Raw genomic sequence first — 113024 nt, forward strand, 5'->3', positions numbered from 1 at the left:
GTCAAACGCGCCATCAGCAAATACAACGCCCGCGGCCCGAACATCGACCGCGCCACCTACCAAGCCACGATAGAGATCAACATCCTGGCCTTGACACCAACCACCCAGCCCTAACTGAACGGCGTTGGGTCTAGATGTCCGCGGGTACGGGCTGGACTGCGGTGAAGGGGGCGCTCAGCAGGCCAGCCGGGGTCTGGACCTGGTAGCGGCTGCGGCCGCGTTTGAGGACCGTGCCGACCAGGCCGTGGTACTTGCCGGCGCCGGTCAGGCGGACGCGGTCGCCGACCCGTACGGGGGTGGGGGCCGGGGCGGCCGGGGCCTCCAGCAGGTGGGCCAGCTCGCGCTGGTAGCGGGGGTGCATCGCCGCCGGGTGGCCGCCGTGGGTCCAGGTGTAGCGGGCGGCCACGTCGAAGCCGGACGAGCAGCTCGGGCAGGAGCGGACCCGGACGGGGCGGCGGTGGGCCGTCACCCGGTGGCCGGCGGGGCAGGTGCCCACCCAGGCGCCCTCGGCCCGGGGCGCGTCGGCCGGGACGCAGCGGGTGGCCGAGCAGCCGATGCGCCGCGCGGTGGCCCGCCACACGCGGTCGTGGCCGTGGCCGGGGCCGGTCAGGGCGTGGGCGATCTCGTGCAGGATCGTGTCGGTGACCTGCTCGGGCGAGTGCAGGGCGGTCAGGACGCGGGAGAGGCCGATCACCCTGCGGTCGAAGTGGCACACCCCGGCCCGGGTGCGGGCGTTGTCGAACACCAGGCGCCAGCCGGTGAGGCCGTGCTGGTCCATCAGGCCGGCGGCGAGCTCCCTCGCGTCGGTCACTTCCACGTCCGGTACTCCAGATCTCGTTCAGTCCGGTGCGAAGTTCGCATCGAGTGGGACGTTCACACCGGGTGCGAAGTTCGCATCCAGCCCGACGTTCACACCCGGTGCGTGGTTCGCACCCCGTGCGGGTTCAGTGCAGCCCGGCCGCGTACAGCAGCTCGCCCAGGTCGGCCACGCACTCGCCGGCCCAGACGACCGAGCCGGCGGCCACGGCGACCGGGACGGCGACCAGCGCCAGCAGGCGCGCGGCGGAGCGCGGGGCCAGCAGCGAAGCTACCCGCCGGGGGACCACACCGGCACCCCGCAACTCCGTGCGGCCGGGGGCCATCGACAGGCCGAGCCGGGCGGGGGAGGCGCGCAGCGCGGCCGCGCCGATGGCCCGGGCGACCACGCGGCGGTCGCCGAGCTGTTCGGCGGCGCGCTCGTCGGCGGCCCGTTCGACCAGGAAGTCGATGCGGCGGGTCAGCCACCAGAAGACCGGGTGCCCGGCCGCGGCCAGCCGGGCCAGCAGCACGAGGGTGTGGTGCCGCGCGTCGAGATGGGCGCGTTCGTGGGCCAGCAGCGCGCCGTACTGCTGGTCGTCCAGGACCGAGCGCATGCCGGTGGTGACCACGACGCGGCCGGGTGGTCCGGGCACCGCGAACGCCTCGGCCCGCGTGTCGTCGATCACCGTGACCCGGTCGCCGTCGACGGGCAGGCCGCGGAACTCGCGGGCCACCGAACGCTCCCGGCGGTGCAGCTGCCACACGCGGGCCAGGCCGGCCAGGGCGATCAGCAGCAGCGCGGCCGACAGCGCGGACACCCACGGCTCACGCCCGGTGTCGGCCCGCACGACCGCGTCGGAGTAGCCGAGCCGCACACCGACCAGGTGGATCTCGGCGACGGCCTTGAGCGTGAACGCGGTCAGGCTGACGAGGCCGGCGGCCGACGCGGTCACGATCGACAGGACCAGCACGGTGACGGCGGCCTCCGGGCGCAGGCGGTCGGCCAGCCAGCGCACGGCCAGGGCGACCAGCACCGGGCACACCACGACGGAGACCACGAAGTGGTCGAACATCTCGTCTCCTTCCGCCGGCCCACAGTCTCACACCGGTGGCGGTGGACCTGAAGCGTGGTTCAGGTCATAGGTTGGGGCCATGGGGGTCATCCGGGGTCACGTGCGTGTCTTCTATCAGCTGCTGATCAACACGCTTCTCGTGTCGGTCACGAACTACACCGTCTGGTTCGCGATCACGTTCTACACGTACCTGGAAACCCGGTCGGTCTTCGCCACCGGTGTCATCTCGGGTGTCTTCCTGGTCATGACCGCGCTGACCGGCATCTGGTTCGGCAGCCTCGTCGATCACCGCCCCAAGAAGCTGATGATGCAGATCTCGGCCGGGGTGTCGCTCACGCTGTACGCGGTGGCCCTGGCCCTCTATCTGGTGATCCCCCATGAGGAGTTCCGCGATCCGGCCAGTGTGCCGCTGTGGATCCTGATCGTGCTGCTCATGGTCGGGGTGATCGCCGGCAACATCCGGACGATCGCCCTGCCCACGATGGTCACCGCGCTGATCGAGGACGGGACGCGCGACCGGGCGAACGGCCTCGTGGGCACCGCGACCGGGGTGTCGTTCCTGGTCACGTCGGTGATCAGCGGTCTGCTGGTGGCGCTCGGCGGCATGTTGTGGGTGCTCGTCGCGGCGCTGGTCGTGCTCGGGCTCTCGATCGTGCATCTGGGTCTCGTACGGATGCCGCCCGGCGCTTCCGAGGCCGCGGCGCCGACCGACGGGGTGGACGTTCCGACCAGCCGGATCGACCTGCGCGGCACGATGCGGGTGATCGCCGCGGTGCCCGGGCTGAGCGCGCTCATCGTCTTCTCGGCCTTCAACAACCTGCTCGGCGGCATCTTCATGGCGCTGCTCGACGCGTACGGGCTCTCGATGATGTCGGTGCAGGGGTGGGGCCTGCTGTGGGGGGTGCTCAGCACCGGTTTCATCGTGGGTGGGCTGCTGATCAGCCGGACCGGTCTGGGTAGCAACCCGGTCCGGCTGCTGCTCATGGTCAACGTCGTGTGCTGGGGGGTGACGTTGCTGTTCCCCTTGCGCGACTCGGTGATCTGGCTCACGGCCGGCCTGTACCTCTACATGCTCGTGGTGCCCTACGCGGAGGCGGCGGAACAGACGATCCTGCAGAAGGTCGTCCCGTACGAGCGTCAGGGGCGGGTGTTCGGCTTCGCGCAGAGCGTCGAGCAGGCCGCCTCGCCGCTCACCGCGTTCCTCATCTCGCCGATCGCCCAGTTCGTCTTCATCCCGTACATGACCGACGGCGCCGGCGCCCGCCTGATCGGCGACTGGTTCGGCACCGGGGCGGCCCGCGGTCTCGCCCTGGTCTTCGTGCTGACCGGGGTCGTCGGCCTGATCGCCACCGCCATCGCCCTGCGCAGCCGCCCGTACCGCCGGCTGAGCGAGCGGTACGTCACCGCGGAGCCGGCCGTCACTGGGTGAGCGCGCGGTACGTCACCGCGGAGCCGGCCGTCACCTGGTGAGCGCGCGGTGCGTCACCGCGAAGCCGGCAGTCACCGGCTCAGCGCGCGGTGCGTGGGCGCGGGGCCGGCCGTCACCGGCTGATGCCGCGCAGGAGATTGCGCAGCAGGGCGTCGGCGAAGTCGGCGGTCAGCGGCTCGGCCGGCAGGAGCAGGCGGTGATAGCAGGCGCCCCACAGCTGGTCGACGACGACCTGCGGGTCCACGTCGGCGGCGACCTGGCCGGCGTCCTGCGCGGCCCGGATCCGTTCTACGGCCAGCGTGCGACGGGGGTGGGTGTACTGCTCCTCCAGGACGACGGCCAGACCGGGGTCGGACTGCGCCGCGCCGGCCAGGGCGGCGATGACCGGGCCGCCGTGTTCGGCGGTCAGCAGGCGTACGAAGGCGTGCAGTTGACTGCGGAGGTCGTGCTCGAGGTCGCCGGTGTCGTCGAAGGCCAGCCGCGTCTCGACGGCGGCGAAGTAGGCCTCGAAGGCCAGCGCCCCGGGGGAGGCCCACCACTTGTAGAGCGTCATCTTGCTGACGCCGGCCCGCTGCGCCACCTTGTCGAAGGTCAGCCCGGCCAGGCCGCCCGCGAAGAGCATCTCGCCGGCCGCGGTCAGGGCGGCGGCGCGGACGGCCTCGGCGGGACGGCGACCGCGGCCCCGTCTCAGGCCGTTCTCCGTGTCACTCACCCTGACACTATATGGACGACTAGTATACTTCGGCCAGGGTTCCCGGCGGGCGCCGCCGGGATCAGACGAACAGCTTGAGGTCGACCGCGGCGGCCAGCGCCTCCATGCCCGCGTCGTTCGGGTGCAGGTGGTCGCCGGTGTCGAAGCGGCTGTCGTACCGCGTCGGGTCGGCCGGGTCGTGGGTGGCCGTGTCGAAGTCGATGACCGCGTCGCAGCCGCTGCCGTCGGCCTTGATGAAGTCGTTCACCGCGTCCCGCCCGGCCTCGCCCTGATCGCTCCAGTAACCGGCGCCCCGGTACGGCGTCAGGGTCGCGCAGAAGAACTTGATCCCGGCGTCGTGGCTGCGCCGGATCAGCTGCTGCAGGGCGGCGATGAGCTCGTCACCGCTCGGAGGGCTGTCCCCGCCCAGGTCGTTGATCGCGGCGTCCGAGAAGATCACCCACTTGACGCCGGTCTGCCCGAGCACGTCCCGGTCGAAGCGGTTGAGCGCGCTCTGCCCCGCGCCGTCCTGGGTGAGCATGTTGCCGCTGATGCCGGCGTTGAGCACCCCGACCGTACGGTTGGCGGTGACCAGCCGCCGGGCGAGCTGGTCGGGCCAGCGCCGGTTCTCGTTGAACGTCGAGTCGAAACCGTCGGTGATCGAGGCGCCGAGCGTGACGACCGCGCCCTCGGCCTCGGCGTTGCGCACGTCGATGCCGGCCAGGAAGGCGTAGTTGTCGAAGGTGCCGGCGCCGGAGAGCGACGCCTGGGTGCTCTGGTTGCCGGCGGCGACGTAGTTGTTGCGGTTGCCGAACGCGTGCTGGGTCACCGAGCCGATGCGCTCGGGAACGTACGCGCTGACCGTGAGGTCGCCCCCGGCGGGCAGCTCGAAGGCGACCGGGTCGCTGACCGCCGTGCGCCCGGCCTCGATGGTGACCGCATCGCCGCCGCCGAACATGACGTGGGCGTTGGTGGCCGGGTCGACCGTGCTGGTGCTCGCGTGGGCGGCGAGATAGACCGAGCTGACCGTGAGCGGGTCGCTGCCGAACTCGTTGGACAGCTTGATCCGTACCGTGTCGCCGCCGATGCTCGTGCGCATCACCTGCCGGACGGTTTGCCGCTCGAAGGCGCGCCCGCCGTTCTGCGGGGCCGCCGCCCAGGTGCCCGTCCAACCGGCCTCGCCGGGAGCCGGCGAGGCGCCGGGCCGGGAGGTGGAGGCCTCGTTCCCGCTCGGGGACGAGTCGCGGCGCACGAACACGACCGCCGCCACGACGAGGACCACGAGGGCTGCCGAAACCGCGAGCGCGGTCTTCCTGGTCCGTTTCACCGCGCCCACGGTACTGGAGTCGATCACCCGTACAGGTTGTGCCTGAGCTGGGAGATTGCTGACAGTACGCCCCCGGCGTGACGGGCGTCTCCACCGCCGGCGGGTGGTGCATGCTGACGGGGTGACCGATCTGCGTGTGCTGAGCGGCGGCGGTTCGTCGCCCACCTATCTGCTGTTGCACGGCCTCGGAGCCACCGCCGACGTGTGGCAGGGCCTGGCCTCCCTGCTCGGGGACGCGGCCTGGGTCGCGCCCGACCTGCCCGGGCACGGCGGGTCGTCGCCGCTGCCGTCCTACTCCTTCGCCGGGGTGGCCGCCGCGGTCGCCGGCCTCGTCGACCCGGCCGGGACGGTGGTCGTCGGGCACTCGTTCGGCGGCGTGATCGCTCTGCACCTGGCCGGGCGCCCGGGAGTGCGGGCCGTGGTGGCCGTGGGGATCAAGTCGGCCTGGTCGGAGCCGGAGCTGGCCAAGGCGGCGGCGATGGCCGAGCGGCCGGCGCCGCTCTACGCGACCCGGGAGGAGGCGGCGCAGCGGCACCTGCGGGTGGCCGGGCTGGACGGGCTGTTGTTCGAGGCGCCACCGGCCGCGGTCGTCGAGACCGGCGACGGGTGGCGGCCGGCCTTCGACCCGCGCGCGTTCGGCGTCGGCGATCCGCAGGTGGACGCCCTGGTGGCCGCGTCGCCGGTGCCGGTCGTGCTCGCGCGGGGCGAGCACGATCAGATGGTCCCGCCCGGCAGCGCGCCCATCACGCTGCCCGGCCTCGGTCACAACGCCCACGTCGAGGACCCGGGCGCGCTCCTGACCCTGCTGAGCCCGCCACCGCTGAGCCCGCTCTAGGGCTTCGTGCCGATCACGACGCCGTTCGCTCGGCGCGGGCCCGGTGCGATCGGCGTCGAGCAGCAGTTCGGCGATCACGACCCGGCCACGGCTCGGCAGGGCCTCGTACGCCCGGGTCAGCAGCCGGTGATTGGTCGCCTCGTCCCAGTCGTGCAGGATCATGCTGAACAGCACGACGTCGTGCCCGCCGGGCAGCGGCTCGCCGGTGAGGAGCAGGTCGGCCGGCCGTTCGGGCAGCCCGAACTCCTCACCCGCCTCGGCGACGGTCACCGTCCGCCCACCCGCGAGCCTTGGTGAAGAGTTCCAGCTCCACCGCCGCCGCGAACGTCTTGAAACTCCAGAACCCCGTGACCAGCCCCATCAGGGGCGTCGGCGTCAGCATGCTCATGGATCGACGATCGTAGGTGGCTGGTTATTCGCTACCCGGGCGGCCCGCGGCTCGATAGTCTGCTCGACTTCCCAGAACACGGAGGTAGATCATGGCTGAGTATCCGCCCGAGGTTCGGCAGCGGCTCGTCGGGACGCCGGAACAGCAGGCGTCGGGGGTGGTCGGCGAAAGACCCCGGCGCTGGGCGTCGATCGTTCTCGAGGACTACGACCCGGCCTGGCCCGGGCGGTACGCCGCGGCCCGGGACGCGATCGTGGCGGCTCTCGGGGAGCGGATTCTCGGACTGGAGCACGTCGGGTCCACGTCGGTGCCCGGGCTGGCGGCCAAGCCGGTCGTCGACATCGACCTGCTGATCGCGGACACGGCGGACGAGGCGGCCTACGTGCCCGCGCTGGCCGGGGCCGGCTACCGCCTGCTGTTGCGCGAGCCCTGGTGGCACGGTCACCGGATGTTGATCGGCGGCGACGAGGACATCCACCTGCACGTGTGGCCGCGCGAGTCGCCCGAGGCGATCAGGCACCGCCTGTTCCGCGACTGGCTGCGTACCCATCCTGAGGACCGCGACCTGTACGCCGACACCAAGCGCCGGCTCGTCCGGGAGGGCTCGGCCGACTACACGATGGACAAGAGCGACGTGATCGACCAGATCTTCGCGCGGATCTTCGCCACCTGACTCAGGCCTGGGCCACGACGAGATAGTGGGTGAAGCCGGCCACCACCGGCCCGGCCGCCAACCGGTCCAGCCACGCCTCGGCCCGCTCCCGGGGGATGGCCCCGCCCTCGACCGCGCGGGCCGAGTTGCGGCGCAGCCCGAGGATGCGGTCGGCGACGGCGTAGTCGCGGAAGAGGACCGGCACCGGCTCGACGGCGCGGACGCGGAGACCGGCCCCGGCGCACAGGCGGACGAGCTCGCGTCCCATGCTCGGGTTGCGCACCTGACCGGCCGTGAAACGGGCGAAGGCCCGGCTGGTCTCCCGGTCGTCGTCGGCGACGGCCAGGGTGTCCCAGTCGGGCTCGGCCATCCCGAACAGTCCGCCCGGCCGCAGCACCCGCCGCGCCTGGCTGATCGCCGCTGCCGGGTCCGTCACATGTTGCAGTACGCGATCGACCCGCACCCGATCGACGGTGCCGTCCCCGAGCGGCAGCTCGTGCAGGTCGCCCTGCCGCAGGTCGGCGCCCGGGTGCCGGCGGCGGGCCTCCTCGACCATCCGCGGATCCCGGTCGACGCCGATCACCTGTCCGGTGTCGCCCACGGCGGCCCGCAGACTTCCGAGATCGGTGCCCGGCCCGCAGCCGAGATCGACCACGGTCTGCCCGGGCGCGGCGGCCAGCATCTCCAGGAGCCGTCTCTTGTACGACGTCCCGGCCTCGGTGGCGGCCGCGGCGTCCATGTAAACGATCTGGTCGGTCATCCGTCGACCTCATCAGACCCCGGAGCGCAAAAGGTGTCGAACTTGTGGAGAAACCGTCGGAAGCCGGTGAGGACGGTCGTGCCGATGCGCTCGTCGACCCGGCGCGCGGCCGGCCGCCGCGGACAGCACGGCGGCCGGCCGGCGGGTCAGCGCTTGAGGTCCAGCCAGACCAGGCGGTGGTCGGAGGTCGGGAAGCCGTTCACCGGGGCCCACACCGGGTCGTAGACACCGCTCAGGCGGGACAGCGGATCGGCCTGCACGGGCCAGAAGACGCCCGAACCGGTGACCTTGAGACCCACCCGGGGCAGGACGTAGTCGGCCCGCAGGTTGCCGGGTGCGGTGTCGGCGAAGTCGGCCGTGTCGTAGCGCGGGTCGCCGGTGTGTGTCGTGTTGGCGCCGCCCTGCAGGGCCGCCGCCTCCGGGCCGCCCGCGCTGGCCGGCCGGGTGCGCGCGTTGATCAGCCGGTGGTCGAGCAGCTGGTTGATCGCGCCGTCGTAGGAGTCGCCGTCGTACGGGTCGGCGTTCTGGTCACCGGCGATCACGAACGCCTGGCCGGTCCGGAGACCGCCACGCCGGCCCTTGTCGTCGTAGATGTAGGCCGAGCGCTTGCCGGGCGTGACGTAGTCGGCCCAGAAGCGGATCTCGTCGTGGTTGCGGCGCCCGTTGCGGTCCTCGGGCCCGTCGAAGGTCGGCGGCGTCGGGTGCGACACCAGGAAGTGCAGGGTGCGGCGGCCGACCCGCACCGGGACGTCCCAGTGGCTCTTCGACGACAGCCGGAGCACGGCCTGTGCGGCCGGGGTGTAGTAGTCGGCCGGCAGCAGGTTGCCCGGCATGTCCTTCCACTTGAACAGCTGGAAGGTGCGGACCGCCTTGGTGTCGATCGGGTACTTCGAGTACACGACCATGCCGTACTGGCCGGGGAAGAGGCCGAAACCGTACGAGTCGTCGCCGTACGCCTGATCGCCCGGGGTGGTGTCGGCGACGCCGTTGTTGTTCAGGTCGAGCCCCGACGAGATCCCCGTGTTCGACGGGGCCACGTACCGGTAGGGGTAGCGCTGCGCCGGCGCCCCGTTCTGCGACACGGCCAGGAAGTTGCGCTCGAACAGCCGCGCGGCCTCGGGGTCGTAGTCGAACTCGTTGAGCAGCACGATGTCCGGGTGGGCGCGCTGGATCACCTCGGCGACGTTGCGCGCCTGCCGCCGGTACACGTCGTCGGCCCCGGGGTCGGCCAGGTGCTCGCGCAGCAGCCCCGGCGCCGGACGGTTGAGCGAGAGGTTGTAGGTCGCCACCCGCAGGTCGCCGCCGTGGGCCTGGGCGGGCGCCGCGAAACTCAGTGTCGAGGCCGACACCAGCGCGGCGGCCAGGAGAAGTCGCTTCATGGTCTCCGTGTCTACCCGACGGTCGCGCACCGGGCCACGCCGGGAAGGTCTCCGACGTGGACAGTTCACCCCACGGACACCCACTAGGGTCGAGCCCCATGGAGACGCGCGCCTGAACGTCCGCGACGGCGCGATGGCCCGCACCGCCGAGTGGATTCTCGAGCGCACTCCGGGCCGGGTCGTCATCGCCGCCGCCAACTCCCACATCCAGCGCCACCACCCTGCCTTCGACGTGCTCGGCACCCACCTGAGCGCGATGCTCGGCGACGACTACGTGGCGGTCGGCGTCACGTGTGAGGGTGGCCGGGTGGTCACCCGGCGGCTCGCGCCCGGCGCCCCCGCGATGGCGGAGACGGTGGAGGCCGGGCTCGAGCCGCCGGTCGCGGGGAGCATCGAGGCGGCGATCGGGACGGGCCGGCCCACGATCGCCGACCCCGGCCGCTACGCCGCCGACCGGATCAGACTGCTCGACACGTACGCCGAGGGGCCGGTGGCCGAGGCGTTCGACCTGGTGGCCTGCGTGCCGGTGAGCACCCCGACCGAGCAGGCGGTCTGGTCGGGCGGCCGGTTCTGATCAGCTGAACCGGGCCGCGATCCAGTCGGCCACCAGCGTCGTGCTCTGGAAGACCGCGCCGTCGTGGGTCGCGCCGTCGAGCTCGACGAACTGCACCGGCTGGTTGTACGCGGTGAGCTGGGTGAGCAGCGGGCCGGCCGTGATCACGTACGGGACCGCCTCGTCGGCCGTGCCCTGCACGAGCAGGATCGGGGCGCTCGGGGCCTTCTGGGCCGGGTTGGCGTAGCGGGACAGCTTCGTGATCACCGACGCCGGCAGGGCCCCGCCGACCAGCAACTCCGAGGCGGTCAGCGACTCGTACGAGGCCAGGATCTCGTTGAGGCAGCCGGTCTGCAGCACCCCGGTGCGCTGCCGCGCGGGCGGGGCGAGCAGCGCGCTCGCGTTCACCGTGGGGTCGACCGCCTGCAGCCCGAACAGCGCCATCACCAGGTAGCCCTGCGCCGGCGTGCCGGGGATCAGCGGCGCGAACAGGTCGGCGTTGGAGACCGGGGCGATCGAGGCGACGCCGCGCAGGGTCAGCGCGCCGTCGTAGGAGGGCGCGAGCTCGTCGGCGAACAGCGCGCCCTGACCGCCCTGCGAGTGGCCGTCGATGACGTACTGGCTGCTCAGCGCGGCGTCGAGGTTGCGGGCGGCCTTCGCGCTGTCGATCATCGAGCGGGCCGCGGACGCGCCCACCAGGTACGGGTGGGCCAGCGGAGTGCCCAGACCGGGGTAGTCGGGGGCGGCGACCGTCCAGCCGCGGCGCAGCAGCTCGGCGATCGCGGCCCGGGCCTCGGGCCAGAACACCGCCTGGCTCGCCGACGGGGCGCACTGGTCGGCCAGCCCGGTCGTGCCGTGTCCCCACACGACCATCTTGTTCTTCTTGGCGGTCTTGGGCGTGAGGACGAGCCCGGTCGCCGTGATGGGCAGGTTGCTGGTGTTGGTCGACAGGTACGAGATGCGCTTGCCGTTGGCGAGCGGCGCCAGTTCCGCCGGCAGGGTCGCCGCCGTGCTGGTCAGGACCGTTCCGGAGAGCAGGGCGGCCCGGGCCGGCCGGCCCGGTGACAGCAACGCGGCCAGGGCCAGGACCGTCACCAGCAACAGGACGGCCGGGCGCCTGATCAGGGCAGGGTTCATCGATGGTTCCTTTCGGGTTATGTGCGGCGCTCGGAAGGAGCGCGGCGTGATTCGCGCCGCGGACGACGCTGGTCCGCGGCGCGAAGAAAAGGTGTGGGGCGCGGCAACGGAACTCGGGCCTGGCCGGGTGCACCAGGCCCGAGTTTTCCGGGCGCGAAGGGTGGAGCGGGCGTTACGGGAGAAGCGGCGGCTAGCGCGGGGTGGCGAAGTGGCCGGAAACGCGGCGGAGGGCGGCGACGGTCTCGGCGTCGCGGCGCTCGTCGTCCTGGGTGGGCCACGCGCTGCATTTCACGATGACGACCTCGGCGGCCGGGTCGACGTACAGGTACTGGCCGTGCACCCCGAGGCCGGTGAAGGCGTTGGAGCACTCCGGGCCGAGGGTCCACCACTGGTTGGCGTAGCCGTAGTGCGGGTAGCCGCTGGGCCCGAGCGCACCCACCGCGAGCTGCGGCCGGTCGTTGCCCCGGCTGCGGCGCACCCACTCCTGGGGCACGATCTGCTCCCCGCCGACGAAGCCGTCACCGGCCATCAGCAGGCCGATGCGGGCGAGGTCGCGGGCGGTGGCGTTGAACGAGCCGCCGCCGACGGCCGTGCGCGGGCGGCCGCGGGTGAGCCAGTAGTACGCGTCGCGGTCGCAGCCCAGCTTCTGCCAGAGGCGTTCCGAGGCGTACGCCGCGAGCGTCTGACCGGTGGCCGCCTCGAGCACCCAGCCCAGCACCTGCGTGTCGAAGGTGGAGTAGTTGAAGCGCTCACCGGCCGGCGCGGTCCGCGTTGCCGCGCGGACCACGTCGACGATGTCGCCACCTCCCATCACGGCCTGCTCGAAGCGCTTGATGCCGCTGTCCGACACCTCCCAGGTCTCCAGGTCGCCGACGCCCGTGGTCATGTCGAGCAGCTCGGCGATCGTGTTCTCCTCGTACGCCGTGCCGAGGAAGTCGGGGCGGTAGTCGGTGATCCGGTCCTTCTCGCTGCCGATCACGCCGTCGTCGACCGCGATGCCGACCAGGATCGACGTGACCGACTTGGACAGCGAGAACAACTGCATGCGCGAGCGCGGGCCGGCGAACGCGCCGGGGTAGGACTCGTGCACGATCGTGCCGCGGTGCAGCACCACGAAGGCGGTGGTGTAGGTGCGGCGGTGCAGGTCGGCCAGGGTGTGCTCGCGCTCCTCGAAGCGGTAGGTCAGGGGAAGCGGCCGGCTGTCCACCGGCAGGGGGCGGGGGACGGCGCCGCGGGCGACCCGCTCGGTCGGCATCAGCCAGTTCATGTGGGTGAAGGTCCACTCGTTGAACGGCCGGCGCATGATCAGATCACCCTGTCTGTCCCACCAGGAGGGCTCCCGGGCGGCAGGCCTCTCCGTGGTACTCGTCATTTCGGTCCCCCGTTGATCGCGGATCGTGTGTTCGCGGATCGTTTGTTCGTGGATCGTTCGAACAGTTCGCGCAAGCTCAGTCCAGGTGCTTCGTCGAGGGGTTCGAGGTACGCGGCCATGAGGCCGAGCACGCCCTTGCCCACGAGGTTTTCGGTGGGACCGTGGTCGGCGATGTCGACACTGGGATCGCCCAGGTGCCGGACGGCCAGACCCTCCGTGACCGCGGCCAGCAGGTTCGTGAACTCCTGGATCGTGATGCCCGGACGCAGCCGGTAGCCGCGCGCGGCGATCGTCTCCTCGTAGATCTTCATCCACGGTTCGAGCGCGCCCGCGTAGTTGTTGGCGATCGAGTTGCGGATGCCGTCGTTGCGGTGCGCCGTCGCGACCATGATCAGCTGCAACTTGAACAGCGGCATGCGGCACAGCGCCATCAGCTCGTGGTAGCTCGACCGGTCGACCGCGTCGACCAGGCTGTCGTCACTGGCCAGCCAGTCGCCGCGGGTCTCCACATCGGCCCCGTACTGAGGGTCGTAGTTGATCGCGTGCAGCATGAACGAGAGCAGGTCGTTGAGGTAGTCGTCGTGGCTGGCCCAGGTCGACCGGTAGGGACCCGCGCCCTTCTGCCGCAGGAACGGCAGCTCGAGCTCCTCGACCTCGGCCGACAGCGCTCGTTCGGTCAGGAAGCTCAGACCCGACCAGTACTGCTTGCGGCCGTCACCCGTCGCGGTGGGCGGGCGCTGCGCGCCGAGGTTGCGCTCGATGAGGTTGGCCCCGGCCTTCAGGTACGACGCCACCTTGAGCGAATTTACCAGGGCGGCCCGCGTCGACTCGCGCACCCCCTTGACCCGGGTGACGATCCCCGAGAAGTCCGCGCAGTACGGGTAGGGCAGGTCCTTCTTGCCGTACGTCATGCGGTTGATTGTTGTTGGAATCCTCGGACCTTCAAGTGCGCACGTGCGTAGTACTCGCGGTACAGGCCTTCGGGCATATAGCACGCACTGTCTGTGACAGCATGATTGCGTTGAGCGACTTGTTCCTGCTTATCAGGGGTGCAAGGCGCGGATGTACGCGGTGGCGAGCGTACGCCGCGTAGGCGTACCTGACTGGGCAAGTTGCGTCATCCGCGTGTCGAGACGCTCGCGCTCGTCCTCGGACAGCGCCATCGTCATCGCCTCGCCGTAGGTCGGGGCGAGCGGGTTGGGCGCCGCGTCCTTGCGCGCCGCCCAGTCGCCGATCGGCTCGGCCGGCACGTCCAGCTGGGCGCGATAGTCGACCTCGACGCCGTCGAACCCGGCCTCCGCGACCCAGCGCAGCAGATCCCGTTCGTCGAAATCGGTCATCGGGTTCTCGCCGCGGCGCGCGCCGTCGCGATAGACCGCGACCACCTTGGCCAGCAGATCGGCCACCTCGGGATCCCGCAGGCCGAACAGGCTGTCGGGCCGGTGCTCGAGCAGGAAACGGTTGACCGGCTCGAAGACCGAGAGCCGGCCGCCCGGACGCAGCACGCGGAAGAACTCGCGGAACGCCTCGGCCTTGTGGTCGCAGTAGATGAGCACCGAGCGGGTGGTGACGACATCGACGGAAGCGTCCGGAAGCGCCGAGAGGTCCTCGGCCGGGGCGTGCAGGAAACTGCAGCGCGGGTCGCCGCCGGCCCGCTTGCGGCATTCCTCCAGCCCGGCCTCGGAGACGTCGCTGAAGATGACGTGCCCGTCCGGGCCGAGCCGCTCGAGGGCGCCGAACGCGATCAGGCCGGTGCCGGCGCCCACGTCGAGCACGGTGTCGGCGGGCGCGAGCGACGCCCGGTCGAGCACCTCGTCGCGAAAGACCTCCAGCGCGGAGGCGTGTTCCGCCCGCAGCGCGGCGTTGCCACCGTCGCGGCGGGTCAGCAACCACCGCGTCCACTCGTCCGAAGCCATCGGATCACCGTAGGGCACGTCTTTCCTCGATGGGTGAGACATCCACGGGCGGCAATGGAAACGTGATCAGTGATGGGGTGTCGATGATGTCTCGCGCGTGTTGCGGGCGTGACCCTCAGGCCTCGAGAACGTCAGGCCTCGAGCACCGTGGGGCCGGCCCACAGGGGACTCCCGACCCATCCGGCCGGCACGACGGTCGGTCCGGCCCAGCCGTCGGTCGTGGTCGGCTTGCCGCGGCCGGTGAGCACGATGGTGGGTCCGGCCCAGCCGTCGGTGGCGCTGGGCTTGCCGCGGCCGGCGGGTACGACGGTCGGCCCGGCCCACGCCGCCACGTGCTCCCAGGCCGGGCCGTCGCCGGTCGCCGGGGCGTTGTCCCAGTTGGTGCCCGCGACCACCCGGTCGGTGCCGGTCGCGCCCTTGCCGGCGACCGCCGCGCCGCCCAGGCCCGCGCCGAGCAGGGCGGTGCCGAGCACGGCGGTGCCGGTGCCCAGGACGATCAGGCCGCGGCGTGCGAATCGGTTCATGACGGTGCCCCCGTTGCGTCGAAGTCCGGCCCCGATCGGGGCCCCGGCCTGAAGCATGGGGCCGCTCCCGGCGCCCGGACCAGCGATTCGGTGTGCCGGGAACATCCCGGGACGGCGGGGTCAGCGCCTTCCCAGCGCCCAGCCGACCGCGCCCGACGCGGCCATCAGCGCGCACACCTTGACCACCGGCCCGAACCGCCGTTCGGGGTGCCGCGCCGGCACGGCGACCGGCGGCGACTCGAGCGGGTGGGTGGTGGCCGGCCAGCGGGACTGCCGGCGGGTCCGGCGGGCGCCCTCCCACAGTCGCCGCAGGCGGGCGAGGTCGCCGCCGCCCAGGTCGGCCAGCGCGGCGACCACCGCCCACGGCGGCAGCGCCTGGCCGGTGAAGTAGCGGGACAGGGACGAGTCGCTGACGTGCACCGCCGGGCTGAGCTCCCGCAGCGTCAGCCCCGCCCCGGCCCGGAGCCGGCGCAGTTCGGCGACGAATGCCTCCATATCACTCATCTCCATCGCGTTTCCTTCCCCCGGTGTCCGCGATGGCGTTCATTGTGGGCTCCGCAGCCAAGCCCGTCGGGCTACGCGAGCTCGAGAACGTGCCGGAGGCAGGGCTGCCCGCCCCGGCTGACCTCGTCGACCGGGACGAAGCCGGTGGCCCGCAGCACGGCCCGGGAAGCTCCGTTGCGGACCTCGGCGTCGGCGATCAGGCGCCGCAACCCGTACTCGTCGCGGGCGAGCGCGCTGACCCGCCGGACGCCGTCCTTGGCTACCCCGCGACCGGAAGCCGCCTCGGCCACCCGGAAGCCCAGCTCGGCCGTGTCGCCGGCCACGTCGACCAGGTTGAACCGGCCCACCACCTCGCCGTCGGCGCGCACCAGCACGTGGAAGCGGCAGACGCCGTCGCGCTGCTCGGCCAGCAGCGCCGCGTGCCGCTCGTCGAACCGGGCGAAGTAGTCGTCGCCGCGATCGGGAGCTGTCTGCGCGAAGTAGACCCGATTGTCGGTCTCGAACCGCAGCAGCGCCGCCGCGTGCCGCTCGGCCAAGGGTTCCAAGATCACCGCTGCCGCGCCTTCCTGTCCAGCCCGCCGGGACGCGGGCCGCCGATGCCGGGGACTACAGACCGCGCGCCTGGAGCACCTCGACGCCCGGGCCGGTCAGGTCGCCGTCGTAGGCCCGTCGGCCCGCCATGGCCATGGTGAGCGCGAGCGTCGTGCCGGTGACCAGCGGCCCCTCGCCGGTGGAGAACGGGCCGTCGGTGGCCTCGAGGCGCAGGCCGCGGACGGCCGTGCGGCTGTTCACGGCGAAGTCGCGGGCGGCGTAGAAGCGGGCCACCGTGGTGACCACCTCGACCGGCGGGGTGCGGGTCAGGCCGAGCGGGCGGCGGACGTCCTCACCGTGCACGACGGTCTCGCCCAGCCAGGCCGGTAGCGGCCCCCAGGCGGCCGTCGTACTGGTGACCACGGCCCGGAACCGTTCCAGGGTCTCGGCCGGCGTCGCGCCGCGGTGTTCGGCCAGCCGGCGCTGGTTGTGCAGGTCGGCGTCGAAGCGGGCACCCACGATGCTCCTGATCCATCTCAGCGGGCCGACACTGGCGGCCGCCGTGAGGTGGGCGACGACGTCCTCCACGGTCCATTCGCCGCAGAGCGACCGGCGGCGCCACTCGGCGTCGCTCAGCGGGGCCAGATCGGCGGCCAGCGCCGCACGCTCCGCGTGGATGGCGGACCAGGCCGCGTTCATGGGGCGATCTTACGGGGCGCCCGCGCTCACGCGTGGCCCCGGAGCTGGACCGCGGCCCGGACGAGATCGGCGTTGGACCCGGCCGTGCGGCCGTCCGGCAACAGGACCGAATCCTCGAAACCCACCCGCGTGTCGTGCCCGCGCCGGAAGGCGTCGCGCACCAGCGGCCACGTCCAGTCGTTCATGCCGTGGGTCAGCCGCGGGCAGGCCGACCCGGCCTCGTCCAGGGCATCGTTGATCCGCCCGGCCACGGCCTCCGGCGGGCCGTCGAGGAAGTACGGTTCGCCCGCGTCGAGCTCGATGCTGATCCGGCGGGCCCGGGGCAGCAGCCCGGACGCCAGCAGCCGCGGCAGCTCGGCGGGCGACCACAGCCCCACGTCGATGCCGATGCCGACGTCGAGCATCGCGCCCATCACGTCTTCGAACCCGTCCTCCGACAGGTTCACCGTGGCGACGTCGACGCCCTCCCACTCCCGGATCATGGCGACGCGGTCGGCGAGCTCCGGCACGATCCACGCTCCCGTGGTGAGCCCCACCTCGACCGGTCCGCCGGCCGCCTCCCGCACCCGGCGGCACGTCTCGGCGACCACCGCCGGGTCGAGCGTCTCGGCGCCGGACTCGTCCCGCACGTGCAGGTGGACACCGGTCGCCCCGGCTGCGAAGCACTCCCGCACCTCATCGACGACCTCGTCCGCCGACACCGGCATCCCCGGATGCACGTCCTTGCCCCACGGCCCGTTCGGCGTCACCTGCAGCATGCTCATCACCTCAAGCTAAGTCCTACGTCTCGAGGTTGCCCGGGGGGAGCCGCACCCGCGAGGCGCGGGTCTCGTCCGGGACGGACAGGGCCGTGAAGGCGGCCCACGGCATGCGGTCGACGGCCTCGGCGGCGCCGTCGTCGGCGATGGCCCGGTAGGCCTGGGAGGCGGCCCGGGCGGCGGCGAGCAGGGCGGCCAGCGGATGCAGGACCAGGCGTACGCCGAGCGCCGCCAGGTCGGTGTCGGGCAGGCCGGGCGAGGCGCCGCCGGCTTCGGAGCGGGACAGCACGACCGGTACGCCGGGAAGCGCGGCCCGCAGGCGGAAGAGCTCCTCGGGCGTACGGATCCCGGCGGGCAGCACGGCGTCGGCGCCCGCGGTCGCGTACGCCCGGCAGCGCTCGATGGCGGCGTCCAGCCCGCTCGTCCCGTAGGCGTCGGTCCGGGCGACGACCGCGACGTCGGGAGCCTGCCGGACCAGCGCGGCCAGCTGGGCGTTGTCCGGGTCGGTCAGCACCAGCCCGGAGATGCCGGCGCGCTGGTACGACAGCGCGGTCCAGGCCGTGTCCTGCGGCGTGTCGAAGCCGGCGCCCGCGTCGGCCAGCAGCGGCACGCCGGCGAGCACCGGGCCGAGGGTGGCCGCGCGGTCCGAGATCTGGGTGGCCGGCACGTAGTCGACGTCGGGACGGCCCATCAGGACCGCGGCCACCGCCGCCTTCGCGAGGTAGACCGCCCGGTGCCCCGCGTGCACCGCGAGCGTGGCGCTCAGCGGATCGAAGACACCCGGCACGTGGGTCACCCGGGTGCCGGAAAGCAGATCTCGGAAGGCGTTCATGAACGACTATTTAACGCGGCCCCGCCGGCGGCCTGTCGGCGACGCCGTGATCCGGGTCGGCTGACCTCTCAAGTCGCCCGCGCCGCGTCCGATCCTTCGCAGGTCGGATCGGTGCGGGAGGTGGGGGCCATGGACATCCGGAAGTGGCGTTTTCGCAGGGCGGTCCGGCAGGCGCTGGCCAACCGCCACCACACCGCGGTGCTGATGATCGACGTGTTCCGGCCGGACGGCGAGACGGTGCCGGCCGAGTTCACCCGGGTGCTGCGCGCCTGCGTGCCCCGGCCCGGCCGGACGTGGCGGCTGGACGAGGGCCGCTTCGCCGTGCTGCTGCCCGGCCTGGCCTTTCCCGAGCAGGCGTACGACGTGGCCGGCCTCATCGCCTCGGCGCTGAGCCCGGTGATCGTCGGCGGCCGGTTGCGGCCGCTCACGGCGGCCATCGGCGTCGCCGTCGCCCCGCCCGGTGAGCTGACCGGCGACCTGGCCGGCGACGAGCTGACCGACCGGGCCGGTCAGGCGATGCTGCGCGCCCGGCGGCGCGGCCCGCAGACCCGGTGGGCGGTCTGGCAGGAGGTCACTCGACGAGACGCGGCGTGAGCGTGCGCACCGCGACCGGTTCGCCCGGGGCGCCGCCCGGCCGGGACCGGTACTCGGGCACGCCGACACAGGTGAACAGCAGCGTCGCCAGGTCGTCGGGCTCGTGCAGCAGGGCGGGCACGTCGGAATCGAGGAACGTCATGCCGGTCGCGCTCGCCCCGACGGCGTACGCGGCCAGGTGCAGCCGGCCCTCGACCAGGCCGGCGGCGAGCTGCGCGGCCCGGTAACCCCGGTCGTCCAGGTCGCCGCCGGGAACGGCGGCGATGACCACGTACGCCGCCTCGGCCGACAGCGACTGACCGAGCGAGACCCGTTCCAGCTCGGTCCGCAGATCCCCGGTGACCACCGGCTCGCGGCCGGGCCGGCGGTAGATGCCCGGCTCGACCCCGTCCACGCCGTGCACGGCCACCCAGTGCGGGACGGCGATGCCGCGCAGCGCGGCGGCCAGCGGCCAGTCGAGGGCCTCGCGCGGCAGCGTCCTCGACCTGTCCATGCGCCGCTGCGAGCCGCGCCGGCGGACCACGGCGTCGACCGTCTCGGTGGACTCCGGCGCGGCGACCGGGTCGCCGACCGGCCACGGGTCTCCCAGCACGCTCGCGTCGCCGGCGCGCTGGGCCGCCGTCACCAGGGGGAACTCCACCTGCGGCAGGTCGCCGGGGAGGGCGCCGCCGGTGGCCTCGACGGCGGGCGCGCCCGGGCCGAACGTCAGCAGCGCCAACGGGAACTCGTGCGTCCCGTCGGCCCCGACCAGATCGCGGATCGCGTCGTCGGGGAAGTCGGTGCGCAGCCGGGGATCGAGGCCGGCCGCCGCGGACGCGGCCTCGAGCTGGGCCAGCAGGGTGCCCGCGTCCCAGTACAGGTGGCGGAAACCGCGCTCGGCGTACCGCCAGCCTGTGCGCCACGGGACGCCGGTGACGACCAGGGTGGTCGCGTCGCCCCGGGCCGGCGGGCCGATCCGCACGAGGGCGTGCCCGGCCGGGTCGTACCAGTGGACACCGTCCTCGACCCCGGCCACGCCGCGGGTCACCGCGTACAGCTCGAGGGGGAATCGGGCCCCGGCCGAGCCGGCGGCACGGAACAGGGTCGTGCGGCCGTTGCGCTCGGCGGTGCGGACGACGCCCGCTCCGAGGAAGAGGATCCGGCCGAGCTGGGCGGCGTCCAGGGGCTGCGCGGGGGCCGGGATCCCGGACAGGACGGCGGCCGCGGGCACCCCCGGATCCGGAAGCTCGCGGGGGAGCGGCACCCGGGCCAGGCCGTCGGGATAGTTCTTGACGGGCGGCGGCACGGTGTCGAGGTCGTTGGGGGTCAGATCGTGCCGCACCCGCGGGTCGTCGACCGGGACGTTCCACTCCCGGTCGGGCGAGTACGAGGTGAGCCGGTGCAGCAGGCCGGCGCCGGATTCGGGGTCCACGTCCCCACTCTGCCAGGGTCCACGTCTTAAGGTGGTGTCCCACGTGTTCGGAGAAGGACGGGCGATGGCGACCATCTTCACGCAGATCATCAACGGCGACCTCCCGGGCCGGATCGTCTGGTCCGACGACCGGGTGGCCGCGTTCCTGACGATCGCGCCGCTCACCGCCGGTCACACGCTGGTCGTGCCGCGCGACGAGATCGACGACTGGACCCAGCTGCCGGCCGGCCTGCTCGGGCACGTCATGGCCGTGAGCCACCGGGTCGGCGCCGCGCTCAAGCAGGTGTACGGGTCGCCGCGGGTCGGGCTGGTCGTCGCGGGCTTCGAGGTGCCGCACGCCCACGTGCACGTGTTCCCGGCCTGGGAGATGGCCGACTTCGACTTCGCGCGGGTCGACCCCGACGTCCCGGCCGAGCGCCTCGACGACGACCAGAAACGCATCCTCGCCGCCCTCGGCCGGGACTGAGACCGGGCGCCCGCTCCGCCACGGGTCAGTCGCAGGCGGTGCCGTCGCCGTCCCGGTCGAGGCCGTAGACGTCGGTGCCGATCACGGTGACCGGCCCGTCCACGTAGGCCGGCCCGTTCCCGCTGCCGCCCGCGCAGTCGACGTCGCTCGCCACGGGCACGCACGGCGTGTAGTTGGAGTCGCAGTTGTCCGAGGGTGCGGTCCTGGTGCCCACGGCGATCACCTTGGTCACGGGCTTCTTGGTGACGGCGGTGCGGACCACGCGGCGGGCGGTCTGCCGGCCGTCCACCGTCGTCACCTCGTACGTGATGGTCTTGACGCCGTCGACACCCTTGGTGCGGACGCGGGTCTTCCCCTCGGCGAGGCTGTCGTCGTCGACCCGCCGGGTCTTGTACGGGATCCGGGCCGTCGCGGTGACGGTCTTGCGGACGGTCGTGGTCGTCGGTGTGGTCGTCGGTGTGGTCGTGGGCACGGCCACCGGCGCGGTCGAGGTCGCGGTGGGCGCGGTCTCGGTGGGCTGAGTTTCGGTGGGCTGGGTCTCGGTGGGCTCGGCCGTCGTCGCGAGGGGCTGGACGTCGGCCAGCCGGTCACCCGTACCGCTCACGGTCTCGGTGCTGTCGCCCGCGAGGGCGCCGATCGCCGTGATGCCGCCACAGCAGGGAAGGATGAGCACGGCCGCGATGAGGCCGACCCGCCGCATCGGCGAGAGGCGCCGCCAGAAGCCCTGCTTGGGGGGTGGTTGAACGGGCCACATCGGACCCGGCGGGGGCGGCATCTGATATGTCACCGCGCAAGTCTGGGCGTCCCGGTGCGCCCGCGAATCGGGGAATCGGCCGACCCCCCCTCCAACAAAAGAACCAAACGTTGAACGACTCTTTCGACAGCCGTGGCCCGGCACAGAGGACGGTGGTGGGCGGCCGATTCGTCCGCGGCGCCGATCAGAGGCCGGTCGACGTCTGGATCAAAGGGACCGTCGGGAGTCGTCGTCCGCGGCGGTCCTCGCGGAAGCGGGGTACGACGTCTACTTTGCGGAGGAGAGGTCACTGACGCATCGCCAGGGGGCAGAGGTGCCGCGCGCATGACGGTGGATGAGCTGCACGTGTCGGTCAGCCACGGGGACGGGCCGGCGATCGTGTTCCTGCACGGCAATCCCACGTCGTCGTACCTGTGGCGGCACGTGGTGGCGCGGCTGGCCGGGCGGTTCCGGTGCGTCGCCGTCGATCTGGTCGGCATGGGGCGTTCCCCCAAGCCCGCGATCGCGTACGACTGGGACGACCACCGCCGCCACCTGAGCCCGGTGCTCGACCGCCTCGACGGGCCGTTCTGGCTGGTCGGACACGACTGGGGGGTGGGGCTGGGGGTCGAGTACGCCCGGACGCGGCCGGGGCGGGTCAGCGGGGTCGCCCTCCTGGAGGGACATCTGCGCCCGCTCGCCTCGTGGGACGAGTTCGACCAGGGTGGGCGGGAGCTCTTCCAGCGGCTGCGCGACCCGGTCGAGGGACGGCGGCTGGTCGAGCAGGAGAACTTCTTCCTGTCCGCGGTCCTGCCGGGCGGAATGCTGCGCCGGCTCGAAGCCGGGGAGCAGACCGCGTACGAGGCGCCCTATCCGACGCCGTCGTCGCGATACCCGATCTGGAAGTGGACCACCCAGATCCCGGTCGCCGGCGAGCCCGCCGAGGTTCATCGCGTGCTGTCCGCCAACTGGGACTGGCTGAGGACCACGGACGTGCCGCGCCTGCTGCTGACCGCCCGGCCCGGGGCGATCCTCGGCCCGGAGCGCGTCGAGGAGATCCGCCGGGCGGCGCCCGGGCTGCGCGTGCGCGACGTGGGGGAGGGGCTGCACTTCCTCCCCGAGGACCAGCCCGGGGCGATCACCGCGGAGCTGGCGGAATGGGTGGCGGCCGCCCGATGACCGGTATTGGCGCATCGCGGGGACGGGCACCCGCCACCGGAGCAGGGGGACCACACTGACGGCACGCTGCGGCTCCAGGGCGGATCGCGCGTACGGAAGGTGGTCGTCGATGATGGTGCGGAGCGCGCTGACGGCTGTGCTGGCCGTGGGAGTTCTGGGGGTGCCGTCGGTCGCGCAGGCCGCGGCGCGCGGGCCGGTGCTCGACCCGTCGTTCGGTTCGCGGGGCTGGGTCGTCAACGACTACGGCGCCGGCGATGCCGTCCGGGACGTCGCCCTGCAGCCGGACGGGAAGATCGTCGCGTTCGGCAGCGGCTACGAGGGTCGCTTCCTGCTGCAGCGGCACCGGGCCGACGGCTCGCCCGACGACACGTTCGGCATCTCCGGGGTGGTCGTCACCGACGTCGACCCGGAGTCGTGGGAAGACCCGATCTCGATGGTGCTGCAGCCCGGCGGCCGCATCCTCGTCGCGGGCACCGTCTCCCGGGCCGGGGCGGCTCACCCGGTGCTGATCCGCTATCTGCCCGACGGCAGCGTCGACACCTCCTTCGGTACGGACGGCCGGCTCTTCCCGGCGCTGGGCGCCGCCACGTCGGGGGCCCGGTCGGCCGACCTGGCCGCCCAGCCCGACGGCCGGATTCTGCTGGGGCTCTCGGCCACCACCGGCGACGGCAGCGCCCCGCCGATCCTGCTGCGGCTGCTGCCCGACGGCACGCCTGACGTCACGTTCGGTGCGGGCGGCGTGGCCCGCTTCGATCTGGGGCCTCGCGAGTTCGACTCCGTGACGTCCATCGCGCCCGCCCCGGACGGCGGCGTCGTCGTGGCCGGCCAGACCGGCTACTGGGGTTCGCTGCCCGAGCCCACCTACGACGTCGTGGTCGCCCGGTTCACGTCGCGCGGGGTGCTCGACACGTCCTTCGGGCCGGGCGGCCGGGTCGTCCGGGACTTCACCGGACCGGGCGGCATCGACGACACCGCCGGGCTGGCCGTGGGCCGGGACGGCCGCATCCTGCAGACCGTCCGCATCCAGCAGGGCGACACCAACCGCAAGGGCCTGCTGCGTTATCTGCCGAACGGCAGGCCCGACCCTTCCCTGGGGCGCGGCGGCTTCACGTACGTCGCGGGGCCGGTGGTTTCGCCGGTCCTGCGCCCCGACGGCCGCATCACCACCACCGGAACTATCGGCGGCGACGTCGCCCTGGCCCGCTACCGCCCCGACGGCACCGCCGACCCGCACTTCGGCCGCCGCGGCGTCCTCGTCACCGACCTGGGCGCCTACGACGAGGGCACCGTCCTGAAGATCCAACCCGACGGCCGCCTGCTGGTAGGCGGCAGCGGCGGCGTAGAAGGCGGCGACGCCTTCACCCTCGTCCGCTACCGCCCCTGACCGCCTACCCACCTGCCAGGCCAACCTGCTGCCCCGCCGCGCGGCGGGGCAGCTGCCCGGACGCCTGGCAATCGGACGCCCCGGTTGCCAGGCAATCGTCCGCCCCGGGCGCCCCGGCCGTTCGGTAAGCGCCGCCTTGCTGCCTAGCCGCGCGGTACCCCGGCTGCCCGGCCGTACTGGCCGCGTGGCACTCGGGTTGCCCCGGCTGCCTGGCAACCGGCCGTTCGGCATTCAGCCCTTCGGCCGCCCTGGCCGCGCGGCACTCCGCTGCCCGGCAACTGGCCATCCGCCCGCTCGGCAATGGACCGCCCGGTATCCCGGCAATCGACCGCCCGGTATTCGGTTGCCCGGCCGTCCTAGCCGCGCGTCACTCTGGCTGCCCGGCTATCGACCGTCCCGGGCAGCCCGGCCGTCCGGCCGTTGGCGGCCGGGCCCGTGGCGGCGCGGTCGGGGCGCTCGGGCCACGGCCGGGTGTCCGGGGCGGGGGCGGCTTTCGCCGGACGCGTTGGCGATGTCCTGCGGTGTTTATCGGCTGGGCGTGGCTCGGGCCAGGGAGAGGGCGAAGCGTCCGTCGGGGTCGGTCCACCAGTGGTCGAGGGTGAAGCCGGCCTCGGACAGCTCCTTGGCCACGCCCTCGCGCCGGAACTTGGCGGAGATCTCGGTGCGGATCTCCTCGCCGGACGCGAATTCGACGACCAGGTCGACGGCCGGGATCGTGACGCGCATCGGCCAGCGGGCGCGCAGCCGCATCTCGATCCACTCATGGTCGGCGTCCCACAGGGCTACGTGGGCGAAGCCGTCCACGTCGAAGTCGGCCTGCAGATGGTGGTTGAGCACGCGCAGCACGTTCTTGTCGAACTCGGCGGTCACGCCGGACGCGTCGTCGTAGGCCCGGACGAGCATGCGTGGGCTCTTCACCAGGTCGGTGCCGAGCAGCAGGTGTTCGCCCGGCTGCAGCACGGCCCGAACGTCGGTCAGGAAGCGGGCTCGCTCGGCCGGCGTGAAATTGCCGATCGTGCCGCCGAGGAACGCCACCAGCCGCCCGGCCGGCGCGGGCAGGAACCCGAGATGCCGGGTGATGTCGCCGACGATGCCGTGCACGGGCAGATCCGGGAAGTCGACCGCCAGGTGCGCCGCCGCGGCCTCGAGCGCCGTGGGCGACACGTCCATCGGCACGAACGAGGCGGGCCGGAGCGCGTCGAGCAGCAGGCGGGTCTTGGTGGAGTAGCCCGAGCCCAACTCGATCAGGGTGCGCGCCCCGGTGATCCGGGCGATGTCCCCGGCGTGCTCGGCCAGGATCGTCCGCTCGGCGCGGGTCGGGTAGTACTCGGGCAACTCGGTGATCCGCTCGAACAACTCGCTGCCGCGGGCGTCGTAGAACCACTTGGGCGGGAGCCATTTCGGCGTGTCGGTGAGGCCGGCCACCACGTCGGCGCGCAGCGCGCTCTCCTGGGTCTCGGCGTCCAGGTGGACCTCAAGCGGGATGGTCATGGCTCTCCCGGGGGATCGGCTGCGGCGCGACCGGGGCGGCGACCGTGGTCGCCCGGTCGCTGAAGGGCTGCGCGCCGCTGGCGGGCGGGGGCGGCGCAGGCTGGTTGGTGGGTGGGGGCGGCATTGAGTGGTTGCCCAATGGGGGTGGTTCGGGGCGGTCGCCCAGGGGGAGCAGGCGTAGGTCGCCGGGGGTGGCGATCAGCAGGGTGCGGTCGGGGACGGGCTGCCAGGCCGGGTCGTCGTCGAGCGGCTCCGAGCTGACCAGGACGGAGTGGGGGGTGACGAGCACGGACAGGGCGTGGCCGACCGCGCTGGCCACGATGGTCGCGCCGTCGGTGAGTAGCAGGTTGAGCCGTGACCCGGGGGCGACCGCGGCCACCTCGGCGATCGTTCCCGCGACGGCCTCGCACAGGCCCGAGCCCCGCCGCAGCCGGGCCCGGACCAGCGCCCACAGCAGGGCGGCGTCGCTGGGCGCGTCCAGCGTGAGCAGGTCGGTGACCGGCAGGCCGGCGGCCAGCGGGGCCACCGAGCCCGGCCAGCCGGTGACGACCCCGTTGTGGCTGAACAGCCACGGACCCTCGGCGAACGGCGCGACCGCGAAGGACGTGACCGGCATGCCGGCGGTGGCGCTGCGGACGGCGGCGAGCACCGCGCCGGCCGGGACCGACGCGGCCAGCCGGGGCAGGTCGGGATCGCTCCACAGCGGACCGGCCCGGCGGTAGCGCACCGGGCCGTCGGGCGCGTACCACCCGACGCCGAACCCGTCCGCGTTGATCGTGCCGCCACCGCGCATGTCGCGCGGCGCCCAGGACTGGTGGGCCAGCGAGTGCGACGGCTCGAACAGCAGCCGGGACAGGGGAACGGGCGGGCCGAGATAGGCGAGGTGGCGGCACATCAGGCGTCCCGCGCGCAGCGGAAGCCGCTGAAGATCTGCCGCCGGATCGGGTAGTCCCAGTTGCGGAACGTGCCCCGGACGGCCGAGTCGTCGGTGCCGAACGAGCCGCCGCGCAGCACCTTGTGGTCGGGGCCGAAGAAGACCTCCGAATACTCGCGGTAGGGGAACGCGGCGAACCCCGGGTAGCCGTGGAAGTCGGTGGACGTCCACTCCCACACGTCGCCCATCAACTGGTGGACGCCGAGCGGCGAGGCGCCCTCGGGGAACGCCCCCGCGGCCGCCGGGCGCAGGTGCCGCTGGCCCAGGTTGGCGTGCCGCGGGGCCGGCGGCTCGTCGCCCCACGGGAAGCGCCGCGAACGGCCGGTCGCGGGGTCGAATCGGGCCGCCTTCTCCCACTCGGCCTCGGTCGGCAGTCGCTTGCCGGCCCAGCTCGCGTACGCCTCGGCCTCGTGGAAACAGACGTGGACCACCGGCTCGCCGGGCGCGATCGGGGCCGTGCGGCCGAACGTCGTCGCCGCCCAGCCGGCGCCGTCGCGCCGCCAGTGGGCCGGCGCGGTGAGCCCGGCCGCCTGGCGGTGGTCCCAGCCGGCCGCGCTCCACCAGCGCGGGTCGTCGTAGCCGCCGGCGTCGATGAACGCCGCGTACTCGGCGTTGGTCACCGCGGCCCGGTCGATGTGGAACGCCGCCACCTCGACCCGGTGGGCCGGGCGTTCGTTGTCGAGTGCCCACGGCTCGGTGTCGGTGCCCATCGTGAACGGCCCACCGGGCACGAGCACCTCGCCGGAGACCACGGCCGGCGGCTCGGGCGGCGGCGCCGCGGCGAGCACCGGCGCGCCCGAGCGGAGCTGGTGGGTGGCGAGCATGGTCTCGTCGTGCTGCTGCTCGTGCTGCACGATCATGCCGAACGCGAAGCCGTCGGCGACCAGGCGGCGGCCCTGGTCGAGGCGGGCCCGGTCGAGCACGTCGAGCGCCTTGTCGCGGACCTGGGCCACGTAGCGGCGGGCCTCGGCCGGGTTGAGCAGGGGCAGGGCCGTGCGGTCGCGGCGGGCGTGCTTGAACGCGTCGTAGAGCTCGTCGATGTCGTGGCGCACCGGCTCGCGGCCGCCGACGTCGCGGACCAGCCAGAGCTCCTCCTGGTTGCCGACGTGGGCCAGATCCCACACCAGCGGCGACATGAGCGGGGAGTGCTGCCGGGTGAGGTCGTCGTCGTCGACGGCCTCGGTCAACCGGGCGGTGCGGTCGCGGGCCCGGAGCAACTCGGCGGCGACGCGGTCGCGCAGCCGCTCGGTCTCGATGGTCATCGCAGCTTCCGTTCGATCGTCTCGGTGAGGCCGGCGCCGGACAGCCGGTCATCGGCTCGGGCGCGGCGCAGGGCCAGGTCGAGCACGGCCCGGGCGGTGCGGCGCAGGGCGGGATCGGCGAGCCCGGAGCGCCAGGCCGGCACCCAGCGGCCGGCCGTCGGCAGGGCCAGGTCGAGCGCGGCGCCGGTGGTGGCCGGGTCGGCCAGCAGGGTGGCCAGCACGGCCACCGGGGCGAGCCAGCCGGCGCCGGCCTGGGCGTCGAGATAGCGCACCTCGAGGTAGCCGCGCGGACGCACCGGCGGGAACAGCGTGCTCAGGTGGTAGTCGACGTCGGCCACCGTGAGCGGCGCGGTCAGCGCCCCACGGGCCCAGTCGCCCAGCGTGGCGCCGGCCGGCGCGGCCCAGCTGTCGCCGTCGCGCCGTACACAGGTCAGCGGCGCGTCGAGCGCGTAGCGGACCCAGTCGCCGGCCGGGTCGGCCGACACGCCGACCGGATGGGTGAGGCGCGGGTCCATCGCCCACCAGGCGGCCATCCGCGCGGAGGCCAGCCCGGTGTCGCGGCCGGCGTGGCGGCCCGAGGTGGCGAAGGCGGCCAGCAACGGCGGGCCGAGCGCCGAGACGGCCGCCCACCGGACGGCCAGCTCGCTGTCGGTGCCCGCGTCGAGGCAGACCTGCAGGCCCGCCGTGCTGCACATCATCACCCGGCCGTCCCCGCCCCGCGCGTCGAAGGCCTGCTCCATGGCGTCGTAGCGGGGGGTGCGCACGAGGCGCCGGGGCGCTCGGTGCGGGTCGATGCCGTGCCCGCCGAGCGTCAGGCCGGCCGCCTCGAGCAGGCCGCTCAGATATCGCCGGTCGGCGTCGACCGCCGTCCGCAGCGCGGCCAGGGTGGGGGCGGGGGCGGAGGAGATCTCGACCTGGCCGCCGGGCTCGACGCTGATCGTGCCGCCGGCGGGCAGGGGCTGCGGCGGATGCGCCGCGCCGAGGGTCGTGGGGGAGTGCCGGCCGAGCGCCTGCCGCAGCGTCTCGACGGCCAGCGGCGCCCGGGGCGCCGCGAGGTGATGGACGGTCCATTCCAGTTCCGCGCCGATCAGCGCCGGGGGACCGGTCTTGAAGCAGATGGCACGGATCCGCGCCTCCACCTCGTTCTGCGTGCGGAGGACGGCCGCCGTGTCGGCGTCACCATCCGCCAGCAGCCGGATGCTCTTGGTCATGAGCCCGAACTTACGGCCGGGGTCCGACATTTTCGCGGAGGACCGCAGACCAGTCCGACGTGGACGGCTGCCACGCTGCGGCTTCGTTGCGCAGTGATCTGGGTCACTCGAAAAAGGGAAGCGTTTCACTCCGCGAGGACCCCCGGTTAAGGGGCGCTTAAGGTCTTGCCTACCGGCCTCACCTGCGCAAACGGCACCCGCGGCATTGTCGCTGGGAAATACCTGAACCGTTGCCGTGACCGTTTCGTACTTCTCGGCGCGTGCCCCGGCGGAGCGGCGCGGCAGTGGTGGAGCTAAGGAGTCGCGATGGCGGGCACCGGAATCGACACCTCGATCCTGCACCAGGGCGCTCACAGCGCGTCCTACTTCGACCTGGCCCGCAGCGCCGGCGAGGGCGTCGAGATCGTGGACTTCTGCATTCCCTGCAATCCGTACTTCCCGACGCCCGAGATGTTCGACGAGCTGAGCCGGGACCTCAAGAACATCCTGAAGTACTACCCGAGCGACTCGTCCAGCATCACCAAGAAACTGTGCAGCGTCCTCGGACTGCACCCGCAGACGGTCGCGATGGCCAACGGCTCGACCGAACTGATCACCTGGATCGACCATCTGCTGATCGCCGAGAGCGTGGCGATCCCCATCCCCACGTTCGGGCGCTGGACCGACCAGCCGCTCGAGACCGGCAAGCGGGTCGACATGTTCCCGTTGCAGGAGCGGGACGGCTTCCGGCTCAACCTGGACGACTACGTGCGCTTCATCCGCGACCGCGGCTCCCGCGTGGCCGTGGTCTGCAACGTCAACAACCCGGACGGCTGCTATCTGCCGCGCCGCGACGTCATCCGCTTCATGGACCTGCTCGGCGACCTCGACCTGGTCGTCATCGACGAGTCCTTCATCGACTTCTCCGACCTGGAGCAGTACCCGTCGGTCGGCCCCGACGCGGTGATCCGCCCGAACACGGTGGTGCTCAAGAGCCTGGGCAAGAACTTCGGCCTGCACGGCATCCGGTTCGGCTACCTGATGGCCAACCCGGCGATCGCCGGGCGGATCGGCAAGGCGCTGCCCAAGTGGAACCTCAACTCGCTGGCCGAGAAGGTCGTGTTCATGATCGAGGAGCACGAGGACGAGTACGAGGAGAGCCTGCGCCTGCTGAGCCGCGACCGCCGCTCGATGGCCGGCGAGCTGGCGCGGATCCCGGGGCTGACCGTGTTCCCGTCGCAGGGCAACTTCATCCTGGTCAAACTGCCCACCGAGTGGTCGGGTGTGGCCCTGCGCGACCACCTCGTGGCCGACCACGGCGTCTACACCCGCGAGTGCGGCAACAAGCTGGGCATGACCAGCCAGTTCATGCGGCTGGTGGTGCGACCCGGGCGGGACGTCGACCGGCTGATCGACGGCATGATGGACTACGGCCGTCAGTTCCGGGTGCGCTCGTACGAGGAACCGGCCGACAGCCGCCGCGGCTGGGAGACGCCGCGCGAGGAGGCCCCGGACAACCTCATCCCGTACCCGTCGCGCCGCGGCGGCGAGTACACGGCCCGCCGGGCCGCCCATGCGTAGGCTGCGCCGCCGCGTCCGTACGGCGTGCTTCGGGCGGCGGCCCGCGCGGTGGCGGGCGGCCCGCCGTCCCGGCCCCGCACGCCGCCGCAAATGACTGGTACGCCGCCTGCTGTACAGCCAGGGCAGCCTGGTCGCCGGGACGGCCGCGCTGGCCGTCACCGGCGTGGCCGTGGCGATCCAGCGGATCGTGCAGCCGTCCGAACGCGTGCGATAGACAGTCATCTTCCCGTCACGCGCGTTTCGCCGCGCCGTCTCACCCTTGCCACGCGCCGCCGCAAGGGTGACCGTCGACGAACGTCCACCAAGGAGGCGCGATGCCCACCCGCCGTCAGATTCTCTCCGGCGCCGCCGTCGCGGCCGGGGCCGCCGCGCTGCCCTCCTCGGCCCGGCCCGCCGCGGCCCTGGCCGGCCCGCCGGACGACCTCTTCGCGCTCGGCGTGGCCAGCGGCGACCCGCTGCCCGACGGCGTCGTCCTCTGGACCCGGCTGGTCCGGGCCGGCCTGCGCCGCTCGGTCGAGGTGGAGTGGCAGGTCGCGCGGGACGAGAGCTTCCGCCGGGTGGTGCGGCGGGGCCGCACGGTCGCGCGAGCCGAACTCGCCCACTCGGTGCACGTGGACCCCCGCGGGCTCGACGACGGTCACGAGTACTTCTACCGCTTTCGCGCCCTCGGCCGGATCAGTCCCACCGGGCGTACCCGCACCGCGCCCTCGCGCCACGCCGGCCCGGCCCGGCTCCGCTTCGGCATCGTCAACTGCCAGGACTTCCAGAACGGCTACTGGCCGGCGTACCGGGGACTGGCCGACGAGGATCTCGACCTGGTCGTGCACCTGGGCGACTACATCTACGAGTACGACCCGAGCAGCCGCTTCGCCGACCGCCGGCACACCACTCCGGAGACCCCGGGCCTCGACCAGCTGGTGACGCTGGACGACTACCGGGCCCGCCACGCCCAGTACAAGTCGGACCCGGCCCTGCAGGCCGCGCACGCCGCCTTCCCGTGGGTCGTCACCTGGGACGACCACGAGACCGAGAACAACTACGCCGGCCTGATCGACGAGAGCGACGACACCGGGGCCAAGCTGCAGTCCCGCCTGCTGTTCGCCCGCCAGCGGGCCGCGGCCTACCAGGCCTACTACGAGCACATGCCGATCCGGGCGAACCTGCGGCCGGGCCGGGCCGACCTGCGCATCTTCCGGCGCTTCGACTTCGGCCGGCTGCTGCGGCTCAACGTGCTCGACACCCGGCAGTACCGCACCGACCAGCCCGGCGGCTTCCCGGGCGACTTCGGCCTGGCAACGGCCGGCGAGGGGAACACCGCGGGCACGCTCACCGGCGAGGATCAGGAACGCTGGCTCAAGGCCGGGCTCGACCACTCGCCCGCGCGCTGGAACGTCGTGGCCCAGCAGGTGATGATGAGCCGCATCAAGTTCCCCAACCCGACCGGCGCCCCGGTGCCTCCGGTCGTCGCCAACCTCGACCAGTGGGACGGCTACGGCCCGCAGCGCACCCGCTTCCTGCGGTACCTCGAACAGCGTCGGGTGGCGAACCCGGTCATCCTGGCCGGCGACATCCACTCGACCTGGTTCTCGGAGCTGCGGACCGACTTCGACAGGCCCGAGCTGAAGCCGGTGGCCGTCGAGTTCACCGCCACCTCGGTCAGCTCCGATTTCCCCCTGGCCTTCGACGCGCCGCTCAAGCAGGTCAATCCGACGCTGAACCCGCACGTGCGCTACTTCGACGGCTCGAGGCGCGGCTATCTGCGCTGCCTGGTGACCGGGTCGGCGTGGCACACCGATGTGCGCACGGTCGACACCATCGAGGTGCGGGACGCCCCGGTGAGCACCACGGCGTCGTGGGCTGTCGAGGCGGGGACGTCGACGCTGACCCGATAGGCTCGGCGGAATGCGCACGAAGGAGCAGTTGACCGACGACATCCGCAGCCGGCGCCGGGCCGTGCTGGTGGTCAACACCCACTCCAGGCGGGGCCGGCTGCTGTACGAGAACGCGCGGGCGCGGCTCGCCGAGGCCGGGTTCACGCTGCTCGGCGCCTGCGCGGTCGAGCGGCCGCGCGAGCTCCCGGCCATCCTGGCCGAGGGTCTCGCGCTCGGTCCGGACCTGCTGGTGGCCGGGGGCGGCGACGGCACCATCAGCACGGCCGCGCGGCTGCTGGCGCACCGGGACGTGGCGCTCGGCCTGCTCCCGCTGGGCACCACGAACAACTTCGCCCGCACCGCCCACATCCCGCTCGACCTCGATCAGGCGGTCGAGGTGCTCGTCAAGGGCAAGGTGATCGACCTCGACCTGGGTCTGGCCGGCGACGAGCCGTTCACCAACCACGTGGGGGTCGGGCTCTCGGCCGAGGTCATGATCAAGGCGCCGCGACCGCTCAAGCGGGCCCTCGGCCGGCTGGCCTACCCGCTCACCGCGCTCGGGCTGCTCACCCGGCACGAGCCGCTGCGCATCACGGTCCGGGCGGCCGGCGGCAGCCACGACTTCCGGAGCCACCAGGTCTACGTGGCCAACGGCGGTCACCACGCCGGGCGCCTGATCGCCGGGGACGCCGACGCGGACGACCGGCTCCTGGTGGCGTACCCGGTGGGTGGCCCCTCACGGCGGGAGCTGCTGGTCGAGACCGCGCGCAACGCGGCCAAGGGACCCACGCGCACGCTGCGGGAGGAGCCGTTCCTCGCGGTCGACGAGCTGTGGCTGGAGACCGACCGCCCGGCCCGGGTCGAGGTCGACGGCGAGCCCGCCGGCAGCACCCCGCTGCGCATCGGCCTGGCCGCGAACGCGCTACGGGTGATGGCGCCGGCCGACGCGCCGGACCGCTGAGGCACGGGAGAACGGACGCCCGAAAAAACATTCGTACCCGACTGCACAGAACCGGCCCGGGGAGCGTCGTAGTGGTTGTGACCTTCGAGCAGTTCGCGATGGCCCGGCTTCCCAGTCTCCTGCGTTATGCGGTCGTCCTCACCGGCGACCGCGATCTGGCTCAGGACGTCGTTCAGGAGGTTCTGGCCCGGGCGCAAGTCCGATGGCGGCGGATCAGCGAGGCGGAAGCGCCCGAGGCGTACGTGCGGCGCATGGTGCTCAACGAGTACCTGTCGTGGCGGCGCAGCTGGGCCGTCCGCAACGTGCACGTGGTCGGTGAACGGCTCGTCGAGCTGGACGATGCCCGGGGTGGTGTGCGCGACCACGCCGACGGCGTCGTGATGGCCGACGTCCTCTGGCGGCGCCTGTCGACGCTCGGGCGTAAACAGCGGGCCGTCCTGGTGCTGCGCTACTACGAGCAGCTGGACGACGAGCAGATCGCCGACCTGCTGGGGTGTTCCCCGGCCACGGTTCGCAGCCACGCCTCGAGGGCGCTGAAAACGCTCCGGCTCTCACCGGAGCTCCTGGAACGTATTCCCGCCGAGGAGAAGTCGTGACCGACCGCGAGCAGCTGCGCGAGGCATTCGAGAACCACGAGCACAACACCCCCGACCCGGCCGCCGTCTATGCCCGCGTGCAGGAGCTCTCCCAGAAGTACAAGCGGCGCCGGCGGGGCGCGCAGATCGCCGCCGGCGGTGTCCTCGGCGCCGGTCTGATCGCCGGAGCCATCAACCTGCCCGCGTTCCTGCCCGCGAGCGACGCGGTCAGCAACACGGCTGCCGGGGTGCCGGCCGCGGCTCCGTCCATCAGCCCGGCCAACCCCGAGACCGCCCGCGACGCCCAGTTCGAGGCCTACTACGACGCCGGCTACGGCTACGACGACGCCGGGCGCCTCGCCAAGATCTGGAAGCTCAGCGACGACGACCGGTCGGCGGTCAAGGCCGAGGCCGGCCGGCGCCTGCTCCTCGGCGAGACCCTGCCGATCAAGCCGACGGCCGACAAGCCGGTCCCGGAGGAGACGGTCTCGCCCACGCAGGAGAAGCAGTTCCGCGCCTTCTTCAACGCCGGCTACACCTGGGACGAGGCCGAGCGACTGGCCAAGATCTGGAAGATCGCCGACCCGGCCGACGCCAAGCTCGAGGGCGGCAAGCGCCTCCTGGCCGGCCAGGAGCTGCCGATCAAGCCCAAGGCGGCGAACGTCGAGGCAGCCCTGGAGTCCAAGCGGGCCAACGCGTTCTTCGACGCCGGCTACGAGGTCAGCGACGCCATCAAGCTGGCCAAGATGTGGAACCTCAAGGAGGCCTGGTCGGCCAAGGTCGAGGGCGGAAAGCGGATTCTGGCCGGTCAGTCGCTGCCGATCCAGCCGTGACCGCGAGGTTGCGCCGGCGCATCGGCTTCGAGATCGAGCTGATGGCGCCCCGGGGCGCCAGCCGGCGCAGCCTCGCCGACGACCTGGCCGCCCGCTGCGGCGGCCGGGTCCGCCCGGTCTGGCACCGCGACAGCGAACCGTCGCTGGTGCCCGGTCTGGGCAAGTTCCTCAACCTCACGCTGGGCTTCGCGGTCGACCGGCCGGACGGCAGCCCGCTGTGCACCCTGGTCGACGACATCACCCTGCTCGACGGCCTGGACCCGAGTACGCCGGCCGAGCCCGGCTGGTTCCGGGTGCTCAGCGACGAACCCCGGCTGCTGAGCCTGCTGGCCGAGCAGTGCGACCCGGCCGGGCCGCTCGACACGCTGCTCGACGGGGCCGCCTCGCTGTGGGGCGGCAAACCGGTGCGGATCGACGACGTGTTCCGCCTCGACGATCCCGACGGGGGCACCATCGCGCTGGCCGCGCCGGCCGGGTCCGAGCGCGAGAGACCGTGCGAGATCGTCACGCCGCCGATCGCCGCGGGCCACGACGAGGCTCTCGAGGAGCTGCTCGGCCCGGCCCGGGAGCTCGGCTTCACCGTGCCGGCCGAGGCCGCCGTCCACCTGCACTTCGACGGCGGACCGTTCCGCGGGCCGCTGGCCCTGGCCAACGTGGTGCGCCTGTTCTCCGGGTGGCGTGAGCCGTTGCGGGCGCTGCTGCAGACCAACCCGGCCTGCCGCCGCCTCGCCCCGCTGCCCGGGCCGCTGGTGGCCGCCACCACCGGCCGGCCCGGGTGGGACGACCTGCGTCTCGCCGCCCGCGAGGGCGGGCTCACCAAGTTCTTCGACATCAATCTGACCCAGCTGTTCGCCGAGCGCCCGGTCCGCGACACGGTCGAGGTGCGCATCCTGCCCGGCTCGATCGACGCCGGCGAGATCGTCGACCGCGCCGCGCTGGTCGAGCTGCTGCTTGAGCGCTGCCTGGTCTCCTCGTCGATGCCGGAGCCCGATCCCGACCCGGCCGGCGCCGTGGAGCAGCTCATGCACTTCGCCGCGGAGGCGCTGGCCCGCCGCTGAGGCGGTCAGCTCGCCGGGGAGGCGCCGGTTCGCCGCTGAGGCGGTCGGCAGGCGGTGGCGTGGGGCCGCCGTCAGCCGACCGTCACGGAGGTCTCGGCGGCCAGCCGCAGCGACGCGGCGGCCGCCGGGCCGGGCCGGCCGAACAACCAGCCCTGCCCGCGGTCGCAGCCCAGCGTTCGCAGCAGCTCGGCGTGGTGCGCCGTCTCGACGCCCTCGGCGACCATGGTCAGGCCCAGGCTGCGGGCCAGATCGACCACCGCGCGCACCATCGCGGCCTGCTGGGCGTCGTTGGTGTCGTCGGGCATGAACGATTTGTCGATCTTCAGGATGTCGATCGGCAGGTCCCGCAGGTAGGCCAGCGACGAGTAGCCGGTGCCGAAGTCGTCGATGGCCACCCGCACGCCCTCGGCCCGCAGCTCGGTGAGATGGGCGAGCGCCAGCTCGGCGTGGGCACCCGAGCGCACCAGCACACCCTCGGTGATCTCGATGGTCAGCGCGGTGGGCGGCAGGTCGCTGTCGGCCAGGGCGCGGCGCACGCGGTCGGCGAAACAGGGCTCGGCGAGCTGGCGCGGGGACACGTTGACCGCGATCGTGGTGCCGTACCGGCGATGCCAGGGGGCGGCGTCCGCGCAGGCCCGGCGCAGCACCCACTCGCCCAGCCCCAGGATGAGACCGCTGTCCTCGGCGGCCGGGATGAACTGGTCCGGTCCGACCGGCGGCTGTCCGGGCGGCGTCCACCGCACCAGCGCCTCGAAGCCGACCGAGGCGCCCGAGCGCAACGCGACGATCGGCTGGTAGTGCACGGTGAACTCGCCGGCCTCGAGCGCCTCGCGCAGCCGCTCCACCATGCGGATGCGGTCGGCCTGCTCGCGCCGCAGGTGCGGGTCGAACAGCTCGTGGCGGTCCTTACCGGCCGCCTTGGCCGCGTAGAGGGCCAGGTCGGCGTCGCTGAGCAGCTCGGCGCCGGCCCGCGGCTCGAGCCGGCGGATCCCGACGCTGCCGGTGACGTGCAGCGTGTGCCCGCCGATCGCGACCGGCCGGCGCAGCGTGGTCAGCACGGCGTCGGCGCGGGCCTTGACCTCGGCCGCGCCCGCGGCCGGCAGCAGCATGGCGAACTCGTCGCCGCCCGGGCGGGCCAGCGTCTCGCCCGGCCCGAGGAGCAACCGCAGCCGGTCGGCCACCGCGACCAGCAGCTCGTCGCCGACCGGGTGGCCGAGGCGGTCGTTGACGTCCTTGAAGCCGTCGAGGTCGAGCAGCAGCAGCGCGCCCCGGTTGCCGGCCTCGGCGGCCCGGACGAGCTGCTCCTCGAGCAGGTGGCGGTGGGGCAGGCCGGTGAGCCCGTCGTGCAGCGCCATCTGCCGCATCGACTCCTGCAGGGCGGCCTGCTCGGCCAGCGACCGGCACAGCGTCTGCGCCTGCCTCTCGGCCAGCCGGGTGGCCAGCGCCGTCCGGACCACCAGGAGCACGGCGACCACGGCGGTCAGGGCGAGCGGCACGGAGAGATCGCGGAGGTGGAACTCCTGCAGCTGCCGGTCGCGGTGGACGGCGTACGCGGTGGCGATCGGGCCGACCAGCACGAGCACGACGTGCAACGCCAGGATCCGCCCGGTGCTCACCGTGGCGTCCGGGGCGGGGCCGGACCGGGCGGCGCCCGGGTGCAGGGCGGCGGCGCCGATCAGCGCGTACGCCCCGATGTAGGCGCCCACGCTCAGGGTGAGCGCACCCTCGAGGGCCTCGCCCATGCTGACCTGCAGGAAGTACCGCACGTCGGAGACGGCCAGCAGGGCCACGGCGGCGAGCACCATCAGGTGCGGGCGGGACAACCTCGCCTGGACGACCAGCAGGCGGATCGCCAGGCCGGTCACCAGGGCGTCGAGGAACGGGTAGGCGATGACGGCCGGGTTGGTCAGCGGCAGGTCACGGTCGACGACGTGCGGGTCGAACAGCAGCACCCAGGCCAGGACGGTGCCCGTGCACAGGACGATGCCGGTCTCGGTGATGCCGGCCCAGCGCGACGTGCCGGAGCGCTCCGCGAGCAGCCCGAGCCCGCCCGCGAGGGCCGGATAGGAGGCGAGGACGAGCGCGTCGTAGAGGGTGACGTGCGGCAGCACGGTCGCGTCCGGGAACAGCGCCCAGGTCGTCGCGGCGACGGCGCCCAGCCCCGCGGCCGTGGCGAGCAGGCCCCACGCCGCCGGCCGGGCCGGGTGGTTCACCCGCACGCCGAGGACCACCGCGGTCACCGCTGCGGCCCCGGTCAGGCCGTAGAGCAGCAGTTCGCCCCTCATGCCGGGCAGGGGGGCGACGAGCAGCAGCAGGAGCGTGGCGGCGAGCAGCCACCACGCCCACCACCGGCGCCGGGCGGCGGTCAGGGGCGCGTGGCGGAGGGCACGCGGAGTCATCGCGTCCCTCCCTTCGTGCCGTCGAGCCGCCGATCCGGCGCGTAACCCGTCATAAGCCCCATCGGCAGGGCGCGGCCGTCCTCAAGCCATCCGGTAAGTTCTCGTCGCGTGGCTGACCTCGACGACGCGCGACCGCCCGCGGACACCGTCCCGCTGGACTACTTCACCGGGCTCTACCTGGCCAAGGACGATCCCTGGGATCTGGCCACCAAGTGGCACGACCAGCGTAAGTACGCGGTCACGGTGGCCAGCCTGCCGCGCGAGCACTACCGCAGCTGTTACGAGCCGGGCGCCTCGATCGGCCTGCTCACCCGGATGCTCGCGGCGCGCTGCGACGAGGTGCTGGCTGTCGACTCGGTCGACGCGGCCGTCGAGCAGGCCCGCGAGACGGTCGAGGACCTTCCCCACGTACGGGTCGAGCGGGCCGACCTGCCGGCCGAGCTGCCCGCCGCGACCTTCGATCTGATCGTCGTCGGCGACCTGCTCTACTACTTCGACGAGGCCGACCTGAACGCCACGCTGGACGGGCTGGTGCAGTGCCTGGAGCCCGGCGGCGACATCGTCGGCGTGCATTTCCGCAACCGGGGCGACGGCGGCCACTACGACGGCTTCCAGGTGCACGAGGCGCTGGCCGCGCGCCCGGGTCTCGAGCGGGTCGTCCACCACGAGGACGAGTGGTTCCTGCTCGACGTGTTCCGGCGCACAGTGCCGGTGTAAGGACCGCGGAGTACGTTCGGTCCATGGTGACCGCGCTCTCGATCCTCGACCTCGCCCCGATCAGCAGCGGGCAGACCGCCCGCGAAAGCTTCGAGGCCAGCGTCGCGCTGGCCCGCGCGGCCGAGCGGTCGGGCTACGAACGGGTCTGGTATGCCGAGCACCACAACATGCCCAGCATCGCGTCGTCGGCGACCAGCGTCGTCATCGGTTACGTGGCCGCACACACCGAGCGCATCCGGCTGGGCTCCGGCGGCGTCATGCTGCCCAACCACTCGCCGCTGGTGATCGCCGAGCAGTTCGGCACCCTGGCCACCCTCTATCCCGGTCGCATCGATCTGGGGCTGGGCCGCGCGCCGGGCACCGACCAGAACACGATGCTGGCCCTGCGCCGCGACAACGGTTCGGCCGACACGTTTCCGCAGGACGTGCTCGAGCTCGACGGCTACCTCACCGGCCGCACCCGGGTGCCGGGGGTGCAGGCGGTGCCGACGCCGGACGGGCCGGTGCCGCTCTACATCCTCGGGTCGTCGCTGTTCGGCGCCCAGCTCGCCGCCCAGCTCGGCCTGCCGTACGCCTTCGCCTCCCACTTCGCCCCGGACGCGCTGCACCAGGCCGTCGCCGTCTATCGCGAGACGTTCAAGCCCTCGGCCCAGCTGGCCGAGCCGTACGTCATCGCCGGGGTCAACGTCTTCGCGGCCGACGACACGGCGACGGCGGAGGACCAGCGGACCCGGGCCTACCGGGCCCGCACCCGGGCCATGGTCACGCGGGGCGGGCGCGGCGGCAACTTCACCGACGCCGAGATCGACGCCTTCCTGGCCTCGCCGGCGGGCGCGGGCCTGGCCGGCATGACGCGGTACACGGCCGTCGGCACGCCCGAGGAGGTCCGCGAGTACCTTCTCAAGTTCGCCGAGGAGGCGAACGCCGACGAGCTCATCACCGCGCACCACGCGTCGGCAGTGGCGGATCGTCTGCGCTCGGTCGAACTCACCGGCGACATCATGCTGGCATCGAAATAGCTCGAAGCGTTATCGGATCCGCGGTGGGGCGGCGTGTTCAGCGTCACTCGGTGCGTTTTGTTTCATTCACCGAAACTCTACGTCACCAATGCCCGGTGAATGTGACGCCGGTCGCCGTATAATTCGGTCAACTATGTACGATCGTGACAGTGCTCCAGGCCACTGAGCTGCTGGCCCGCACCCAGCGTGGTGGGGCGGGCCGTCACTCCGCGCCTTTTCCGCTTAAGATCCTTTGAATTCGGAGAATGCATCCGAGCGGACGTGGCCGAGGGGTGAGACGTAGTTATGGTCGACCGACCGATCCGTGAGTGGAACGGCCTGACCATTCCCGACGCGGGTGTGTACAAATTGGACGACGCCCACAAGCGGCTCGGCTTTCTCGCCCAGCACATGATGGTCAGTCCGGTGCGCGGCGAATTCGCGCGGGGCAACGCCACCATCGTCGTGGCCGAGGACCCGATGCGCTCGTCGGTCACGGCCACGATCGACACCACCAGCCTCACCACGCACAACGCCGACCGGGACACCCACCTGTCCGGCGCCGACTTCCTCGACGTCCAGCGCTATCCGGTGATCTCGTACCGCAGCACCGGCGTCCAGTGGCACCAGAACAACGACGAGATCTTCCTCTGGGCCCGGCTGCGCAACAACCCGCTGTCGCGCCGGCCCAACGCGGCGGCCGTGCCGGCGGCCCGGCCCAGCGGCCGGTTCGTCGTCAACGGACTGCTGACGATCAAGGACGTGACCCGGCCGATCGACCTGAACGTCGAGTACGGCGGAGCGCGCCGGGATCCGTACGGCCGCGACATCTTCGGGTTCAGCGCGACGGCCGACTTCGAGCGCGAGGAATTCGGGCTGGTGTGGAACGTGCTGCTGGACAGCGGTGGCTTCCTGGTCGGCAAGAGCGTCCGCATCGAGATCGCCGGCGAGGCCATCCTCGAGACGGCCTGAGGCCCGCCCCGATCACCCGAGGCTGAGCCGGCCCCCAAGGCTGAGCCGGCCCCCAAGGCTGAGCCGGCCCCCAAGGCTGAGCCGGCCCCCAAGGCTGAGCCGGCTCAGCCGAAGCTGCGCCGGTAGGACTGCGGGCTGGTGCCGACGACCCGCTTGAAGCGGTCGCGGAACGCGGTGGGGGAGCCGAAGCCCACCTGGGAGCCGATCCGGTCGACCGGGTGCGCGGTCGTCTCCAGCAGGTGCTGGGCCCGGCGGATGCGCGCCCGGTGGAGCCACTGCAGCGGTGTGGTGCCGGTCTGCTCGCGGAAGCGCCGGTTGAGCGTGCGGGTGCTCAGGCCGGCCCGGGCCGCGATCGCCTCGAGGGTCAGGTCGTGGCCGGCGTTGTCCTCGAGCCAGAGCAGCAACGGCTCCAGCTCGGAGCCGCGCGGCGCCGGGGGCTGCTCGGTCACGATGAACTGGGCCTGGCCGCCCTCGCGCTCCAGCGGCATCACCGACAGGCGGGCGGCCTGCGCGGCCACCGCCGACCCGTGGTCGCGGCGCACCAGATGCAGGCACAGGTCGAGGCCGGCGGCCGCGCCGGCCGAGGTGAGGAACTGGCCCTCGTCGACGTAGAGCACGCCCGGGTCGAGCTCGATCGCCGGGAACCGGGCGCGGAAGTCGTCCGCGGCCAGCCAGTGCGTGGTGGCGCGCCGGCCGTCGAGCAGCCCGGTCGCGGCCAGGACGAAGGCGCCGGCGCAGATCGAGGCTATCCGGGCCCCTCGCCGCGCCGCCGTCCGGAGCGCGGCCAGCACCTCGGGTGGCACCGGGCGGCTGACGTCGTGGCAGCCGGGCAGCATGATCGTGCCGGCCGTCGCGAGCGCTTCCAGGCCGTGCTCGGCGCGCACGGTGAAGGCGCGGGCGCCGACCTCGGGCGCCGGGGCGCACACCCGTACGTCGTAGGGGCGGGAGCCGTCGGCCAGCCGGATCCGGTCGAAGACCTCGAGCGGGGTGGCGAGGTCGAAGGCGACGACATTCTCGAGCGCGAGGACGGCGACCTGATGCATCGGGCGAGTCTATGGCGAGAATCCGTTGGACTGTGGCATTCGAGCCACTTCCTGATCCCGGCCGGGCCCCATACGGTCGGTCATCGTGACAAAAGTGCTTCTCTCCCTGCATGTTCTCGCCGCCATCGTGGCGATCGGGCCGGTCACGGTGGCGGCCAGCATGTTCCCGGCCGCCGTCCGCCGCGGTGACCTCGATCAGATGCGGACCCTGCACCGCATCTGCCGGGTGTACGCGGTCGTCGGCCTGACCGTCCCGGTCCTCGGGCTGGCCACCGGCGCGTCGCTGGGCGTGCTGACCGACGCCTGGCTGCTCGTCTCGATCGTGCTGACCGTGCTGGCCGCGGTCGTCTTGGCGTACGCGGTCCTGCCCACCCAGGCCTCGGCGCTGTGGTCGCAGGACCCGGTCGACGCCGGGCGGCTCGGCATGGTGTCGGGCGTCTTCAACCTGCTGTGGGCCACGGTCGTCGTGCTGATGATCGTGCGCCCGGGATCGACGACGGGAGCGTGACCGCGATGTCGATGCTCCGCGCCGCCGCCCGCGTCGAGCTGCTCTCGCTGCTGGTCCTGCTGGGCAACCTGGCCACCGTGCACGTGCCCTGGGTGGCCACCCTGCTCGGGCCGCTGCACGGCTGCGCCTACCTGGTCGTCATCGGGGCCACCCTGGCGGTGACGGGCCGCGGCCGGGCCCGCCTGCTGGCCGTCGTGCCCGGGATCGGGGGGCTGCTGGTGCTCCGGGTGCTGCACGGCCGGGCGGAGCCGGCCGTCCGCGCCGGTGACGCGTAACGCAGGCCCGTGTCGCGGCCCGGCCGATTCCTCAAGGCCGGGCCCGCGATGTCGATACGGAGCACCATGGGCCGCCGGGGCCCGTATCGACCGGAGGGGAGGCCCGCGTGGCCGACTCCGCACCCGTCGTGGGCCGGCTGCGCCGTGACCCCCTCCTGCTCGGCTTCGCCGGCTGGGGCGCCCTGGCCGCGATCCTCTTCTTCGCCCTCGACGGGCACACCGCCTGGCAGGTACGGGTGTTCTGGGCCTTCCAGCCGCCGATGGACCTGTTCCTGGCGTTCTGCTCGTGGCGGGTGGCCAGGCTGGCGACCGGGGCGATCCGGCGGTTCTGGCTGGTCATGGTCTCGGTCGGTGTGCTCTTCACGGTCGGGGACACCGTCCAGACCGTGCTGAGCTTCACCCCGGGGGCGTGGACGACCACCGGCGGCGCGGTGCAGACGGTCTGCTTCGGCATCGGGCTGACCGCGGTGGTGGCGGCCATGCTCGCCCACCCGCACCCGACCCGGACGGGCCGGGAACGCCTCGGCTTCTGGCTCGACTCGGCGACCGTCCTGGCCGCCGGCGGGGTGGTCGCCTGGTGCCTGCTGGCGACGCCGGCCGGCTATTCGCGGCCGCAGTTGCTCGCCGTCATCGCGGCCACCGGGGTCAGCATCACCGCGGCGTTCGCGGCCATCAAGATGATCCTCAGCGGCAACGCGCCGATGCATAAGGCGGCCGCGGTGCCGATGGTGCTCTCGGCCGTCGTGATGAGCATCGGCCTGGTCCTCGCCCCGGGCTCGGCGGTCGCGGTGCCCGCGGTGGTCTACCTCGTCCGCTTCCTGCCGACCCTGCTGATCAACTGCGGGCCGCGGATCCAGCTCTTCCTGGCCAGCCGCGACCGGACGACCGCCTTCAGCCAGCGCCGGCGCAAGCCTTACAGCCTGCTGCCGTACGGGGCCATGGTCGTCGCCTTCGGGGCGCTGATCGCGGTGCTGCCCGGCGGCGTGAACACGCGTCTCTGGGGTGTGGTGGCGGGCCTGGTGCTGATCTGCGCGCTCGTCGCGGCCCGTCAGCTGGTCGCCTTCCAGGACAACACCGCGCTGATCGACCAGTTGCGCGAGCACGAGATCCGGTTGCGGCAGCAGGCCCACTTCGACGGCCTGACCGGGCTGGCCAACCGCACGCACTTCCACGAGCAGGTCGCCCGTGCGCTGGAGTCGCCGGCCGGCGGTGTGTCGGTGCTGCTGGTCGACCTGGACGGCTTCAAGACCGTGAACGACACCATGGGCCACGCGGCCGGCGACACGCTGCTGATGGCCGTGGCCGACCGCCTGCGCGGCGCGATCCGCACGGGCGACGTGGTCGCCCGCCTGGGTGGCGACGAGTTCGCCGTGCTGCTGTCGTCGTGCCCGGCCGGCGAAGCCACGCAGACGGCCGAACGCATCCTCGCCGCCCTGACCGTGCCGGAACAGATCGACGGCGTGCCGGTGCGGGCCGCGGCCAGCATCGGTGTCGCCGCGGCCACGCCCGGCACCGACGTGGGACTGCTGCTGCGCCAGGCCGACCTGGCCATGTACGCCGCCAAGCGCCAGGGCAAGGGCACCTGGCTGCGGCACGCCCCGGACATGAGCCACGCGGTCCGCTGAACGCCCGGCCGGCCTACTTCTCGTTCAGGTCGGTCAGCGGCGTGGGCTGGCTGATGTTCGCCGGCGCGTTCCACTTCTGCAGCTCGGACGTGTTGCAGGTGGACACCTTGACCTTGCTGGTGCCGTCGCCGTGGAAGTCGTTGGCCACGGTGCTGCTCTGATTGGTGGGCTGCAGGCAGTTGCCCTTGTAGTCCTTGATCCGGTAGCTCGTGCCGTAGTCGCCGGTGTCGTGATAGACGGTCCAGGTCAGTTCCTGCTGAGTCTGGACCGCGACTGTGGGACAGTTCACGACCGTCACCCAGGAGGTCGCGTTGACGATGCCGGGCGACTTCAGGCAGTAGTTGTTGGTGGGCGTGCCGTTCTTGCTGTTGCTGGTGGCGTTGGTGTTGTTGACGATGATCGGACCGGTGGCGGTGATGGCGGGGAACACCGGCGTGGGGTGGACCCACTGCTGGTTGAAGTCGACGACACCGCCGGGGTCCTGCTTGCAGAACCAGGCGATCATGTAGGTCGCGTTCATCGACTTGCCCGTGACGTCGAGGCACCGGCTGAACTGGGCGTAGTTCACCAGCTGGTTGGTGCTGTCACCGGCCATGCCCGCGCCGACACCGGTGGCCGACCGCCAGATGACGGTCGAGGTGTTGCCCGAGCAGCCGCCCAGCACCACGCTGCGGTTGGCCGTCGATCCGGGGGCCGCGACGTTGACGCACGAACCGCCCTCCGCCTTGCTCGTGGTGCTGGTGGAGTGGAACTGCGAGCTGCCGTCCAGGCTCCACTGGAACGTCGTGGTGCGCACGGCCGGGCAGGGCCGGAAGACCAGGGGGTTGCCTGCCTTGTGGGTCTCACCGGCGTACAGGCACATGCCCGACGGCGCGTCGGACGAGTCCGAGTTGATCAGCTTGAGGTACAGGTCGGCGGTGTAGCCGAACTGCTGGCGGCTGCTCCCGTCGCACGGCGCCATGAGGACCGGGTCGTCGATCTTCGGGGTCTTGCTGGACGCGGAGTCCATGCATTGGTTGCCCAGCGTCGAGGCGGCGATCCGGATCTGGCCGCCCGGGATGTTCGTGTTGCTGGTCGAGAAGACGTACGTGGCGGTCAGGGTGCGCCGGGTCGAGCCGCCGACCCCGACCGAGGTGACGATCGCGGTGGTGGGCACGTCGGTGGCCGGGCACGGCATGTCCAGGCCGTCCTGGTCGCGGTACGTGAGAGTCACCGTGTACGCGAGCCGTTCGCCCGCCGCCTTCGTCCCGGCGTCGCCGGTCAGCGTGCACGGCGGCAGGTTCTCCAGGTAGCCGCTCTGGTCGTCCTGGTCGGCGGCGGCGCGGACGCGGGCCATCATCACGTCCATGCCGGCCTGGGCGGCGTTGAGCGCGAGGTTGCGTTCGGTGAGGTTCTGGGTGGTCTTGATCTGCCGGAGGACCAGCGGGACCAGGAGCGCCGACAACGACAACACCACCGTGACGACCAGCATCGCCATCGGCATCGAGCCTCGCTCGTCCCGGCGGAGACGCGGAAACGTCATGACGTGGGCCTCGCCTTGCTGCAGTCGTTCTCGGTCAGCTTGCCGTTGTCCGCGTAGACGTTGCTGGCGTTGGTGTTCTGGGCCGTGAACAGCACGTCGAACGGCAGGCTGGTGGTGCCCACCTTCCCGGTGAACCGGAGCCGGATCTGGTTGTGCGCGACCTGGTAGTCGCTGCCCACACCGGCGGTTCCCGGGCTGGCCGACGCGTACGGAAGCGTGTTGGCCAGGTAGACGGTGAACGGCGGGACGGAACCGGTCTGGGCGAGGTTGGTGCCGATCGTCGTCGGGGTGCCGGGCGTGGTGCCCGGCAGGGTCCAGCTCGCCGTGGTCAGCACGCCGTCGCGGAAGACGAGCTGCCGGCAACCGGCCGAGTTGGCGTACTCGAGATACCAGCCGGTGCCCACCTGCCCGGGCACGGAGACCCAGTTGGCGTAGCGCAGCTCCTTGTCGAGCCGCCGGAAGCTGGTGGTGAGCTGCTCCCGGGCGACGCTGAGGGTGTCGGCCCGGTTGACGGTGGAGTAGACCTGTACGAGCCCGCTCAGGACGATCACCAGCACGACCGACATCAGACCCATGCCGACCAGCAGCTCGATCAGGGTGACCCCACGATCGTCGCGGCCGACCGGCCCGCGGTCCCGGTTGTCCTCGTCGATCATGTGACGGTCCAGAGCAGGGTGAGGACGGTGGCGGCGGTCACCGTGGTGGCGGTCGCGGTGACCGTGTAGACGCCTGCGGTGGTCGGTGTCCCGGCGATGACGCCGGTCAGCGCGTTGAACGTCAACCCGGGCGGCAGCCCGGTCACCGTCGTCACCGGGTTGAGCCCCAGCAGCGCCCCGTTGGTGGCCAGCGTCAGCGACGCCGGGGTGCCGCGGACGGTCGTCTGATCGGGCGCGGCCAGCGCGGGCGCCGTGAAGATCAGCGAGTTGGTGCTGTTGACGACGAGCACGATGCGCTGGCTCGCGGTGCCACCGCTGCCCGCCAGGCCGTCGGTCACGGTGAACGTGGGCAGGAACCGGCCGGTGACGGTGACCTTGTCGTTGACGGCGCCGGTCTTGGCGTTGATCGTCACGCCGGCAGGCAGGCCGGTGGCGCTGTAGGTGTAGTTGCCGTCACCGCCCGCGCCGGCCGCCTGCAGGACCAGCTTCCCGTTCAGGTTGATGGCCTGGTCGGCCAGCGGGCCCAGCGTGACGGCGGGGATGACCACGTGGGTGTAGGTGCCGACCCCGGCGATGCCGTTCTGGTCGGTGGCGGTGACGGTCGAGACGTACGTGCCGGGGGTGGTGACGGTTCCGGTGATCGCCCCCGTGTTGGCGTTCACGGTCAGCCCGGGGGCCAGGGTGGAGGCGCCGGAGGGTGTGGTGGCGCTGTAGACGTACGGACCGACCCCGTTGGCGGCGGTGGCCTTCAGGCTGACCGCCTCGCCGGCGTGGTTGGTGGCGTTGCCGGGCATCGCCACGGTCGGCGGCAGCACCACCGTGAACGTGATCGGCTCGGTGTCGCTGCGGTTCAGCTTGTCGGTGACCGTCGTGGTGGTCGGGGTCAGGCCGGCCGTCGTGGGCGTCCCGTTGATCAGGCCGCCCGGGGTCATCGACAGGCCGGCCGGCAGGGCGCCGACGGTCCAGGTGTTGGGCAGCTGCCCGCCGCGGGCCTCCAGCTGCGAGGCGGCCAGGATGCCCCGGTAGAAGGTGAGCGACTTGGTGAGGACGGTCGGCGACGGCCGGTGCAGGTCGAAGTTGGGATCCGGGGCCCGCGAGACCAGCGTCGAGGTGACGTAGGTGCAGGAGCCCGGCGGGTTTCCCGGGGTGTCGGGACAGCTCTTGTCCGGCCAGCTGACCAGCACGACCGCGCGGAAGAACTTCAGGATCTTCGTCTTGTCGGCCGGCTCCGCGCCCGGGCCCAGCGGATAGACGCAGTCGCCGGCGCCGGCGCCGGTCAGATAGACCTCGCACGCCCCGACGTAGATGATCCGGGTGTAGGGGATGCCCTCGACGGTGAGGACCTGGGGCGACGTCGAGATCGGGGCGTCGGCGCCCTCGGCCGGTCCCACGGCGCTGTCCAGGTCCCGCCCGACCTGCATCGTCGCCAGGTAGGGCTGGACCACGGCGGGCGCGGCGGCGAACTGCGCCTCGCCGGCCTGCTGGCCGTGCCCGGTCAGCAGCGAACTGCCCTTGAGCCCGCGGACCTGCTCCATCGCGGTGCCGGCGAGCTGGATCGCGGCCTGCCGGGCGCGCTGCTTGTTGACGTTGCTCAGGCTGCCGACGAAGAACGGGGTGCTGGCCAGCAGGGTGATGGACAGGATGGCCAGCGCGACGAGGATCTCGACGAGGGTGAAGCCCTCCTCATCGGCGCCGCCCGAGGCACTGTCCCGCATACGTTCCTTCCGGCCGGCTGGTCCGGCAGGGCAGACCGCCCGGACCCGTCATCCACTTCTCCTCATCCGGATCATCGGCAGCGGGGCGGCGACTCTTAGCGTCAGCGTTACTCGTCCAGCCAGAGGTTGTCGTGCTTGGCGTAGAACTCGGCCCGCTCCTCGTCGCTCATCCGCGCGACCTCGACCAGGCCCTCGAAGTAGGCCTCGCGGGGAGCGCCGGGGGAGAAGTGCAGCAACATCGAGGCCGGGGCGCCGGACTCGTTCTTGAAGCCGTGGACGCCGCCGATCGGGACGTGGACGTAGTCGCCCGGCTCGGTGGTGATCCATTCCGTGCCGTTGTGGATGCGCATGCTGCCGCTGAGGATGTAGAACGACTCGGCGATCGAGCGGTGGAAGTGCGGGTCGGGCCCGGTGACGCCCGGGCCGCACTCCCAGCGGTAGAGCCCGAAGAGGCCGCCGGTCGAGTCGCCGGTGGACAGGTAGGACACCCTCGTCCCGTTCGGATAGACGAACTCGGGGGGTGTGTCCTTGGGCCGGTAGGTGGCGCTGACTTCGCCGGTGATGCCGTGGTAGCGCGGTGGTGGGTAGGTCATGCCGCCTATTTTGCCGGGAGCCGACCGGCTGCGCCGCCCGCCTTTTTGATCGTGGGCTGGGGTGCCGCCGCCTCCCCCGCCCAGCTCAAGGGTGGGACGTGGAGGGGACTTTACGCTGGTGTCAAGCTCAGGATCAGGTTGTCCACAGGTAGCGCTTCGGTTGGTTTTCGGTGTCAGTTGATGTCATCGACACATGACAGATGAAGCAACGGACCGCCGGTTGGAGCGGACCCTGTTCGAGGTCAAGAAGGTGATCGTCGGGCAGGACCGGCTCGTCGAGCGCCTGATGACCGCCCTGATCGCCGGCGGCCACTGCCTCCTCGAGGGCGTCCCCGGCGTCGCCAAGACGCTGGCCGCCGAAACCCTCGCCGTCGCCGTGGGCGGCACCTTCCACCGCATCCAGTTCACCCCCGACCTGGTGCCCTCGGACATCATGGGCACCCGCATCTACCGCTCGGGCAAGGAGAGCTTCGACGTCGAGCTCGGCCCGATCATGGCCAACATCGTGCTGGCCGACGAGATCAACCGGGCGCCGGCCAAGGTGCAGTCGGCCCTGCTCGAGGTGATGGCCGAGGGCCACGTCTCGCTCGGCGGGCGCACCTACCCGGTACCCCAGCCGTTCCTCGTCCTGGCCACCCAGAACCCGATCGAGAGCGAGGGCGTCTACCAGCTGCCCGAGGCACAGCGCGACCGCTTCCTCATGCGGGTCGTCGTCGACTACCCCACCGAGCAGGAGGAGCTCGGCATCCTCTACCGCATGGGCGGCACCCGGCCGGTCGCCCAGCGGGTGCTCGACCCGGTCATCCTGCACGAGTTGCAGGGCCGGGCCCGGCAGATCTTCGTGCACCACGCGCTGGCCGAGTACGTCGTCCGGCTGGTGCTGGCCACCCGCGAACCCGAGCGGTTCGGGCTGCCCGAGGTCGCGGCCCAGCTCGCGTACGGGGCCAGCCCGCGCGCCACGCTGGGCCTGGTCGCAGCCGGCCGGGCCCTGGCCCTGCTGCGCGGCCGGGACTACGTGCTGCCGGCCGACCTGCTCGACATCGCCCCGGACGTGCTCGCGCACCGGCTGGTGCTCTCCTTCGACGCGGTCGCCGACGGCGTGCAGCCCGAGGACATCGTCCGGCGCATCCTCGACGCCGTGCCGCTGCCCCTCATCTCGCCGGCCCAGGAGGACCACGCACCCGGGCTGGGGATGGGGATGGCCGCGTGAACGAGGGCGGTTTCCTGGCCGAGCTCGTCCCCGAGCGCCGGCTGCGACGGCTCGAGCTCATGATCACGCGCCGGCTCGACGGCCTGCTCCACGGCACGTACCTCGGCCTGCTGCCCGGCATCGGCAGCGAGCCGGCCGGCAGCCGGGAGTACCGGCCGGGCGAGGACGAGGTCCGCCGGATGGACTGGTCGGTCACGGCCCGCACCACGGTGCCGCACGTGCGGACCCTCGACGCCGACCGGGAGCTCAGCACCCACGTGCTCGTCGACGCCAGCGCCAGCATGGACTTCGGCACGGCCGACCTGGAGAAGCGCGAGCTGGCCATCGCCGCGGTGGCCGCGGTCGGCTTCCTCACGCTGGGCAACGGCAACCGGCTCGGCGCCCACCTGCTCACCGGCGAGGGAATCCGCCGGTTCCCGGCCCGCGGCGGCCGGACGGCCCTGCTCTCGCTGCTGCGGGCGATGATGCTCGCGCCGCGCAACCAGAAGGAGGCCGGGCTGGCCGGCGGCATCGACGCGATGCACCGGCAGACGCCGCGCACCGGCCTGGTCGTGGTCGTCTCCGACTTCCTCGACGGGCTCGACGACGACGGCCTCGGCCCGGGCGCGCCCGCCTGGGAGGAGCCGCTGCGCCGGCTGGCCGCCCGCCACCAGGTCCTCGCCGTGCAGGTCGGTGACCCGCGCGAGGAGGAGCTGCCCGACGTCGGCCTGCTCACCCTGGTCGACCCCGAGTCCGGCCGGCGCCGGGAGGTGCCCACCGCGAGCCGTCGCCTGCGCGAGCGGTACGCGGCGGCCGCCGCCCAGCAGCAGGCCACCATCGCGCAGGCCGTCAAACGGGCCGGCGCCGCCCACCTGCCCCTGCGGACCGACCGGGACTGGGTCGCCGACATCGTGCGCCACGTGCACGCCCGGCGGCGCCTGAGCCGGGCCGCGGCGAAACCTCGAAGGAACCCGAGATGACCTGGCTTTCCCCGGAGCGTCTGTGGCTGCTGCTCGGCGTCGCCGCGCTCGTCGTGGCGTACGTCGTCGCACAGCGCCGCCGCAGCAGGTACGCCGTCCGTTTCACCAACCTCAAGCTGCTCGACCGGGTGGCCCCGCGCCGCCCGGGCTGGCGGCGGCACCTGCCCGCCTCGCTCTTCCTGGCCATGCTCGGCCTGCTGGTGGTCGGGTTCGCCCAGCCGCAGGACGAGGTCCGGGTGCCCCGCGAGCGGGCCACCGTGCTGGTCGCGGTCGACGTTTCCCGGTCGATGCTGGCCACCGACGTCGCCCCCGACCGGCTCAGCGCGGCCCGGGACGCGGCCCGCGTCTTCGTCGACGACCTGCCCGAGAAGTTCAACGTCGGGCTGGTCGGCTTCGCCGGGCAGGCGTCGGTCTTCGTGCCCCCGGGCACCGACCGGGCGCAGCTCGACGCCGGCATCGACCGGCTCACCGACGGCTCGGCCGGTCAGGCCGGCACCGCGATCGGCGACGCCATCGCGTCGGCGCTCACCCAGATCCGCTCGGTCGACGCGAGCGCCGAGGAGGACGTGCCGCCGGCCCGGGTCATCGTGCTCTCGGACGGCGCCAACACGGCCGGGCAGGACCCGGCCGAGGCGGCCCGCCTCGCGAGCGAGCTCGGCGTGCCGGTCGACACCATCTCGTTCGGCACCGCGAGCGGCACCATCGGCGACGGGCAGCAGGTGCCGGTCGACGGCGAGACGCTGCGGTCGGTCGCCGACGCCACCGGTGGGCGCTACTTCGAGGCGGCCAACACCGAGGAGCTGCAGAACGCGTACGCCGACATCGGCTCGTCCGTGGGCTATCAGACCGAGGTGCGCGACGTGTCGGCCCGCTTCATCGGCATCGGGCTCGGCCTGGCGCTGCTGGCCGCGCTGGCCTCGATGTTCTGGTTCGCCCGCCTCCCCTAGAACCGCCGCCCCATCCCCGGCCCGTCAGGCGGGCCGTGAACCTGAAGGGAACGCCATGTCCGGACTAGGAACGCCTCGCGGCCCCCAGTTCCACTCACCCGACTGGGCTGTCGCGCCGGAGCCGGGCTCCACGACCAGCCCGGCGCACGCCGCCGGTCGCGGCCGGCGTCTCCCCGCCGCCGCCCTCGCGGCTCTCGCCGTCGTCGGCCTGTCGGCCGGCGCCGGCGGGGCGGCCGGGTACGCGGCCGGACGCGACGACGACGCCGCCGGCCCCGAGCCGGCCACCGCCGCCCCGCCGGCCCAGGGCGCGGTGCCCTCCGATCTGGTCGGCGCGGCCGCCCGGGTGCTCCCCGGTGTCGTGTCGGTGCAGGTGCGCACCGGCTCGGGCGGCGGCTCGGGCTCCGGGTTCGTCTTCGACGACCGCGGTCACATCGTCACGAACAACCACGTCGTCGCGGCCGGCGGCCGGGGCGGGGCGATCACGGTGGTCGGCTCCGACGGCCGCCGCCTCAACGCCGAGGTCGTCGGCACCGACCCGAGCAACGACATCGCCGTGCTGCGCGTGGACGACGGCTCGGCGCTCGACCGGCTCGCCCTGGCCGACCCGAACGGCACCCGCGTCGGCGAGCCGGTGCTGGCCGTGGGCTCGCCGCTCGGCCTCAGCGGCACGGTGACGGCCGGCATCGTGAGCGCGCTTGACCGGCCCGTACGCCTGGGTGGGGCCTCCCGTCAGACGGCGGTGCAGACCGACGCCTCCATCAACCCCGGCAATTCGGGTGGGCCGCTGGTGAACGCCCGGGGCGAGGTGATCGGGGTGAACACGGCCATCGCGACCCTCGAAGGCGGCGGATCGATCGGCATCGGCTTCGCGGTCCCGATCGAACGGGCCCGTCAGGTCGCCGATTCCCTCATCGCGCGTGGATAGTCGTAGCATGCGGTTGCTGGTGGTGGAGGACGAAGAGGATCTGGCGGAGGGCCTGCGCGTGGGGCTCGCCCGCACCGGCTACGCGGTGGACGTCGCCCTGGACGCCGCGCAGGCCTATGACCGGCTGACCGTCAACGAGTACGACCTGATGCTGCTCGACGTGAACCTGCCCGACGGCAGCGGGTTCGACCTGTGCCGCTCGCTGCGCGCCGGCGAGTTGCCGACGCCCGGCGACGGCGAGCCGCGGGTGCTCATGCTCACCGCCCGCGGCGGGCTCGACGACCGGGTGCGCGGCCTCGACGACGGGGCCGACGACTACCTGGTCAAGCCGTTCCACCTGGCCGAGCTCCTGGCCCGGGTACGCGCGCTGCTGCGGCGCGACATCGGCGGCGGCTCGGCGCAGCTCACCGTGGGCGACATCGTGCTCGACGCCGCCCGGCACACGGTGACCGCCGCCGACCGGCCGCTGTCGCTCACGCCCAAGGAGTTCGGCGTGCTGGAGTACCTGATGACCCGGCCCGGTCACGTGGTCTCCAGCGAGGAACTGCTCGAGCACGTCTGGGACGCCAACGCCGACCCGTTCACCCAGACCGTCCGGGTCACGGTCGGCACCCTGCGGCGCAAACTCGCCGAGGGCTCCATCGAGACCGTGGTCGGCCGCGGCTACCGGCTGCGGGAGACCCCGTGAATCGCCCCGAGGTGTTCCGGTCGATCCGGTTCCGGCTCACAGCCATCTATTCGATGATGCTGTTCGGGCTGGCCGCCGTGACCCTCGGGGTGATCTATTTCGCGCTCGCCCGCACCACGTCGCCCGAGCCGGTGACCGCGCAGCTGGCCAAGGTCTACGACCAGAACCGTCAGTTGCAGGGCTTCTCGAGCGTCGCCGAGATCGGCCAGATCGAGGCGGCGGTCAACTACAACACGCTCACGACCCTCCGGTCGTACACGATGATCGCGCTGGCCGTCCTGTTCGTGGCCAGCCTGGCCATCGGGTGGGTGCTGTCGGGGCGGGCGCTGCGGCCGGTCGGCGCGATCTCCCGGGCGGCCCGCGAGATCCAGGCCACCGACCTGTCCCGGCGCATCCGGCTCGGCGGCCCCCAGGACGAGCTGCGCGACCTGGCCGACACCATCGACTCGATGCTCGACCGGCTGGACTCCGCGTTCCAGGCCCAGCGGCAGCTCATCGACGACGCGTCGCACGAGCTGCGCAGCCCGCTGGCGATCATCCGCACCACGCTCGACGCGTCGCTCAACGCGGCCGAGGCGACCCCCGAGGAGCGGCTGCGGGCCGTGGCGGTGATCGACCGGGCCACCACGCGGATGTCCCGCCTGGTCGAGGATCTGCTCGCCACCGCCCGCCGCGACGCCGAGACCAGCGCCGACACCGACGTCGACCTGTCGGCGGTGGCCCGCGAGGCCGGCGAGGAGTCGTTCGTGACCGACCGGCCGCTGCGCCTGGCCTACGAGACCACCCCGGGCCTGGAGCTGATCGGCGACGCCGACGCGCTGCGCCGGGCGGCCGGCAACCTGTTGTCCAACGCGGTGCGGCTGGCCCCGGCGCCGTCGACCATCACCGTGGCCACCGGCCGGTCCGGCTCATGGCTGTGGCTCGCCGTCGCCGACGAGGGCCCGGGCATCGCCGCCGAGGATCTGACCCGCGTCTTCGACCGATTCTGGCGCAAGGCCGGCGGCGAGGCGGCCGACGGCGTACGCCGGGAGCGCCGCACCGGTCTGGGCCTGGCCATCGTCCGGCAGATCGTCGAGTCGCACGGCGGCCGCGTCGCCGCGTACTCCACCCCGGGCGACGGCAGCACCTTCGTGTTGTGGCTGCCGGCGGCCGGCCGCACCGACGACGCCCCGCCTCCCGCCGGGGATCCCCGGCGATTCACGGGATGGACAGCCGACCCGGGGTACGGGCGAGAATCCTCCTGAGTTCCCGGACGACCAGGAGGAGATCCGTCGCATGATCACAGTGAGCGGGCTGGACGAGCTCAGGACGTTGGCCGGCCGCGACCTCGGGCACAGTTCCTGGCTCGAGGTGACGCAGGACAGGGTCGACGCGTTCGCCGAGGCCACCGGCGACCACCAGTGGATCCACGTCGACGTGGAGCGCGCGGCGACCGGCCCGTTCGGCGGGACGATCGCCCACGGCTATCTGACGCTGTCGCTGGTCATCCCGTTCTTCGGCGAGTTGCTGGACGTGCGGGGCGTCAAGATGGGCGTCAACTACGGCCTCGACAAGGTGCGCTTCGCCAGCCCGGTCCGGGTCGGTTCGAAGATCCGCCTGGCCGCCGCCCTGGACACCGTCGAGGAGGTGGCCCGGCGTTGCGTCCAGGCGACCTTCGACTTCACGGTCCAGATCGACGGCCTCGACAAGCCGGCCTGCGTGGCCCGGCCGATCTACCGCTACTACGCCTGACGGCCGCCGCCCGGCCGATCTGCCGCTACTGCGTCTGACGGCCGGCCCCGGCGGGTGGGTCAGCCGACGCGCTCGATGACGGCGCGCCGGATGAGGAACTTGCCGGGCTCGCGCACCTGCTCGAAGGCGGCGTTGTTGAGCAGGGCACAGCTGCCGGAGGTCGTCTCGACCTTGACGGTGATGCTCTTGTTGTTGTCCAGGTTGGTGACCTTGAGGGTGGTGCCGATCGGGAAGGTGCCGCTCGAGGCGAAGGGGGCGCCGGCCTCGCCGGAGAGGGTCACGGTCGAGCCCTTGCAGACGACCTCGCCCGTGCCCGCGCCCGCGTTGCCCGCCGGGGGCTTGGCGGCGGCAGGGGGCTTGCTGGCGGCCGGGGGCTTGCTGGCGGCCGGGGGATTGGCGGCGGCGGGGGGCTTGTTGGCAGCCGGGGGCCTGGCGGCGGCCGGGGGCTTGGCCGCGCCGGCTTGGGCGCCGGGCACCTCGGCGGCGACGTCGGCGGTGCAGTCCGCCACCGCGCGGCGCTGGTTGATCAGGTCGACGACGGCCTGACGGTTGGCGATGCGCGCCGCCGACTGGGCGTCGGGCGCGGCCCGCTGACCGGCGATGAACTGCAGGTTCTGCCGCAGCGCCTGATCGAGCCCGGCGCAGTTCTCGCCCGCGCTGCTCATGCCGGTGCTGACCGCGAAGGCGCCACCCGCGAGCGCCAGCGCGGACGCTCCCAGCACGACCTTGCGGGTCGTCGAGGACATCGTGCGCCGCCGGGTCCGATACATGGGGTCGCTCCTTGGTTGTCGGGGGCTGCTCGGTGCAGCATCGACAACTACGACCCCGGCCGTGCGGGCGGATGACCGGACAACCTTAAAGATCCTTAAATCAACGCTCGGCGGTGGATTCGTGATCGCTTCGGGACGGCGGCGGGATCGTGGAGCCGGTGGATCGATGATCGCGCCGGGCCGGCCTCGGGGACCCGAGGCCGCGGTCGAGTTCCGTGCAGGCCGGGGATGAACACCGCCGAGATCACGATGAAATCGAAGACGTTCCAGCGTGCTTGAAGAAGTCCTGAGGGCGACGACCGTACGCGAGGACGCGGATCACGATCTCGGTCACGAACACGACCCGGAACCGTTCCCGCCCGTGCAGGTAGGGCGCCGCCGCGACCGCCGACGGCGCCGGCCGGACGTGGGCTCAGCGGCGGTGCGGGTCGTCGCGGACCGCGCGCAGCACCGCCGTGGCGTCCTGGTCGTAGCCGGGACGGGTGTCGCGGACGGCCCTCAGCATGGTGGTGGCGTCCGGGTCGTGGGCCGGACCGGCGTCGCGGACGACCGGGAGCACCACTGTGGCGTCTGTGGCGTCCGACTCCACGGCCCGGGCGCGGCCGGGGCGCAGGCGCTGGTAGACGAAGTAACCGATGCCGATCACCACGCCGGCGATGACGACCTTCTGGAAGATGCCCGCGTAGCCCTCGACACGATGCCAGTTCTCCCCGAGCAGGAAGCCGGCCGTGACGAACAGCGTGTTCCAGATGAGACTGCCGAGCGTGGTGAGAACGGTGAACTTCCAGAAGCTCATGCGTTCCACCCCGGCGGGCAGCGAGATGAAGCTGCGGAACAGCGGGACCATGCGGCCGAAGAACACCGCCTTGGTGCCGTGCTTGGCGAACCACTCCTCGCAGCGGTCGAAGTCCTGCACCTTGACCAGCGGGACCAGGGCGACCAGGCGGCGGGTGCGCTCGCGGCCCAGCAGGGCGCCGGCCCAGTAGACGATGATCGCGCCCAGCACCGAGCCCAGGGTGGTCCAGAACAGGGCCTCGGGCAGGCTGAACACGCCCCGGCTGGCCGAGAAGCCGGCCAGCGGCAGCACCAGCTCGCTCGGGATGGGCGGGAAGAGGTTGTCGAGGCCGACGATCAGCGCCGCGCCCACACCGCCCAGCGACTCCATGAGGCCGACGGCCCACCCGGTCAGCCCGCCCGAGGTCTCGGGGGCGGTTTCGGCGAGCACGGTCACGAAAGCTCCTCACGCTGATTCGACGGCATGACCCAGAGCAGTATCGAGGGGCTCCCTGAGAATTTCCTGCCAGCCCGGCAATGATCGGCTTCGAGGCGTCGGGCCATCCCTAGCCCCCACCCTCCTCGGGGCGTGGTGGGAGGAACTTACGCCTTGTCAAGCGCGGCGAGCCGAGTTGTCCACAGGCGGCGCGGGTCACGAATCGCGAACTGGTCACAAACCGCCAACGGGGTCTGGGGGCGCCGGGGGGGTCTGTGGGCGCCGGCGGGTCTGGGGGCGCGGCGGGTCTGGGGGGTGCGAACGGGTCACAGGTCGCGAACTGTGCGGGTCTCGGTGTCGTAGGAGCGCGCCGCCACGAACGAGCCCGCCACCGGCGGCACCCCGCCCAGCAGCTCGAGCACCGCCGCCTGCGACTCCGCCGGCACGCGCAACGCCAAGCTCACGTGCGGCGCGAACTCGGCCGGCGGCGGCCACCCGCCCACCGACGACCACACGGCCGACTGCAGCGCGCGCAACGACGCCGACGGCTCGACCGCCCACACCAGCGCCCGTCCGAGCAGGCGCACCCCGCCGAATGTGAACGCCATCGGCAGCCCCAGCGGAGGCAGCCCCACCACCGACTCCGCGGTCACCACCGTGAGGTGCGGCCGGTTCGTCGGGTGCCGGTGCGTCGCCAGGCTGGGCAGGCCCGCGGCGGCCAATCGGTCCCAGAGCGCCCGTACGCGCGACGACAGCTCCTCGGCAGGCAGCAGCTCGACGGTGTGCACGGTCAGAACGCGTACCGGACTCGGCAGTACGGGAGCCGCTCGCCGATCAGGTCGATCAGCGCGCTCACGTACTGTCCCTTCGCGCCCGTGCGGTAGCGCACGTTGAGCGACCCGTTCTCCGACCGCTTGACCTGTTGCAGGTCGGGCCGCCAGAGCAGCTCCTCGGCCTTCGGATGCCAGCCCAGGTTGACCTGGTGCAGGTCGCGGTTGTGGGTGAGGAAGATGACCTCGGCCGCGAGCTGGGCCCGGGCCGCCGGGTCGAGCGCCGCGTCCAGTTCGCCGAGCATCGTCGCCCAGTCCTCGAGCCAGCCGTCGCGGACCACGACCGGGCTGAAGTTGACGTGGACCTCGTAGCCGGCCGCGACGAAGTCGTTGATGGCGGCCATCCGCTCGGCGACCGGCGAGGTGCGGATGTCGAGCAGCTTGGCGTCGCGGGCCGGCATCAGCGAGAAGCGGATCCGGGTGCGCCCCTGCGGGTCCCAGCCGAGCAGCTCGCGGTTGACGTACTTGGTGGCGAACGAGGCCTTGGCGTTGGGCATCCACCGGAACTGCTCGACCAGATCGCGCACGTTGTCGCTGATCAGTGCGTCGACGCTGCAGTCGGAGTTCTCGCCGATGTCGTAGACCCAGGCGTGCGGGTCGCACTCGTTGGGCGCCGGCTTGACGCCCTGGCGGGCCGCGTGCCGGCCCACGTACCCGAGGATCTTGTCGATGTTGGCGAACACCGTCACCGGGTTGCTGTAGCCCTTGTGCCGCGGGACGTAGCAGTACGCGCAGGCCATCGCGCAGCCGTTGGCCGTGGACGGCGCGATGAAGTCGGCCGACCGCCCGTTGGGCCGGGCGGTCAGCGTCTTCTTCACCCCGAGGACGAGCGCCTCGCGTTTGATGCGCACCCAGCGGTTGACGTTGGTCTCGTCGCCGTAGAGCTCGTCGATGCGGTTGTGGCTCTCGACCTCGACCACCTCCGCGGCCGGGAAGCGGGCGAGCACCTCCTTGCCGCGGGGGAGCGCGGCGGCGGCCGGCTCGGCGTAGATGCGGCGGATGTCCAGCAGGTCAGCAGTCATGTCCTGACCAGGGTAGGTCAGCGTCGGGGCTCCCACCGGAACAGACGCGCGGCCAGCGACACGGCCACCACGACCCAGGCCAGCGTCGGCGCCAGCAGCACGAGGGACGGGCCGGCCCCGTTCCAGGTGTCGACCACCAGCTCGGTCGCCGCGCCGCCGGGGAGCAGCCGCTTGAGCAGGGTGAGGTTCTCGGTGCCGCTGATGCCGACCCAGCTCGCCACGGCGATCACCCCGAGGCTGACCGGCAGGGTGGTCACCTGGGCGTGCTCCGGCGAGGTGGTGACGCCGGCCGTGGCCAGGGCCAGCCCGACCATCATGGCCATCGTGGCCAGGACGGCCACGGCCAGCACGGCGAGGTTGCCGGGTTCGCCGCCCACCACGCCGAACACGGTCAGGATGGCGGTGATCTGCACCAGCGCCAGGACCGTGACCGGCAGGAGCAGCCCGGCCAGGATGCTGCCGTCGCCGGCCGCGGTGGAGCGCAGCCGCTTGAGGAACAGGTTCTGCCGGCGGGACGCGAGGGTGGTCACCGCGCTGGTGTAGAGGCCGAACGCGCCGACGGTGACCATGATGATCGCCGCGATGTAGCCGAGGCTGCCCAGCGTGGCGAAGGCGTCGCGCCGGTAGATGAAGAACGCGCTGACCACGACGGGCATGATGAGGCTGGTGACCAGCACCAGGCGGTTGCGGAAGATCTGGATGAGTTCGCTGCGGGCGATGGCGAGCACGGGAGACTCCTAGGCGTTGATGGCGCGGAAGACGTCGTCCAGCCGGGTCGGGCCGGCGGACAGGTCACGAAGCTCGACGCCGTTGTCCTGCGCCCAGCCGAGCAGCAGGTACAGGTCCTTCTGCAGGTCGAAGGTCTCGACCGTCGCGGCGCCGTCGAGGTGGTCGACGCGCAGCGGGGGGATCGGGGCGCCGGCCGGCAGGGCGAAACGGATGACCGAGGGCAGGGTCCGGGTCAGCTCGCCGACGGTGCCCTCCCGGTGGAGGACGCCCTGGTGCATCAGCCCGATCCGGTCGGCCCGCTGTTGCGCCTCCTCCAGGTAGTGCGTGGTGAGCACGATGGTCGAGCCGTTCTCCCGCAGCCGGTCGACCGACTGCCACAGGGCGTCGCGGGACTGGATGTCGAGGCCGGTGGTGGGCTCGTCCAGGATCAGCAGTTCCGGCGTCCCGTACACGGCGGTCGCGAAGTCGAGGCGGCGCTTCTCGCCGCCGCTCAGCTGCGACACCCTCGTGCCGGCCTTGCCGGTCAGGCCGGCGACGTCGAGCACCCGGCCGACGTCGTCGGTCCGGCGGGTGAGCTGCCCGATGAGCCCGACGGACTCCCGCACGGTCAGGTCGGGCGAGAAGCCGCTCTCCTGCAGCATGATGCCCATCCGCGGGCGGACGGCGGCGCGGTCGCGGGGGCTGTGCCCGAAGACCCGCACCCGGCCCGAGGTGGGATCCCGGTGACCCTCGATCGTCTCCAGGGTCGAGGTCTTGCCGGCCCCGTTGGTGCCCAGAAGGGCGTACAGCTCGCCCGGCCGGACCTCGAACGACAGGTCCTTCACGGCGGGGAAGTCGCCGTAGGTGAGGTTCAGGCCCTCGACTTCGATCACTGGTGTGGACATGACTCGAGGACACCAGCGGACCCGCCGGTCCGTTCAGTGCCGCGGTGTCACGGAAAACGTATGACGTGGTGTCACTGTCCGGCGCTCGTGATGATCCGAATACTGGGGGAGTGAAGGCCCGGACGCTGCGCATCACCGACGCCACGCAGGGACAGCTGCGCCGGCTGAACCTGGCCACGGCGATGCCGCCGATCCTGCTCGCCGCGGTGGTCGTGGTGGCGGTGGACGCGCACGCCTGGTGGCACGCGTTCATCCTGGTGCCCGGCGTGCTGGCCGCGCTGGTCGCCTTCGAGCGGTGGACGGCCAACGACATCGGCCGGGTCGCGCTGCCGTGCGGGATCGTCGCCGCCGCCGTGTGGCCGCTCGGGGTGCTAGTGACCGGCAGCCCCAACGCGTACTGGGGTGTCGCCAGCGTGGCCTCGCTCGCCGTCCCGCGGCTGACCCGTCACCGGTACGCGGTGGGCGCGGCCGTGGTCGGCTACGTCGCGGCGGTGGGCGCTTCGCGACTGCTCGCGCAGGGTGACGGCGTCCTGCTCCCGTACGTGCTGATCCCGACCGGCCTCACCGTGCTGGTCATCGTGCTGTCGATGGCCGGCGAGCGGTTCTACGACATCGTCCAGGAGCTCGAAGTGTCCAAGGAGCGCGAGGCCGAGCTGGCCGTCATCCGGGAACGGGTCCGGTTCGCCGGCGACCTGCACGACATCCAGGGCCACACGCTGCACGTCGTGAAGCTGAAGGCCGCCCTGGCCGAGAAGCTGGTGCGCACCGACACCGACCGGGCCGAGGAGGAGCTGAGGGAGATCAACACGCTGGTCACCGACACGATCAGACAGACCAAGGAGCTCGCGTACGGTCAGCGCCGGCTCAACCTCGCGGCGGAGCTCGAGAACGCCAAGAACCTGTTCGAGGCGGCCGGGATCGCCGTGCGTGTCACCCGCGAGGCCGAGGCCGACCCGGGCACCAGCGAGCTGCTCGGCCAGGTGCTGCGCGAGACCACCACCAACATCCTGCGGCACGCCCAGTCCACCCGGGTCGGCATCACGCTGTCGGCGACCGGCATCACGATCGTCAACGACGGGGCGCGCGGCGACGCCGTCCCGGCGTTGCGGGGGCTGTCCTCGTTGCGGCGACGGCTGGCCGACGACGGCGGCGAGCTGACCGTCGCGCTGCAGGACGGGCAGTTCGTGACCGCTGCGGCGTTCGCACCGGAGGGGGCACGATGACCACGGTCGTGCTGGCCGACGACGAGGCCCTGCTGCGCAAGGCGCTCGCCGCTCTGCTGCCGCTCGAGGGCGACATCACCGTGCTGGCCGAGGCGTACGACGGCGCGAGCGCGGTCGAGGAGACGCTGCGTCACCGGCCCGACGTGCTGGTCATCGACCTCGAGATGCCCGGCGTGGACGGCCTGGGGGCGGTCGCCCGGATCCGTGCGGCCCGGCCCGGCCAGGTGATCCTCATGCTGACCCGGCACGCCCGTCCCGGGGTGCTCCGCAAGGCGCTCAAGCTGGGCGTGCAGGGTTTCGTCAGCAAGTCGGCCGAGCCGGCGCACATCACGTCGGTCATCGCCACCCTGCACGAGGGGCGCCGCTGGATCGACCCCGACGTCTCCGCGCTGGCGGTCACCGACGACTGCCCGCTGACCGACCGTGAGCTCGACGTGCTGCGGGTGACCGGCGAGGGCTACTCGGTCGCCGACATCGCCGCCCGGCTGCACCTCGCGCCCGGCACCGTCCGGAACTACCTGTCCAACGCCATGCAGAAGACCCAGACGCAGACCCGCCATGAGGCGGCGCGTTACGCCCGTGAACACGACTGGCTCTGACCGGAGAAATCATGCTGATAGTCGAAGACCTGATGCTGCTGTTGCTCGACGACGAGACCGGGACCCCGGCCGCCGCGGGCACGCTCTACTACACCCTCGGCGGCGCCGTGCTGGTCGAGCTGGCCATGCTGGGGCGGATCGAGAGCGACGGCTCGAAGGTCCGCGCGGCCGGTACGGGCCCGCTGCCCGACCCGTTGCTGCAGGACGCGTACGACAAGGTGGCCGAGAAGCCACGCGGCGCCCAGACGCTGCTGATCACGATCGGCACGGGCCTGTGGGAGCCGGTGATCGACCGCCTGCTCGAGCGCGGCCTGATCCGCCGGGAGAAGAAGCGCGTGCTCGGCCTGTTCTCGATGAACCAGTTGCCGGCGGCCGACTTCGAGCACGAGGCGTCGCTGCGGGCCCGGATCCGCGCCGTGCTGGTCGACGGGGAGGAGCCGGACACGCGGACGGCCGCGCTCACCGCGCTGCTCTCGGCGAGCGGCGCCCTGCCGATGCTGCGGCCCCAGCTGGCCTGGTCGGGCCCGGTCGCGCGGCGGGCCAAGGAACTCGAGCAGGGCAACTGGGGCGCCGCGGCGGTGAACACGGCGGTGGCCCGGACCGCGGCCGCGATCGCTGCCTCCACCGCGGCCGTCGCCGTCACGGTCGTGACCACCACGTCCTGACCGGGACGGAACGTTCATGACCGGCGGCGGTCTGCCGATGCGGACGGGGACTCGAATCCGCGTACGCCGAGAGGTTATGGATGACCACCGAAACTCAAGCACGCCCGGCGCCCCGGCCCGCGGCCCCGGCCTCCAACGGGCGCTGGTGGGCGCTCGTGGTGCTGGCGATGGCCCAGCTGATGGTGGTGCTGGACGCCACGATCGTGAACATCGCGCTGCCGACCGCGCAGGCCGACCTGGCGTTCTCGGACGCCGACCGGCAGTGGGTCGTCACCGGGTACGCGCTTGCCTTCGGCAGTCTGCTGCTGCTGGGCGGCCGGCTGTCCGACTTCTTCGGCCGCAAGCGCATGTTCCTCATCGGCCTCGTCGGGTTCGCCCTGGCCTCGGCGCTGGGCGGCGCGGCCAACGGCCTGGAGATGCTGATCGTCGCCCGCGCGCTGCAGGGCGCGTTCGGCGCGGCCCTCGCTCCGGCCGCCCTGTCGCTGCTCTCCACGACGTTCACCCAGCCGGCCGAGCGGGGCAAGGCCTTCGGCATCTTCGGCGCGATCTCGGGCGCCGGCGGCGCCGTCGGCCTGCTGCTGGGCGGGGTGCTGACCGAGTACGCCTCCTGGCGCTGGTGCCTTTACGTCAACCTGATCATCGCGGCGATCGCCGTGGCCGGCGCGCTCACCAAGCTGTCGGACGAGCCGGTGGCCAACCGGGCCCGGATCGACATCCCGGGCACGGTGACCGCGGTCGTGGGTCTGGTCGCGCTGGTGTTCGGTCTGGGCAAGGCGGAGACCGACGGCTGGTCGTCGGCGGTCACGCTCGGGCCGATCGCCGTCGGTGTCGTCGTGCTGATCGCGTTCGTGGTCATCGAGACGCGCGTGGCCAACCCGCTGCTGCCGCTGCGGGTGGTGCTCGACCGCAACCGGGGCGGGTCCTACGCCGCGATCGGCATCGCCGGGGCCGGCATGTTCGGCATCTTCCTGTTCCTGACGTACTACCTGGTCGGCAACCTCGGCTTCACGCCGGTGCAGACCGGTCTGGCGTTCCTGCCGATGCTCGGCGCCATCATGCTCTCGGCCACCACGGCCGGGTCGATGCTCACGCCGCGGGTCGGGCCCCGCCCGCTCGTCCCGGTCGGCGCGCTGGTCGCGGCGGCCGGCATGGCGTTCCTGACCCGGCTGGACGTCGACTCGACGTACGCCTCCGGGGTGCTCCCGGGTCTGCTGGTCATCGGCCTCGGCCTCGGCCTGGTCTTCGCTCCCACGCAGAACGCGGCCACCAGCGGCGTCGAGCACCGGGACGCCGGGGTCGCCTCGGCGATGATCAACACGGTCCAGCAGATCGGCGGGTCGATCGGCACGGCCCTGCTGAGCTCGTTCGCCGCGACCGCCGCGACGAACTACGCCACCTCGCACGCGCGCTCGCCGCAGGTCGCCCTCGAGGCGTCGCTGGCCAGCTATCACACGGTGTTCTGGTGGTCGTGCGGCCTGTTCGTGGTCTGCGCCGTCGTCTCGGCCCTGCTGTTCCGCACCGGCCCGCTCGACGTCGACCCGGACGCTGCCCCCGCGATGGCCCACTGACGCCGTCGACAAGAAGGCTCCGGCCGCCCACCCCGGGCGGTCGGAGCCTTCGTGTTTCCCGGCACTATGGAGTGGCGGTGTCGGCACTCTCAGCTAACTCTGGTAATAATGTCCGTCGATGGACGGGGATGCGGAGTGGCAGCGATGGCGGCGCGAGATCTTCGGCGATCCGGAGGAGGTGGGGCCCGGCGGGCCGGGCTTCGCGGCGCTGATCGAGGCGGCCGGGCGAGAGCCCAGAACGGTCGAGCGCATGCTGCGGGCCGGGCTGGCCCGGGGTGACGCGGTCGCCGCGCGGTCGTTCATCGCGCTGGCCTCGGCCGGTCTGGCCCCGGCCGACGCGGTCAGCATCCTGCGGACGGCGCTGATCCACGCCCGCGACGCGTTCCGCCTCCGGGTGGCCGAGGCGTTGTACGCCGTCACGCGGGATCCGGGCTGGGCCACGCCGGTGGCCGGCGTGCTGGCCGGCGCGGCGTCCGAGGCCGTCCGGCTCGACGCCGCCGTCGCACTGTCCGGGTTTCCGCCGTCGGTCGTGCTGGTGCGGGCGATGGCCGCCGCCGTGCTCGACCCGGAGTACCTGGTGCGCTATCAGGCCACGAACGCGTTGCTGCGCTGGGCGGGCGACTCCCGGCCGGTCGACGACGTCCCCGCCCTTCTCGACAAGATCAACGACCGGGCCGAGGGTGCCTGGCGGGCGGCGGCCGAGGAGTTGACGGCCCGGCTCTGCCCCTGAACGCGGCCGCCGGCTCACGGCCGTGGGCCCCGTACGGGGGAACGGCCGTCGATATCGCAGGCGACCGTCGTTGTGCTCTCGTGGACGACGAGCAGGAACACAGCATCGGGCCGGGGACGACCATCGCGCTGGTGGCGGGGTTGATCGTCTTCTACGGTCTGTTCATCGCCATCGCCCTGGCGCGCGCCTGAGGCGTACCGGGTCGAAAGGTATCTACGTCTGTAGATGCGAACAGCGGCTTCCCGTGGTACTCCGAGAGGAGCGATCAGCGAGGAGGCCCTCATGTCCGTGTCACCGCAGGGGTTCGGCCGGGGATCGGGGATCTTCCGGCGCAAACCGGTCGACGAGGTCACCGACGAGACCGGCAGCGACCTGCACCGGTCGCTGGGACTCTGGCAGCTCACCGCGATCGGTGTCGGCGGCATCATCGGCGCGGGCATCTTCGCGCTGGCCGGCGCGGTCGCGAACGAGACCGCCGGTCCGGCGGTGCTGTTCTCGTTCCTGATCGCGGGCATCGCCAGCGCCGCGGCCGCCCTGTCGTACGCCGAGTTCGCCGGCATGATCCCGAGGGCCGGTTCGGCCTACACCTACGGCTACGTCGTGCTGGGCGAGGTGGTGGCCTGGTTCATCGGCTGGGACCTGCTGCTGGAGTACACGGCCATCGTCTCGGTCGTGGCGATCGGCATCTCGGGCTACTTCTCGTTCCTGATGGCCGACATCGGCGTGGATCTGCCGGCCTGGATGCTCGGCGCCCCGGGCACCGGGGACGGGCACGTCGTCGACCTCTTCGCCGTGGTGTTGTGCCTGCTCATCGCGTACCTGCTGAACCGGGGCATCAAGGCCGCGGCGCGGGCCGAGACCGCGGTGGTCATCCTCAAGGTGATCATCGTCCTGCTCGTGGTCGTGGTCGGCGCGTTCCACATCACCCGGTCCAACTACGACCCGTTCTTCCCGTTCGGCTGGAGCGGGGCGATCACCGGCGCGGCGACCGTGTTCTTCGCGGTCTTCGGCTACGACGCCATGAGCACCGCCGCCGAGGAGTCCAAGGACGCCCGCCGCCACCTGCCCAAGGCGATCATCTATTCGCTGATCATCTCGATGGTGCTCTACGTGCTGGCCACGCTCGTGCTGACCGGCATGCAGAACTACCGGGAGATCGACCCGGAGAGCGGCTTCTCGACGGCGTTCGCCTCGGTCGGGCTGTCCGGGCTGGCCGACGTCATCGCGGTCGGCGCGATCGTCGGCATCCTCACGGTGATGTTCACCTTCATGCTCGGCGTGACCCGGGTGTGGTATTCGATGAGCCGGGACGGACTGCTGCCCGCGTGGTTCGGCAAACTGCACCCCGAACGCCGGGTGCCGACCCGGGTCACCTGGATCGCCGGCATCGCGTCGGCCGTCATCGCCGGCTTCCTGCCGATCCGGGAGGCGGCCGAGCTGACCAACATCGGCATCCTGCTGGCCTTCGTCGTGGTCTGCATCGCGGTCGTCGTGCTGCGGTACCGCCGGCCGGACATCCCGCGCACGTTCCGGCTGCCCTGGATGCCGGTGATCCCGGCCGTCGGCGTGGTCTTCTCGATCTGGCTGATCACCTTCCTCGACCCGGTGACCTGGCTGCGCTTCGCGGTCTGGTTCGCCCTGGGCCTGATCCTGTACGCCGTCTACGGCCGGCGCCACTCGAAGCTCAACCAGGAGAACCGAAGGTCCTGACCGCGGTGCCGACCAGCCCGGCGACGGGCTTCGAGCGGCTGTGTGCGGGCCAGGCCAGCACGGTGGTGACCTCCCAGGCGTCGGTCAGCGGCACGGCGGCGTGCGCGTCCCACAGCCACGACCGCGACGAGGCGCACAGGACGGCCGCGGTGCGCCCGAGGGCGATCAGCTGGGCCAGCTGCGACTGGTCGTGGATCTCGGGGCCCGGGCCGGGCGGGTAGGCGCCGTCCGGGCCGGGCCAGCGGGCGAGCGGCAGTCCGGGCACGTCGTCCAGGTCGGCCAGGGTGAGGGTCTCGCGTGCGGCGAGGGAGTGCGCGGCGGGCAGGATGGCGACCTGCTGCTCGGTCTGCAGGTCCTCGGTGTCGAAGCCGCCGACGGCGTCGAAGGGGCGCTGCATGAGGGCGACGTCGGCGCGGCCGTCGCGCAGCATGCGGGCCTGTTCGCCCATCCGGCACAGCACCACGTCGATCTCGGCCGCGCCGGGCTCGGCGGCGTGCGCGTCGAGCAGCTTGCGGAGCAGCTCGTGACCGGCGCCGGCCTTGGTCACCAGCGTCAGGCGGTTGCCGGCGGACGCGGCCCGGCGGGTGCGCCGGGCGGCCGCCGCCGCGCCGTCGAGCAGGACCCGGGCCTCGTCCAGCAGGACCCGGCCCGCGTCGGTGAGCGCCACGCCGCGGCGGTCGCGCTCGAGGAGGGTGACGCCGAGGCGCCGCTCGAGCTGCTGGATGGCCCGCGACAGGGGTGGCTGGGCCATGCCGAGGCGTTCGGCCGCCCGGCTGAAGTGCAGCTCCTCGGCGACGGTGACGAAATACCTGAGCTCGCGGGTCTCCAGCGTGTCCACCGGACGACAGTACTGCGGTGATACCGCTCCGGTATGACAGAGCACCGGAACGGTGTAAGGACCGGACGCGGCTGCGGGCCATCATCGGCTTCATGAGCGACAAGAAGACCGCGCTGGTCACCGGCGCGAACAAGGGACTCGGGTACGAGATCGCGGCCGGGCTGGGCGCCCGGGACCACCGGGTGGTGGTCGGCGCCCGCGACCGGGTCAAGGGCGAGGCGGCCGCCGAGAAGTTGCGGGCGGCCGGGGTGGAGGCGTTCGCGGTCCCGCTGGACGTCACCAGCGACAGCAGCGTCGCCCGGGCCGCCGAGCTGATCGGCGACCGCGCCGGGCGCCTGGACGTCCTGGTCAACAACGCCGGCATCTCGGGCGAGACCGGGCCGGGCTGGACGCAGGACCCGACCACGCTCGACCTGGAGGTCGTCCGGGCGGTCGTGGACACCAACGTCTACGGGGTGATCCGGGTGACCAACGCCCTGCTGCCCCTGCTGCGCCGCTCGCCGTCGCCCCGCGTCGTCAACATCTCCAGCAGCGTCGGGTCGATCACCTGGCAGGCCGACCCGGCCGTGAACGTGGGCCCGATCATGGCCGCCTACTCGCCGACGAAGTCGTACCTCAACGCCCTCACCGTGCACTACGCCCGGCAGCTGGCCGGCACCGGCATCCTCGTCAACGCGGCCTGCCCGGGCCTGGTCGCGACCGACTTCACCGGCTTCCAGGGCCGGCCGGTCGGCGACGCCGCGGCCACCCCGATCCGGCTGGCCACGCTGCCCGACGGCGGCCCGAGCGGCTCGTTCTTCAACGACGAGGGGGTCGTCCCCTGGTGACGAGCCGCCCGGCCACCTTCCACAGCTCCGGGTCGCGCCCGGACTCGACGACGCAGCGGGCGAACAATCACAGGCGCACCCGCTCGGCGTCGAGCCCGAGCAGGCCGGCCATCCGGTCGGCGAACGCTCCCGGATCGGCGGCCAGGCGGTCGGGGAAGTTGAGCATGTGCTGGACCGGCTCGTAGGCGGGATCACCCACGTACGGCTTGGGGTCGATGATCAGCCACGGCTCGCGCTCCGACCGCAGCACGTTGCCGGCGTGCAGGTCGGTGCAGAGCAGCACCTCCCGGTCGGCAGTGCCGGGCAGGCCGAGCCACACGTCGAGGCCCTCCCGCGCGAGCCCCGGGTCGGGCAGCTTCTCCGGGGTGACACTCCGCGCCCACGCCTCGACCATCGTGCGCAGCGGCCGGAACCCGGCGTCCGGCGCGGGCGTGATCCACAGCCGGGGGAGCAGCCCGGCGACCACCTCGTCCCGCTCGGCCGGCGGGAGCGACGCCTCCAGGGTCGTCCCCGGCCGGCACTGCTCCAGCAGCAGGGCGTCGGTCTGCTCGAAACGGTCCGAGCGGAAGACCCGGACGGTGCCCCGGCCGTCCCACACCCGCAGCCCGGCCGCCTCGTCCCGCGCCTCGTAGTGGGCCCACCCGACCTTGAGCACCCGCCCGTCCCGGGTCGGCGCCACCCAGGACGCGGTGCCGCCGGGCTGATAGGGCCGCCCCACCTCGACCCCCCACCGCCGGGCGAGCCCGGCCACGATCCCCGGCAGCCGCGCCACCCACTCGTCGAAGGGCGGATGCTTCCCCACGGTCGACAACAGGTTGGCCGGCATCTCCCAGTCGGTCATGCCCGCATCGTGCCGACCCGCGACGCCGCTGTCACACGGATTTCGGTGGGCGGGCCAACGCTCAACCGGGCGTTCCGGTTGCCGATAGCGTCGGAGTGAACCAGCACAGGTCGGTCCTCCGGACGGTACGGCGTGATCCCGTGATGATCGCGGCCGTGTTGTGGACGCTGGCCGGGAGCGTTCTGCTCGTCGCGCTGGACGGGCGGGCCGACGCGCAGGTGCGGGTGTTCTGGTTGTTCCAGCCGCCGCTCGACCTGTTGCTCGCCTACTCGTCGTGGCAGGTCGGCCGTCGGGCGACCGGCTCGGTGCGGCGGTTCTGGCTGGTGATGGCGGTCGCCGGGGCGTTGCTGACGGTCGGCGACACCGTGCAGGTGGCGATCGCCCTGGCATCCCGCGACCAGTGGTCCACCTCGGGCGGCGCCGTGCAGGCGGTCTGCTTCACGGCCGGGTTGGCCGCCCTCATCATCGCCATGCTGCTGTACCCCATCCCCGGGCGCACCCGCCGCGAGCGCCTGGCGTTCTGGCTCGACTCGGCCACGGTGCTGGTCGGCGGGGCCGTGGTGGCCTGGTGCTTCGCGGCCGGCCCGGACGACGTCCTCGGGCAGCTGGTCACCGGCGCGGTCATCCTCACCTCCGGGTTCGCGGCGGTGAAGCTGGTGCTCAGCGGCAACGCCCCCATGCACAAGGCGGCCGCCCTCCCGCTGGTCGCCTCGGCCGGGGTCAACGCCGTCGGCTTCTTCCTCGCGCCCGGCGCCGAAGGCCCGATGCCCGCCCACGTCTACGCCGTCCGGCTGCTCCCGTCGTTGCTCATCGCGGTCGGCCCGCGAGTGCAGGAACTGCTGGCCCGCTTCGATGAGACCGCGGCCTTCGGCTCGCGCCGCCGCAAGCCCTACAGCCTTCTCCCGTACGGGTCGATCGCCGTGGCCTTCACGGCGGTGCTCACCACGATCCCCGAGGGCCCGCACGCCCGCCTGTGGGGTGCGGTGACCGGTCTCGGCCTCATCTTCGCGCTGGTCGTGTGCCGCCAGCTGGCCGCGTTCCGCGACAACACCCGCCTCATCGACCAGCTCGACGCCACCCTGGCCGACCTGCGCGAGCACGAGACCCGGCTGCGGCATCAGGCGTTGTCCGACGGCCTGACCGGCCTGGCCAACCGCACGTCCTTCCACGAGCAGCTGACCGCCGCGCTGGCCGCGCCCGCCGCCGCTGACACGACGTCGGTGCTGCTCATCGATCTGGACGGCTTCAAGGCGGTCAACGACACGCTCGGCCACGCGGCCGGTGACGCATTGCTCGCCGGTGTGGCCGACCGGCTGCGCGCGTCGGTGCGGACCGAGGATCTGGTGGCCCGTCTCGGCGGCGACGAGTTCGCCGTGCTGTTGCGCGACTGCGACGTCGACGGCGCCTCGCAGACGGCCGACCGGGTGCTGCACGAGCTGGCCTCCCCGATCCCGTACGAGGACACGGTGGTGCGGGCCAACGCCAGCATCGGCATCGCCTGCGCCGGCCCCGGCGACGACGGTGGCAGCCTGCTGCGCAGCGCCGACCTGGCCATGTACGCGGCCAAGCGCGACGGCAAGGGCACCTGGAAGTGCTACGAGGAGCCCGCCTCCACGGTCACCTCGACCGCCTGAGCCGTCAGGACAACCGCGTCCGGTACGGCCGGAAGAACTCGCGCAACTCGGCGGCGTACAGCTCGGGCTGCTCGAACGGCGCGAAGTGGCCGCCGGCCGGCGGACAGGTGACGCGCACGGTGTCGGCCATGCGGTCGAGCCAGGCCCGCGGCGGGCGCACGATGTCGCCGGGGAAGAGCGCGAAGCCGGACGGCACCTCGACGCGCCGGCCGAGCTGCGCGGGGTCGATGGCCGCGTTGGCCCGGTACATCCGCATCGACGAGCCGATCGTGCCGGTCAGCCAGTAGATCGTGATGTTCGTCAGGATCTCGTCCCGGGTGAACGGGGTGTCGCTCCACGCGCGCATCTTCTCGACGATCCACGCGGCCAGGCCCGCGGGCGAATCGGTGAGACCGACGGCCGCGGTCTGCGGCTTGGTCCGGTGCATCGCGGCGTACGCGCCCTCGGCCGCACCCCAGCCGGCGACGCCCGACAGCCACTCGCGTTCCTCGGGCGTCAGCGTGTCCGGATCGACCGGGCCCGGCAGCCCGGCGTCCATGCGGTGCACGGCGATCACCCGGCCGGGGTGGTCGAGCGCCAGATAGCGACTGACGTGACTGCCGATGTCGCCGCCCGCCGCGCCGAACCGCTGGTAGCCGAACCCGGTCATCAGCGAGGCCCACCGCCCGGCCACGTCGATGGAGTTGAGCGGCCGGGCGGGCGGGTCGGAGTAGCCGTACCCCGGCATGTCGGGCACCACGACGTCGAACGCGTCCGCCGGGTCGCCGCCGTGCGCGCCGGGATCGGTCAGCAGCGGGATCACCTTGGTGTAGCGCCAGAACGAGTCGGGCCAGCCGTGGCAGAGCACCAGCGGGAACGGCGCCGGACCGGTCCCGCGCGCGTGCACGGCGTGGATGCCCTCGCGGAACACGTGCGGGAACCGGTCGAGCGCCGCCTCCTGTTTCCGCCAGTCGAACCCGTCGGCCCAGTACGCGACGAGCTCGCGCAGGTAGTCCAGATCGGCGCCCATCGACCAGCCCGCGTCCTCCGGCGCGTCCGGCCACCGGGTTGCGCGCAGCCGGGCACGCAGGTCGTCGAGGGCGGCGGTCGTAGCCAGCGGCAGATGGGGCATGGACGCGACCCTAGTACTGCAATGGTCAGATGGCGGCGACGATGTCTACTTCAACGAGGAACTCGGGCGCATAGAGGGCGGCGACGCCCACGATGGTTTGCGCCGGTGGTGGCGTCGTGCTCCCCTGCCGGAGGGCGGCGATGATCGGCGTGACAACTTCCAGCCGGTAGTCGGCGATATAAATGACTTCCTTCACCACGCGCGACCGGTTGGTACCCGCAGCGGCAAGCGCTGTGTCGATGTTGTGGACGATCTGCTCCGCCTGCTGTCCGTGATCGCCCGCACCGACCAGATCTCCAGAGCTGTTCATGGCGACCTGCCCGGACAGGTACACCAGACCGGCCTCCGGGAGAACGACGGCGTGGCTGAGGAGGCCCGGGAGGGGATGAAGACCCTCGGGATCGAGATGAAGCAATGACATGAACATTACCTCCGTTTCGGCTACGCAGAATTGTGGGAATTGCCGACGTCAGATACGCCCTAGTGCCGAACGTGCAGCCCGAAACCTGTGCGACCCGCGGGCTCCAGCCCCTTCTTCAGGTTCAACGACGGGATCTCGTAGTCACCGAAGTTCTGCCGCCGGAATGCGATCGGCTCGGTCGACTCCAGGGTCAGCAGCCGCTGCTCCCAGGTCTTGGCGATGTCCGGAAAGTCCTCGTGAGTGGTCCGGTCCGTGCTGTACAGCACAAACGGCGGCAGGACCTCCAGTCCCGGGTAGTACAGGATGCCGTGGTTGATGGGGAACAGCACGTCGTCGATCGGGCCGTTGATCCCGCGCTCGGCATAGTGCGACTCCGGCCCTCCAACGGTCACGGACAGGAGCGCTCGTCGACCGGCAAGGGTCCCCTCGCCGAATCGGTCGCCGTACCTGACATCACTGAACTCGCCGATGCCGTGCGCGAAGTGGGCCGTGAAGACGCGGTCGACCCAGCCTTTGAGGATGGCCGGCATCGTGTACCACCACAACGGGAACTGGAAGACGACCGTATCCGCCCAGAGGAGCTTTTCCTGCTCGGCGACGATGTCGGGAGTGAGGGTCCCGGTGTCGAAGGCCCGCCCGGAGTTCGGGGCGACCTTCAGCGGGTTCGAGGCGGACGGGCCGAAATCCGCGGCGTCCGCGACGGCCTTCCAATTCATCGCGTACAGGTCACTGACCTGCACCTGATGCCCGGCCTTCTCCAGCGTGGTCACCGCCAGGTCCTTGAGCGAGCCGTTGAGTGATCTCGGCTCCGGGTGGGCGTAGACGATCAGCGTCTTCATGCTGTCTCCTTCGGATCGGGTAACTCCCACCCTCCACACCCAGGCGGCCGCCATTCAGGGACGCTTCGTCCCTAGGGCACGACTTCCTGGTACTGGCGAGACCACCTTCACCGCCGACGCCCGAGCAATACTCGACCGATGGACGATCTCGCAGGTTTCCTCCGCACCCGCCGGTCCCGGGTCGACCCGGCCGGGGCGGGCATCCCGGTGGACAGCCGCCGTCGGGTCCGCGGGTTGCGCCGCGAAGAGATAGCGCTCCTGTCCGGGGTGAGCGTCGACTACTACGTGCGCCTCGAGCAGGGGCGCGCCACCCAGCCATCGGAACAGGTTCTCGAAGCGCTGGCGCGAGTCCTCGGACTCGATGACACCGAACGCGGGCATTTGCTCCGGCTGGCCCGGCAGAGACGCCGGCGTGCGAAGTCGCCCAGCGGGCGGCTGCGTCCGGAATCGCCGCGGATCTTGGATCTGATCACCGACGCTCCTGCGTTCATCGTCGACCACCGCCTCGACGTGGCCGCCGGTAATCGCCTCGCCGAGCAGCTGTACGGCCGCCCCATGAAAGGCCTGAACACGGCCCGGCACCTTTTCCTGGAGGAAGCGGAGCGCGGCCTGTACGCCGGCTGGGACGAGTGCACCCTCACCGTGGTCGGGCACCTGCGCCTGGCGACCGGGAAGTACCCCGGGGACCCGCGCCTGGCTGCGCTGATCGGAGAGCTGGCAATGGGCAGCGAGCGCTTTCGGCGCCTGTGGGCCCGTGCGGACGTACGCGCCCGGACACACGGGCGCAAAGACTTCCGGCACCCGCTGGTCGGAGAGATCGAGCTTCATCAGGAAAACCTTGCCATGACGGATGAATCGGGCATGGAGTTGCTCGTGCTTTCGGCGACTCCGGGCAGCCCGTCCGCGGACGCCCTGCAACTCCTGGCCGGACTGGCCGACGATGGAGATATCCGTACGCGGCAGGGCTTGCCAGAACGACAGGGCTTGCCGGAACGACAGGGCTTGCCAGAACGAACGGTGTGACTCGGATCGAGCGGCAATCCGAACGACGTGATGTCGAATGGAGCGGCACCTGATATCGAAAGGATCGACGGCTGCCGTGCCGACCAGCGCGACAGATGGAGGTGCCGCGCGAGACTTTCGTTGATTGTGCCTTCGAGGCCGCTGACTTCACCTTCTTTGCCTTCGTTGATGGCCTGGCGGAGCCCCTTGAATATGCTCTCGTCGCCGCGGGCCACATCGACAAGCAGTTTCTTGTACAGCGCCCGCGATTCACACTGACGCTTCTGCTCGCGGCTATCCGTTGTCGGGGCGGGGCGGCGGAAGAACCCCACAGACGCTCGCCCGTTGGCTCCGGCGATCGCGGTGATCTGCGCATCGACATCGAGACGCACATGGGGATACCAGCCCTCCGGCAGGGCCTTCCACGGCTGACGCTGAGCGTTCGCGCCTGCTTCGCGGGCGAGCCGGACGTTGCGTTCGGCCGGCGCCAGGATCGAGTCGTCTCGCCTCCGCCCAGGAGTTCAGATCAACGTCTTCGCAGATCTCGTGCAGGTTCAGCACGACTGTTTCGCCGTAACCGTCAAGGGCAAGCCCCGCCACGACGAAGCTGCCTTGAACGGATGAATCGAAAGTGAACCGGGCCTTCAGGTCGCCGAGGTCGAAGTGATAGCTGCGACCTGTCAATTGTCTGGTCCTGCGACGTCCTTCGCATGATCGATCACAGTGCCCTTGCCGATCACAGTGCTCCTGCCGATCACAGTGCTCTTGCCGATTTGAATTCCCATCCAGCAGTATTGTTCCGCAAGATCTCCGGGATGTAGATCACACTGAAATAATTTGACCCTGTTCCTACGACACGGTGTTACCTAGCAAAAGGCCCGGTCGTAGTCGAGTTTATCTGCGAATGCGCGAGGCCGTCGTTGGGAAAGCGCGGGCCGAAGAGGCCGCGCGATAGACCAACCGGCGCTTCATCCTCCGGTACACACGTTCACTATATGCGCGGGAGCGACATGGAAAAGATCGACGAAACAGCGAAATCGGTGCTGTTCACCGGCGCACGGACCCCGAACAGCTTCGCGGACACACCAGTCAGCGACGCGGAGGTGGCCGCGATCTGGGAGCTGGTTCGGTGGGCACCAACCTCGTTCAACACCCAGCCGTTGCGGGTGCTCTACGTGCGTCCTGGCCCTGGCCGGGACAGGCTGGTCAAGCACATGAGCGAGGGTAACCAGGACAAGACGGCATCCGCGCCGGCGGTGGCCGTACTCGCCATGGACACCCGGTTCCACGAGCACATGCCGGTTCTGCTGCCGTTCGGACCTGACCTGAAGGAGGTCTTCGCCGCGGACGCCGAGGGGCGGTCGCAGACCGCGACCTTCAACGCGACGTTGCAGGCCGGCTACTTCATCCTCGCAATCCGGGCCGTGGGCCTGGCGGCCGGGCCGATGGCCGGTTTCGACTCTGCCGGCGTTGACGCCGAGTTCTTCCCGGACGGCCGCTTCCGGTCGGTTTTGGTGGTCAACATCGGTCATCCGCACCAGGGCCCGACATCCGACCGGTTGCCGCGCCTCGGCCATGACGATGTGGTGCAGTGGGCCTCATGATCAATCGCTTTCCGCCTCCGCTGTGGAGTCACAGGCTCTGAGGTAAGTCCGGGCGTACCGTCAAGCGGTGTGTTGAGCTCATGAGACCCATCGTCAGGTCAAGGGGCGGAGGTTGCACCGGCCGGCTCATCGATCCGGTGGTGCCGGCCGCGCAACACGTTCCTGGTCTGCCATTTCGATGTGATGGGCCGCCGACTGCGTTCCATTCGGCACGTGAGAGTTACCGAGCCATGGCGATGGGGAAGTTCGTTGGTTTCCGGAGCGGGCGCCGCGACGAACAAGCTCAGGCGATCACCATCGGTTACCGCAGTCGGGCACGGCTTGTCCGGGGGTCGCTGCGCCATCACGATCTCGGTCGGTGATGACGCCATCGGCGGGTGCGGTTTCGTTCTCGATCACGGTTGTCTTCGCAAATACCTTGATCGTCAACGGGCCGCACCCGTCCTGCACGGACCAGTGCCACGAGTGTCGAAGCTGTTGTGAAAGGGCCGTTCTCGCTCGGCATTTTTCAGATGACCGGGGCCCATGTCGCCGACTCCATGCCAATAGTCAACAAATATATGGTCTGCCGAACGGGCTAGTACTCCAGCAGGAGATCCGTGCTGAGCTGCTGTGAGGGTGCGGGTTTGTCCGTGGACGCAAGCAACCACCGCCACGTCTCAGTGGTGGTGTGGACTACCGAAACTGCGGCGGTGGCTGCGCGACTTCGTGACAGCCCACCTCGGGCACCGCGACGCGATCCTGATCGTCGACAAGACCGGCGACCTGAAGAAAGGCACCCGGACCGCCGGCGTGCAACGCCAGTACTCCGGCACCGCCGGAAAGATCGGGAACTGCCGGCTCGCGGTGCACCTGTCCTCCGTCTCACCGCTCGGGCACACCCTCGTCGATGCCGCCCTCTACCTGCCGAAATCCTGGACCGACGACCCCGACCGGCGGCCGAGGCCACAGTGCCCGACACGGTTGCCTTCGCCACCGAACCACAGCTGGCACGCCGCCTCATCGAAGCCGCCGTCACCGGCGGACTGCCGTGCCGGTGGGTCGCCGGCAACGAGGCCTACGGCGGTGACCCACACCTGGCCGCCGTACTGCGCGGCCACCACCGGGGCTACGTCCTCGCCGTCGCCTGTTCCCATCGCGTGCCGACCGGTCCCGGGCCGGGACTCGACGTTGCGTACGTCTATGAGGCAATCGACGGTCAAGTGAGTCTCGCCGCCTACGCGTCGGCCGTTGGCTTGCTTCCAGGAATCGAGTGCTCAAGCCACAACTCCTTCCTGGTCGGTGGGGCGGCGCCGGCTCGGGCCACGGTCAGGCCCGCGACCAGGGCTGCGCGCGAGACGACGTCGTGGAGGTCGGCGGCGGTGACGGCCTTCAAACGGGGGCGGGCGCCGGGGCCGAGCAATCCTCGCTGCCACAGGGCGTCGAGCAGGCCGGACATGAAGGCGTCGCCGGCGCCCACCGTGTCGACGACGGTGACGGGAACGGGAGGGACTATCACGTGGGCGTCGGCGGCCACCGCGAAGGCGCCGTATGCGCCCAGCGTCACCGCGACCAGTGACGGACCCAGGGTGAGCCAGCGACGTGCGACGTCGAGGGCGGGGACGCCGGGGTAGAGGTGAGCCAAGTCCTCGTCGCTGGCTTTCACGACGTCGCCGAGGGCAACCAGTTGCTCCACAGGCGCGAGGCAGTCGCCGACCAGGGCGGGGCGGATGTTGGGGTCGTAGCTGGCGGTGGTGTCGGGGCCGCGGGTGCGCAGAAGGTGCTCGACGTCGGCGGCGCCGGGGGACATCAGGGCGGCTATCGAGCCGGTGTGCAGGTGGTCGGCGGTGATGGTGGGTGTGATGCCGCTGGGCCAGGTGACGGCGAAGTCGTAGCGGGCCGAACCGTCGGGCTGCAGCTCGGCGACCGCTCGGGAGGTCGTGCCGGTGACGGGGGAGAGCAGGTCGACGCCCGCGCCGGTGAGGTGTGCGCGGAGCAGGTCGCCGCCGGGGTCGTCGCCGAAGTGGGTCCACAGGCTGACGTCGTGGCCGAGCCGGCTCAGCCCGACGGCGACGTTGGCCGGGCTGCCACCGGGCAACTCGCGATCGGCCGAGCCATCGCCCGCGGAAGGAGAAACGATGACGTCGACGATGGACTCGCCGACCACCAGGAAGCGGGTCAACGCACCGCTCCGATCGCGCACGCCGCCGCCAGACCCGGAGCGAGCGGCGCCCGCGGAATGATCATCGCCTGGACGGCGTGATACAGGTCGGGTTTCCCGGACCACGTCGACGACCCCGGCCGGTTGGCGACGTCCAGCTCGTGCCACCACGACCCGCCCGCCAGGTCGACGAAGTGCTTACGGACGTACGCGACCCAGGTCTCGAACCAGTCCGCATAGGAGGAGTCGCCGGTGCGGGTATGCAGGGCCGCCGCCGCAGCGAGAGCCTCCGCAGCGACCCAGTGCATCCGCTCGCGGACGACCGGCGTCCCGTCCCAGTCCGTCGTGTAGACGAAGCCGGGGGCGCCGTCCACCGCCCACCCGTCCTTCACCGCCTGCGCGAAGAGAGCCTCGGCAGCCGGCAGCATCCAGCCCTCGGCCGAGGAGCCGAGCGCCGCCTCGAGGTGCAGGATCAGTCGCGACCACTCCAACCCGTGCCCCACCGTGGCGCCGAACGGCTGAAACTGATCACGCGGACGGTCCCGGTTGAACGACGGCAGCGGATTCCACGAGGAGTCGTAGTGCTCCGGCAGCCGCCAGCCGAACTGCGACCCCCAGCCGACCGCCCGCGTAGTGATCGCCAGCGCCCGTTGCAGATACGAAGGTTGCCCGGTCGCGTCGAACGCCGCGAGCATCGCCTCGACCGCATGCATGTTGGCGTTCAGACCCCGATAGCCGTCCAGAGCGACCCAGCCCCTGTCCCACCGGTCGGCGAACATCGAGTGCGCGGGCTCCCAGAACCGATCAAGGACGTCCAGAGCGGTGGCCAGCAACTCCCGAGCCCCCGGACGCTGCGCGAGGGTGGCCGACGACGCGGCCAGCACCACAAACGTATGGTCGTAGCACGATTTACCCGAGGGATCGGAGAACGACGGATGCCATCCGCCGTGCAAGGAGTCGTGCAACACCCCGGTCAGCCCGGCCAGCGCCGCATCCGCCAGCGGCCCCGCCCCCGGCACCCCCAGCAGATCAGCCACGCTGTAGACATGCGCCATCCGCGCCGTCACCCACGTATAGACCGGAGCGGACAGATCAGGCTTCCCGTCGACACCCAGCCAGGCCGCCCCACCGGAGGGGTGCGGGAAGGAACGTCCGAATTCGAGCAGGCGCCCCGTTTCCTCGGCGAGCCAGACAAAATGATTCATCGGGTACTTTCACGTTCGACGATGTGGGCTTTCGGTGCTTCGTAAACGGCGGCCGGGGCCACCCCGCGCATCGCGTCGAGGACGGCGTACGCGGCGATCTCCCCGACCTGGCAGACGTCATGACTCATGGCGGACAGGGCAGGCACCGCCAGCTGACACTGCGCCGAGTCGTCCCAGGCGACGACCGACACGTCTTCCGGCACCCGCAGCCCGTGGGCGCGGATCGCCTCGAGCCCGCCCAGCGCCATGAGGTCGTTGTCGTAGACGATCGCGGTGGGCCGCGAAGCAAGCAGTTGAGCGGTCAGAGCCCGTCCACAGGCAACCGAGTAGTCGCCTTCGACGCCGATCACGGTGATGTCGCTGCCGAACGAGGAGAACCCGGCCCGGCGCAGCTGGGTGTGCGTGAGCGTGCTCGGCCCGCTCACGTGACCGAGCACGGCGTGCCCGCGCCCGGCCAGGAAACCGACCACCTCACGGGCGAACCCATGGTCGTCGGTCCAGACGGTGGGCAACCCGTCCGCGGTGGACGGGTCGCCCATCACCACGGCCGGCAGACCGAGTTCGCGGACGAGCCGAACCCGGTCGTCGCCGGGACGCAGGTCGACCATGATGACGCCGTGGACCATCCGCTGCGCCGACCACCGCCGGTAGGTGGCGATCTCGGCGGCCGGCGAATTGACCACGTTGACCAGCACGGAGGTGCCGGCCGGCGTGAGCACCCGCTCGAGTCCTTCGATGAACTCGTGGTAGTACGACTCCTCACCGAGTACCTGCGAGGCTCGCGCCAGCACCAGACCGACTCTGCGACCCGACATCAGAACCGGACTTCGCCCTGGTTGAACACCCGGGGGTGGAAGTACGCGTTCTGGATCTCCGCGTTGCTGTTGCTGCCGCGCAGCTGCTCGGACCAGACCATGAAGTACGTCCAGCGCGGCTGGCTGCTGAGCAGTGCCGCGGTCGGCACCTTGCCCGTCTCGGCGAGCGCGATCGGCTTGCCGGCCGCGATGGACAGCAGCTGGTTGTAGTCACCCGCCGAGGGCAGGCCCTTGTACCAGGCGTCGAGCGACACGACGTCCACGTACCCCGAGCCCGGGTAGTACTGCGACCAGTTCGCGTTCGGGTTGTCCTGCACGTTCCACACCCAGATCAGGTTGGTCAGGCCCTGGCTGTCGAAGTAGTCCTTCATCTGCTGGAAGATCTTCGCGCCGCCGTTCGCGCCGGGACGCCCGCCCCACCAGTTCCAGGTCTCGTTCATCTCGTGGAACGGCCGCCACAGCACCGGCACCCCGGCGTCACGCAGCTGCCGCAGGTAGGGCACGACCGCCGCCATCCGGCTGCGCCACGTGTTGTTCAGAGCAGTGCCGCCGGTGACGATCTGCTGGAACTGGGTGTTGCTGATCGACGTCTTGACCCCACCCTCGAAACCGCAGGTCGCGCCGACGGTGGGGGAGCAGGCGTGCCAGGTCAGCGTCACCAGCGACCCGTTGGCCCACTCGGTCCTGGCCTGGTCGATCACCCGCTGCCGGTTGGCGACGTCAGCGGCGTCGAACATCATGTCGCCGCCCCAGAGTCCCGGATGCTGGCCGGTGATGTCGCGGACCTGCTGGGTGTACTGGCCCGGGTTGCTTGCCGGTTCCTTGTTGTGCTGGCCGGAGACGATGTTCGCCCCGGTGATCGACCCCAGATAGTTGATCACGGTCTGCTTCGGCGTCGAGGGGAACGCCTGCGCGGGTGCGGCGGCCATGGGCGCGGCCAGCACGCCGAGGGCGAGAGCCGCGGTGAGGCGGGGGACCTTCATTCCGAGCGTCCTCCAATAACAGGGGATGGTGCCGCCGCGACGAACCCGGTGGCGGTGCCGCGACGGCGAGATGACGTCCAGCTTCACGGCAATTCCGCTCGAGTGTCAATGATTACATTAATAATTTATGAAAATTGGAAACGGATGGGGGTGACCGGAACACGCGCGATCAGGCCGCCTGGCTCGACGAATGGCCGGGCGCCACGGACGCCTGCACGACCAGCGCCGCCGCCCCGATGCCGGCCGCGTCGCGGGGCTGTGCCGACAGCTCCACGGCTACTTGATGCCGCTGCCGAGAGTGCGCGGTCCGGTCGAGATGCGTGCGCAGCCGCCGGGCAAAGATCGACCCCGCCCGCGCCACCCCCGGTCCGGTCAGCACCAGACGGTCGACGTTCAACAGGTTCACCATCGAGGTCGCGGCCGCGCCCAGCCGCTCCGCGGCCACATCCAGCACCTGATAGGCGTCCGCGTCCCCGTTGACTGCAGCCCGCGCAATGGCGTCGAACGCGCTCGACTCACTGCCGTCCAGCGCCAGCCGCCCCCGTAGCGTCACGTCCTCCCGCGCGGCCGCCACGATCGCACGCACCGACGCATACTGCTGAACGCACCCCCGGTTGCCGCACGGACACTTCCGCCCGTCGTAGTCGATGGAAACGTGCCCGAGCTCCCCGGCGCCGAAGTTGGCGCCACGGTGTAGAGCGCCCCCGAAGACGAACCCGGCCCCGATGTCAGTCGAAAGATATATGCACGCAAAGGCCTGCTCACGGGAAACCCGCCGACTCCAGAACTCCCCGAGCGCCGCAGCCGCCGCATCGTTCTCGATGAGCACCGGAGCCCCGAGCCGCTCCTCGAGCTCAGGCCGCACCGTACTGAAGTCTGAGTCGTACGCGGGCTCGGAGCCCGGGTCCGGCAGCGACGCCGGCGTGACGAGCGCGAGCCCCTCGATCCGGCCGGCCGGCATGTTGAGGCCGGCGGTGAAGTCCTCGAAACGCAGAGCCAGCTGGTCGGCGTCCCACTCCTCGTCCGGCAGGCGGGGGACCACCTCGCGGCCGACCACCCCGCCGGTCAAGTCGATGGCGACGCAGGTGACGGTGTCCGTGCCGAGGTGGAAGCCGACGCCGAAGCGGTTGGCCGGGCTGATCGCGATCAGTTTGCGGCGCCGGCCCAGGGTCGAGTCGGTGGAGCCGATCTCGTGGATGATCCCGTCGGCGATCAGGTCGCGGACGATGTTCGAGATGGACGGCTGGGTGAGCCCGGTCAGCTCGGCGAGCTCGACGCGGGTGATGGTCACCGAGGACCGGACCACGTCGACGATGAGGGCACGACTTCCTGGTCCGGCCGCGGGTGCTTCTCGTCGTGCCATGTCGGGTCGGTTCTCCGGTTCTCCCGTGAGCGGCGGGGCGGCGGTGCGGCAGGGCGGCAGGGCGGCGGGCCTGCTCAAGTCGTTACCGTACCCGTCCTCGCCAAGGCGGAAAGGGCCGGCCGCGCCGACCCGAGCTTAAAATAAATTAGTAATCTAATCTTGACACCGCTGTAACGGCCGTCTCATGCTGGGCCCCTCACCAGCCACACCTCAGCGGACGGGCTTCCAGCATGATCAATAGACGGCACCTTCTCGGCCTCGGCGCGGTCACCGCGCTCGCTCTCGTCACCGGCTGCACCGGCGGCGCCGGCAGCGACGACGCCGGTACGGCGGGCGACTTCTCCGGCGACGTCAAGGGCAACATCACCGTCCTGACCAACCGGACCGATCTGGTCAACACCAAGTTCAAGGAGTACGCGGCGGCGTTCGAGGCCAAGTACCCCGGCACGAAGGTCACCTTCGAGGGCGTCACCAACTACGAGGAGGACGTGACCACCCAGCTCGGCAGCGGCGACTACGGCGACGTGCTGATGATTCCCAGCGTCGTCGCGCTCGACCAGTACCCGCAGTTCTTCGAGCCGCTCGGCGCCACCGAGGAGCTGAAGGCCAAGTACCGGTTCATCGACCCGGGCGTCCACGAGGGCAAGGGGTACGGCCTGTCGCTCGGCGGCATCGCCAAGGGCTTCGTCGTCAACAAGCGGGTGTTCGCCCAGGCCGGCGTCACCGCGCCGCCGAAGACCCCGGAGGAGTTCCTCACCGCGCTCAAGGCGGTCGCCGACAAGACCGACGCCGTGCCGTACTACACCAACTACAAGGACGGCTGGCCGCTCAGCGAGTGGAACAACCACCGCGTCGTGCTCGGCGACCTGCAGATCAACGAGAAGTTCCCGACCGACCCGCAGCCGTGGCGGGCCGGCAAGATCCAGTACATCTCGGACGGCCTGCTGTTCGACATCGTGAACCAGAAGCTCAACGAGGAGGACCCGCTCACCACCAACTGGGAGGGGTCCAAGCCGATGCTCGGCACCGGCAAGTCGGCCAGCATGCTGCTCGGTTCGTGGGCCGTACCGCAGGTGCAGGAGGCCGCCAAGACCGCCGGCGCCGACCCCGCCGACATCGCCTTCTGGCCGTTCCCGTACCAGACCGGCGGCAAGTTCCACGCCGCCATCGACGGTGACAAGCTCGCCGCGGTCAGCAAGAGCTCGCAGAACAAGGCCACCGCACGCGCCTTCCTGGAGTGGTTCGTGACCGAGTCCGGGTTCGCCGTCGATCAGCAGGCCATCCCGCCGGCGATCGACCAGGAGCTGCCGCAGGGCCTCAAGGACTTCACCGCCACCGGCGTCGAGCTCCTCGAGGTGCCGCCGGCGACCGGGAACGCCGGCAAGGAGGACGAGATCATCAAGGAGTCGGAGATCGACCTGAAGGGTGACATCTACCGGCAGAAGCTGGTCGACATCGCCCGCGGCGCCGCCGGCGGCACCAAGGACTCGTACTTCGCCGACCTCGACAAGCGGTGGAGCGCCGCGCAAGCACAGGTCATGAAGTGACCACTCAGCTCGTGCCCGGCACCCGGCCCGCCGCGAAGGCGGGCCGGGCGTCCGGCAGGCCACCGCGGCGCCGGTTCTGGCAGAGCCCCTGGCTGTACGTGGCGCCGGCACTGATCCTGCTGATCACGTTCACCTACGTGCCGGTCGCCAACATGGTGTTCTACAGCTTCCACAAGTGGGACGGCCTGGACGTCACGATGACACCGGCCGGGTTCGACAACTACGTGCGGGTCTTCACCGACGAGCGGTACTGGCGGGTCTTCCTGGTCAGCCTCTACTACTTCGTGGCGTCGTTCGCGCAGATCGCCATCGCCCTGTACTTCGCGGTGATCCTGTCGTTCAACACCCGGTTCCGGAACCTGTTCAAGGGCATCCTGTTCTTCCCGTACCTGCTCAACGCCGTCGCGGTCGGTTTCGTCTTCCTCTACCTGTTCCAGCCGGACGGCACCCTCGACACGCTGCTGCGCTGGTTCGGGCTCGGCGACCAGAGCCGGCTGTGGCTGGGCGACCCGGACATCGCCAACATCTCCCTCGCCAGCACATCGGTGTGGCGGTTCACCGGGCTCAACTTCGTGCTGTTCCTCGGCGCCATTCAGTCGATCCCTGGGGAGATCTACGAGGCCGCGGAGATCGACGGCGCGAACCGGTGGCACCAGTTCGTCCACATCATCGCGCCCGGCATCCGCCGGATCATCAGCCTGTCGTTCATCCTGGCGATCTCCGGCAGCCTGGCCGTCTTCGAGATCCCGTTCATCATGACCGGCGGCGCCAACGACACCCGCACGTTCGTGGTGCAGGCGTACGAGACGGCCTTCCAGTTCCGGCAGATCGGCCTGGCCTCGGCCATGGCGGTCGTGCTGCTGGTGATCGTCCTGCTGCTCACCTGGATCCAGCGCCGGGTGCTCCCCGACGAGGAGGTGAACCTCTCATGAGACGAGCGGCGACGTTCTTCAAGTACGCCTCCCTCGTGCTGGCCTCCCTGGTGGTGCTGACCCCCCTGGTGGTGGTGCTGTTCGCGTCGTTCAAGACGCGCGAGGAATACAGCACCAGCGGGCCCCTCACCCCACCGGAGAACTGGTTCAACTTCGACAACTTCGCCACCGCCTGGACCGGCGGCGACATGCTGCGGGGCTTCCTCAACACGACCCTGATCCTGGTGATCTCACTGACCGGAACGGTTGCGGTCGGGACGCTTGCGGCGTACGCCATCAATCGTTTTGATTTTGCCTTCAAGAAGTGGATCCTGGGCCTCTTCCTGGTCGCCGCCCTGGTCCCCGGCGTCACCACGCAGGTCGCGACGTACCAGATCGTCAAGTCGATGGGCCTGGTCAACACCCCGTGGTCGGCGATCGTGCTGTTCCTCGGCACCGACATCATCTCGATCTACATCTTCCTGCAGTTCATGCAGTCGATCCCCCCGAGCCTCGACCAGGCCGCCATGATGGACGGCGCTTCGCGCTTCACGATCTACCGGCGGATCATCCTGCCGCTGATGAAGCCGGCCATCGTCACCGTCGTGATCATCAAGGGCATCGCGATCTACAACGAGTTCTACATCCCCTTCCTCTATATGCGATCACCCGAGCTCAACGTCATCTCCACCGCCCTGTTCAAGTTCAAGGGGCCCTACGGGGCGCAGTGGGAGACCATCGCCGCCTGCACCATGATCGTCATCATTCCCACCGTGGTGATCTTCCTGGTGCTGCAGCGCTTCATCTACAACGGCATCACCGCGGGAGCAACAAAATGATCCAGAGCAAAGACCTTTCGGGTACGTGGCAGCTGCGCGGATCCGACGTCGACATTCCGGCCACGGTCCCGGGTTGTGTGCACACCGACCTGCTCGCCGAGGGCCGGATCCCGGATCCGTTCCTCGACGACAACGAGCACGCGGTGGCGTGGGTGGGCCGCGAGGACTGGTCGTATTCGCGTGATGTGTCCTGGGACGGGCCCGCGTGCGAGCGGGTCGACCTGGTGTTCGAGGGCCTGGACACGGTGGCTCGCATCGAGCTGGACGGGGTGGTCGTCGGGGAGACGCGCAACATGCACCGGACCTACCGGTTCGACGTGACCTCTCCGCTGACCGACTCGTCTTCGTTGAACGTGCACTTCACGTCGGCCTACACCGAGGCGGAGGGGCTGCGTGATCAGCTCGGGGACCGGCCCAACGCGTATCCGGAGCCGTTCCAGTTCATCCGCAAGATGGCGGCCAGTTTCGGCTGGGACTGGGGGCCGACGCTGGTCACGGCCGGGATCTGGCGGGCGGTCCGGTTCGAGGGCTGGAACACGGCGCGCCTGTCTGCCGTACGCCCGCTGTGCACCTATGACGGCGAAAACGGCAAGCTGGACCTGACCGCGGAGGTCGAGCGCACCCGGGAGATCGCGCTGCAGGCGCGGGTTCTGCTCGACGGCCGGGAGATCGCCGTGCTGGATCTCCCCGCCGGGTCGTCGAGCGTGCGTCGTGAGATCGACGTGCCGGATGTGACGCCGTGGAACCCGATCGGGTACGGCGACGCTTTCTTGTATGCCCTGACCGTGGTGCTCACCGACGGCGAGACCGAGATCGATCGCTGGGAGCGGCGCACCGGCTTCCGCACCGTGAAGATCGACACGTCGCAGGATGACGTCGGCACGCGCTTCGTCGTGCACGTCAACGGCGCGCCGATCTTCGTGAAGGGCGTCAATTGGATCCCGGACGACATCTTCCCGTCCCGGATGACCCGCGAGCGGTACGAGCTGCGGCTGCGGCAGGCCGTCGACGCCGGCGTCAACCTGGTCCGGGTGTGGGGCGGCGGCATCTACGAGGACCGCGCCTTTTACGAGGTGTGCGACGAGCTCGGGCTGATGGTGTGGCAGGACTTCCTGTTCGCGTGCGCCTGCTACCCGGAGGAGGAGCCGATCCGCTCGGAGGTGCTCGCCGAGGCCCACGACAACGTGACCCGGCTGTCGCCGCACCCGAGCCTGATCACCTGGAACGGCAACAACGAGAACCTGTGGCTGCACGAGGCCATGCGCTGGGGCTCCGACCCGGGCGGCGACCTCACCTGGGGATCCCGCTACTACCTGGAGGACCTGCCGGCGATCGTGGCGTCGCTGGACCCGACCCGGCCGTATCAGGCGGGCAGCCCGTGGTCCGATTCGGTCGACCTGGAGCCGAACTCGCCCGACCACCAGACCCTGCACTCGTGGGAGGTGTGGAACCGGGAGGACTACCTCAACTACCGCGACACCGCGCCCCGATTCGTCGCCGAGTTCGGCTGGCAGGCCCCGCCCGTCTGGCGCACCCTGCGCGACGCGGTGACCGACGACCCGATGCTGCCCGACTCGCCCGGCGTGCTGCACCACCAGAAGGCCGAGGACGGCAACGGCAAACTGGCCCGTGGTCTCGAGCCGCACTTCCCGGCGCCGACGTCCACCGAGGCATGGCACTACCTGACGCAGCTCAACCAGGTGCGGGCCGTGCGGACCGGTATCGATCACTGGCGGTCGCACTGGCCGCACACCGCCGGCACGATCGTGTGGCAGCTCAACGACCTGTGGCCGGTCACCTCGTGGGCGGCGATCGACGGGGCCGGGCGGTACAAGCCGCTCTACTTCGAGCTGCGCGCCGTCTATGCCGGCCGCCGTCTGACGATCGAGCCGCGTGACGGTGGCCTGGTCGTCGCCGTCCTCAACGACGACCCGTCTTCGTGGAGCGGCGATCTGGTGATCGAGCACCGTTCCGCGGTTGGCGCCGTGCTCGCGACCGTGACCGTTCCTGTTGTTGCTGATGCTCGCTCGGTGGCTCTGGTGCCGGTGCCGGAGGTGGCGCACGACGCGGCTTTCGTGGTGGCAACGCTTCCATCTGTGCGTGCGTATCCACATGAGGCCGCATTGCCTGGGAATATGCGCGCGCACGCACACTACGCGGCGGCGCGGGCGCTGTACTACCTGACGGACCCCATCGCGGATGCCGGCCTGACGATCACCGCCGAAGCCGTCCCCGGCGGCCTCGACGTGCACCTGCACGCCACCGGCCTGGCCCGCGACATCCTCCTGCAACCGGACAGGATCCACCCGGACGCCACCGTCGACCAGGGCTTCGTCACCCTGCTGCCCGGCGAGTCCACCACCCTGCACGTGCGTGCCCCGATCGAGCTCGACCCCGGCTCTATCAAGGAACCCTGGGTCGTCACCGACCTGGCCTCAGTTCTGGCAGGACATTCGTGAAGCGCAGATCTCTGGCAGTCGTCATGACCTTCATCGCCGCCTCCGCCGCCGTCCCGTCCCCGGCTGCCGCGCACAGCACGGCCGCCTTCGTCACCCGGGACGGCACCCAGCTCAAGATCGGCAAGAAGCCGTTCCGGTTCGCCGGCACCAACCTCTACTGGCTCGGCCTCGACGAGAACGTCGGCGGCGTCGACTACCCCACGTACTTCCGCATCCGCGACGCCCTCGACACGGCCAAGGCCACCGGCATGACCGTCGTCAGGTCGCACATGATGGCGTCGACCGGGCACCCGAAGACGCTGCTGCCGTCGAAGGAGGCCGGCTACAACGACGAGGCGTTCCGCACCATCGACTACGCCGTCGCGTACGCCGGCAAGATCGGCATCCGGCTGATCCTGCCGCTGACCGACAACTGGGCGTACTACCACGGCGGGCACGCCGACTTCACCAGGCCGTACGGGCTGCCCGACGCCGCCTTCTACACCGATCCGCGGGTCATCGCCGACTACCAGGCGTACGTCGAGCACGTGATGCGCCACGTCAACCCGCTCACCGGAAAACGCCTCGTCGACGACCCGACGATCATGGCGTGGGAGCTGGGCAACGAGCTCGAAGGCATGACGCCCGAGTGGATAAACACGAACGCGGCGACGTTCTCGGCCTGGGCGCCGAAGCAGCTGATCGCGGCGGGCCGGCGGTTCGACATCGACCCGGACACCCTGGTCGCGCCGGACGTGGACATCGTCGATGTCCACTACTACCCGCCGACCGCGGCGAAGGTGCAGGCGGATGCGGCCACGATCGCTGCCTCGGGCAAGGTCTACATCGCGGGGGAGTACGCCTCGACCGCCGCGAGTGACGAACTGCTCGACCCCCTGGTCGCCGACCGTAACGTCACCGGCATGCTGTCGTGGTCGCTGTTCGGCCACAACGACCGCCACGGGTTCGTGCCGCACGACGACGGGTTCACCTTCCACTACCCGGGCGACGACGCGCGCATGACCGCCGCCTGTCAAGCGCAGATCTCGTACGCCCGAAAGCTCGGCGCCCCGATCGCCCGCAAACCGGTAGGCACTCCACTGGTCACCGAGATCGCGAAGCGCGGCGGCCTGAACGTGGTGGCGTGGCGTGGAGCGGCGAACGCTGACGGCTACCGCGTCGAGCGCGCCCGCTCGTCCCGGGGCCCGTGGCGGGCCGCGCACACCGGCCTGCTCACCGACAACCAGACGCCGTGGACCGACCTGGCCGCTCCGGGCGACGCGTGGTACCGGGTCGTGCCCCTCAACGGCGGCCGCGCCGGACAGGTCTCGGAACCGGTGTATGCCCGTAAGAAGGAGACCGTCTTCACCGACCCCCTCGAAACGCTGGGTCTGGCGTCTGCGTCCGCCGGTGTCCGGCTGCAGCCCGGCGCGGACGGGACCGTCGCCCGCCCGGGCGGCGCCGGTGACGCGTGGGTGAGCTGGCATTGGCCCGGCACCCGGCGGGTGGAGTTCGAGGTGCTCACCGACCGGCGTCCCGGTGTGAAGGTGCAGGTCTCCGCCGACGGGACGTCCTGGCGCACCGTGCGTTCCGACGTCGACAAGGCCGGCGGCGACCGCTACCTCGTCACCGCGTCCACGCCTGCCGACCACGTGCGTGTCGTCTGGTCCCGGGCGGCGCTCCAGCAGGCGACCCTGCGGGCCGCCGACCCGGCGCCGGTGACCGGAGCGCCCGCGGCCTTCGCGGTCGAAACACCCGCCCCCGGAGCCACCGACGTGATCGGGCCGCAGTCCTTCTCCTGGCCGCCGTCTGCCGGTGCGGGCTATTACACCCTCACCGTCTCGCGCAACGCCGACCTCAGCGACCCGGTGATCTCGGCGACCGGTCTGCCCGATCCGGTCTTCGAGCCCGCGCAGGATCTCGACCCGGCCACCACCTGGTACTGGAGCGTCCGGGCCACGAACGCGGCCGGCAGCACCAGCACACCGGTGAGCACCTTCACCACCCGGGCGCTGCCGAGCACGCCGGTCACGCTCGACGACTACGAGAGCTATGCGAGCGACGCCGACCTGACCAGCGCCTACGTGCGCAACACAGGCGGAGACCCCATCAGCAGTACGCTCGTGCCGTCAGCCGGCGGCCGTGCCATGGCCCTCGACGTGACGGCCGGGACCTCCGGATACGCCGGGGTGAGCCGCACCTTCCCGGCCCCGGTCGACCTGTGGGGGCAGCAGGGCATCGAACTGCGGCTGGACCGCTCGGCCACCCCGGCGGAGATCTCGATCCAGTTCGTCGCCGACGGCGTGTACTGGGAGCACACCATCCCGGCCGGCGGCTCCGACGGGGTCGTCCGGGTGCCGTTCACCGCGTTCAAGCAGCCCTCGTGGGCGCCGTCCGGTGCGCTCGACCTGCAGAAGCTCACCCAGCTGTCGATCTACCTGGGCGGCGGCACCTCCGGCCGGCTGATCGTCGACGACGTCCGGGCGTACCCACCCGGCGCCTGAGCCCCGATGTGCCGTCCGCGGGCCTCGCGTCCGTGGTCGGCACATCGGTGTCTCAACCCGCCGCCGCATCTGCCGATAGGGCACCTCGACGAAGCGAGGAGGCACTCCGGTGATGCGGCGAGCTCATGGTTACGTGCTGCCCAACGTGATCACGGGCGTGCTCACGGCGCTCAGCATCGTCTGGTTCGCCGCCAACGCGGTGGCGCCGGCCGGACCCGGATGGCTCGGGTGGGTCTTCGCGCCGCTGGTGATCGGCATCAACCTGGGCCAGCTGCGGCGGCTGGCGAGCAGTCCCGGCATCACACCCGAGGGGCGGCGCTTCTGGCGGCACCTGGCGATCGCCCAGGGGGTGATCATCGCCGCCACGCTGATCACCGCATGGGACACGGTGACCGACCCGCAGACGGTGACCCTCGCCGACCCGGCCAACGGGCTGTTCGCCCTCTGCATCCTGGTCGTGCTCTGGGCGCTGCTGCGGTTGCCCGCCCGCCACCCGATCCGTGGCACCGCCGTCCTCCGGTTCGGCCTCGACGCCGCGGTGGTGATGCTGACCGTCGGCCTGTTCGGCTGGTTCCTGTACTTCCGTAACTACGACGAGCTGGTCTCCGCGGTCGGCTCGCCGGAACCCGTCATGGCGCTGATGCTGTTCGCCTGCGCGGCCGCCCTGGCCTTCAGCAAACTAGCCATCGCCGGCGCTCGCGGCGTCGACCGGCGCACCATGTACTACCTCGGGTTCTGCGTGGTCACCTCGGCAGTGGTCGGCGCCATGCTGCCCCGGCTCGCGGCCCGGCCCGACCTCAACGCCATCGCGGTCAGCGTGCCGCTCACGTTCTTCCTGTTCGGCCTCACCCTGGAACGCGAGCGGTCGCTGCTCGGGACGGCGCCGAAGGAGGTCACGTCGCGCCGGCCGTTCAGCCTGGCGCCGTACATCGCGGTCGCCGCCACTGACGGGCTGGTGCTCTACACCGGCGGCTCGTCGGCGGTGGTCACCTTCGTCGGGGTGGCCCTGACCGCCATCGTGGTGGGCCGCCAGTTCCTCGCGTTCTACGACAACGCCCGCCTGCTGCGCGAGGTGCAGGAGGCGCGCAGCCAGCTGGAACACCTGGCGAGCCACGACGCGCTCACCGGGCTGGCGAACCGGCGCCTGTTCGAGGAGCGCCTGGACGACGCGCTGGGGTCGGGTGAGCCGGCGGCGGTCGCGCTGATCGACCTGGACGACTTCAAAGGGGTCAACGACCGGCTCGGCCACCACGTCGGCGACGAGCTGCTGGTGACCGTGGGGCGGCGGCTGCGGGCCGCGGTCGGCGAAGGTGACCTGGTCGCCCGCCTCGGTGGGGACGAGTTCGCGCTGCTGCTCGGGCCGGCCTCGGCGTCGGCGCCTGAGCGGGTGCTCGACCGGATGGCGGCCGAAATGGCGGCGCCGGTCACCATCGACCGGCACGAGCTGCCGGTGCGGTGCAGCGTCGGCCTGGCCACCGGCCGGCCGGACACCGGGCCGGGGGAGCTGCTGCGCCGGGCCGACGTCGCGATGTACGCGTCGAAGGCGGCCGGGAAGGGGCGCAGCGCGCTTTACGACCCGGCGATGGATCGGAGAACGGAGCCCGTGGTGGAGTGGGAGGCCGCGCCGGCCTGGGGCTGACCTGCCGTGTGGCCCGGGGCGATCGACGCCTGCACCACCAGGGCCGCGGCCCCGATGCTCACCGCGTCACGCGGCTGGGCGGACAGCTCGACGACGATCTCCCGGCGGGGGCGGGCGTGCGCGGTGCCGGCCAGATGGGCACGCAGCCGGCGGGCGAAGATCGAGCCGGCGACCGCGACACCCGGGCCGGTCAGCACGAGCCGGCCCAGGTCGAGCAGGTTCACCATCGACGTCACCGCCACGGCGAGATGGCCGGCGGCGTCGTCGATCAGGGTGAACGCGTCCGGGTCGCCGTTCACCGCGGCGCGCGCGACGGAGTCGTAGGCCGCAAAGGTGTTGCCTTCGAGCCGCAGGCGACCACTCAGATTCTGATGTGCCCGGGCCGCCTCGACGATGGCGGCCATCGAGGCGTAGCGCTCCACACAGCCGGCGTTGCCGCACGCGCAGGGCCGGCCGTCATACTTGATCGACAGGTGCCCCAGCTCGCCCGCGTCGAAGCTCGCCCCGCGGAAGAGCGCGCCGCCGAAGACTAGGCCGGCGCCGATCCCGATGGACAGGAAGACACTGCCGAACGGCTCCTCCCGGGACACCCGCCGGCTCCAGAACTCACCCAGCGCGGCCGCCGCCGAATCGTTCTCCACCAGCACCGGGAGCCGCAGCTTCGCGGCCAGCTCGGCACGCACCCCGGCCAGGTCCGGCGCTGCGGCCTCCTGACCGGGCAGCGCGGTGGCCGCGACGATCGCCAGCCCCTCGATCCGGTCGCCGGGCAGATCCAGGCCGTCGGTGAACGCGGCGAACCGGGTAGCAAGCTGTGCGGTCAGCCCGGTGTCGTCGAGCGGGACCACCTCCCGGCCCACCACCCCGCCGGTGAGGTCGATCGCGACGCAGGTCAGCGATTCCGGGCCGAGGTGGAACCCGACGCCGAACCGGTTCGCCGGGTTGATCGCCAGCAGCTTGCGCGGCTTGCCGCGGGCCGAGTCGGCCGAGCCGGTCTCGTGGATCACCCCGTCGTCGATCAGCTGCCGCACGATGGTCGAGATCGACGGTTGGGTCAGGCTGGTCAGCCCGGCCAGCTCCACCCGGCTGATCGAGCTCGCCGACCGGATGACGTCCACGATCAGGGCGCGGCTTCCGGGCCCGGCCGCGGGCGTTTCTCGACGTGCCATGGCGGTACGGTATACCGGTGTCTCAGTCGCAACGGCGGACCGGGCTGGTGCTGGCGCGTGCCTCGCGGGTACTCGGCGAGGAGCCCTACTACCACGAATTCCTCGAGGGCCTCGAACGCGTGCTCACCCCGGCCGGTGTGTCGGTGCTCGTCAAGGTCGTCACCGACCGGGCCGCCGAGAGCGAGACGTACGAGCAGTGGGCCGCGCAGGGCCGGGTCGACGGGGTGGTGCTGGTCGACCTGTGGCCCGACGACGACCGGGTCGCCCTGGTCAACCGGCTGAAGCTGCCGGCCGTGGTGCTCGGCGCGCCGTCGGCCGCGTCCGGGCTGCCGACGGTGTGGACCGACGACGCCGGGGTCGCCAGGGAGGCGGTCCGGTTGCTGGCCGAGCGGGACCACGCGGTGATCGGGCACATCAGCGGGCCGCTGGCCTTCGCGCACACCCAGCTGCGCCGCGAGGGCGCCTCGTCGGAGGCTGCCGAGCGCGGGCTGCGGCTGCTGCATGCCGAGGGCGATTATTCGTACGAGTCGGGCCGCGCCGCCACGGCTGCCCTGCTGAGCGGCGGGCCGACCGCGATCGTCTGTGACAACGACCTGATGGCGCTCGGGGCGCTGGCCGAGCTGGCTGCCCGCGGGCTGGCGGTGCCTGCTGACATGTCGGTGGTGGCCTGGGACGACTCCGCTCAGTGCCAGCTGGCGGTGCCGCCGCTGTCCGCCATGAGCCACGACGTCGGCCGCATCGGGGAGTTGGCGGCCGGTGCGCTGCTCGCCGCCCTCGACGGTGCGGAGGCGGCTGTTTATCAGGCCCCGGCCGCCCAGTTCGTGGGCCGGGGGAGCACCACCTGACGGGGCGGCCCTCAACGGCCGCCTTTCGACGGTGGGCTTCAACGCCCCCGAACACCTCGTGCAGGATGTCGACGTAGACGCCGTGGCCACTTGCGCACTGCCACTCGTCGGCTGACTTGATCGCGGTGCCCTCGCCCCACTCGTTGTAGCTGACGATCAGCTGCACGGCGCACCCGGTGTAGTTCGCGGGGACCTTGAGCACGACGTGGAACGTCTTACCGGGCTGTTGCCGGCGCTCGCCCGGGTCGGCGGTCAGCTCGGCGTCCGCCTCGGCCACCCGGTGCGGGGCGGCCCGGCGGATCAGCCAGTACCGCCGGATCTGCCGCATGGTGATCGCCACCAGCCAGGTCCGGAACGCCTGCGGATCCCGCAGTTTGCACAGGTCACGGATCATTTTCAGCATGACGTTCTGCACCACGTCGTCCACGTCCGGCGGGCACGTCCAGCTCACGGCCGACAATGTTGTAGACCAGTGGGAGGTGTTCGGCCACCACGTGTCGCGTTCTTCTTCGGTCATGACTGGGGAGGGGGCGCCGTTCGTCCACGGAGATCAGAACCACCGGCATGCCGAAGCCGCACAGCGCCCGCGCGACTGCGCCGAGCGCACCTTGAGGAACTCTTAAATTAGTAATCTTTCTATTGACGGTGATGCACGCGGAGCTCCATGCTGGCGTCGCTGATTCCCCCGTCCCCAGGAGACTCCCCTTGAAGAGGAAGACCATCACGGCGCTGACGTTCACCGTCGCAGCGGCGGTGCTCGGCACGGTGATGCTGCGCCTGCCGCACACCGCCGACGCCTTCGCCGCCACGTCGAAGGCGGCGGTGATCAGCTACCTGCAGTCGATCAGCGGCAAGAGCATCGTCTCCGGCCAGCACAACAAGGAGCCGGCGAGCAGCCCGCGCCAGTACACCCAGCAGGCCCGCGACGTCTCCGGGCAGTGGCCGGGCCTGTGGGGCGGCGACATGATGTTCCGCTCGCCGGACATCGCCGCCCGGCAGACCGTGATCGACGAGGCGAAGGCGCAGTGGGCGGCCGGCTCCCTGGTCGCGCTCACCTGGCACGCCTGCTCGCCGACGGTCGGCGCCACCTGCGAGTTCGACGGCGGGGTGAAGACCAGCATCACCGATGCGCAGTTCGAGGAGATCGTCACCGGCGGCACCAACCTGAACAACGTGTGGCGCAGCCGGATGGCGGCGGTCGTGCCGTACCTCAAGCAACTCAGGGACGCCGGCATCCCGGTGCTCTGGCGCCCGTTCCACGAGATGAACGAGAGCTGGAACTGGTGGGGCCTGCGTCCCGGCGCCAACGGAGGGGCCAGGATCTACCAGCAGATGCGCGACTACTTCGACAGCCAGGGGCTGGACAACCTGATCTGGGTCTGGAACGTGCAGGACAACCCGACCGCGAACTGGGCGCAGTACTACCCGGGCGCTGGGTACGTCGACGTCGTCTCGCTCGACGTCTGGTGGAAGGGCCTCCCCTCGGCGGCCGACTATTCCCAGCTGCAGGCCATCGCGGGCACCAAGCCGATCGCGATCGCCGAGATGGGCAAGGTGCCGACCGCTTCCCTGCTGACGAGCCAGCCGCGCTGGGCGTACTTCATGCTCTGGTCCGAGCAGTTGCTCGAACTCAACACCAAGGCAGAGATCCAGACGGCGTACGCCGATGCCCGCGTCCTGAACCGCGGCGAGCTCTCGATCGGCTCCGGCGGTGGCACCACTCCGCCGGCGGCCACCACCGCTCCGCCGGCTACCAGCGCCACCGGCAAGCTTCGTGGCGAACCCAGCAACAAGTGCGTAGACGTCGCCGCGGCCGGCACCGCCAACGGCACGGCCGTCCAGCTCTGGACCTGCGACGCCGGCGGCTCTGCCCAGTCCTGGACCCGCGCCGCCGACGGCACCGTCAGCGCCCTCGGCAAGTGCCTGGACGTGATCGGCGGCGCCACCGCCGACGGCACCCGCCTGCAGATCTGGGACTGCACCGCCGGCAACCCCAACCAGCAGTGGCGCTACAACGCCACCGCTCGCACCCTGACCAACCCGGCAACCGGCAAATGCGCCGACGCCGTCGCCGAGGCCACCGCCGACGGCACCCGCCTGCAGATCTGGACCTGCAACGGCAAGCCCAACCAGCAGTGGGCACTCAGGTGACCCACCGCCGCTGAGCCGGCCGGGCGGCACCCGACGCCCCCGGTGCCGCCCGGCCCTCTCGGCGCGGTGACTGCACAATGGGCCCATGCCCGAAGATCCGGAGGAAGTGGTCCGACGCTGAGCTGGGGCGCGCGGTGGAGGCGTTCGGCGCCTGGCGGATCGGCTGGTTCTGGACGAGGCAGTTCGACACGGCTTCGGCGACCCTGAGATCAACGCGGCATGTGCCCGGCTGAGCGGGGAAGGCGTCCTGGGGGAAGTGGTCGAGGGCCGGTGATACGCGCTCGCCGAGCCGTCGTGAGGCCCGCGCCTCAGCGGTTGTCGCCGCTGCCGCCCAGCAACCCGCGTGCTTCGCGACTGGCGAGCTTCGCCAGGTTGGCCGCGGCGATGTCGTCCAGCGACAGGTCGAGGTAGTCGGCGAGCGCCGCCACGTACCAGAGCACGTCGCCCAGTTCCTTGGCGATGTCGGCCCGGTCGATCAGCGTCTCGTCGCTGTTCCGGTCGCGGACCCACTTCTTGAACTTCTCCGCGATCTCACCGGACTCGCCGACCAGGCCCAGCACCAGGTGGAGCAGCTCGTTGGGCTTGTCCCGCGGCGCGGCGGTGCGCAGGCACGCCGTCCGGCAGGCCTTCTTCCTGTACGTCTGGGAGCCCGGCGGCAACCGGGTCGAGCCCTGCAACGCCGGGGCCGGGCTGCTGCCGGCGCCCAACCACCGGATGATCACGTGGACGGAGGCCGAGCGGGCAAAGGGGAGGCGTGGGGCCTCAAGACGAGCGACACGTTCCACGCCCACGGCACCCCACCGGTGGGAGCCGGGGCGTCGACCCGTGGCGGAAACCGGTCGCTGATGAGGGGGAGGACGAGACGGTGGACGTGTACGAAGCCGTGGACAGCCGCCGTTCCGTGCGGGCGTTCAGCGACGAGCCGGTGCCCCGGGAGGTGCTCGTGAGGGTGCTGACAGCGGCGACGCGGGCGCCGTCGAGTGGGAACCTCCAGCCCTGGCGACTGTATGTCGTGACCGGTGAGCCGCTGGCCGAGCTGAAGCAGCGGGCGACGGCGCGGGCGCTGGCCGGGGACCCCGGTGACGACCGGGAGTATCCGATGTACCCGGCCGACCTGGCCCCGGTGTACCGGGAACGGTTCTCCGCGGCGGCGGGCCGGCGGTACCGGGCGCTGGGCATCGAGCGGGACGACCCGGCGCGGCCTATGAAGGTCGCCGCCCTGAACACGCAGGGCTTTGGGGCGCCGGCAGTGCTGTTCTGCTACCTCGACCGGACGATGGAGGCCGGCCAGTGGGGCGACGCCGGGATGTATCTGCAGACGGTGATGCTGCTGCTGAGGGCGGAAGGGCTGCACAGTTGCCCGCAGGTGATGTGGACGATGTACCGCCGGACGGTCGGCCGCATCGTCGGAGCCGGTGACGAACTCCTGTTGTACTGCGGTGTCTCGGTGGGATTCGAGAAGGAAGGCGTGCCGCGGATGCGGACCGGCCGGGTGGAGCTGGGCGAGACGGTGAGCTTCATCGGGTGACGGGGTTTCAGCGGCGGTCGCTGATGGCCACCGGCGGGAAACGGCGACCAGGCGTGGACGGCGGTCCGGCCGCGCCGTTCGCAGGTCTTCGCCGGGCGGGCCGGGCTGAGTAGGCTGCGGCTCATGATCAGAGCTCGTCGTCTGGGCGAAGGTGACCTGGTCGCGCTGGTGTCGCCGTCGGGGGCGAGTGAGCCCGGCCGGGTCGCCGCCACCGTCGCGGCGCTCGAGGGGTGGGGTCTGCGCGTCCGGCTGGGCGAGCACGCCGGCGGGCGGCACGCGTTCTTCGCCGGGACCGACGACGAACGGCTCGCCGACCTCAACGGCGCGCTGCGCGACCCGGCCGTGCGCGGCGTGTTCTGCCTGCGGGGCGGTTACGGTCTGCAGCGGATCGTCGACCGGGTCGATTTCGCCGCCGTGCGCGCCGATCCGAAGGTGGTGCTGGGATTTTCCGACATCACCGCCCTGCACGCGGCCCTGTGGCACGAGGCCGGACTGGCGACCGTGCACGGCCCGACCGCCGGCCAGTTCGACCGCGGCCCGGCGTCCCTGACCGTGCGGGCGGCCCGGCGGGCGGTCACCGGGGGCGACCCGGTCGCGGTCACCGCGACCCGGGCCGAGCCGACCTACGCCGTCCGGGTCGACGGGGTGGCCTCGGGAACGCTGCTCGGCGGCAACCTGTCGCTGCTGGCGAGCACGGTCGGCACCCCGCACGCCCTCGACCTGACCGGCGCCATCCTGCTGCTCGAGGAGGTCGAGGAGCAGCCCTACCGCGTCGACCGCATGCTCGTGCAGCTGCGCCGGGCCGGCTGGCTGCGCGACCTGCGTGGCGTCGCCGTGGGCCAGTTCACCCGGTGCGCCGACACCAACCCGCATTACCCCCCGATCCTGGACGTCCTGCGAGAGCACCTGACGCCGCTCGGCGTGCCGGTGCTCGGCGGCCTGCCGATCGGCCACGGCGACGAACAGGTCTCGGTGGGCCTGGGTGTCCAAGCCTGTATCGACACGGCGGCCGGCACGCTCGTCGTCGACCCGGCCGTGCGCTGACCGGGGTGATGCGAGGCTATTTCTCGGCCCACACGCCCAGTTCGTTGCCGCTCGGGTCGGCGAAGTGGAAGCGACGGCCGCCGGGGAACTCGTAGGGACCCTCGACGACCCGCCCGCCCGCGGCGCGCACGGCGTCGGCCGACGCGTCCAGATCGGACGAGAACAACAGCACCAGCGGACCGCCCACGCCGACCGGCTCGCCGGCGCTGAGCCCGCCCACCTCGCCGCCGCCCGGCCCCGGGCGGCGGATGCCCGCGTAGCCGGGGCCGTAATCGGTGAACTGCCAGCCGAACGCCTCGGCATAGAAGCGCTTGGCCTCGGCCAGATCGCCCACCGTGAACTCGATGTAGTCGAGGGCGTGATGCTGGTGTGTCGTCTCGTCGCTCATGCCGGCATTCTGCTCGCGGGGTACGACACTTTTCCCGCTCCGGTCGGTCAGGGCTGGTTGGTGAGGTATCCGCCCATGGTCGTGAAGTAGTCGCGCGCGGCGAGCTCGACGCCGTCCTCGGTGCGGACCCGGGTGATCAGCAGGCCCGGGTTGCGGCCGTGCCGCGCGTCGGCGCCGGCCACGACGGCCACGCCCTCGCCCTCACGGTAGAAGATCCGGCCGGGAGTGCCGCCGTACCTGTTCTCGGACACCTCGGCCGCCAGGACGGCCAGCCGCTTGCCGCGGTGGTAGGTGTAGGCGCTGGGATAGGGCTCGCACTGGGCGCGGACCAGCCGGTCGAGATCCTCGGCCGGCCAGGTCCAATCGATGCGGCAGTCCTCGTCGGCCCGCTTGTGGAAGAAGCTCGCCTTCGAGCGGTCCTGCTTGACCCAGTCGGTGCGGCCCGAGGCCAGCAGGGCCAGGCCGTCGACGGTGATCGGGCCGAAGAGCTCGAGCGTGCGATGGAAGAGATCGGTCGTCGTGTCGCGCGGGCCGACCGGCACCGCCCGCTGCAGCACGATGTCACCGGCGTCGAGCGTGTCGTCCATGATGTGCGCGGTGACGCCGACCTCCTTCTCACCGTTGATCAGGGCCCAGATCAGGGGCGAGAAGCCCGCGTACGCGGGAAGCAGTGAGTCGTGCACGTTGAGCGTGCCGAGCCGGGGGAGGGTGAAGATGCGCGGCGGGATCCAGGTGCGCCAGTTGGTGGCGACGATGACGTCCGACCCGGCCGCGCGCAACTGCTCGAAGAGCTCGTCGTCGTCCGGGCGGTTGCGCAGGACGACCGGCACCCCGTGCTTCTCGGCCAGGTCGGCGACCGAGTCGTCCCAGATCTTCTCGTAGGCGTGGTCGCTCCTGGGATGAGTGACGACGAGCGCCACCTCGTGTTCGGAGTCGAGCAGCGCCTGGAGGGTGCGGTGGCCCCAGGTCTGGTATCCGAACATGGTGACCCGCATGGGCAATGTCCTCCTTCAGAAGATGTCCTCATTGGACTGGAGCGCCGTTCGATGCGTCCGGTGTTCACGGCGGAGCCTGATCGTACTATAGTTAGCCTTGCCTAAGTAACGACGCAGCGTGTTCGTCGAGGCACTTCCTGTCCAGGGAAGTTTCCGTTTCCGTACCCCGGGCGGGACCCGGCCACGTGATGGGACATCTATGTCAGAGGAACCCTTCGACGGCGAGCGGCCGGTGCACGACCTCGTCGGTGTCGGATTCGGTCCGTCCAATCTGGCCTTGGCGATCGCGATCACCGAACACAACGCGAATCTGCGATGGGCGCCGGGCGCGAACGCCGTGACCGCCACGTTCGTGGAGCGGCAACCGCACTTCGGCTGGCACCGGGGCATGCTGCTCGAGGACGCGACGATGCAGGTGTCGTTCCTCAAGGATCTGGTCACGCTGCGTAACCCCAAGAGCGACTTCAGCTTTCTCTGCTACCTGCAGAGCCGGGACCGGCTGATCGACTTCATCAATCAGAAGAACTTCTTCCCGACCCGGATGGAGTTCCACGACTACCTGCAGTGGGCGGCCGAGCTCGTCGACGGCGACGTCGCCTACGGCCGCGAGGTGGTCGCGATCGAGCCGGTGTTCCGGGGCGACGAGGTCGCCTTCTTCGACGTGGTCGCGGCCGATGTGACCGGCTCCGCGGAACCGCTGGTGCACCGGACGCGCAACCTGGTGCTCGGCACCGGCCTGGTCCCGCGCCTGCCCGAGGGCGTCGTCGCCGACGATCGCATCTGGCACACCCGCGACCTCCTGCCCAGCGCCGAGAATCTCAAGGCGCGGACGTCACCGGCCGAGCGCTTCGTGGTCGTCGGCGCCGGGCAGAGCGCGGCCGAGGCGGTGGACTATCTGCATCGGGAGTTCCCCCGGGCCGAGGTGAACGCCGTGATCACCCGCTACGGCTACAGCCCGGCCGACGACAGCGCCTTCGCCAACCGGATCTTCGACCCGGCCGCGGTGGACGACTACTTCGTGGCCTCGGCCCAGGTCAAGCAGATGATGCTGGACTACCACGGCAACACCAACTACTCGGTCGTCGACCAGGATCTGATCGAAGACCTGTACCGCCGCGTCTACCAGGAGAAGGTGCGCGGCGAACAGCGACTGCGCCTGCTCAACGTGTCCCGGGTGACCGAAGCCGTGCGCGTCGGTGACCGGGTGCGCACCGTGGTCGAGTCGATGATCACCGGCGACCGTACGGTGCTGGACGCCGACGCGGTGGTGTTCGCGACCGGCTACCGGACGCCGGATCCGTCGGCCCTGCTGGGCGATCTGGCCGCGGAGTGCCGGCGTGACGAGGCCGGCCAGATCGTCGTGTCCCGCGACTACCGGATGGACACCAGCGCCCGCATCCGGGCCGGCGTCTATCTGCAGGGCGGCACCGAGCACACCCACGGCCTCTCGTCCTCGCTGCTGTCCAACACGTCGATCCGGTCGGCCGAGATCCTCGACTCGATCGTGCAGCACACCGAGCTGGCCGCCGACCCGATCATGATGGCGGCCCGGCGCCAGGTCGCCCGGTCACGGGCCTGACCGAGGGTCAGACGGCCAGGTGATGCCGGCCGGTCGGGATGATGAGCGGAGTGCGGCTGACCGGGTCGACGGTGATCTGGCAGACGACGTCGAAGACGTCGGCCACCACCTCCGGGGTGATGACGGCGGCCGGGTCGCCCTGCGCGACGATCCGGCCGGCCTTCATCGCCACCAGGTGGTCGGCGTAGCGGGCGGCCTGGTTGAGGTCGTGCAGCACCATCACGATGGTCCGGCCGTCGCGCCGGTTGAGGTCGACCACCAGGTCGAGGACGTCGATCTGGTGGGACAGGTCGAGGAACGTCGTCGGCTCGTCCAGCAGCAGGACCGGGGTCTCCTGCGCCACGGCCATGGCGATCCAGGCGCGTTGCCGCTGCCCGCCGGAGAGCTCGTCGATCGGGCGGCGGGCCAGGTCGGTCATGTCGGTGGCGGCCAGGGCGGCCGTCACCGCGGCCTCGTCGGCCGGCGACCACTGCTGCCACCAGCTCTGGTGCGGGGAGCGGCCCCGGCTGACCAGGTCGACCACGGTCAGGCCGGCCGGGGTAACGGGGGACTGGGGCAGGATGCCGACCTGACGCGCGACCTGACGGGTCGGCATCGTGTGGATGGCCTTGCCGTCGAGCCGGACCGATCCGGCGGCCGGCGCCATCAGCCGGGCCAGCGCCCGCAGCAGCGTCGACTTGCCGCAGGCGTTGGCGCCGACCACCGCCGTGATCCGGCCGGTCGGCAGGTCGAGGTCGAGGTCGTCGACGACGATCCGGCCCGGGTAGGCCAGCCGCAGCCGCTCGGCCCGCAGGTCGGGTTGGTGCGCCATCATCGTGAGCCTCCGGAGTCTTGGCAGGTGTGCTCGGACACGTCTCAGCCCCCGGAACCGGCTCGGTTGGCCCGCGCCAGCAGCCACAGCAGGAAGGCCGCGCCCAGCGCGCCGGTGACGACGCCGACCGGCAGGTCGGCGTCCGGCAGCAGACAGCGGGCGAGCAGGTCGCTCGTGAGGACCAGGAACGCCCCGGTCAGCGCGGACGTGACCGGCGGTGGGGTGGCCCGCCCGGCCAGTCGCTGGGCGACCTGCGGCGCGGCCAGGGCCACGAACAGCACCGGCCCGGCGGCCGCGGTGGCGAAGGCGACCAGCCCGACCCCGGCCAGCAGGAGGCCGATCCGGGCCCGCTGCACCGGTGTGCCCAGGCCGCGGGCCACGTCGTCGCCCAGCGCCAGAGTCCGGCTCCACGAGGTGAGCAGCAGGGTGACGGGCAGCAGCACACCGACCGCGACGGCCAGCGGCACAACCGTTTCCCAGCCGCGGCCGTTGATGCTGCCGACCAGCCAGCCGAACGCCTCCTGGGCCTCGTGGAGCCGGGCGTGGGTCAGCAGGTAGTCGGTGGCGCTGGTGCACATCCAGGAGACGCCGATGCCGACGAGCACGATGCGGTAGCCGCTCGCGCCGCGCCGCCAGGCCAGCAGGTAGATCAGGACGGCGGTGGCGAGCGCGCCCAGCACGCCCAGGGTCGAGCCGCTCAGTCCGGTGCCCGCGCCGAGCACGATCCCGCCGACCACCGCGGTGGTCGCCCCGGCGTTGATGCCGATCATGTCGGGGCTGGCCAGGGGGTTGCGGGTGATGGTCTGGAAGATGGCGCCCGAGACCGCGAACGCCGCCCCCACGAGCAGGCCGGTCAGCGCGCGCGGCAGCCGCAGCTCGCGGACGACGAATCCGGCCCCGGGAACGTCGGAGCTCACCAGGGCCCGCAGCACGTCGGGCAGGCTCACCGGGTAGTCGCCCACGGCGAGGCTGACGCACAGGACGGCGAAGGTCGCCCCGGCCAGGGCGAGACAGACGGCCACGGTACGCAGGGGCACCACCCCGGAGACCGGCGGGACGGCCAGCCGGAACGCACCCGGTCGAAGCGTGGAGTCGCGGGCCGCCATCAGAGCTCCACCGTCCCGCGCCGGCGGACCAGCGCGATGAAGAACGGGCCGCCCAGGAAGGCGACCACGATGCCGGCCTGCACCTCCTCGGGCCGGGTGACGACGCGGCCGACGATGTCGGCGAACAGCAACAGGCTGGGCGCGAGCAGCGCGGTGGCCGGCAGCAGCCAGCGGTGGTCGGGGCCGGTGATCAGGCGGGCGACGTGCGGCACGACGAGGCCGATGAAGACGATCGGCCCGGCGATGGCGACGGCCGTTCCGGCCAGCAGGGTGATCGCCAGGACGGCCTGCATCCGGATCGTGCCGATCCGCCGGCCCAGGGCGATCGCGGTGTCGTCGCCGAGCGCGAGGCTGTTGAGCGCGGGGCCGGCCAGCAGGGCGAGCAGCACGCCGGCGGCCAGGAACGGCGTCATCCGCCACAGCAGAGCGGGGTCGGCGCCGGTGAGCGAGCCGGCCGACCAGAACCGGAAGCGGTTCAGGGCCTCGGGTTGCCGCAGCACGATCGCGCTGGTGCACGAGCCCAGCAGGAACGTGAGCGCGATGCCGGCCAGCGCAATCTTCACCGGGGTGGCCCCGCCCTGGCCGAGGCGGCCCAGCACCTGCACCGCCACCGCGCCGGCGAAGGCCCCCACCAGCGCGAACCAGACGTATCCGGAAGCGGCGGTGACGCCGAGCCCGGCCACCGCGACCACGATGGCGAAGGACGCGCCGGCGCTGACGCCGAGCAGCCCCGGGTCGGCCAGCGGGTTCCGGGTGAGGCCCTGCATCAGGGCGCCGGCCAGCCCGAGGGCGAGTCCGACGAGGACGGCGCAGATGGTGCGGGGCACCCGGACGCCCCACACGATCGCCTCGACCTGAGGATTCGTGACCCGGGCGGCTGTCCGGTCGAAGACCGCCCGGAACACCTCGTCGAGCGGGACCGCCTTGCTGCCGGCGGCGAGCGACATCACGCAGAGAACCGCGAGGAGAGCCGCGGCGGCGATCAGGAGCACGACCCGGGCCCGCGGCACCGTCCCGGTGGGACGTTGCGCCGTCCTGGTGCTCACTGGGCCTCCGCGATCGACATGGACGTAATGCTAAGGGTTGCCTAACCATTCTGACCGACCCCGGGGCCCCTTGTTCGTTAGGTAAGGCTCACCTTACGATGAGCCGACCGTGTCTCCACGTCGGAGGGAATCCGTTGTTCACGTCGCCGAGATCCACCACGCACCCGCCTGCCACCCGCCGGATCCGGCCGGTCGCGGCGCGGATGACTGCCGCGCTGGCCGCGGCCGTCCTGGCTCTCAGCGGGTGTGGAGGCTCCGAGCAAGCCGCTTCCGCCCCCGGGGCGAGCGCCTCCGCGGGCACCGGCTTCCCGGTCAGCGTCCAGCACAAGTACGGCACGACCGAGGTCGAGGCCGCGCCGCAGCGGGTGGTCACCCTCGGTCTCAGCGACCAGGACCCGGTGCTGGCGCTGGGTGTCGTCCCGGTCGGCGCGATCGACTGGTTCCTCGAGCGCCCCTACGGCAAGTGGCCGTGGGCGCAGCCCCTCTGGGCCGGGAAGGCTCCCGAGATCGTCGGTGAGCGCGACGAGTTCAACCTGGAGAAGGTGGCCGCCCTCAAGCCCGACCTGATCCTGGCGCTGTATTCCGGCATGAGCAAGGACCAGTACGAGAAGCTCTCCAAGATCGCCCCGACCGTCGGCCAGCCCGTCGGTTTCGACGACTACGCGGCGCCCTGGCAGGACATGACCAGGCTGGCCGGCAAGGCGCTGGGCAAGGAGGCGAAGGCCGACGAGCTGATCGCCGGCATCGACGCCCAGCTGGCCAAGCTGGCGGGTGAGCACCCGGAGTTCAAGGACAAGTCGGTGGCCGTCGTGGAGCCGTACGAGCCGGGCAAGTACGCGGTCTTCGCGCCCAGCGACCCCAAAGTCGTGCTGCTGACCAAGCTCGGCTTCACCGTCCCGAAGGCCATTGTGGACGCGGCGGGCAAGGAGTACGCCGCCGAGATCGGCTCCGAGCAGCTGTCCCTGGTCGACGTGGACAAGCTGGTCTTCCTGACGGCCGACGCCGGCACCCAGAAGACCGTCGAGGCGGACAAGGTCTACAGCACGCTGAAGGTGGCCAAGGAGGACCGCGCGGTCTTCCTGCCGTACGAGGAACCGCCGCTGGGCGCCGCGCTGTCGTTCAGCACGGTCCTGAGCATCCCGTACGCGCTCGACCAGATGGTGCCCCTGCTCGCCGAGTAGGACGTCCGCCGGCCCGTTCATCCCGACGTCACCCTCGAGGGGCGGTACTTCGCTGTGCCCGAATTCGCGCGAACCGACGCTGTCGCGACGACCCTGGCCACCTGGCCCGAGCTGTTCTCGGTCCAGGTCCGCCGACGGCCCGAGGCAGTGGCCGTGGTGTACGAGGACATGGCGCTGACGTACGCGGAACTCGACGAGCGGGCCAACCGCCTCGCCCACGCGCTGATCGGGCGGGGCGCCGGACCGGAGCGGGTGGTCGGCCTCTGCCTGCCCCGGTCGGCCGACCTGATCGTGGCCGAGGTGGCGGTGCTGAAGGCGGGCGCGGCCTACCTGCCGATCGACCCGGAGTACCCGGCCGAGCGGATCGCCTATCTGCTGGCCGACGCCGCGCCGGTCTGCGTCCTGAGCACGGCCGAGCTGGCCCCCGTCCTGAACACGGACGCGGTGCTGCTCGACGAGCTCGACCTCGGCCGCGAACCGGCCACCGCGCCCGCCCCCGCGCTCACCGCGGCCAACGCCGCGTACGTCATCTACACCTCCGGATCGACCGGGCGTCCCAAGGGTGTCGTGGTGTCGCACTCCGGCGTCGCGAAGCTGCTCGCGACGGCCACCGAGCGGCTCGGCGCCGGCCCGCACAGCCGGGTGCTGCAGTTCGCGTCGCCCAGCTTCGACGTCGCGTTCTTCGACCTGTGCAACGGCCTGCTCACCGGGGGCCGGTTGGTGGTGGTGCCGGCCGACCGTCGCGTGCCCGGCCCGCCGCTGGCCGACTACGCCCGCGAGCACGGCGTGACGTTCATGATCCTGCCGCCCGCGCTTCTGGCCGCGATGCCCGCCGGTTGCGACCTGCCGGCCGGCGCCACGCTGCTGGCCGGCACCGAGCGGGTGTCGGCCGAGCTGGTCGCGCGGTGGGCGCGGGACCGGCCGATGTTCAACGCGTACGGGCCGACCGAGGCGACCGTCAACTCCACCCTGGGCCGCTGCGACCCGGCGACCCCGCCCGGCGCGACCGTGCCCATCGGGGTGGCCGATCCGGACACCCGGTGCCACGTCCTGGACGCCGCGCTGCGCCCGGTCCCGGCCGGCGGGACCGGCGAGCTCTACCTGGGTGGTTCCGGCCTGGCCCGGGGCTACCTGGGCCGGCCGGCGCTGACCGCGGAACGCTTCGTGGCCGACCCGTTCGGCCCGGCCGGCGGGCGCCTCTACCGCACCGGCGACCTCGTGCGGTTGCGCGAGGACGGGCGACTCGAGTTCGTCGGCCGCACCGACGACCAGGTCAAGGTGCGCGGCTACCGGATCGAGCCGGGCGAGGTCGAGTCCGTGATCGGCCGGCATCCGGCGGTCGCCCAGGTGGCCGTGGTCGCCCGCGAGGACCGGCCCGGCGATGTGCGGCTGGCCGCCTACGTGGTGCCGCGCCTGGACGGCCCGGCCGTGTCCGACGCCGCGCAGGAGCAGGTCGGACAGTGGAAGCACCTGCACGAGCTGCTCTACACGGCCGGGCGGACCGAGTCGTACACCGAGAACTTCACCGGCTGGAACAGCAGCTACGACGGGCTGCCGATTCCGGTCGAGCAGATGCGGGAATGGCGCGACGCCACCGTCGACGCGATCCTCGCGCTGCGCCCGCGCCGGGTGCTCGAGATCGGCGTCGGCAGCGGCCTGCTGCTGTCGCGCATCGCGCCGCTGGTGGAGGCGTACTGGGGGACCGATCTGTCCGAAGAGGCCATCCGCACGCTGCGGGGGCATTTCCCCGGCGTCGAGCTGTCGGCCCGGCCGGCCGACGACGTGACCGGGCTGCCCACCGGCTTCGACACCATCGTGATCAACTCGGTGGCGCAGTACTTCCCCGGCGTCGACTACCTGATCGACGTGCTCACCAAGGTGCTCGGGCTGCTGGCGCCGGGCGGCTCGGTGTTCGTCGGCGACGTCCGGCACCTGGGTCTCCTGCCGGCGTTGCGGGCCGGGATCGAGGCGCAGCGCCGTCCCGGGGCCGATCCGGCCGAAGCCTGGCCGGCGGTGCGGCGTGCCGTGCAGTGGGAGGGGGAGTTGCTCGTCGACCCCGACCTGTTCGCCACCCTGCCCGGGGTGACCGCGGCCGACGTCCGGGTGAAGCGTGGGCACTTCCACAACGAGCTGACCCGCCACCGGTACGACGTCGTGCTGCGCACCGCGGCCGCGGGCGATCCGGCGCCGGCCGACGAGGTCCGGTGGCGCGACCTGCACCTGGCCGGCGACCGTCCGTTGCGGGTCACCGGCCTGCCCAACGCCCGGCTCGGCGCCGACGTCGCGGCGCTGGACGCCCTCGACCCGCCATGCGATCCGGCGCCGTCCCCACCGGCGGTCGACCCCGAGGACCTGCACCGGCTGGCCCAGCGGCACGGCTGGACCGTGGAGGTCACCTTCACCGCCGGGGCGCGCGACGGCCGCCTCGACGCGGTCTTCACCCCGCCCGGCGTCCAGCCGCCGCCGGCCCACCGGCCCGCGAGCGTCAAGCCTTCGTCGTACGCGAACCGGCCGGCCCCGTTCCGCGATGCCAACGCGCTCATGACTGTCCTGCGCGCGCACGCCCGCGGCTGGCTGCCCGACTACATGGTGCCGTCGTCGTTCACCCCGCTCGACCGCATCCCGATGACGACCGCCGGCAAGGTCGACCGGGCCGCGCTCCCGGCCCCCGACTTCGCCGCCCTGACCACCGGCGGGGCCGCCCGCGACGCCCGGGAGGAGGTGCTCTGCGCGCTCTACGCCGAGGTGCTCGGCCTGCCCGAGGTCGGCGTGGACGACGACTTCTTCGCGCTCGGCGGCGACAGCATCGTGTCGATCCAGTTGGTGATCCGGGCCCGGCAGGCCGGCCTGGTCGTCACCCCGCGGCAGGTGTTCCAGCACCGCACCGTGGCCGCGCTGGCCCCGGTGCTCACGACCACCGGGGCCGACGCCGTGGACGACCCGGAAGCGGGCGTCGGCGACCTGCCGCTGCTGCCGATCATGGCCTGGCTCGACGAGTGCGGCGGCGACTTCCGCGCGTTCAACCAGTGGCTGCTCGTGCGCCTGCCGTCGGACACGGACCGGGACAGCCTCGTGCGCACGTTGCGGGTGGTCGCCGACCGGCACGACGCGCTGCGCGCCCGTCTCGTCCGGGCCACCGCGACCGCACCGGGCAAGCTCGTCGTCGCCCCGCCCGGCACCGTCGACACCGAGCAGTGGCTGCAGCGGATCGACGCCGCCGGGCTCACCGAGAGCCGGATCCGGGCGCTGGCCGACGAGGCGAGCCGGCAGGCCGCGAGCCGGCTCGACCCCGAGGCCGGCGTGCTGGCCCAGGCCGTCTGGCTCGACGCCGGCGCCGGCCGGCCGGGCCACCTGGTGCTGGCCGTGCACCACATCGTGGTCGACGGCGTCAGCTGGCGGATCCTGCTGCCCGACCTGGCCGAGGCCGCCGCGGGCGCCGCCCCGGCCCCGATCGGCACCCCGCTCAAGCGCTGGGCCGAGATCGCCACGGCCGAGGCGCACCGCCCCGATCGCCTGGCCGAGCTGTCCCACTGGCGCGAGCAGCTCACCGGCGACGACCCGGCGTTCGGGAGCCGTCCGCTCGACCTGGTCGGCGACCTCGGTTCCGTACGGCGGCTGACGTTGCGGCTTCCGGCCGACCGCACCGCCGCTCTGTTGACCAGCGTGCCGGCCGCGTTCCACGCCGGGGTCAACGACGCGCTGCTCACTGCGCTGGCGCTGGCGGTGACCGACTGGCGCCGTCGCCGCGGCGACGGTACGCCGCCGGTGCTCCTCGCCCTGGAGGGCCACGGCCGCGAGGAACAGATCGACCCAGAGGTGCGTCTTTCGCGCACCCTCGGGTGGTTCACCAGCGTCTTCCCCGTACGCCTGGATCTCGGCGCCGTGGACGTGCCCGGCGCGCTGGCCGGCGGTCCCGACGCCGGCGCCGCCCTCAAGCGCGTCAAGGAACAGCTGAACGCGGTGCCGGACCACGGCCTCGGGTTCGGGCTGCTGCGGTACCTCAACCCGGAGACGGCGGCCGTCCTGAGCGCGCTGCCCGTCCCGCAGATCAGCTTCAACTACCTGGGCCGCTTCGCCGTCGCCGCCGGCGCCGACGCGCCGTGGACCCCGGTGCCCGGCGCGGGCGTGCTGGCCGGCGGGTACGACGCCGAGATGCCGGTGGCGCCGTACACCCTGGAGGTCAACGCCTTCACCGAGGACTACCCGGACGGGCCGCGGCTCGGGGTCACCTGGGCCTACCCGGGCGACCTGATCGACGACGCGAGCGTCGCCGAGCTGGCCGAGGGCTGGTTCGCCGCGCTCGGCGCCCTGGCCGACCACGCGGCGCAGCCGGGTGCCGGCGGCTTCACCCCGTCCGACTTCCCGCTGGTGCGGCTGACCCAGGACGACGTCGACAGGCTGAGCGAGGCCGCGCCGAGCCTGTCCGACGTGCTCCCGCTGACCCCGTTGCAGCACGGCTTCTACTTCCACGCCAACGCCGGCGACGGGGACAGCGACCGGTACGTGGTCCAGCAGCTCGTCACCCTGGACGGGCCGCTCGACGCCGACGCGCTGCGCCGCTCCGTGCAGCGCGTGCTCGACCGGCACGCGCCGCTGCGGGCCGGCTTTCGGGAACTGGCCGACGGCCGCGTCGTGCAGGTCGTCGTGGACGGCGTCGCCGCGCCGTGGCGGGTGGCGACGCCCGGGGCCGGGGAAGAACTGGCCGAGGAAGAGCTGGCCGCGGAACGGGCGGCCGGGTTCGACCTGGCCACGCCGCCGCTGCTGCGCTGCCTGCTCGTGCGGCACGCCGACGACCGGCACACCCTCGTGCTCACCCACCACCACATCGTCACCGACGGCTGGTCGGTGGCCGTGTTCCTGCGCGACCTGCTGGCCGGCTACGCCCCGCACGGCGAACCGCCCCGGGCGGCGGCGGTCACCCCGTACCGCCGGTATCTGGAGTGGCTGGCCGGGCGCGACCAGAAGGCAGCCACCGACGCCTGGCGGGCCGCGCTGGCCGGTTTCGACGAGCCGGCCCTGCTGGCCGACCCGGCGGCCGTCCCCGGTCCGGTGCGTCAGGTCGCCGTCGAGCTGCCGGACGACGTCGCCCTCGGCCTGGCCCAGCGGGCGCGCGCGCACGGCCTCACCCTCGGCACGGCCGTGCACGGCGCCTGGGGTCTGCTGCTCGGCCGCCTGACCGGCCGGCGTGACGTGACCTTCGGCAGCACCGTCTCGGGCCGCCAGGCCGAGGTCGACGGCATCGAGTCGATGATCGGCCTGTTCATCAACACGATCCCGGTGCGGCTGCGCTGGAACCCGGCCGAGCCGCTGGCCGAGCTGCTCACCCGGCACGCCGGCGAGCACGCGGCCCTGCTCGACCACCAGCACCTCGGCCTGGCCGCGATCCAGCGGCTGGCCGGGACCGGCGAGCTGTTCGACTCGCTCGTGGTGCTGGAGAACTACCCCGACCTCTCCGGCGGGCACGATGCGGACGGCGCGCTGAGGGTCTCCGGGGTCTCGTTCCGCGAAGCGACCCACTACCCGGTCAGCCTGCTGGTGGCGCCCGGCCCGCGGCTCGGGCTCACCCTCGAGTACGACCCGGCCCGCATCGCGCCGGCCACCGTGGAGCGGATCCGCACCGGGCTGGGCCACGTGCTGGCCGCGGTCGTCCACGCCCCGGCCGAGCCGGTGGGCCGGATCGCGGTGTCCGGCGCGGGTGCGCCGGTTCTGGTGGGGCCTCCGGTCGACGTGCCCGCGACCACGGTGCCGGCCGCGATCGCCGCGCAGGCCGCCCGCACCCCCGACGCGGTCGCGGTGCTGGCCGGGGAGCGCAGTCTGACCTACCGCGAGCTGGACGAGCGGGCCGGCGAGCTGGCGGCCCGGCTGGTGGCCCAGGGCGCCGGCCCGGAACGGATCGTCGCGGTGGCCGTGCCGCACCGCGTCGAGCTGGTCGTGGCGCTGCTCGGCGTCCTGAAGTCGGGCGCCGCCTATCTGCCGCTCGACCCGGCCCAGCCGGCCGACCGGCTGACCGCCGTGGTGGCCGACGCCGGGGCGCGCCTCGCCGTGACCACGACCGACCTGGTGGCTGCCCTGCCCCGCCCGGCCGGGCTTTCCTACCTGCTGGTCGGCGACCGTCCGGTGGCCGCGCCGGCGGCGCCCGCAGCCGGCCCCGCGCAGCCCGGCCACGCCGCCTACTTGATCTACACCTCCGGCTCGACCGGCCGGCCCAAGGGCGTGGTGGTCAGCCATCGCGCGATCATGAATCAGCTCGAGTGGTCGCGGCGGCAGTTCCCGCTCGACGAGCACGACCGGATGCTGCAGCTCGCCCCGATCGGCTTCGACACCTCGGTGTGGGAGCTGTTCTGGCCGCTCTGCGCCGGCGCCGCCGTGGTCCTGCCGCCCGCGGGCGGCGCTCAGGACCCGGCCGAGCTGGCCGCGCTCATCGAACGGCACCGGGTCACCGCCCTCACCCTGGTGCCGTCGCTGGCCGCCGCGTTCCTGCTCTCCGACCAGGTGCGCGAGGACACCGGCTGGGCCGGCTCGCTGCGCTGGGTGTCCAGCGGCGGCGAGGCGCTGACCGGCGAGCTCGCGCGGCGGTGG

At 71.8% G+C, this 113024-nt stretch carries 101 protein-coding genes and 4 pseudogenes (1 of these 105 running past the window's edge); 51 read left to right on the forward strand and 54 right to left on the reverse strand.

Annotation, left to right across the window (positions count from 1 at the left end; genetic code table 11):
- Nucleotides 1-130 precede the first annotated feature (130 nt).
- Nucleotides 131-817, reverse strand: a complete 687-nt coding sequence (locus tag HJC40_RS37650; protein WP_250008313.1) for a SprT-like domain-containing protein — start codon at nucleotides 815-817, stop codon at nucleotides 131-133.
- A gap of 127 nt (nucleotides 818-944) precedes the next feature.
- Nucleotides 945-1871, reverse strand: coding sequence for a M56 family metallopeptidase (locus HJC40_RS37655; protein WP_250008314.1), 927 nt, complete (start codon nucleotides 1869-1871; stop codon nucleotides 945-947).
- Nucleotides 1872-1950: 79 nt separating this feature from the next.
- Here HJC40_RS37655 and HJC40_RS37660 point away from each other — a divergent pair, with 79 nt between their 5' ends.
- Complete coding sequence (locus HJC40_RS37660) at nucleotides 1951-3300, forward strand: MFS transporter (RefSeq protein WP_250008316.1); 1350 nt, start codon at nucleotides 1951-1953, stop codon at nucleotides 3298-3300.
- A 112-nt stretch (nucleotides 3301-3412) separates the two neighbouring features.
- On the opposite strand, the gene HJC40_RS37665 is transcribed toward HJC40_RS37660, so the two are convergent.
- Together HJC40_RS37665 and HJC40_RS37670 are read right to left on the reverse strand one after the other, a co-directional pair.
- Nucleotides 3413-4012: a TetR-like C-terminal domain-containing protein gene (locus HJC40_RS37665; RefSeq protein WP_250008317.1), complete on the reverse strand. Its 600-nt coding sequence runs from the start codon at nucleotides 4010-4012 to the stop codon at nucleotides 3413-3415.
- A 61-nt stretch (nucleotides 4013-4073) separates the two neighbouring features.
- Nucleotides 4074-5318, reverse strand: a complete 1245-nt coding sequence (locus HJC40_RS37670) for an SGNH/GDSL hydrolase family protein (protein WP_250008318.1) — start codon at nucleotides 5316-5318, stop codon at nucleotides 4074-4076.
- A gap of 121 nt (nucleotides 5319-5439) precedes the next feature.
- Here HJC40_RS37670 and HJC40_RS37675 point away from each other — a divergent pair, with 121 nt between their 5' ends.
- Entirely contained in the window at nucleotides 5440-6153 is a 714-nt protein-coding gene (locus HJC40_RS37675; RefSeq protein WP_308200989.1) for an alpha/beta fold hydrolase, read from the forward strand.
- A 36-nt stretch (nucleotides 6154-6189) separates the two neighbouring features.
- Here HJC40_RS37675 and HJC40_RS46415 read toward each other — a convergent pair.
- Nucleotides 6190-6535: pseudogene (locus tag HJC40_RS46415) on the reverse strand (methyltransferase); the annotation flags it as partial.
- A gap of 97 nt (nucleotides 6536-6632) precedes the next feature.
- Between HJC40_RS46415 and HJC40_RS37690 the strand changes: the two are divergent.
- Nucleotides 6633-7214: a GrpB family protein gene (locus tag HJC40_RS37690; protein WP_250008321.1), complete on the forward strand. Its 582-nt coding sequence runs from the start codon at nucleotides 6633-6635 to the stop codon at nucleotides 7212-7214.
- Nucleotide 7215: 1 nt separating this feature from the next.
- On the opposite strand, the gene HJC40_RS37695 is transcribed toward HJC40_RS37690, so the two are convergent.
- Both HJC40_RS37695 and HJC40_RS37700 read right to left on the reverse strand, forming a co-directional pair.
- On the reverse strand, nucleotides 7216-7953 hold the full coding sequence (locus HJC40_RS37695; protein ID WP_250008322.1) for a methyltransferase domain-containing protein: 738 nt from the start codon (nucleotides 7951-7953) through the stop codon (nucleotides 7216-7218).
- Between the two features lie 146 nt (nucleotides 7954-8099).
- Entirely contained in the window at nucleotides 8100-9332 is a 1233-nt protein-coding gene (locus tag HJC40_RS37700; RefSeq protein ID WP_250008323.1) for an endonuclease/exonuclease/phosphatase family protein, read from the reverse strand.
- Between HJC40_RS37700 and HJC40_RS37705 the strand changes: the two genes are divergently transcribed.
- The gene (locus HJC40_RS37705) at nucleotides 9331-9906 is read left to right on the forward strand and encodes an erythromycin esterase family protein (protein WP_284044299.1); all 576 of its coding nucleotides are present in this window, start codon (nucleotides 9331-9333) and stop codon (nucleotides 9904-9906) included. The two genes, HJC40_RS37700 and HJC40_RS37705, sit on opposite strands and share 2 nt — an antisense overlap.
- Here the strand turns inward: HJC40_RS37705 and HJC40_RS37710 are convergent, their stop codons facing one another.
- The 10 genes from HJC40_RS37710 to HJC40_RS37755 form a co-directional block, all read right to left on the reverse strand.
- Nucleotides 9907-11022 carry an alpha/beta fold hydrolase gene (locus HJC40_RS37710; RefSeq protein WP_250008325.1) on the reverse strand — a complete coding sequence of 372 codons (1116 nt, stop codon included), beginning with the start codon at nucleotides 11020-11022 and terminating at the stop codon, nucleotides 9907-9909.
- Nucleotides 11023-11212: 190 nt separating this feature from the next.
- Entirely contained in the window at nucleotides 11213-12394 is a 1182-nt protein-coding gene (locus HJC40_RS37715) for a serine hydrolase (RefSeq protein WP_250008326.1), read from the reverse strand.
- Nucleotides 12391-13305, reverse strand: coding sequence for a hypothetical protein (locus HJC40_RS37720; RefSeq protein WP_250008327.1), 915 nt, complete (start codon nucleotides 13303-13305; stop codon nucleotides 12391-12393). Before HJC40_RS37720 ends, HJC40_RS37715 begins: the two co-directional genes overlap by 4 nt.
- Nucleotides 13306-13437: 132 nt before the next feature.
- Entirely contained in the window at nucleotides 13438-14310 is an 873-nt protein-coding gene (locus HJC40_RS37725) for a class I SAM-dependent methyltransferase (protein ID WP_250008328.1), read from the reverse strand.
- Nucleotides 14311-14441: 131 nt separating this feature from the next.
- Nucleotides 14442-14834: a hypothetical protein gene (locus tag HJC40_RS37730; RefSeq protein ID WP_250008329.1), complete on the reverse strand. Its 393-nt coding sequence runs from the start codon at nucleotides 14832-14834 to the stop codon at nucleotides 14442-14444.
- Nucleotides 14835-14954: 120 nt separating this feature from the next.
- A complete protein-coding gene (locus tag HJC40_RS37735) occupies nucleotides 14955-15344 on the reverse strand; it encodes a helix-turn-helix transcriptional regulator (RefSeq protein ID WP_250008330.1) in 390 nt (129 codons plus the stop codon).
- A 65-nt stretch (nucleotides 15345-15409) separates the two neighbouring features.
- Nucleotides 15410-15889, reverse strand: coding sequence for a GNAT family N-acetyltransferase (locus tag HJC40_RS37740; protein ID WP_250008332.1), 480 nt, complete (start codon nucleotides 15887-15889; stop codon nucleotides 15410-15412).
- 55 nt (nucleotides 15890-15944) lie between these two features.
- Complete coding sequence (locus tag HJC40_RS37745; protein ID WP_250008333.1) at nucleotides 15945-16568, reverse strand: maleylpyruvate isomerase family mycothiol-dependent enzyme; 624 nt, start codon at nucleotides 16566-16568, stop codon at nucleotides 15945-15947.
- A 26-nt stretch (nucleotides 16569-16594) separates the two neighbouring features.
- Nucleotides 16595-17332 carry a 3-keto-5-aminohexanoate cleavage protein gene (locus HJC40_RS37750; RefSeq protein WP_250008334.1) on the reverse strand — a complete coding sequence of 246 codons (738 nt, stop codon included), beginning with the start codon at nucleotides 17330-17332 and terminating at the stop codon, nucleotides 16595-16597.
- A 16-nt stretch (nucleotides 17333-17348) separates the two neighbouring features.
- Nucleotides 17349-18158 (reverse strand): isocitrate lyase/phosphoenolpyruvate mutase family protein, encoded by an 810-nt coding sequence (locus tag HJC40_RS37755; protein WP_250008335.1) that lies wholly within the window; start codon nucleotides 18156-18158, stop codon nucleotides 17349-17351.
- A gap of 129 nt (nucleotides 18159-18287) precedes the next feature.
- Here HJC40_RS37755 and HJC40_RS37760 point away from each other — a divergent pair, with 129 nt between their 5' ends.
- On the forward strand, nucleotides 18288-18752 hold the full coding sequence (locus HJC40_RS37760; RefSeq protein WP_250008336.1) for a GGDEF domain-containing protein: 465 nt from the start codon (nucleotides 18288-18290) through the stop codon (nucleotides 18750-18752).
- Here the strand turns inward: HJC40_RS37760 and HJC40_RS37765 are convergent.
- Nucleotides 18730-20163, reverse strand: a complete 1434-nt coding sequence (locus HJC40_RS37765; protein ID WP_250008337.1) for a hypothetical protein — start codon at nucleotides 20161-20163, stop codon at nucleotides 18730-18732. The genes HJC40_RS37760 and HJC40_RS37765 overlap by 23 nt on opposite strands.
- 64 nt (nucleotides 20164-20227) lie before the next feature.
- Here HJC40_RS37765 and HJC40_RS37770 point away from each other — a divergent pair, with 64 nt between their 5' ends.
- Complete coding sequence (locus HJC40_RS37770; RefSeq protein WP_250008338.1) at nucleotides 20228-20629, forward strand: HIT family protein; 402 nt, start codon at nucleotides 20228-20230, stop codon at nucleotides 20627-20629.
- A gap of 25 nt (nucleotides 20630-20654) precedes the next feature.
- Here HJC40_RS37770 and HJC40_RS37775 read toward each other — a convergent pair whose 3' ends face one another.
- Complete coding sequence (locus HJC40_RS37775; RefSeq protein WP_250008339.1) at nucleotides 20655-21416, reverse strand: G5 domain-containing protein; 762 nt, start codon at nucleotides 21414-21416, stop codon at nucleotides 20655-20657.
- Nucleotides 21417-21707: 291 nt separating this feature from the next.
- On the opposite strand from HJC40_RS37775, the gene HJC40_RS37780 reads away from it, so the two are divergent.
- Complete coding sequence (locus tag HJC40_RS37780) at nucleotides 21708-22541, forward strand: haloalkane dehalogenase (protein ID WP_250008341.1); 834 nt, start codon at nucleotides 21708-21710, stop codon at nucleotides 22539-22541.
- Nucleotides 22542-22650: 109 nt separating this feature from the next.
- Nucleotides 22651-23925: a delta-60 repeat domain-containing protein gene (locus tag HJC40_RS37785; protein ID WP_250008342.1), complete on the forward strand. Its 1275-nt coding sequence runs from the start codon at nucleotides 22651-22653 to the stop codon at nucleotides 23923-23925.
- A 525-nt stretch (nucleotides 23926-24450) separates the two neighbouring features.
- Here HJC40_RS37785 and egtD read toward each other — a convergent pair.
- The 4 genes and pseudogenes from egtD to HJC40_RS37805 all read right to left on the reverse strand — a co-directional run bounded on the left by egtD (nucleotide 24451) and on the right by HJC40_RS37805 (nucleotide 28823).
- Nucleotides 24451-25416 carry an L-histidine N(alpha)-methyltransferase gene (egtD, locus tag HJC40_RS37790; RefSeq protein ID WP_250008343.1) on the reverse strand — a complete coding sequence of 322 codons (966 nt, stop codon included), beginning with the start codon at nucleotides 25414-25416 and terminating at the stop codon, nucleotides 24451-24453.
- 175 nt (nucleotides 25417-25591) lie between these two features.
- Nucleotides 25592-26311, reverse strand: a pseudogene (egtC, locus tag HJC40_RS37795) (ergothioneine biosynthesis protein EgtC); the annotation flags it as partial.
- Entirely contained in the window at nucleotides 26311-27612 is a 1302-nt protein-coding gene (egtB, locus tag HJC40_RS37800; RefSeq protein ID WP_250008344.1) for an ergothioneine biosynthesis protein EgtB, read from the reverse strand. The pseudogene egtC and the gene egtB, both read right to left, overlap by 1 nt.
- Nucleotides 27609-28823 carry a glutamate-cysteine ligase family protein gene (locus tag HJC40_RS37805; protein WP_250008345.1) on the reverse strand — a complete coding sequence of 405 codons (1215 nt, stop codon included), beginning with the start codon at nucleotides 28821-28823 and terminating at the stop codon, nucleotides 27609-27611. Before HJC40_RS37805 ends, egtB begins: the two co-directional genes overlap by 4 nt.
- A 306-nt stretch (nucleotides 28824-29129) precedes the next feature.
- Here HJC40_RS37805 and HJC40_RS37810 point away from each other — a divergent pair, with 306 nt between their 5' ends.
- The 6 genes from HJC40_RS37810 to HJC40_RS37835 all read left to right on the forward strand — a co-directional run bounded on the left by HJC40_RS37810 (nucleotide 29130) and on the right by HJC40_RS37835 (nucleotide 35681).
- Nucleotides 29130-30383 carry a histidinol-phosphate transaminase gene (locus HJC40_RS37810; protein ID WP_250008346.1) on the forward strand — a complete coding sequence of 418 codons (1254 nt, stop codon included), beginning with the start codon at nucleotides 29130-29132 and terminating at the stop codon, nucleotides 30381-30383.
- A gap of 314 nt (nucleotides 30384-30697) precedes the next feature.
- The gene (locus HJC40_RS37815) at nucleotides 30698-32275 is read left to right on the forward strand and encodes an alkaline phosphatase (RefSeq protein WP_250008347.1); all 1578 of its coding nucleotides are present in this window, start codon (nucleotides 30698-30700) and stop codon (nucleotides 32273-32275) included.
- A 10-nt stretch (nucleotides 32276-32285) separates the two neighbouring features.
- Nucleotides 32286-33215: a diacylglycerol kinase family protein gene (locus tag HJC40_RS37820; protein WP_250008348.1), complete on the forward strand. Its 930-nt coding sequence runs from the start codon at nucleotides 32286-32288 to the stop codon at nucleotides 33213-33215.
- A gap of 77 nt (nucleotides 33216-33292) precedes the next feature.
- Complete coding sequence (locus HJC40_RS37825; protein ID WP_250008454.1) at nucleotides 33293-33811, forward strand: SigE family RNA polymerase sigma factor; 519 nt, start codon at nucleotides 33293-33295, stop codon at nucleotides 33809-33811.
- Nucleotides 33808-34623 carry a hypothetical protein gene (locus HJC40_RS37830; protein ID WP_250008349.1) on the forward strand — a complete coding sequence of 272 codons (816 nt, stop codon included), beginning with the start codon at nucleotides 33808-33810 and terminating at the stop codon, nucleotides 34621-34623. The genes HJC40_RS37825 and HJC40_RS37830 overlap by 4 nt, the downstream gene beginning before the upstream one ends.
- Entirely contained in the window at nucleotides 34620-35681 is a 1062-nt protein-coding gene (locus HJC40_RS37835; RefSeq protein ID WP_250008351.1) for an amidoligase family protein, read from the forward strand. The genes HJC40_RS37830 and HJC40_RS37835 overlap by 4 nt, the downstream gene beginning before the upstream one ends.
- Before the next feature lie 71 nt (nucleotides 35682-35752).
- Here HJC40_RS37835 and HJC40_RS37840 read toward each other — a convergent pair whose 3' ends face one another.
- A complete protein-coding gene (locus HJC40_RS37840; RefSeq protein ID WP_250008352.1) occupies nucleotides 35753-38080 on the reverse strand; it encodes a bifunctional diguanylate cyclase/phosphodiesterase in 2328 nt (775 codons plus the stop codon).
- Nucleotides 38081-38188: 108 nt separating this feature from the next.
- Between HJC40_RS37840 and HJC40_RS37845 the strand changes: the two genes are divergently transcribed.
- The 3 genes from HJC40_RS37845 to HJC40_RS37855 all read left to right on the forward strand — a co-directional run bounded on the left by HJC40_RS37845 (nucleotide 38189) and on the right by HJC40_RS37855 (nucleotide 40767).
- On the forward strand, nucleotides 38189-38797 hold the full coding sequence (locus HJC40_RS37845) for a trans-aconitate 2-methyltransferase (RefSeq protein WP_250008354.1): 609 nt from the start codon (nucleotides 38189-38191) through the stop codon (nucleotides 38795-38797).
- A 23-nt stretch (nucleotides 38798-38820) separates the two neighbouring features.
- The gene (locus HJC40_RS37850; RefSeq protein ID WP_250008355.1) at nucleotides 38821-39816 is read left to right on the forward strand and encodes an LLM class flavin-dependent oxidoreductase; all 996 of its coding nucleotides are present in this window, start codon (nucleotides 38821-38823) and stop codon (nucleotides 39814-39816) included.
- Between the two features lie 285 nt (nucleotides 39817-40101).
- Nucleotides 40102-40767: a YceI family protein gene (locus tag HJC40_RS37855; protein WP_250008356.1), complete on the forward strand. Its 666-nt coding sequence runs from the start codon at nucleotides 40102-40104 to the stop codon at nucleotides 40765-40767.
- 104 nt (nucleotides 40768-40871) lie between these two features.
- On the opposite strand, the gene HJC40_RS37860 is transcribed toward HJC40_RS37855, so the two are convergent.
- The gene (locus HJC40_RS37860; RefSeq protein WP_250008357.1) at nucleotides 40872-41810 is read right to left on the reverse strand and encodes a GlxA family transcriptional regulator; all 939 of its coding nucleotides are present in this window, start codon (nucleotides 41808-41810) and stop codon (nucleotides 40872-40874) included.
- Nucleotides 41811-41895: 85 nt separating this feature from the next.
- Here HJC40_RS37860 and HJC40_RS37865 point away from each other — a divergent pair, with 85 nt between their 5' ends.
- From HJC40_RS37865 to HJC40_RS37875, 3 genes are all read left to right on the forward strand, one after another.
- Nucleotides 41896-42318 carry a hypothetical protein gene (locus HJC40_RS37865; RefSeq protein ID WP_250008358.1) on the forward strand — a complete coding sequence of 141 codons (423 nt, stop codon included), beginning with the start codon at nucleotides 41896-41898 and terminating at the stop codon, nucleotides 42316-42318.
- Nucleotides 42319-42323: 5 nt separating this feature from the next.
- Nucleotides 42324-42593, forward strand: coding sequence for a DUF3817 domain-containing protein (locus HJC40_RS37870; RefSeq protein WP_250008359.1), 270 nt, complete (start codon nucleotides 42324-42326; stop codon nucleotides 42591-42593).
- A 107-nt stretch (nucleotides 42594-42700) separates the two neighbouring features.
- Entirely contained in the window at nucleotides 42701-44218 is a 1518-nt protein-coding gene (locus tag HJC40_RS37875) for a diguanylate cyclase domain-containing protein (protein WP_250008360.1), read from the forward strand.
- Between the two features lie 13 nt (nucleotides 44219-44231).
- Here the strand turns inward: HJC40_RS37875 and HJC40_RS37880 are convergent, their stop codons facing one another.
- The 4 genes from HJC40_RS37880 to HJC40_RS37895 all read right to left on the reverse strand — a co-directional run bounded on the left by HJC40_RS37880 (nucleotide 44232) and on the right by HJC40_RS37895 (nucleotide 48704).
- A complete protein-coding gene (locus HJC40_RS37880) occupies nucleotides 44232-45740 on the reverse strand; it encodes a ricin-type beta-trefoil lectin domain protein (protein WP_250008361.1) in 1509 nt (502 codons plus the stop codon).
- Nucleotides 45737-46396 carry a type II secretion system protein J gene (locus HJC40_RS37885; RefSeq protein ID WP_250008362.1) on the reverse strand — a complete coding sequence of 220 codons (660 nt, stop codon included), beginning with the start codon at nucleotides 46394-46396 and terminating at the stop codon, nucleotides 45737-45739. The genes HJC40_RS37880 and HJC40_RS37885 overlap by 4 nt, the downstream gene beginning before the upstream one ends.
- Complete coding sequence (locus tag HJC40_RS37890) at nucleotides 46393-48111, reverse strand: putative Ig domain-containing protein (RefSeq protein WP_250008363.1); 1719 nt, start codon at nucleotides 48109-48111, stop codon at nucleotides 46393-46395. The genes HJC40_RS37885 and HJC40_RS37890 overlap by 4 nt, the downstream gene beginning before the upstream one ends.
- A gap of 107 nt (nucleotides 48112-48218) precedes the next feature.
- Nucleotides 48219-48704 (reverse strand): cupin domain-containing protein, encoded by a 486-nt coding sequence (locus HJC40_RS37895; RefSeq protein WP_250008364.1) that lies wholly within the window; start codon nucleotides 48702-48704, stop codon nucleotides 48219-48221.
- A gap of 193 nt (nucleotides 48705-48897) precedes the next feature.
- On the opposite strand from HJC40_RS37895, the gene HJC40_RS37900 reads away from it, so the two are divergent.
- From HJC40_RS37900 to HJC40_RS37930, 7 genes are read left to right on the forward strand one after another with little or no spacing between them, the layout of a single operon-like run.
- Nucleotides 48898-49914 (forward strand): MoxR family ATPase, encoded by a 1017-nt coding sequence (locus HJC40_RS37900; protein ID WP_250008365.1) that lies wholly within the window; start codon nucleotides 48898-48900, stop codon nucleotides 49912-49914.
- A complete protein-coding gene (locus tag HJC40_RS37905) occupies nucleotides 49911-50873 on the forward strand; it encodes a DUF58 domain-containing protein (protein WP_250008367.1) in 963 nt (320 codons plus the stop codon). The genes HJC40_RS37900 and HJC40_RS37905 overlap by 4 nt, the downstream gene beginning before the upstream one ends.
- Nucleotides 50870-51820 carry a VWA domain-containing protein gene (locus HJC40_RS37910; RefSeq protein WP_250008368.1) on the forward strand — a complete coding sequence of 317 codons (951 nt, stop codon included), beginning with the start codon at nucleotides 50870-50872 and terminating at the stop codon, nucleotides 51818-51820. Before HJC40_RS37905 ends, HJC40_RS37910 begins: the two co-directional genes overlap by 4 nt.
- A gap of 55 nt (nucleotides 51821-51875) precedes the next feature.
- Nucleotides 51876-52745, forward strand: a complete 870-nt coding sequence (locus tag HJC40_RS37915; protein ID WP_250008369.1) for a S1C family serine protease — start codon at nucleotides 51876-51878, stop codon at nucleotides 52743-52745.
- Nucleotides 52746-52752: 7 nt separating this feature from the next.
- Nucleotides 52753-53433, forward strand: a complete 681-nt coding sequence (locus tag HJC40_RS37920; protein WP_250008370.1) for a response regulator transcription factor — start codon at nucleotides 52753-52755, stop codon at nucleotides 53431-53433.
- Nucleotides 53430-54677 (forward strand): HAMP domain-containing sensor histidine kinase, encoded by a 1248-nt coding sequence (locus tag HJC40_RS37925; RefSeq protein WP_250008371.1) that lies wholly within the window; start codon nucleotides 53430-53432, stop codon nucleotides 54675-54677. The genes HJC40_RS37920 and HJC40_RS37925 overlap by 4 nt, the downstream gene beginning before the upstream one ends.
- Nucleotides 54678-54708: 31 nt before the next feature.
- Nucleotides 54709-55164, forward strand: coding sequence for a MaoC family dehydratase (locus HJC40_RS37930; protein ID WP_250008372.1), 456 nt, complete (start codon nucleotides 54709-54711; stop codon nucleotides 55162-55164).
- Nucleotides 55165-55223: 59 nt separating this feature from the next.
- Here HJC40_RS37930 and HJC40_RS37935 read toward each other — a convergent pair whose 3' ends face one another.
- The 6 genes from HJC40_RS37935 to HJC40_RS37960 form a co-directional block, all read right to left on the reverse strand.
- Nucleotides 55224-55934: a septal ring lytic transglycosylase RlpA family protein gene (locus HJC40_RS37935; RefSeq protein WP_250008374.1), complete on the reverse strand. Its 711-nt coding sequence runs from the start codon at nucleotides 55932-55934 to the stop codon at nucleotides 55224-55226.
- A gap of 412 nt (nucleotides 55935-56346) precedes the next feature.
- Nucleotides 56347-57165: a DedA family protein gene (locus HJC40_RS37940; RefSeq protein WP_250008375.1), complete on the reverse strand. Its 819-nt coding sequence runs from the start codon at nucleotides 57163-57165 to the stop codon at nucleotides 56347-56349.
- Nucleotides 57166-57470: 305 nt separating this feature from the next.
- Entirely contained in the window at nucleotides 57471-57932 is a 462-nt protein-coding gene (locus tag HJC40_RS37945) for a 2'-5' RNA ligase family protein (protein ID WP_250008376.1), read from the reverse strand.
- A 2-nt stretch (nucleotides 57933-57934) separates the two neighbouring features.
- Nucleotides 57935-58996 carry a spore photoproduct lyase family protein gene (locus HJC40_RS37950; RefSeq protein WP_250008377.1) on the reverse strand — a complete coding sequence of 354 codons (1062 nt, stop codon included), beginning with the start codon at nucleotides 58994-58996 and terminating at the stop codon, nucleotides 57935-57937.
- A 17-nt stretch (nucleotides 58997-59013) separates the two neighbouring features.
- Nucleotides 59014-59724 (reverse strand): ABC transporter permease, encoded by a 711-nt coding sequence (locus tag HJC40_RS37955; protein ID WP_250008378.1) that lies wholly within the window; start codon nucleotides 59722-59724, stop codon nucleotides 59014-59016.
- Between the two features lie 9 nt (nucleotides 59725-59733).
- Nucleotides 59734-60609, reverse strand: a complete 876-nt coding sequence (locus HJC40_RS37960) for an ABC transporter ATP-binding protein (RefSeq protein ID WP_250008380.1) — start codon at nucleotides 60607-60609, stop codon at nucleotides 59734-59736.
- A 110-nt stretch (nucleotides 60610-60719) separates the two neighbouring features.
- Here HJC40_RS37960 and HJC40_RS46420 point away from each other — a divergent pair, with 110 nt between their 5' ends.
- The 6 genes from HJC40_RS46420 (at nucleotide 60720) to HJC40_RS37990 (ending at nucleotide 67104) form a co-directional block, all read left to right on the forward strand.
- Nucleotides 60720-61832 (forward strand): histidine kinase, encoded by a 1113-nt coding sequence (locus HJC40_RS46420; protein ID WP_250008382.1) that lies wholly within the window; start codon nucleotides 60720-60722, stop codon nucleotides 61830-61832.
- Nucleotides 61829-62431, forward strand: coding sequence for a response regulator transcription factor (locus HJC40_RS37970; RefSeq protein WP_250008383.1), 603 nt, complete (start codon nucleotides 61829-61831; stop codon nucleotides 62429-62431). The genes HJC40_RS46420 and HJC40_RS37970 overlap by 4 nt, the downstream gene beginning before the upstream one ends.
- 11 nt (nucleotides 62432-62442) lie before the next feature.
- The gene (locus tag HJC40_RS37975) at nucleotides 62443-63096 is read left to right on the forward strand and encodes a GPP34 family phosphoprotein (protein ID WP_250008384.1); all 654 of its coding nucleotides are present in this window, start codon (nucleotides 62443-62445) and stop codon (nucleotides 63094-63096) included.
- An 80-nt stretch (nucleotides 63097-63176) separates the two neighbouring features.
- Complete coding sequence (locus HJC40_RS37980) at nucleotides 63177-64664, forward strand: DHA2 family efflux MFS transporter permease subunit (RefSeq protein WP_250008386.1); 1488 nt, start codon at nucleotides 63177-63179, stop codon at nucleotides 64662-64664.
- Between the two features lie 118 nt (nucleotides 64665-64782).
- Nucleotides 64783-65394, forward strand: coding sequence for a hypothetical protein (locus tag HJC40_RS37985; RefSeq protein WP_250008387.1), 612 nt, complete (start codon nucleotides 64783-64785; stop codon nucleotides 65392-65394).
- Between the two features lie 282 nt (nucleotides 65395-65676).
- Nucleotides 65677-67104 (forward strand): amino acid permease, encoded by a 1428-nt coding sequence (locus HJC40_RS37990; protein ID WP_250008388.1) that lies wholly within the window; start codon nucleotides 65677-65679, stop codon nucleotides 67102-67104.
- Here the strand turns inward: HJC40_RS37990 and HJC40_RS37995 are convergent.
- On the reverse strand, nucleotides 67079-67933 hold the full coding sequence (locus tag HJC40_RS37995; protein ID WP_250008455.1) for a LysR family transcriptional regulator: 855 nt from the start codon (nucleotides 67931-67933) through the stop codon (nucleotides 67079-67081). The genes HJC40_RS37990 and HJC40_RS37995 overlap by 26 nt on opposite strands.
- A 101-nt stretch (nucleotides 67934-68034) precedes the next feature.
- Here HJC40_RS37995 and HJC40_RS38000 point away from each other — a divergent pair, with 101 nt between their 5' ends.
- On the forward strand, nucleotides 68035-68769 hold the full coding sequence (locus tag HJC40_RS38000; RefSeq protein WP_250008389.1) for an SDR family oxidoreductase: 735 nt from the start codon (nucleotides 68035-68037) through the stop codon (nucleotides 68767-68769).
- Nucleotides 68770-68836: 67 nt separating this feature from the next.
- On the opposite strand, the gene HJC40_RS38005 is transcribed toward HJC40_RS38000, so the two are convergent.
- Entirely contained in the window at nucleotides 68837-69610 is a 774-nt protein-coding gene (locus HJC40_RS38005) for an aminoglycoside phosphotransferase family protein (protein WP_250008390.1), read from the reverse strand.
- A gap of 143 nt (nucleotides 69611-69753) precedes the next feature.
- Between HJC40_RS38005 and HJC40_RS38010 the strand changes: the two genes are divergently transcribed.
- The gene (locus tag HJC40_RS38010; RefSeq protein ID WP_250008391.1) at nucleotides 69754-71244 is read left to right on the forward strand and encodes a GGDEF domain-containing protein; all 1491 of its coding nucleotides are present in this window, start codon (nucleotides 69754-69756) and stop codon (nucleotides 71242-71244) included.
- 4 nt (nucleotides 71245-71248) lie between these two features.
- Here HJC40_RS38010 and HJC40_RS38015 read toward each other — a convergent pair whose 3' ends face one another.
- Genes HJC40_RS38015 through HJC40_RS38025 form a run of 3 tightly spaced genes read right to left on the reverse strand, consistent with a single transcriptional unit; the run spans nucleotide 71249 to nucleotide 73615 of the window.
- Nucleotides 71249-72355 carry an epoxide hydrolase family protein gene (locus tag HJC40_RS38015; RefSeq protein WP_250008392.1) on the reverse strand — a complete coding sequence of 369 codons (1107 nt, stop codon included), beginning with the start codon at nucleotides 72353-72355 and terminating at the stop codon, nucleotides 71249-71251.
- Nucleotides 72356-72380: 25 nt separating this feature from the next.
- Nucleotides 72381-72776: a RidA family protein gene (locus tag HJC40_RS38020; protein WP_250008393.1), complete on the reverse strand. Its 396-nt coding sequence runs from the start codon at nucleotides 72774-72776 to the stop codon at nucleotides 72381-72383.
- A gap of 59 nt (nucleotides 72777-72835) precedes the next feature.
- Nucleotides 72836-73615 carry an NAD(P)H-dependent oxidoreductase gene (locus HJC40_RS38025; RefSeq protein WP_250008456.1) on the reverse strand — a complete coding sequence of 260 codons (780 nt, stop codon included), beginning with the start codon at nucleotides 73613-73615 and terminating at the stop codon, nucleotides 72836-72838.
- A 138-nt stretch (nucleotides 73616-73753) separates the two neighbouring features.
- Between HJC40_RS38025 and HJC40_RS38030 the strand changes: the two genes are divergently transcribed.
- The gene (locus HJC40_RS38030; protein ID WP_250008394.1) at nucleotides 73754-74638 is read left to right on the forward strand and encodes a helix-turn-helix transcriptional regulator; all 885 of its coding nucleotides are present in this window, start codon (nucleotides 73754-73756) and stop codon (nucleotides 74636-74638) included.
- Between the two features lie 273 nt (nucleotides 74639-74911).
- Here the strand turns inward: HJC40_RS38030 and HJC40_RS46760 are convergent, their stop codons facing one another.
- A complete protein-coding gene (locus HJC40_RS46760; RefSeq protein ID WP_374273647.1) occupies nucleotides 74912-75301 on the reverse strand; it encodes a hypothetical protein in 390 nt (129 codons plus the stop codon).
- A gap of 326 nt (nucleotides 75302-75627) precedes the next feature.
- Here HJC40_RS46760 and HJC40_RS38035 point away from each other — a divergent pair, with 326 nt between their 5' ends.
- A complete protein-coding gene (locus tag HJC40_RS38035) occupies nucleotides 75628-76221 on the forward strand; it encodes a malonic semialdehyde reductase (RefSeq protein ID WP_250008395.1) in 594 nt (197 codons plus the stop codon).
- Between the two features lie 684 nt (nucleotides 76222-76905).
- Nucleotides 76906-77378: pseudogene (locus HJC40_RS46425) on the forward strand (transposase); the annotation flags it as partial.
- Between the two features lie 59 nt (nucleotides 77379-77437).
- Here the strand turns inward: HJC40_RS46425 and HJC40_RS38040 are convergent.
- From HJC40_RS38040 to HJC40_RS38060, 5 genes are all read right to left on the reverse strand, one after another.
- Nucleotides 77438-78382 carry a PfkB family carbohydrate kinase gene (locus HJC40_RS38040; RefSeq protein ID WP_250008396.1) on the reverse strand — a complete coding sequence of 315 codons (945 nt, stop codon included), beginning with the start codon at nucleotides 78380-78382 and terminating at the stop codon, nucleotides 77438-77440.
- Complete coding sequence (locus tag HJC40_RS38045) at nucleotides 78379-79566, reverse strand: AGE family epimerase/isomerase (RefSeq protein ID WP_250008397.1); 1188 nt, start codon at nucleotides 79564-79566, stop codon at nucleotides 78379-78381. The genes HJC40_RS38040 and HJC40_RS38045 overlap by 4 nt, the downstream gene beginning before the upstream one ends.
- Nucleotides 79563-80357: a substrate-binding domain-containing protein gene (locus tag HJC40_RS38050; RefSeq protein ID WP_250008398.1), complete on the reverse strand. Its 795-nt coding sequence runs from the start codon at nucleotides 80355-80357 to the stop codon at nucleotides 79563-79565. Before HJC40_RS38050 ends, HJC40_RS38045 begins: the two co-directional genes overlap by 4 nt.
- 23 nt (nucleotides 80358-80380) lie before the next feature.
- Nucleotides 80381-81364: a glycosyl hydrolase gene (locus HJC40_RS38055; RefSeq protein WP_250008400.1), complete on the reverse strand. Its 984-nt coding sequence runs from the start codon at nucleotides 81362-81364 to the stop codon at nucleotides 80381-80383.
- A gap of 169 nt (nucleotides 81365-81533) precedes the next feature.
- Nucleotides 81534-82727 (reverse strand): ROK family transcriptional regulator, encoded by a 1194-nt coding sequence (locus tag HJC40_RS38060; protein ID WP_250008401.1) that lies wholly within the window; start codon nucleotides 82725-82727, stop codon nucleotides 81534-81536.
- A gap of 230 nt (nucleotides 82728-82957) precedes the next feature.
- On the opposite strand from HJC40_RS38060, the gene HJC40_RS38065 reads away from it, so the two are divergent.
- The 6 genes from HJC40_RS38065 (at nucleotide 82958) to HJC40_RS38090 (ending at nucleotide 92605) form a co-directional block, all read left to right on the forward strand.
- Nucleotides 82958-84274: an ABC transporter substrate-binding protein gene (locus tag HJC40_RS38065; protein ID WP_250008402.1), complete on the forward strand. Its 1317-nt coding sequence runs from the start codon at nucleotides 82958-82960 to the stop codon at nucleotides 84272-84274.
- Nucleotides 84271-85206, forward strand: coding sequence for a carbohydrate ABC transporter permease (locus HJC40_RS38070; RefSeq protein ID WP_250008403.1), 936 nt, complete (start codon nucleotides 84271-84273; stop codon nucleotides 85204-85206). Before HJC40_RS38065 ends, HJC40_RS38070 begins: the two co-directional genes overlap by 4 nt.
- On the forward strand, nucleotides 85203-86024 hold the full coding sequence (locus tag HJC40_RS38075) for a carbohydrate ABC transporter permease (protein ID WP_250008404.1): 822 nt from the start codon (nucleotides 85203-85205) through the stop codon (nucleotides 86022-86024). The genes HJC40_RS38070 and HJC40_RS38075 overlap by 4 nt, the downstream gene beginning before the upstream one ends.
- Nucleotides 86021-88483, forward strand: coding sequence for a glycoside hydrolase family 2 protein (locus HJC40_RS38080; RefSeq protein WP_250008405.1), 2463 nt, complete (start codon nucleotides 86021-86023; stop codon nucleotides 88481-88483). The genes HJC40_RS38075 and HJC40_RS38080 overlap by 4 nt, the downstream gene beginning before the upstream one ends.
- A 23-nt stretch (nucleotides 88484-88506) precedes the next feature.
- Nucleotides 88507-90966, forward strand: a complete 2460-nt coding sequence (locus HJC40_RS38085) for a cellulase family glycosylhydrolase (protein WP_250008406.1) — start codon at nucleotides 88507-88509, stop codon at nucleotides 90964-90966.
- 112 nt (nucleotides 90967-91078) lie between these two features.
- Entirely contained in the window at nucleotides 91079-92605 is a 1527-nt protein-coding gene (locus HJC40_RS38090; protein ID WP_250008407.1) for a GGDEF domain-containing protein, read from the forward strand.
- Here HJC40_RS38090 and HJC40_RS38095 read toward each other — a convergent pair.
- A complete protein-coding gene (locus HJC40_RS38095; protein WP_250008409.1) occupies nucleotides 92536-93771 on the reverse strand; it encodes an ROK family transcriptional regulator in 1236 nt (411 codons plus the stop codon). The two genes, HJC40_RS38090 and HJC40_RS38095, sit on opposite strands and share 70 nt — an antisense overlap.
- A 17-nt stretch (nucleotides 93772-93788) precedes the next feature.
- Here HJC40_RS38095 and HJC40_RS38100 point away from each other — a divergent pair, with 17 nt between their 5' ends.
- Nucleotides 93789-94616 (forward strand): substrate-binding domain-containing protein, encoded by an 828-nt coding sequence (locus HJC40_RS38100; protein WP_250008410.1) that lies wholly within the window; start codon nucleotides 93789-93791, stop codon nucleotides 94614-94616.
- 364 nt (nucleotides 94617-94980) lie between these two features.
- Here the strand turns inward: HJC40_RS38100 and HJC40_RS46430 are convergent.
- A pseudogene (locus HJC40_RS46430) lies at nucleotides 94981-95133 on the reverse strand (hypothetical protein); the annotation flags it as partial.
- A gap of 188 nt (nucleotides 95134-95321) precedes the next feature.
- Between HJC40_RS46430 and HJC40_RS38110 the strand changes: the two are divergent.
- Nucleotides 95322-96767, forward strand: coding sequence for a glycosyl hydrolase (locus HJC40_RS38110; protein ID WP_250008411.1), 1446 nt, complete (start codon nucleotides 95322-95324; stop codon nucleotides 96765-96767).
- A gap of 308 nt (nucleotides 96768-97075) precedes the next feature.
- Here HJC40_RS38110 and HJC40_RS38115 read toward each other — a convergent pair whose 3' ends face one another.
- On the reverse strand, nucleotides 97076-97474 hold the full coding sequence (locus tag HJC40_RS38115) for a nucleoside triphosphate pyrophosphohydrolase family protein (RefSeq protein WP_250008412.1): 399 nt from the start codon (nucleotides 97472-97474) through the stop codon (nucleotides 97076-97078).
- A gap of 158 nt (nucleotides 97475-97632) precedes the next feature.
- Here HJC40_RS38115 and HJC40_RS38120 point away from each other — a divergent pair, with 158 nt between their 5' ends.
- The gene (locus tag HJC40_RS38120) at nucleotides 97633-98295 is read left to right on the forward strand and encodes a nitroreductase (protein WP_250008413.1); all 663 of its coding nucleotides are present in this window, start codon (nucleotides 97633-97635) and stop codon (nucleotides 98293-98295) included.
- 123 nt (nucleotides 98296-98418) lie between these two features.
- Nucleotides 98419-99339, forward strand: coding sequence for an LD-carboxypeptidase (locus HJC40_RS38125; RefSeq protein WP_250008414.1), 921 nt, complete (start codon nucleotides 98419-98421; stop codon nucleotides 99337-99339).
- Nucleotides 99340-99355: 16 nt separating this feature from the next.
- Here HJC40_RS38125 and HJC40_RS38130 read toward each other — a convergent pair whose 3' ends face one another.
- Both HJC40_RS38130 and HJC40_RS38135 read right to left on the reverse strand, forming a co-directional pair.
- The gene (locus tag HJC40_RS38130; RefSeq protein WP_250008415.1) at nucleotides 99356-99727 is read right to left on the reverse strand and encodes a VOC family protein; all 372 of its coding nucleotides are present in this window, start codon (nucleotides 99725-99727) and stop codon (nucleotides 99356-99358) included.
- Between the two features lie 47 nt (nucleotides 99728-99774).
- Nucleotides 99775-100722 carry a methionyl-tRNA formyltransferase gene (locus HJC40_RS38135; protein WP_250008416.1) on the reverse strand — a complete coding sequence of 316 codons (948 nt, stop codon included), beginning with the start codon at nucleotides 100720-100722 and terminating at the stop codon, nucleotides 99775-99777.
- Nucleotides 100723-100921: 199 nt separating this feature from the next.
- On the opposite strand from HJC40_RS38135, the gene HJC40_RS38140 reads away from it, so the two are divergent.
- Nucleotides 100922-102301, forward strand: a complete 1380-nt coding sequence (locus HJC40_RS38140) for a lysine N(6)-hydroxylase/L-ornithine N(5)-oxygenase family protein (RefSeq protein ID WP_250008417.1) — start codon at nucleotides 100922-100924, stop codon at nucleotides 102299-102301.
- Between the two features lie 7 nt (nucleotides 102302-102308).
- Here the strand turns inward: HJC40_RS38140 and HJC40_RS38145 are convergent, their stop codons facing one another.
- The 3 genes from HJC40_RS38145 to HJC40_RS38155 are packed head-to-tail and all read right to left on the reverse strand — an operon-like array spanning nucleotide 102309 to nucleotide 105264.
- A complete protein-coding gene (locus tag HJC40_RS38145; RefSeq protein ID WP_250008418.1) occupies nucleotides 102309-103112 on the reverse strand; it encodes an ABC transporter ATP-binding protein in 804 nt (267 codons plus the stop codon).
- 44 nt (nucleotides 103113-103156) lie between these two features.
- Nucleotides 103157-104218, reverse strand: a complete 1062-nt coding sequence (locus HJC40_RS38150; RefSeq protein ID WP_250008419.1) for an iron chelate uptake ABC transporter family permease subunit — start codon at nucleotides 104216-104218, stop codon at nucleotides 103157-103159.
- Nucleotides 104218-105264, reverse strand: a complete 1047-nt coding sequence (locus HJC40_RS38155; protein ID WP_308200990.1) for an iron chelate uptake ABC transporter family permease subunit — start codon at nucleotides 105262-105264, stop codon at nucleotides 104218-104220. Before HJC40_RS38155 ends, HJC40_RS38150 begins: the two co-directional genes overlap by 1 nt.
- A 203-nt stretch (nucleotides 105265-105467) precedes the next feature.
- Here HJC40_RS38155 and HJC40_RS38160 point away from each other — a divergent pair, with 203 nt between their 5' ends.
- Both HJC40_RS38160 and HJC40_RS38165 read left to right on the forward strand, forming a co-directional pair.
- Nucleotides 105468-106445 carry an iron-siderophore ABC transporter substrate-binding protein gene (locus HJC40_RS38160; RefSeq protein WP_250008420.1) on the forward strand — a complete coding sequence of 326 codons (978 nt, stop codon included), beginning with the start codon at nucleotides 105468-105470 and terminating at the stop codon, nucleotides 106443-106445.
- 54 nt (nucleotides 106446-106499) lie between these two features.
- Nucleotides 106500-113024: the start of a non-ribosomal peptide synthetase gene (locus HJC40_RS38165; protein WP_250008421.1), read on the forward strand. The gene runs 9861 nt beyond the window's last position; the window shows 6525 of its 16386 coding nt (coding positions 1-6525); its start codon is at nucleotides 106500-106502; its stop codon lies beyond the right edge, outside the window.

It is taken from the genome of Actinoplanes sp. M2I2 (assembly GCF_023544445.1).
In the GTDB taxonomy this organism is placed as follows: domain Bacteria; phylum Actinomycetota; class Actinomycetes; order Mycobacteriales; family Micromonosporaceae; genus Actinoplanes.

Bases quoted from the DNA above. Each gene is read 5' to 3' on its own strand.
- HJC40_RS37710 (WP_250008325.1), bottom strand. From the start codon at position 11,022: ATGAACCCTGCCCTGATCAGGCGCCCGGCCGTCCTGTTGCTGGTGACG.
- HJC40_RS37770 (WP_250008338.1), top strand. From the start codon at position 20,228: ATGGCGACCATCTTCACGCAGATCATCAACGGCGACCTCCCGGGCCGG.
- HJC40_RS37750 (WP_250008334.1), bottom strand. From the start codon at position 17,332: ATGAGCATGCTGCAGGTGACGCCGAACGGGCCGTGGGGCAAGGACGTG.
- HJC40_RS37690 (WP_250008321.1), top strand. From the start codon at position 6,633: ATGGCTGAGTATCCGCCCGAGGTTCGGCAGCGGCTCGTCGGGACGCCG.
- HJC40_RS37840 (WP_250008352.1), bottom strand. From the start codon at position 38,080: ATGACTCCGCGTGCCCTCCGCCACGCGCCCCTGACCGCCGCCCGGCGC.
- HJC40_RS37725 (WP_250008328.1), bottom strand. From the start codon at position 14,310: ATGGCTTCGGACGAGTGGACGCGGTGGTTGCTGACCCGCCGCGACGGT.
- HJC40_RS37885 (WP_250008362.1), bottom strand. From the start codon at position 46,396: ATGATCGACGAGGACAACCGGGACCGCGGGCCGGTCGGCCGCGACGAT.
- HJC40_RS38160 (WP_250008420.1), top strand. From the start codon at position 105,468: ATGACTGCCGCGCTGGCCGCGGCCGTCCTGGCTCTCAGCGGGTGTGGA.
- HJC40_RS37910 (WP_250008368.1), top strand. From the start codon at position 50,870: ATGACCTGGCTTTCCCCGGAGCGTCTGTGGCTGCTGCTCGGCGTCGCC.
- HJC40_RS37655 (WP_250008314.1), bottom strand. From the start codon at position 1,871: ATGTTCGACCACTTCGTGGTCTCCGTCGTGGTGTGCCCGGTGCTGGTC.
- HJC40_RS38085 (WP_250008406.1), top strand. From the start codon at position 88,507: ATGACCTTCATCGCCGCCTCCGCCGCCGTCCCGTCCCCGGCTGCCGCG.
- HJC40_RS37895 (WP_250008364.1), bottom strand. From the start codon at position 48,704: ATGACCTACCCACCACCGCGCTACCACGGCATCACCGGCGAAGTCAGC.
- HJC40_RS37915 (WP_250008369.1), top strand. From the start codon at position 51,876: ATGTCCGGACTAGGAACGCCTCGCGGCCCCCAGTTCCACTCACCCGAC.
- HJC40_RS37745 (WP_250008333.1), bottom strand. From the start codon at position 16,568: ATGAACGCGGCCTGGTCCGCCATCCACGCGGAGCGTGCGGCGCTGGCC.
- HJC40_RS37730 (WP_250008329.1), bottom strand. From the start codon at position 14,834: ATGAACCGATTCGCACGCCGCGGCCTGATCGTCCTGGGCACCGGCACC.
- HJC40_RS38095 (WP_250008409.1), bottom strand. From the start codon at position 93,771: ATGGCACGTCGAGAAACGCCCGCGGCCGGGCCCGGAAGCCGCGCCCTG.
- HJC40_RS37785 (WP_250008342.1), top strand. From the start codon at position 22,651: ATGATGGTGCGGAGCGCGCTGACGGCTGTGCTGGCCGTGGGAGTTCTG.
- HJC40_RS37660 (WP_250008316.1), top strand. From the start codon at position 1,951: ATGGGGGTCATCCGGGGTCACGTGCGTGTCTTCTATCAGCTGCTGATC.
- HJC40_RS37990 (WP_250008388.1), top strand. From the start codon at position 65,677: ATGTCCGTGTCACCGCAGGGGTTCGGCCGGGGATCGGGGATCTTCCGG.
- egtB (WP_250008344.1), bottom strand. From the start codon at position 27,612: ATGACCATCGAGACCGAGCGGCTGCGCGACCGCGTCGCCGCCGAGTTG.
- egtD (WP_250008343.1), bottom strand. From the start codon at position 25,416: ATGACCATCCCGCTTGAGGTCCACCTGGACGCCGAGACCCAGGAGAGC.
- HJC40_RS37805 (WP_250008345.1), bottom strand. From the start codon at position 28,823: ATGACCAAGAGCATCCGGCTGCTGGCGGATGGTGACGCCGACACGGCG.
- HJC40_RS37935 (WP_250008374.1), bottom strand. From the start codon at position 55,934: ATGTATCGGACCCGGCGGCGCACGATGTCCTCGACGACCCGCAAGGTC.
- HJC40_RS37900 (WP_250008365.1), top strand. From the start codon at position 48,898: ATGACAGATGAAGCAACGGACCGCCGGTTGGAGCGGACCCTGTTCGAG.
- HJC40_RS37975 (WP_250008384.1), top strand. From the start codon at position 62,443: ATGCTGATAGTCGAAGACCTGATGCTGCTGTTGCTCGACGACGAGACC.
- HJC40_RS37695 (WP_250008322.1), bottom strand. From the start codon at position 7,953: ATGACCGACCAGATCGTTTACATGGACGCCGCGGCCGCCACCGAGGCC.
- HJC40_RS37815 (WP_250008347.1), top strand. From the start codon at position 30,698: ATGCCCACCCGCCGTCAGATTCTCTCCGGCGCCGCCGTCGCGGCCGGG.
- HJC40_RS37755 (WP_250008335.1), bottom strand. From the start codon at position 18,158: ATGAACGCCTTCCGAGATCTGCTTTCCGGCACCCGGGTGACCCACGTG.
- HJC40_RS38005 (WP_250008390.1), bottom strand. From the start codon at position 69,610: ATGACCGACTGGGAGATGCCGGCCAACCTGTTGTCGACCGTGGGGAAG.
- HJC40_RS37960 (WP_250008380.1), bottom strand. From the start codon at position 60,609: ATGTCCACACCAGTGATCGAAGTCGAGGGCCTGAACCTCACCTACGGC.
- HJC40_RS38065 (WP_250008402.1), top strand. From the start codon at position 82,958: ATGATCAATAGACGGCACCTTCTCGGCCTCGGCGCGGTCACCGCGCTC.
- HJC40_RS37860 (WP_250008357.1), bottom strand. From the start codon at position 41,810: ATGCATCAGGTCGCCGTCCTCGCGCTCGAGAATGTCGTCGCCTTCGAC.
- HJC40_RS38125 (WP_250008414.1), top strand. From the start codon at position 98,419: ATGATCAGAGCTCGTCGTCTGGGCGAAGGTGACCTGGTCGCGCTGGTG.
- HJC40_RS37920 (WP_250008370.1), top strand. From the start codon at position 52,753: ATGCGGTTGCTGGTGGTGGAGGACGAAGAGGATCTGGCGGAGGGCCTG.
- HJC40_RS37880 (WP_250008361.1), bottom strand. From the start codon at position 45,740: ATGACGTTTCCGCGTCTCCGCCGGGACGAGCGAGGCTCGATGCCGATG.
- HJC40_RS38000 (WP_250008389.1), top strand. From the start codon at position 68,035: ATGAGCGACAAGAAGACCGCGCTGGTCACCGGCGCGAACAAGGGACTC.
- HJC40_RS38080 (WP_250008405.1), top strand. From the start codon at position 86,021: ATGATCCAGAGCAAAGACCTTTCGGGTACGTGGCAGCTGCGCGGATCC.
- HJC40_RS37970 (WP_250008383.1), top strand. From the start codon at position 61,829: ATGACCACGGTCGTGCTGGCCGACGACGAGGCCCTGCTGCGCAAGGCG.
- HJC40_RS38145 (WP_250008418.1), bottom strand. From the start codon at position 103,112: ATGGCGCACCAACCCGACCTGCGGGCCGAGCGGCTGCGGCTGGCCTAC.
- HJC40_RS37985 (WP_250008387.1), top strand. From the start codon at position 64,783: ATGGACGGGGATGCGGAGTGGCAGCGATGGCGGCGCGAGATCTTCGGC.
- HJC40_RS37720 (WP_250008327.1), bottom strand. From the start codon at position 13,305: ATGACGTACGGCAAGAAGGACCTGCCCTACCCGTACTGCGCGGACTTC.
- HJC40_RS38090 (WP_250008407.1), top strand. From the start codon at position 91,079: ATGCGGCGAGCTCATGGTTACGTGCTGCCCAACGTGATCACGGGCGTG.
- HJC40_RS38020 (WP_250008393.1), bottom strand. From the start codon at position 72,776: ATGTCATTGCTTCATCTCGATCCCGAGGGTCTTCATCCCCTCCCGGGC.
- HJC40_RS38060 (WP_250008401.1), bottom strand. From the start codon at position 82,727: ATGGCACGACGAGAAGCACCCGCGGCCGGACCAGGAAGTCGTGCCCTC.
- HJC40_RS37980 (WP_250008386.1), top strand. From the start codon at position 63,177: ATGACCACCGAAACTCAAGCACGCCCGGCGCCCCGGCCCGCGGCCCCG.
- HJC40_RS38135 (WP_250008416.1), bottom strand. From the start codon at position 100,722: ATGCGGGTCACCATGTTCGGATACCAGACCTGGGGCCACCGCACCCTC.
- HJC40_RS38045 (WP_250008397.1), bottom strand. From the start codon at position 79,566: ATGAATCATTTTGTCTGGCTCGCCGAGGAAACGGGGCGCCTGCTCGAA.
- HJC40_RS37820 (WP_250008348.1), top strand. From the start codon at position 32,286: ATGCGCACGAAGGAGCAGTTGACCGACGACATCCGCAGCCGGCGCCGG.
- HJC40_RS37950 (WP_250008377.1), bottom strand. From the start codon at position 58,996: ATGACTGCTGACCTGCTGGACATCCGCCGCATCTACGCCGAGCCGGCC.
- HJC40_RS38140 (WP_250008417.1), top strand. From the start codon at position 100,922: ATGTCAGAGGAACCCTTCGACGGCGAGCGGCCGGTGCACGACCTCGTC.
- HJC40_RS38075 (WP_250008404.1), top strand. From the start codon at position 85,203: ATGAGACGAGCGGCGACGTTCTTCAAGTACGCCTCCCTCGTGCTGGCC.
- HJC40_RS38035 (WP_250008395.1), top strand. From the start codon at position 75,628: ATGGAAAAGATCGACGAAACAGCGAAATCGGTGCTGTTCACCGGCGCA.
- HJC40_RS37870 (WP_250008359.1), top strand. From the start codon at position 42,324: ATGTCGATGCTCCGCGCCGCCGCCCGCGTCGAGCTGCTCTCGCTGCTG.
- HJC40_RS37705 (WP_284044299.1), top strand. From the start codon at position 9,331: ATGGTCTCCGTGTCTACCCGACGGTCGCGCACCGGGCCACGCCGGGAA.
- HJC40_RS37810 (WP_250008346.1), top strand. From the start codon at position 29,130: ATGGCGGGCACCGGAATCGACACCTCGATCCTGCACCAGGGCGCTCAC.
- HJC40_RS37890 (WP_250008363.1), bottom strand. From the start codon at position 48,111: ATGCGGGACAGTGCCTCGGGCGGCGCCGATGAGGAGGGCTTCACCCTC.
- HJC40_RS37930 (WP_250008372.1), top strand. From the start codon at position 54,709: ATGATCACAGTGAGCGGGCTGGACGAGCTCAGGACGTTGGCCGGCCGC.
- HJC40_RS37700 (WP_250008323.1), bottom strand. From the start codon at position 9,332: ATGAAGCGACTTCTCCTGGCCGCCGCGCTGGTGTCGGCCTCGACACTG.
- HJC40_RS38150 (WP_250008419.1), bottom strand. From the start codon at position 104,218: ATGGCGGCCCGCGACTCCACGCTTCGACCGGGTGCGTTCCGGCTGGCC.
- HJC40_RS38015 (WP_250008392.1), bottom strand. From the start codon at position 72,355: ATGCCCCATCTGCCGCTGGCTACGACCGCCGCCCTCGACGACCTGCGT.
- HJC40_RS37850 (WP_250008355.1), top strand. From the start codon at position 38,821: ATGGTGACCGCGCTCTCGATCCTCGACCTCGCCCCGATCAGCAGCGGG.
- HJC40_RS37780 (WP_250008341.1), top strand. From the start codon at position 21,708: ATGACGGTGGATGAGCTGCACGTGTCGGTCAGCCACGGGGACGGGCCG.
- HJC40_RS37855 (WP_250008356.1), top strand. From the start codon at position 40,102: ATGGTCGACCGACCGATCCGTGAGTGGAACGGCCTGACCATTCCCGAC.
- HJC40_RS38025 (WP_250008456.1), bottom strand. From the start codon at position 73,615: ATGAAGACGCTGATCGTCTACGCCCACCCGGAGCCGAGATCACTCAAC.
- HJC40_RS38010 (WP_250008391.1), top strand. From the start codon at position 69,754: ATGATCGCGGCCGTGTTGTGGACGCTGGCCGGGAGCGTTCTGCTCGTC.
- HJC40_RS38055 (WP_250008400.1), bottom strand. From the start codon at position 81,364: ATGAAGGTCCCCCGCCTCACCGCGGCTCTCGCCCTCGGCGTGCTGGCC.
- HJC40_RS38030 (WP_250008394.1), top strand. From the start codon at position 73,754: ATGGACGATCTCGCAGGTTTCCTCCGCACCCGCCGGTCCCGGGTCGAC.
- HJC40_RS37735 (WP_250008330.1), bottom strand. From the start codon at position 15,344: ATGGAGATGAGTGATATGGAGGCATTCGTCGCCGAACTGCGCCGGCTC.
- HJC40_RS37760 (WP_250008336.1), top strand. From the start codon at position 18,288: ATGGACATCCGGAAGTGGCGTTTTCGCAGGGCGGTCCGGCAGGCGCTG.
- HJC40_RS37715 (WP_250008326.1), bottom strand. From the start codon at position 12,394: ATGACGAGTACCACGGAGAGGCCTGCCGCCCGGGAGCCCTCCTGGTGG.
- HJC40_RS38130 (WP_250008415.1), bottom strand. From the start codon at position 99,727: ATGAGCGACGAGACGACACACCAGCATCACGCCCTCGACTACATCGAG.